This window comes from Pseudomonas akapageensis (assembly GCF_011355085.1).
GTDB lineage: Bacteria > Pseudomonadota > Gammaproteobacteria > Pseudomonadales > Pseudomonadaceae > Aquipseudomonas > Aquipseudomonas akapageensis.
Genome location: NZ_VXCP01000002.1, coordinates 1 through 115,343 on the forward strand (window position 1 = coordinate 1; position 115,343 = coordinate 115,343).

The window sequence follows — 115,343 nt, forward strand, 5'->3', positions numbered from 1 at the left end:
GTTTCGGCGGAGGTGGTTCGTCGGGCGGTTGGTAAAACAATAATGAACGAGTATTGCAACCCATGGCTCTATTGAGTGAAGTCGAACAGCGCAAGGTCGCTGAAGCCATCGCGCGCGTCGAACAGGAAACCGATGCCGAGCTGGTCACCGTACTGGCCGCCCGCGCCGATGATTACGCCTACATCCCCTTGCTCTGGGCCAGCCTGTTTGCCCTGGTAGTGCCGGGCATCGTGCATTACCTGTCCGGCTGGCTGAGCGTGCACACCTTGTTGATGGTGCAGTGGCTGAGCTTCATCGGCCTCAGTCTGTTGTTCCGCATTCCCGGGATTACCACCCACCTGATTCCCCGTTCGGTCCGCCACTGGCGCGCCTCCAACCTGGCTCGCCGACAATTTCTCGAACAGAACCTGCACCACACCGTTGGCAGCACCGGCGTACTGATTTTTGTCAGCGAAGCCGAACGTTATGTAGAAATCCTTGTGGATGAAGGCATCTCCAGTCGACTGGATAACAGTGTCTGGGCGTCAATCGTCGGGACCTTTACCTTGCAGGTTAAACAAGGGCAGACGTTGCAAGGGTTCGTCAGTTGCATCGAGGCCTGTGGCGAATTGCTCAAGGTGCATGTTCCGTTGACGCATGTGCGCAATGAATTACCTAATCGCCTGGTTGTGTTGTCCTGAGTAGACTGACTTGGTATAGGAAGTTGCGATGTTTGTTTTTATATAAGTTGTCTGAGCACTAATAAGCGAATCGCAGCGTTACTTTGTATTGGCTGCGATAGGGTGCGGTGGACGCCTGGAGATCGGGTCAGGAGAAATTGCCCGTGCCCTCGGCCGCTATCCCCCTTAAAATAGCGGCCATTGCGATCCTCGGCGATCGCCCCGCATTTTTTGAGGCACCCCGCGCATGTCCGCTACCACAACCCCCGCCAAGCCCGCACTGGATCCCCGTGCGCAATTTCTGGCGCAGCTTGAAACCAGCCTGCAGCAGAATGCCTTTATCAAGCTGGTCCTGGCACGCCACGTCGGCAGCGAGGCGGACTTGCAGCGGGTGATCATCAAGCCGCTGACGGTCAAGGACCAGGCGTGCCTGTCATTCGTGTACCGCTACAAGACCCGCGACATCACCCGTAACCTGCCGCTGCCCGAGGCGCAGGCGCTGATTGCCGAGCTGCTGCCCGAATCGTTTCGCAATGCACACTTGTTGACCCTGACCGACGAGGTTCAGCTGGAGTTCAGCAAGAAGGGCAAGCCCATGCTGCACCGCAACACCCCCCAGCAAATGCGCGAAGCCCCAGCCGCTGGGCATGATCGCGAGAAAAAACGCTACCTGGAGCTGACCCGGCCGTTTCTGACCGATCTGGGCGTGACCAACAAGCAGCACGAGTTGATCCCGGCCATGTCGCGCAAGTGGAAGCAGATCAACAAGTTCATCGAGGTTTTTTCCCATGCCTTGAGTTCCTCGGCATTGGCCGAAGGGCAGCCCGTACGGGTTGCCGATTTCGGCTCGGGCAAGGGCTACCTGACGTTCGCCATCCACGATTACCTGCGCAACAGCCTGCAGCGTGAGGCGCAGGTGACGGGCGTTGAGTTGCGCGAAGACATGGTCACCCTGTGCAACAACGCTGCCGCACGGCTGGAACACCCGGGCCTGGTGTTCCAGCACGGTGATGTGCGCACGGTGGTGCCGGCAGAGATCGATGTGATGATCGCCCTGCATGCCTGTGATATTGCCACCGACTACGCCATTCACACCGGCATCCGTTGCGGTGCGGCGATCATCATGTGTTCGCCCTGCTGTCACAAACAGATTCGCCAGCAGATCCAGAGCCCGAGCCTGCTCAAACCGATGCTGCAGTATGGACTGCATCTGGGGCAGCAGGCGGAGATGGTTACCGACAGCCTGCGTGCGCTGTATCTGGAAGCCTGCGGCTATGAGACCAAGGTGTTCGAGTTCATTTCGCTCGAGCACACCAATAAAAACAAGATGATCCTGGCCGTCCGGCGTGAGCAACCCCAGGACCCGGCAGCGTTGCTGGTGAAGATCCAGGCCCTGAAGGATTTCTACGCAATCGAAGAGCATTGCCTGGAAACCCTCCTCAAGGCCGATGGTTTGCTCGCCTGATAGCCCCGGGGCAGGGTGCGTATTGTCACCGCTGTCCCTACAACCTGGCCTCGTTGTCAGGTCACGGCACCCTGAGTACTTTCCCTGTGAGCAAATCACAGGGAGCAGGACACGATGTCACGACAAATCAAGGAGGATGGTCTCAACGCCTCCGTTCGCTTGACGCTACGCGAGCATGAAGTGCTGGGCTGGTATGCACAGGGCAAGACCTCTTGGGAAATTGCCCGCATCCTGAGCTGCACTGAAGCGACCGTGAATTTTCACTTTGGCAATATCCGCCAGAAATTTTCCGTTTCTACGCGCTCAGCGGCCTTGCTCAAAGCGTTCGAGCAAGGCGTGTTGTCGCCCGCATTCCGCGAAACACCTTGCCGTATCGAAGGAGCGTTCGATCGTGACTGAACCGGCCTCTACCAGTATCACCAGTCTGTATGTGGGACTGGGGCTGGCTTCAGTCATCCCCTTGATAGACGGCGATGCATTGTTTGGTGCCGTGCTGGGTGCGTGGCTTGTGACCAGCACCCGGCAGAGCCTGAAAGCCTGGCAGCGCATGGGGTCGCTGCTGCTATCAGCCGGGGTCGGCTATTTGTTCACACCTCTGGTGTTATCGATGGGGCCGTTTCTGTCCAGCGGTGTGGCAGCTTTTGTAGGTGCCGTGGTGGTCATCCCAATCAGTATCAAGGTCATGGTATGGCTGGATGCCGCCGAATTGCGGGATATTTTCCAGCGCATGAGAGGTGGGCGATGAGTTGCGTTACTCAAGGTTATTCAGGACGTGGTTATTTGCTGGGGCAGGCAGTTGGTCAAGGCTTCAAGTCGACGTTCAAGGTCGAGGATGCGTTTTTTCTCCTGAACTGCAATCCCGATAGCGTGCCGGTCGACTTCGTTCAAGGCGCGCAGTTGGCTGAGCAGTTCTTTTTCCCACGGCGAAGTGTGAGTCGATTTCACTGAACGCATTCGCGTGTGTTCACGTCGTTGGGGTCCACTGCCGATGAGTAACCAGTCGAGGGAGATGCCGTGCCGTTCTGCAATGTCCACGCAATGTGCATAGGGAATGCTGTCTCGGCATTTCCAGCTACTCAACGTCTGTGGGCTGATTCCAAGTACAGAGGATAACGCCGCGTCCGTCTTGGAGTCGGTGATTAGCTTTAATCGAGCCAGCACTGCAGCAGATCCTTTGCTACTCATGGTGAGTATTACCCGTGTGTATTGATGTACTTTGTCGCAAATATTTACTCGATTTGCATAGACACTTTTTGCAATATCGAACACTACCTATCAACAGATATATCGCAATGTTGTTTTTTCTTAAACGATAGAAGGAAATTTCCTTCTTTGTATGGTCCGTTAACTTACAGGAAAGCATCCAGTGGATGAGAAATTGCCAACGGGATAGGGGATGCGTAGATCCCGGAGTGGCCATGTTTTTGTTCAAAAGCTTAAATAAGGAAGAGCGAGTATGAGTACCTACAAATTGGTTTGTCCGCATTGCTTGAGTCGCATGCGTATCCGTACCAGTGAGGGGCGGCACATCTTTTTACGCATTGCCTATTTGCAATGTACCAATGAAGCCTGTGGTTGGTCCGTGCGGGCGGAGTTCGAGATGACCCATGAATTGTCTCCCAGCGGCATGCCAAACCCTGAGGTCAGCTTGCCCAGTGCCGGTTGCGACTTGCGCCGAGCGGCAGTCAAACCGATGATTCAGCGTCCCGCTGTTGCAGCGGAACTTGCATCATGAACGGGGACTGTCGTCGGCCTTTCAGGTCTTGGGCAACAAGGTTGTGCCGCGCGCCGGTCGCACACTGGTTTTACGGCCCAGCACGACGGTCATGATGACGCCAGCGGCGAACAACCAGGTGATCGGTTCGATATGCTCGCCAAAAAACAAGGCTGAAAAGGCGATCGTGAAGAAAATCTGCAGCAATTGGATCTGACTGACGCGCGCAATGCCGCCAAGGGCAAGACCGGCATACCAGGCGAAAAAACCAATGAACTGCGAGAACATCGCGACATAGCCGAATGCCCACCAGGTGCGCGTGGACACTGGCCCCTGATGCTGGAGCGCCAGGTAGATTACCGGGCCGATCAGCAAGGGAGTGGACAGCACCAGCGCCCAGCAGATGACCTGCCAACCCCCCATTTCCCGCGCCAGGCGGCCGCCCTCGGCGTACCCCAGTCCGCCGACGGCAATGGCCGCCAGCATCAGCAGGTCGCCGGCCTGGATGCTGCCGGCCCCGCTGATCATGGCATAGGCCAGTACCAGGGCACTGCCCAGGGCTGCACAGGCCCAAAAGGCCCTGGAGGGACGTTCGTGGGACAGCCAGGCGGCGTAGATTGCCACGCACAGCGGTTGCAGGCCGTTGACCAGTGCGCCATGGGAGGCCGGAAGAGTCTGCATGGCCCAGGCCGAGAGCACCGGAAAACCCAGGATCACACCGAGAATCACCAGGCTCAGGCCCCTGACCTGTGCCCAGGTCGGCCATTTTTCCCGGCGCCAGATCAACAGGGCCGCCGCTGGAATCGCCGCGAACAAGGCCCGCCCCAGGCCATTGAGCAATGGATGGAGTTCTTGCACCACGATGCGGGTCATGGGCAGGGTCAGGCTGAAAATGATGACGCCGAGCAGGCCCAGGGCCATGCCGGTGTTTTCGCGGGTAGACATACAGGGGCCTTGGCAATAAAGACACGGAAGAGTCTTCATTGAGCCACAGCCCAGGCACTTATGCTGTTACAGCTGACGACAGAGTTATCCGTACAGTTTTCCTCGTTCCCACGCAGAGCGTGGGAACGAGGATCTCATCTTATTTCGAGCGCTTGCGCTTGCTCGGTCCGAGCAACTCCACGGGCACATTCAACGCCTCAGCCCCCAGGGGATGAGTCTTTGAATCAAAGAACTGCAAACGCACACCCTGGCCATCGAACAATCGTGCATAGCGCTGCTTCTGGCTGATGATCGCGGCCTCGCTCAGGGAATAGACCGAAATCGCCAGCGTCTGGATCCCGGCCTTCCGGATGGCATGAACAATGTGCTCGTCCTCGGCACCCAGGCTATGGCCGAAGATGCACAGGGCCCCTTCATGGCCGGCCAGTTCGCCGTAGCACCAGTTCAAATAATCCGAATCGCGTATGGCGCCGAGCTTGTCTTGCGTATTGCCTTCACTGACGAACAGCGGCACATCGCCTGGGGTATTGATGGCGAAACCGTCGAGCAGGCCGCTACCTGCGGCATTGCGCTTGCGGGTACTGCCATCGAGGTTCTTGATCAGGTGCAGGCCGCCGTGCAAGTACAGGATGCGCGTGCCCCGGGTGTGCGTATCGCTGATATCGAAGTCGCTGTCGGCGCGGAAAAGATCCTCGAACCCCTCAGGGTTGTGCAAGATCGCCCAGTAATTGAGCAGGTCGTAATTGGTCGAGAAAATCGTGCGGTAGTTACGCAGTTCGACGTTAAGTGCCTGCAAGGTCGATGGCTGCACCAGCTTCCAGGGAATGTGCACGCTGCGCACGGCATGGATCAGCGCTTCCTTGATCGCGTAGTAGCGATTGAGCGGCGAGGAGGAGCTGATCGCCAGCGCCGCGTTGACCTTGACCGTGGTGTTCAGCGCACTGAGTACCTGTTCGAAATTTTCCGTGCCCATGGCCTTGAACAACGCCAGGTCAGTCTGCCCGAGTGGCTTGTTGCGAACTTTTTGTGCAAGTTCGAACAAGGAGTAGTAGGCGAAGTTGCGCCACACGGCGCGGCTGGCGCCATTACCCACCAGCAGCCCGGTGCAGTTGCAGGTGGCTTGCAGCTCAGGCCATGGGGCCAGGCTGGCATCGAATGAGTCGAAATCCATGGTTTTGGTCGGTCGCGGTCGAGTCGGTGGGCAGGGCGCGACTTTACCATGGGGGCCTCGACCATGTTGAATGGTCGAGGCGTGTGCTTCAGTTGGCCAACGAAGCGCGCATCAGTGCTTGTGCTTGGCCCAGGCATCCTTGAGCCAGGCGATTACGTTGGCTTGCGAGCGTGTATCGGAAGGGAGTTTCTCGCGCAGCAGGTGCTCGACTTTCAGGGCGTCTGACCTGTCGAGGCGCTTCATCTGGGCGAATTGATTGATCAGGTACAGCATCTCGTGTTTCTCATGCCGACTGAACAGATTGCTGTCAGGCTCGCCCCGCAACTTCGGGTCATCGCCCTTGGTAGTTCCCTGTGCGTAGCTGTATTGCAGGTCGTTGCTGTTCAATACGCTCATTACCGTTCTCCTTGGTGAGTTAAGAGCATCGAAACTTTAGCGACGAATTTCGCTGACGGAAGACCAAAGAGAAAAAACAGAAGTTACTGTAGGAAAATGTTCCGGTCGTTCGTAACGCCAGCAGGACGAGAGCGAAATTATCGTAGACTGAGCAACCGTCCAGGAGCCCTGTCATGACGTTTTCCATGCTTTTCGCCGTACTCGCCTCAGGTTTTATCTATGGGATCACCCCAGGTCCCGGCGTGCTGGCGGTGCTCGGCATCGGTGCCTCCCACGGGCGGCGTGCGGGCGCGGGTTTTCTCTGCGGGCATCTGTTGGGGGATGTGCTCTGGTGCAGCACCGCGCTGGTGGCGATTGTCGGGGCCCGTGAGATCGGCAGTTCAGTCTTTGACATCCTCGGCGTGCTCAGCGGCCTGTACCTGTTCTGGCTAGGCTTGCGTGCGCTGCGCAGCCGGCCGGGTAATGGCACGGTCAGCGAAGGCCCGGCGCGCCAACCGTTCTGGCATGGCGTGGTGTTCGGCCTGACCAACCCCAAGGCGTATCCGGTTGCAGTAGCCACGTTCACCGCCTTGCTCTCCAGTCGCGCCGAACTGCTCAACTGGTCGATGTTGCCGAGCTTGATCGCATTGAGTTTTGTCGGTGGCCTGCTGGCCTATGCCATTCTGGTAGGGGTGGTTGGCGCGCGGCAGGTGCGCAGCCTCTATACCCGCCATGAGTTGTGGATCACTCGTTTGTGCGGGCTGATGTTCATCGGTTTTGCCGTCAATGCGCTGATGCATGCACTGCCGGGGTTGCTGGGGCGCAAGCCCGTGTAGTCGCTGGAGGGGATGCTGATGACCTGTGCGGCTTGGCGTAGGATAGGGGCAGACGTCATCGCCCATCCCTGGAATATGGAAATCCAATGCCACTGCACATCGATACACCTCTGCTCGAATCTCGCCATCTGGGCCTGCTCACGGGGCAGAACATCTGGCTCAAATTCGACGCCTTGCAGCCCTGCGGGTCCTTCAAGATCCGGGGCATTGGCGCCGCCTGTGAGCACTATGCCCGGCAGGGCAAGAAGCGCTTCATTTCCTCTTCAGGCGGCAATGCCGGTATCGCTGTTGCCTATGCCGGGCGCTGCCTGTCCATTCCTGTCACCGTGGTCGTGCCGCAAACCACCACCGAGCGGGCCAAGGCGCTGATCCGCCAGGAGAACGCCGAGGTCATCGTTCATGGCGCCAGCTGGATGGAAGCCAATGCCCACGCACAATCGTTGCTGACGGCCGAGGACGCGTTTCTGCATCCCTTCGACAATCCCTTGCTGTGGCAGGGCCATGCCACGCTGATCGACGAAGTCGCCCAGGCCGGCCTGGTGCCTGATGCGGTGGTGCTTTCGGTCGGCGGTGGTGGGTTGCTGTCGGGTATCGTCGAAGGGCTCAAGCGCAATGGCTGGGGCCATGTGCCCGTCATTGCCGCTGAAACTGAAGGGGCCTCGTCGCTTGCACAGTCGGTCAAGGCTGGGCGGCGGGTCGAGTTGGCGGCGATCGACAGTGTCGCCACGTCGCTGGGAGCCAAGCAGGTTTGCGAGCAGGCTTTCGAACTGACGAAGTCTCACCCGATCACCTGCGCGGTGGTGTCGGACCGGGAGGCGTTGTCAGCTTGTGAACGGTTTCTGGCTGACCATCGGGTATTGGTCGAGCCGGCGTGTGGGGCGAGCTTGTCGCTGGTCTACGAGCGTAGAGCGGAGCTGGCCGGGTACCGCAATGTGCTGGTGGTGGTGTGTGGTGGGGTGACGGCGAGCCTTGAGCAGATTCGGGAGTGGATGAAGTAGTTCAAGGCTGGAGACCGCGTCGTGCCCATCGCTGGCAAGCCAGCTCCCACAGGACAGATATCAGTTTCAAGAACACTGCAATACCTGTGGGAGCTGGCTTGCCAGCGATGAGGCCCGAAAGGTCAAACCCGAAACTGCTGCATCAATCCGCCCTGATAATTAGCCAGTTCATTGAGCTGATCACTTACCTGCGCCGACTCCCGCGCCTGCCCGGAAAGTGATTCGGTCACATCACGAATTGCCTCGACATTGCGATTGATCTCTTCGGCGACGCTGCTTTGTTCCTCCGCGGCGCTGGCGATCTGCAGGTTCATTTCGGTGATCAGGTTTACGGCAGTACCGATACGCTGCAGAGCATCCACGGCTTGCTGGACCTGGGCCACGTTGTCCTGGGCCAGGCCATGGCTGCTGTGCATCGCCTGGCTGACGTCACGGGTGCCTGATTGCAGGTTTTCGATCACCTGACGAATTTCTTCGACCGAATCCTGGGTACGTCGTGCCAGGTTGCGCACTTCGTCGGCCACTACCGCAAAACCGCGTCCGGCTTCCCCTGCACGCGCCGCTTCGATGGCCGCGTTGAGTGCCAGCAGGTTGGTTTGCCCGGCAATGGCGCAGATCACTTCCAGCACCGAGCCGATTTGCTCGCTGCTGCCGGCCAGCCCCTGCAGCTGGTGCATGGCCTGGCCCATGTCCTGGGCAAGGGCATTGATGGCGTCGGTGGTCTGGGTGATGACATCAAGACCTTGCTGGCTTGCCTGGTCGGCATTGCGCGCAGCATCGGCGGCTTGCGCCGCGCTGTGCGCCGAGGCGTTGGCGGCGGCAGACATTTCGTGCAGGGCGGTGGCGACCTGATCGATCTCGCGAAACTGCTGCTGCATGCCCTCGCTGGTGCGGCGAGCGATCTGCGCGGACTGGTCGGCGGTCTGCCGGGCATCCTGTACAGAGCCTTGAACCTGGGCAATCACCGGCTGCAACTTGTCGAGAAAGCGATTGAAGGCTTGGGCCAGCCGGCCCAGCTCATCGCGGTGTGGATAATTCAGCCGGCGGGTCAGGTCACCTTCGCCCTGGGCGATGTCTTCGAGCATTGCCGCCAGGCTGAGCACCGGACGGGTCACACCGCGGGCTGTCAGCCAGATCATCAGCATGCCGAGCAGGGCGGCAAGGGTACCTAGGCCGAACTCCAGGCCGGAGCTACGCAGGCGCGCGGCATCCAGTTGCCCTTGCAGCACTTCCACCGGTGCCAGCAGGACCTTCTGCGGCACGCTCAGCAGCACGCCCCAGGCTTTGCTGCCGGCAATGGGCTCCAGGGGTTCGAGTACGGTGATCTGCTGGCTGTCGGTAAAACTTCTGGCCCGGGCCTGGTTGAGAGCGGCCAGGATTTCAGGCGCCTTTTCCGGCTGCGTCTGTTGCAGCGGACTGCCGAGCTTGTCGGCGTCCTGACTGCTGCCGGCAATCAAGCCGGCCGGACTGAGAATGCTGATTTGACCTTTTCCATCGTACAGCTTGCGGCTGTTGGCCACGCTGTTTTGTTGCAGGCTGTCGAGGCTGATGTCCAGGCCCAGCACGGCAATGGTGCGGCCGTTTTCAATCAGTGGGAAGGTGATGCTGGTGACCAGTCGGCGACTGCCCGACGACTCGTCGAAATAGGGATCGAGCACGCACAGTTGGCGGCTATCTCGCGAGCAGGTGTAGAAGGTGTTGAACGGGTTACCACTGGGACCAGGGGAGGTGTCGCCGAGGAGCTTTTCATCGCCCAGCACCGGCTGCAGTTCACCGGGTTTTGGCTGCACCCAATACTGCGCGAAACGACCGGCCTCGTTGCTGCCAAGCTCAGTCTGGCCATGGAAGTCGGCATCGTGGCCATCCAGCGCATCGGGCTCGAAAATGACAAAAAGCCCGAGCAGTTCGGGCCGTTTTTCCAGGGACGTGCGCAGCACGCCAGTGAGTTCGGTACGCAGTGCCTGCGGGGTAATTTCCCCGCGCACCGAGCGCTCTCGCAGGTACAGCAGAAATCTTGCCACACCCTCGCCGTACTCATGGGTGCGCATGAATGATCGCTGGATCTGCAGCGCTTGCCCCTTGCCCTCGGCTTGCAGATTCTGCTCGGCGGCTTCGGCCAGCATCTGGCTGCTCGAGGCCTTCACATTCTCGGTACTGAGGTTGCTCTGATAGAGCGAGAGACCCACCAGCAGCGTCACTACCAGGATCAGGCAGAGGCTGGCGAGCAGGGTGATCTTGCTTTGTATGGTCAGGGAACTGGCGCGCATGATCAGGACCTTGTATCGGTCGGCGGAAATCGGAAGCGGGTGGCGCTTGCCACCCGCCCACGGTTAGAACGACGTGGCGAACACGATTTGGCTGTAGAGGTTCCTGTCGTTGTTGCCCAGTTGCGTACCGCCGTTTTCGAAGCTCTTGTCCGGCTCGTACAGGCCGATCAGCGGCATGATCATGATGTTTTCGGTCACGCCCCATTCGGCGTAGAGATCGACTTCATGACCATCGGTATTGCCCAGATTGCGGTCGATGGTGTTGAAGTCGAACAGCAGTACGCCGACGTTCAGGTTTTCCATCGGGCTGACCTTGAAACTGACGTTCTGGATGCGCGAGTTGGTGTTGAACGGGCCGGCATAGTTGCCTGCCACTTCGCCCTGGAACCAGGTGCCGTAGCCGCGGCTGAAGCCGTAGAACAGTGTGTCGTAGTTTTCCGAGAAGCGGCTGTAGCGATAGCTGACGTAGGGTTTCCAGGCCACATCGGCGAAGGTCCAGCCGGCTTCCAGGTACCAGGCGTCTTCGTTATCGGTGTCTTGCTTGTCCTGACGGGCGTATTCACCGGAGAGGAACAGGTTTTCCACGCCGGCATTGCCCGTAGCACGCAGGCTGTAGGTTTTCATGCCGTCGCGCTCCAGCTGGAGGGGCGAGGCGAATTCTTCATCGACATCGGTGACATCGACGTAGGTCAGGCCCACGGTACCGGCTTCGGCCACGTGTTCGAGGGTACCCACCACCATTTCGGATTTGGCCTGGGCGCGGTTGTCGGATTTCAACCACATCAGGTCACTGCGCCAGCCTTCCTTGCCACCGATACGCAGCACGGCGGTCTCGTCGAAGTTCTTGCGGGCGGCCAGGTAGTAGGCGCCACCCCGGTTGAACTCACCATCGGCAACACCCTTGCCGAGGTTGAGCGCATCGCCGTCGATCAGGAAGCCATCGCCGACCACGATGTTCTGGCGGCCAAAGGACAGGTCGATGCCGTCTTCGCCGAGTGCCTCGAACAGCTTGCCCGAGCGCCAGCCCAGGGACGCATCTTCGATCTTGGTGGTGCGTTCGGAACCGTCGGTGAAACCCGCCGCATCGCCATCGCCCCAGGTGCCGGAGCTGAGCAGGCCGAAGGCACCATAGGCGGTGCCGACACCGGCCAGGCTCTGGTCGAAGCTCAGGCCGTACTTGATGTAGCCTTCGCGCCAGGACGAGGAGCCCTCATCCAGGCGACCGGACAATGCGTAGTTTTCCTCGCTGTGGAACAGGCCGAACACGGCTTCGACCTTGGCGTTCAGGTGGCTGTCGTCATCGGCATACAGTTCGTACGCGCCAGCCTGGGTGGCAGCGCTGATCAGCATTGCCAGAGTGGAGATACGGAGCAAGGGCGACTTGGGCATTGACGGGATTCCGTTTGTTATTAGTGTCGGGAGCGGGTCTTGGACCTTTTCCCGATACTAAGGCGTTGCCCGTCACTGGCTTTTTGCCTGCTTGCCATTTGTTTGATTGTGGGTGCCAGAGTTGGGGATTTATGTCGGCTCCATCGCTGGCAAGCCAGCTCCCACAGGGTCAATGCATACCTCTGTGGGAGCGGGCTTGCCCGCGATGGGTTCACCACTATCTGACTGCCAGATACCCGCTCGCCAACTGACACGCCCGCTCAATCAACATCGGCGCCATCTCCCGTGCCGTCTCGGTTTCACTGCGAGTGTGAATCCAGCCCAGGTAGGTGGTGCCGCGCAACATCAGGAACAGCGACAAGGCATTGCGATCGGCCTCGCTCAGCGGTTTGACCGCGTCATAACCCGAGAGCAGCGAGGCCTTGATCTGCTCGTAGCGCGGGTCGTCCAGGCAGAAGTACAAGGCGGTGGCCAGCTCGAACATGTGCCAGCCAAAGCCTGCGTCATCGAAGTCGATCAGGCGCAGGCGCGTGCCTTCGATCAACAGGTTTTCCGGCACCAGGTCGGCGTGGATCATGCCGAAGTTGTCCAGCGTGCGGCCGTACTTGCGCAGGTCGATGCGCGCCATGCGACGTGCTTGCAGCAGCAGCGAACGTTGCTCATCGGTCAGGCTGGCGAGTTCCCAGAAGCGGCCCCAGAAAGGGTTGGCACCGATCAGGCCTTCCTCGTCCCAGGCGTGGCGGATGAACTCGTCGGGTTGTTGCCATTGGGCCGAATGGCTGTGGATACGGGCGGCGAGGGCACCGGCTTCGCGGAACAGGAAGTCCACGTCGGCGTCGGCTTCAACACCGTGTTCGGAGGTCCCGGCGGTGGCGCCGGGCAGCCAGGCGAGCATGTCGACATGGCGCGCTTCGCCGATCTTTTCGCTGTGGATTTCAATCAGGTGCCGATCCTCCTGGGCGCGGATGATTTGCGGCACGGTGATGCCGGTATGGGCCAGCGCTTCCATCCACTGCAGCTCGGAGCGCAGGGCATTTTCACAGTGATAGCCGTTGCGATGGACGCGCAGGGCGATGCGCTGGCCATCGTTTCGGCGGGCGGAAAACACGGCGTTCTCGCGATATTTCACCAGCTCGATTTCGCTGAACTCACCCTCCCAATGGCGCAGGGCATTACACGCCAGATCGTGCAAATGGGCGACTTGCTGTTCATGGCTCAAGGCGTTGAACGTGCTCATGGCATCTCCTTACAGGGCGCTCAGGGCGGCGTCGAGGGTGTCGATGAAGAGGTCGGCGTTGGCGACGGAGAAGACCAGCGGCGGGCGCATCTTGAGGATGTTGTCGTCAGCGCCGATCTTGCTGATCAGCACGCCGCGCTCGCGCATATCGTTGACCACCCGGCGTGCCTCGATTCCGGCCGGCGCCTTGCTGGTGCGGTCGCGCACCAGTTCGACGGCAAAGAACAGACCCTTGCCGCGCACATCGCCGATCAGGTCATGTTTTTCCGCCAGGCCATCGAGTCGCTGCTGGACGTAGGCACCGACATTGCGGGCATTGGCCAGCAGCTGTTCGCGCTCAATCACATCGAGCACTGCCATGCCGGCGGCAGCGGCCACCGGCGAGCCGCCGAAGGTGTTGAAGTACATGGCGCTGCGCCCGAACGACTCGACAAGTGCACCATTGGTTACCAGGCCCGCGAGGGGATAGCCATTACCCATGGGCTTGCCCAGGGTGACGATGTCCGGCACCACGGCGTGGGCCTGGTGCCCCCACAAATGGTCGCCGGTGCGGGCGAAGCCCGATTGCACTTCGTCGGCGATGAACAGGCCACCGGCCTCGCGGATCAAGGCTGCGGCCTTCTCCACAAAACCGGCCGGTACGCGCGGCAGGCCTTCGTTGGCGAACAGGGTGTCGATCAACAGGGCGGCAGGACGAATCCCTTCGGCTTTCATCGAAGCGATGGCCTCGACGATATTGGCGGTGTATTGCGCCAGCAACTGTTCCGGCGTGGTTCCGGCCGGGGCCTGATAAAGGCAAGGGATCGGCACCGCCCGGGCATGGGCGCCGAAGGGCTCGGGGGAGGGTAGCGCCGTGGTCACTTGCGCCAGCGAGGCGGAGTTGCCGTGGTAGTTGTAGTTGCTGACGATGATCCCGGTGCCACCGCTGGCAAAGCGCGCCAGGCGCAGCGCCAGTTCATTGGCCTCGCTGCCGGTGCAGGTGAACATCACGGTGTCGAGCGGGGCGTCGAAGGTGGCGGTCAGACGCTCGGCATAGCTGACGATCTGCTCGTCCAGATAGCGGGTGTGGATGTTCAACTGCGCGGCCTGGCGGCTGATCGACTCGACCACGTGCGGGTTGCAATGACCGACACAGGGCACGTTGTTGTACACGTCCAGGTAACGGCGCCCGTCCACATCGAACAGCCAGACGCCTTCGCCGCGTACCAGGTGCAGCGGGTTGTCATAGAACAGCGGCGACTGGCTGCCGAGTACACGATGGCGACGTTGCAACAGAGTGAGTTCAGACATTGTCAGCAGTCTCCAGAGCGACCGTGCGATCACCCAGTCGGGCGCGCACGAAGAAGTTGAGGATGCACAGCGCCAGGGTCACCGCCAGGGCGACCAGCATGTACACATCGAGTTGGAAGCAGGCGGCGATGACCACCAGGGTCAGGGCCAGGCCCAGCCAGGCGACCAGCGTGCCGCCGGCCAGGCGGAAAGGGCGCGCCAGGTCAGGTTGGGTACGGCGGATGCGCAGGTAGGCGCCGAAAATGAACAGGTAGCAGACGTTCAGCAGCAGCACCACAGCCAGCATCACCGTGGCCGGGTCTACCGCAGACATCGGCAGGCCGATAACGCCAATCAGCACCAGGGCATTGATCGGTGTCGCGCGTTTTCCGGTCTTGCCCAGCCATTGCGGAAACTGACCATCGCGAGCCATGGCGTACAGTTGGCGAGAGGCGGCATAGATCAGCGAGAAGAAGGTTGCGATCAAGCCGAATACCGCGCCAGAGCCGATCACCTTGGCCAGCCAGGAATCCGGTCCATACACGTTGTTGCTGGACATCGCCGCGTACAGTGGGTCGCCTGCCGCGCCAACCAGTTCCACGCCACCGGCGCCGGGTGCGCATACCAGCACCACCAGCGCGGTAACCAGCAGGGTGCCGACGGCCGCGAGAATCCCGCGTGGCATGCTGCGGCCCGGATTGGCGGCTTCTTCGGCTGCAGAGCCGGTTTGCTCGACGGTGATGAACAGCCAGATGGCGAACGGCACACAGGCGAAGATTCCACCCAGGCTGATCGCTTGTCCGGTGCTGGCCGGCAGGCTGAGCAGGGTGGTCAGTTCTACATGCGGGGCCATCGCCACGCCGAAGGTGAGCAGGGCGACTACGGCTATGACTCCGGCGATCAGGGTCAGGCCCATGGCCTCGCCGACACCACGGATGTGGAAGCCGATGATCACCGCGAACATGGCGAATTTGACCGGCCAGCCACCGATGCCGAACATCGACTCGGTGTAGGCCGAGACAAAGGTGGCAGCAGCGCCAGTGCCGATGGTCAGCGCCAGTGCACAGGCGGTGCCGACCAGGTAGCCGACGAAGGGGCCGAAGGCGGTTTGCGCATAGGCGAATACGCCGCCGGCACTGGGCAGGGCCGTGGACAGTTCGGCGACGCACAAGGCCAATCCACCGCATAACAGCGCCATCAACAGGGTGGCGATCAGCATGTTCAGCCAACCGCCGGCGGCCAGGCCGTAGTTCCAGCCGGAAAACTGTCCGGCCACCACCAGGGCAATGCCCAGCCCGGCGATTTTTGGCCAACCCAACGCACTTTTCTTAAGCACAGGAATCTCCCGCGACCCGAGGGTCGTTTATTGTTATTTGTGAGGATTTACCGTGTTGCAGTGGTGTCGTTACTGCATTTGCAAGAAAGATCGGAGCGGCGATCGTGCTGCCGTCCCGTTCGATAGTAGGAGCAAAGTCGGGGCTGTCCTTGGTTGTGCTTGCCAACTACTTGGCTGTGCATGCCAACTCGTCGGGACTGCCGTCGCCGACCGTCGATATGAGGCTTTCCCCAATAGTCATGGAGGTGGGCGGGGGGTATATTCGGCACCTGTGATCAAGTCGACCCTGGCATGCCTCTTGCCAGATGAAAGATAGAAGCAATTACAAAAATAACGTTACACGAGGCTTTACAGCCATGATGACTACTGAAACAAGAGTGGACCAGTTCGACCAGTGGCTGCACGAGGTCAATCAGGTCTGTGGCTCGTTCAGTGCCAAGACCCTGGGCGGAGAGTTCGCCGGGGCCATCAATGAATTTCGCGCCGGCTCCATCAAGTTGAGCGTCGTCGATATCGCCCAGGCTCGTCTTTTCCGGACCGAGCGCGAATTGTCGCTTAACGAAAGCTCGCACTATTACGCTGCCTTCCAGCTGCGTGGGCGCGCCTTCATGGAGCAGGCTGGCAACAGCATCGAGTTGCTGCCGGGGGATATCACCCTGATCGACTCGACCCTGCCGAGCAACTTCGTCTACAGCGATTCTGCGCGCCAACTGTCGCTGATCCTGCCGCGCCAACTGGTCGAGAGCAGCCTGCGCTTTTCGCGCATCAAGTGCGGCCAACGGATTCCCGCCACATCGTCGGTGGCGGTGCTTGCCCAGCGCTTGATTGTCGAGTCGACCCAGCAGAGCAACTTCAGCCTGCAGGAAAGCGAAGCGACCCTGGAGGCCATCGTCAGCCTGTTGCGGCCCGCGCTCAGTGCCATGGAAGTCGAAGACGACGTGCAGACCAGGGTCTTCCACAAGACCCTGCGCTTTATCGACGAGCACATTTGCGCTGAAGAGCTGTGCCCGGAAATGGTCGCCAGGGAAGTCGGCGTGTCGGTGCGTGGCTTGTACCGACTGTTCTCCAAGAACGGCATGGTGGTGGCGCAGTACATCAAGAACCGTCGCCTGGATTTCTGCGCGCAGAGCCTGCGCGAGGCCGGTAGCGAACAGAAGCTGTCGGCACTTGGCTATGCCTGGGGCTTCAGCGATTCCAGTTACTTCTCCACCGCCTTCAAGGCGCGTTTCGGCGTGTCTCCCGGCGAGTACCGCAAGCGTTACAGCCAAGCCTGAGCCCTGCAAAATGACCGGTCCTGAGTGGCCGGTCGGCCCTCCCGAGCACCGTTCGTGCAGTTGGCAGTCCCGCCAATACGGCTGGCATACAGAATAAAGCCTCTCTTGCCCCCAGCGTCGAGAATCCAGTCAACGCAGCTTTCGGCTGCCCGTTAGATCGACCAAAACAAGCACGGCGGGACTCAGGTCCCGAACCGTGGGATGAGAGGAACACACATGAGCAAGGTTGAGATTCTGCCGCAGGTTGCAGCATTCCTGGCGCGTCGCCACGGCTGCTTCATCGATGGCCAATGGGTACTGCCCGAAGGCCCTACCACGCCGGTGTTCAACCCGGCCACCGGTGAAACCATCGCCGAAGTCCCGGATGTACCGCTCGAATACATGAACCGTGCCGTGGAGTCGGCTCATGCCGCCTTCAAATCGCGGGTCTGGTCCGGCCTGCGTCCGGCTGACCGTGAACGCATCCTGCTGAATTTCACCAGCCTGGTCGAAGCCCATGCTGAAGAACTGGCACAGCTGGAAACCCTGAGCCAGGGCAAGTCGATCAACATGGCGCGCATGCTCGATGTCGGTGCTACGGTCGAGTTCATGCGCTATATGAGCGGCTGGGCAACCAAGATCGAAGGCCAGACCCTGGACGTCTCGATCCCGATTCCGCAAGGCACCAACTTCACTGCCTTCGCTCGCCGCGAGCCGGTCGGCGTGGTGGCCGGTATCGTGCCGTGGAACTTCCCGCTGATGATCACCACCTGGAAACTGATGCCGGCCCTGGCTTGCGGTTGCACGGTGGTGATCAAGCCAGCCTGTGAAACGCCGCTGACGGCCCTGCGCCTGGCCGAGCTGGCGTTCGAGGCCGGCATCCCGGCGGGCGTGTTCAACGTCATCACCGGTGAAGGCGCCACCGTTGGCGCCGGCCTGGCGGCGCATCCGCTGATCAGCAAGGTCTCGTTCACCGGCTCCACTGCCGTGGGCAAGAGCGTCGGTGTGGCCGCCATGGCCAACATGACCCGCTTCGCGCTGGAGCTGGGTGGCAAGAACCCGATGATCATTCTCGAAGACGCCGACATCGACAAGGCCATCCAGGGCGCCATGCTCGGTGGCTTGCTCAACCAGGGCCAGGTCTGCGCCGCGGCATCGCGTTTCTACGTGCACCAGTCGCGCTACAACGAGTTTGTCGACGGCCTGGCCAAGGCCGTCTCGGGCCTGTCCATCGGCGCCGGCATGGATGCGACTGCTGCGATCAACCCGTTGGTATCGCGCAAGCAACAGACCAGCGTCCTCAAACACATCGAAACCGCCCGTAAGGAAGGTGCTCGCGTGGTGTGCGGTGGCGAACTGTTGCAGGGCGATGGCTTCTTCGTGCAGCCGACCGTGCTGGCCGATGTCGATCACTCGATGGGCGTGGCCCGCGATGAGGTGTTCGGCCCGGTACTGTCGGTGATGTCGTTCACCGATGAAGACAAGGTGATCGAGCTGGCCAACGACAGCCCTTACGGCCTGGCCGCGAGCCTGTGGACCAACGACCTGACCAAGGCCATGAACCTGGTGCCGCGCATCGAAGCAGGCACCGTGTGGGTCAATGCCCACGTGTTGCTCGACCCGAACATGCCGTTTGGTGGGGTCAAGCAGTCGGGCATGGGGCGTGAGTTCGGTCGGGCGGTGATCGAGGCGTACACGGAATTGAAGTCGGTGTGCATTGCCCACTGATTGCTGAGCGAGCTCTTTTGGGGCAGGCCTTAGGGCCTGCTTTTTTTTTGTCTGTGTGTCAGGTGTGGCCTCATCGCGGGCAAGCCCGCTCCCACAGGGTCGGCGTTGTACATTCCCTGTTGGAGCTGGCTTGCCAGCGATCGGCCGCGAAGCGGCCGCAAAAATCCCAAGGCAAAAAAAAGCCCACCAGAACGGCGGGCCTGATAGGGAAATCGACTCAAATCAATACTGAGGCGTCATGCCATCTTCAATCGCAATCCCCTGCTCACGCATCTTCGCAATCAACCCGGCCCGCGCTTGCGGCAGGTTCAACATCGACACCTTGCGAATCGACGACACTTCCTCTGTGGTATACGGCTGGTAGTGCTCCGGCATGCTCTTGCCCGCCATGCCATCGGGCCGCATGATCCAGTTGACCAGGTCCGCCAACTGCGCATCGTTTAGCGCCGATTGCGACATGCCCGGCACCCGCACCAGGAACTCACGCCCGCCCGGCACCTTCAGGAAGTTGCCGACGAAGTCTTTCATGCGCGGGGTGTCATTGGACGCAGAACCCTCGCCGCCACCCAGGTGGCAACCCGCGCATTGCAACTGGTAGTTCACCGGTGTGCTGTAGCCGGCCTGGGCAATGGGCGTTTGTGGCGACTCATTGCCTGGGGCATGTTTCTGGTTCGGGTTGGGAATGGCCCGCGCCAGGGCGAGCGGGGCTGCCATGGCGCAAATCAGTCCAACAATCAACAGATGGCGCATGTTAGCCCCCGGGATCAGATCGCGACGCCGCGGATGACCGAAACGGTGCAGTGGTAGATGTGCGACTTGGCCGCCAGGCACCAGTTCACGTCGTTGTTGTTGAACGGACGGTACGCAGGTTCCTCGCTGTCGTTACGGGTACAGGCGCACTGCGTGCAACTGTGCTTACCGCAGCAGTCGTTGTAGGAAATGATGTAATCCTTGCCGTCGGCCGGGTTACGGCAGGTGCCAACCCAGGCCACTTGCGAGGCTTCGGTGCCTGGTGGGCAGGAAGAGACGCTACCACCGCAGCAGCTGCACAGAAAACCGTCGATGGAGCAGTAACGCCAGTAGTCGCAGCTGTTGGGGTCACCCGGGTCGCCGGCCATTGGCTTGTCGGCGGCCAGGGCCTTGCTGGTGCGGTCGATCGGCAGCAGTACCGGCAGAGCGGCGCCGACCACCATCAGCGAACCGAGGCGGGCCAGCAGCTTGCGCCGTGAGGTGGTGTCGGCAACGTGCCGGGTCGAGCGTTCGAACAGGAGGTCGAGCAGTTTCATGAGGGGTCGGCCTTCTTATTAGTGGTTATGAGGGTGTGCGTGCGAGTGCGAATGCGAATGCGCGTGTTCCTGGGTGCCGTGCAGGTATTGCTGCAGGGTGGCGCTGCCCAGGTGTTCGGCTTCGAACAGGCTGTCCAGGTGTTCGCGAGAATTGACCAGGCCTTTGGAACGCAGCACACCGTTCTGATCGATCAATGCTGCGTAAGGCAGCTTGCCGATCTGGTAGGTCATGCCGACTTCCGGGCCGACCACGTAGGTCACGTTTTCCAGTTTGTGTTCCTTGATCAGTGCGTGCTGCGCATCCATGTCGCCATCGCTGACGTAGATGACGTCCAGGCGGTCGGCCTGGTCCTTGGCGATGGATTTGATCGCCGGCAGCAACGACTTGCAGATCGGGCAGGTCGGCGAGAGGAAGAACAGCAGCTGGCTCTTCTGGCCGGCATAGCCGAAGTTCACCGGGCGACCATTGCGGTCGGCAGCGGTCACTTTCGGTGCTGGCTCATTCACGGACACGCCTTTATCGACCATCAAGGCACCGGCCGGAGCCAGGCGCGAGTGCAGGACACCGATCTGGCGAACCAGACCCATCACGGCAAAAGCCAGTGCCAGCAGCAGGCACCAGAGCAACACGTTGGAAACTATCAAGCCTTCCATAAATCACCTTCCAATCAATTTGAGCAGACGTGGGCTGTTGGCCAGAAGACCGTCAGCCGTGGCGTAGACAAGCAGGGCAACGGCGCTGGCGGCAATTGCCACGAAACCGTCGAAAAAGCCCATTTCACGGGCATACGGCGCCAGACTGGCGACCACGGCCAGGCCTACCAACACGCTGTTGCGCAACAACAGCGCAGGGCGGATCGGTTGCGCCTGGTCAGGGCCGGCGCAACCGCAGTCGATGTCCTTGCGGCCACGCCAGAGGTTGAAGCCGATAGCCGCCGCGTACAGGCCCAGCAGGCCGGCGGCGACTGGCGCTGCGTAAGGGCGGCTGAACGGTGCCAGCAGGGCCAGGGCGGTGGTCAACTCCAGCACCGGCAGCAGGCGCGCGAACAACCGCACCAGCATCTTGGGCAGCAGTTGGTAGTCCTCGACCTGGTTGGCGAACCTTGCCTGCGCGCGCACTTTGTGTGTCGCGGCACTGGCCAGGATCACCGCGACCGTAACGGCGCTGGCGATGACGAATATCGGATCAGGTTGCATGGCTGCATCTCGTCAATGGGTGAGAATCTGGGTCGCCGTCTTGGCGATCTTTTCCATGGTGCCGGTGTACTTGCCGGCATCCAGGTCAAATACCTCCAGACCGCCCTCGATGTTGGCGCCTAGCAACAGCGGCTTGTCGTCGCTGGTGGCGTTCAGGCTCCAGATAGGGGTTTTCGATTCCAGGGTGCCGATCTTCTTCATGGTCTTGAGGTCGTAGACCCAGACGAAGGGGCTCGGGTCTTCCCATTTCATCGCTTCATTGGCGTCGTGCATCAGCACGTACATGCGGTTGAGCTTCGGTGCGGCAGCGATCAGCTGCCAGCCGCCTGGTGCCCAGCCGGCTTTCTTTTCGTCTTCGGTAGTCAGCGACCAGCTCGGCAGGACCTTCGGCTCGGCACCGGAGAAGTCCACCGGGCGGACCGTGCCAGTGGTGGTGACGAAGTAGTAGGTATCGCCGATGTTGGTTGCGCGTTCGACCAACTTTTCCGCGTTCGGATCGAAGAACTTGGTCTTGCTGCGCGAAATTTCCTTGCCAGCGTCATCGAGCTTGACCAGTTGCAGGCTGCCATCGCCGCACAGTGAGGCGAAAGCGCGGGCGCCGACCGGGTAGTTCAGGACGCAACCAGGGATGGCGATTTCACCAACCACGGATTTGTCAGTGGTGTTCACCACAGTGACCGACGTCGACGGCGTGAAGTTATAGACATAAACGAAGCGATCATCGCTGCTGGTGTTCAAGCCGTAACGTTGAGTCAGGCTTTCAGAGCGCTTGGACGGAATCTTCACTTCCCATTTCGGCGACAGGGTCGAGGTATCCCAGGCGGTCAGCACGTCAGTGCGATCACCGCGGGTGCCACGAGAGTAGAACAAGTCGGCGCTGTAGAGCGTGTGCTGGTCACGGCTCAGGGTCGAGGGCGCTGCGAAACCGGTGGGCACCATGCCGAGCATGCGTTTGGCTTCCGGGTCGACTACCGTCACTCGACCGGTCACGAAGCTGTCGAATTCGACATCGATGATGTAGGCACGGTGCGGCGACGGCGGAAACGGCAGCGTGGTCTGACCGATGGTCGGGTCCGCGGGCAAATCGGCGTAGGCGCTGGACAGGCCAGCGAGCGACGCGCCAAGAGCCAGCGTGGTGTGGGCCAGGATCCTGGATATTCGCATAGGGTGCTCCCTTGATTATTAGACTGGCAGATCGCGGATACAGGGGTGGAAGTCTGCAGTCGAAGTCTGCCTTGCCCGGTCATGAAGGGAATTGTTGTGCGTGCCAACCCCTTGTGTGTCCATGTCAGGCAGGTTGGGAGGGCGATAGATGGCGGGGGGCGTGCAAAAGCCCGCCCTCTGTAGGAGCGAGCTTGCTCGCGATGCAGGCGACGCGGTCCGTCTAAAGAAATGAAGCTCCGGGAATCACGGTTCGCTAATCAATCAACTGATCAATCAAAACCGCGTTGGTATAGACCAAGCTGCCATCGCTCGCGCGATGCCCAACCAGGTGGAACTGACCGCGACTGTGCTGCAGATAGACACGCATTTGGCAGTCGGACAAGGGGCCGTATCCCTCTGGAATGATCAAATCCAGAGTATTCATGTCGACATCGACCATGGCTTCACGTTCCTGGGTCTCCTGCAGGCGTTCCTCGGCTGCCTCAAGATGCTCATGCAGAGGGCCATCGACATAGAAACGGACTTCCCCGATCGGGGTGGACTTTTCGGCGCCGCTGGGTTTGCACCAGCCTTCGATGGTCAGAGCACTCATGACGAAGCCTCCGCTGTGGATTGTTTGAGTATAGCTTGCAGCCGGAACCTGTTTGACGACCTTCGACCGCACCTGCGCCCTGGCCTTCTCAATCTATGCTGTTTAGTGGCGATGCTGTTGCAAGCCAATGAGTGACAGAAACAGGACGATGAAAAATGGCAATAGCAATTGCTTTAATACTAATCGTTATTGCATCAGTGCTGTTCGATATCCTGGCGCCCTGGCATGCGACCCCGGCGGCGTCCAATTGGGGATCTATCGACACCACCCTGTTCATCACCCTGATCATCAGCGGAATATTTTTCATCGCCATCACGGTATTCATGGCGGTAGCCGTGATCCGTTATCGGCACAAGGAGGGCAGCAGAGCCCACTACCAGCCAGAAAGTAAAAAGCTGGAATTATGGTTGATTATCGTTACCTCGGTAGGTATTGCCGCAATGTTGGCGCCAGGTCTGATTGTTTACAGTGATTTCGTCCGGGTGCCGAAAAATGCTTATGAACTCGAAGTAGTCGCCCAGCAATGGCAGTGGGCCTATCGTTTTCCCGGCCAGGACGGGAAGCTGGGCAAATCGGATATCAAGTATGTTGATGCCACCAATCCCTTCGGCCTCGATCCCAAGGATCCTGCCGGGCAGGACGATGTGCTTGTAAAGAACAATGAAGTTCGCCTTCCGCTCGATCGGCCGGTGAAAGTTCTACTGCGTTCCAAAGATGTGCTGCACGATTTCTATGTACCGCAAATTCGCAGCAAGATGGACATGGTGCCAGGGATGGTGTCGCACTTCTGGTTTACGCCGACTAAAACCGGTAACTATGAAGTCCTGTGCGCTGAATTTTGTGGCGTGGGTCATTACAACATGCGCGGCCACATGGTCGTGGAAGAGCAGGGCGCCTTCGATCAATGGCTGAACAGCCAACCGACCTTTGCGCAGACATTGACCACAGCTGCCAAGCCCAGTCGGGACAGTCTGCTGGAAAAAGGCCGCCAGTTGGTCGAACAACACGGTTGCAGTGCCTGCCATAGCCAGGATGGTAGCGCCAGTCTCGGCCCGGGATGGAAGGGGCTGTACGGCCGCATGGAGCAACTTGCCGATGGCACCAGTGTGCTGGTCGATGAGGCTTACCTGAAAGAGTCGATCCTCGATCCGAAGGCACGATTGGTGCAGGGCTACCCGCCGGTCATGGTGACCTATACTCTCAGTGAAGCTGAGCTGGGTGCTCTGGTCGCCCTGATCAAATCCCTGGGTGCTGAGCAGCAAGGCCAGTCAGGCTCGGGTGACGACCTGGCAGCGCAGGGACAGCAACTGGCCCAGTCGCTCGGCTGCCTGGCCTGCCACAGCGTCGATGGCAGCAAGGGCGTCGGCCCCAGCTGGCAGGGCCTGTATGGCAAGACAGAAACCCTTGCCGACGGAGCAGAAATCAAAGTCGATGAGGGCTATATCAAAGAGTCGGTTCTTAATCCCGGTGCCAGGATCGTCAAGGGCTATGCACCCGTCATGCCGGCCTTTGCGCCGAGCGACAAGGAGTTGGACGCACTGATTGCTTTTATCAAATCCACAGCGAATGCCGCTGCTGATGCGAGCAAGACGGAGCCAGGAAAACAGCCGTAAAGGAGCCAGAAATACACCGAAACTTCAGCAGGAGGATGACGTGATGGCCTATGCGGAGCAAGCCGAAACAGAAGTACTGCACGAACCCAAAAGTTTCCTGACCAAATATATCTGGAGTCAGGACCACAAGGTCATTGCCATTCAATATTCCTTGACGGCTATTTTCGTGGGTCTTGTAGCGCTGGTGTTGTCCGGCTTGATGCGCATGCAGATCGGCTTCCCCGGCAGTCTGGCGTTCATGGATGCCAGCACTTACTACCAGGCGATGACCATGCACGGCATGATCATGGTCATTTATCTGCTGACGGCGTTGTTTCTGGGGGGCTTCGGCAACTATCTGATTCCGTTGATGGTGGGCGCCCGCGACATGGTCTTCCCCTATGTCAACATGCTGAGTTACTGGTTCTACCTGCTTGCGGTACTGGTGTTGCTCTCCAGTTTCTTTGTTCCAGGCGGGCCCACCGGTGCGGGCTGGACGCTCTATCCGCCACAGTCCATTACCAAGGGGACACCGGGGACCGAGTGGGGCATCGTACTGATGCTCGTCTCACTGGCGATTTTTATCGTTGCAGCCACCATGGGCGGGTTGAACTACGTCACCACGGTGTTGCAGGCGCGCACCCACGGCATGACATTGTTTCGCATGCCGCTCTCCGTATGGGGAATCTTCATGGCCTCGATATTGGCCTTGCTCGCTTTCCCGGCGTTGTTTGTCAGTGCGATCATGATGCTGTTGGACAAAGTCCTGGGCACCAGCTTCTTCATACCGGCGATCATCTCGCTGGGACAGCAGCTCGATCACCAGGGTGGCAGCCCCATATTATTCCAGCATCTGTTCTGGTTCTTCGGCCACCCGGAAGTCTATATCGTTGCACTTCCCGCGTTCGGGCTGGTCTCCGATTTGATCAGCACCCATGCGCGTAAAAATATCTTCGGCTACCGAATGATGGTGTGGGCGATTATTGCGATTGGCGTGCTCAGTTTTGTGGTCTGGGCGCACCACATGTATGTCAGCGGCATGAACCCGTACTTCGGCTTTTTATTCGCCACCACCACCTTGATCATCGCGGTACCGACCGCACTGAAAGTCTACAACTGGGTGCTGACCCTGTGGCGAGGCGACATCCACCTGACCGTGCCGATGCTGTTTGCCCTGGCCTTTATCGTTACCTTCCTGGTTGGCGGCCTGACCGGGTTGTTTCTCGGCAATGTGATCGTGGATATTCCGCTCTCGGACACCTATTTCGTCGTCGCCCATTTTCATATGGTCATGGGCGTCGCACCGGTACTGGTGGTGTTCGGCAGCATTTATCACTGGTTCCCGAAAGTCACCGGGCGCATGTTGAACGACACCCTGGGCAAGCTGCATTTCTGGATTACCTTCCTGGGCACCTACGCCATCTTCTTCCCCATGCACTACCTGGGTTTCCAGGGCATGCCACGCCGTTACTACGCGTATGAAAACTACGCGTTCATCCCGCAGTCGGCGCAGGAGTTGAATGCCTTTATCACGGTGGTCGCCCTGACCGTCGGCGTTTCCCAACTGCTTTTTCTGTTCAACCTGGCCTGGAGTACCTTCAAGGGCAAACCCGCAGGCAGCAATCCGTGGGGGGCGGCCAGCCTGGAATGGCAAACGCCGGACACGCCGCCGATACACGGTAACTGGGGCGCGAAGCTGCCGGTCGTGCATCGCTGGGCCTATGACTACAGTGTGCCGGGGATCGAACAGGATTTCGTTCCGCAAACAGTCTCCGCCGAGGAGCTGGAGCAGATGCGCCAACTCAGTGCCGGAACCAGGACGGCGGACGTTAAAACATGAACAGACTGCTATTGAGAAACGCCGATGGCGCTGACCCCGGTGGCAGTTCGAGTCGCGGCCCTGAGGGTATTCATGCCGCCGAAGGCGCCGATAGACACCAGACCGCAAGAATCGGCCTGCGCTTGTTTCTGGTGGTGGTGAGCTCGTTATTCTTTCTTTTTCTGATCGCCTTTATCGCCCGCTCGCAAATGGCCGACTGGCTACCCCTGACAGAGCCCATGGCGCCATTAGCCAATCTATGGCAGCTATGGCTGAACTCGGCTTTTCTGGTCTTGAGTTGCATCGCCCTGCAATGGTCGCGCATGGCCGCCCGACAGGCTCGACTGGAGGCCACTGTCATTGGCTTTGCATTGGGAGGGGTATTCGCAATTGCCTTTCTGGTGGGGCAACTCTGGGTCTGGCAGCAGTTTGTCGCCTGGGGCTACTTTGTCGCCAGCAATCCGGCCAACAGTTTCTTCTACCTGTTGACCGGCCTGCATGGGTTCCACCTGCTGGGCGGGTTGGTAGCCTGGAGCAGAACCGTCGCTAAGTTCCTGCGTCGCGTGCCGTTGTCGCAACTCAGCGCCAGTGTTGAGCTCTGTGCCATTTATTGGCACTACTTGCTGGGTCTCTGGTTCGTGCTATTCGCCCTGCTGACCAGCACACCGGAAACCTATGAAGCCATCGCCAGATTCTGCGGCCTGAGGTGAAAAGCCATGGCATCGCTCCCACCAGATCCAGGCGAGTCCAGTTCATCCAATCCACCCGTCTTGCCGCCCGCACCGGGATGGCAGGGCATCGCCAGCGACTGGGCCTCGGATAAGGACGCTTTCAAGCAGGTCCCCTGGGGCAAGGCGATGATGTGGATATTCCTGCTCAGCGATACGTTCATATTCAGCTGCTTTTTGACCGGCTACATGTCGGTACGCATGGCCACCACCTCCGCCTGGCCGAATCCCAGTGAAGTGTTCGCATTGACGATCGGCGGCAAGGAAATCCCACTTATTCTGATCGCCATCATGACCTTTGTGCTGATCAGTAGCAGCGGCACCATGGCCATGGCCGTCAATTTCGCCTATCGCCGTGATCGCGCGAAAACCACGGCCCTGATGCTGGCGACCGCAGCCTTGGGTTTGACCTTTGTGGGCATGCAGGCATTTGAATGGAGCAAGCTCATCGCAGAAGGGGTACGTCCCTGGGGGAATCCCATGGGGGCGGCGCAATTCGGCGCCAGTTTTTTCATGATTACCGGTTTCCACGGACTGCATGTGTCCATCGGCGTCATCTACCTCAGCATTGTGGCGCTGAAAGTATTGCGGGGAGATTATGAGCGCTCCGGAAACTATCAGATCGTCGAGATAGCCGGGCTTTACTGGCACTTCGTGGACCTGGTGTGGGTGTTTATTTTTGCTTTTTTCTATTTGTGGTAGGTCTATCGTCAACAGGTTCTGAAGAGGAGCACTGATGATGGCGCATGCTCAGGGTCAGCAACATCCAATCAGTTTGTACCTGAAAATCTGGGGGCTGTTATTCGTCCTCAGCACGCTGTCGTATCTGGTCGACTACTTTCACTTCCAGGGCTACCTGAGGTGGTCGCTGATTGTTACGCTCATGTTGTTGAAGGCAGGTTTAATCGTCTCCATCTTCATGCATATGGCCTGGGAGCGGTTGGCCATGGTCTATGCCATATTGGTGCCACCGTTATGTTTACTGGTGCTCGTGGGACTCATGGCCACCGAGGCGGACTATGTTTTCCTCAGTCGGGTAGTTTCCTTCGGCCGATAAGCAACGTCCGGTGGCTTCGAGCCACCGGGGCTAACTCACTATGAATGGCTTTATATCGTTCGCTTGAACTGATGCCATCTGTGCAGCCAGGCAACTGTCCAGTGCGGGGCCGCCGCTCCCGATCCTGCTATCTGCAGTCCTGGATGATGTCCGATGACCTGATCCAAAACCGGTTCCTGCTTCGGATCAACATCCACGAAGAAGACATGTTTGCCCTCTTCAACCATCTGTTTGAAATTGCGAAAGTGCGCGTTGGGCACCTGTATTCCAAAAAAGCCGCCTTCCCAGATGCTGAAGCCAAATATAACTATGGCGAGGAAAATAAACGGCATCCAGCCTACGGCGGTTTCGGTCCAACCCAGCCACCAGGCGCCGCCAAGGACCAGAGCCGCGAGTGGCACACCGATCAGCGCACCAATCTCGCCAGAGTGCACGACATCCTGCTTCATCAACGAATTGACTTCGTGCAGATGATGCTCCTCAACATCAGCCACTTTTTCACTGAGCACATGAATTTGTTCGGAATTGATGCCGCTGGCTTCCAGTTCAGTTTCCACGGCTTCAAGATCGTCGAGATTATCACTGATGTAGTAGTGTCGATTCATGTCACACCTCCCATCGCGTGTTTGTCGTAGACCTCCTCTGTCCTGCAGCCGTTAACCGGAATTTGCTGTCGGTCTCTGTGTCCATGGGGAAGGTTGCACACTTCATGCAATCCGAAGGAAGTATAGCACCCGGTAGCATGCGGGGTTGGGGGCGTCAAGATGGTCGGCCCCCGGGTGAATGGGCTGATTGAGAACGCTACCTGGCGATATAGTTGAGGTGTGATGAGCGTTGTCGCGGGAGGGTGCCATGGCAGCTGTTACCGATACGCTGAAGCTGTTTCTCGCCGGCGACGTCATGACCGCCCGCGGCGTCGACGCAATACTGCCGCATCCTGGCGATCCGCGCCTGTACGAAGCTTACGTCAAGCATGCTGATGACTACGTCCGGCAGGCAGAAAGACTCAATGGCCCGATTCCCCGCCCGGTCGATTTCACCTATGTCTGGGGCGTTGCGCTGGATGAGTTCGAACTTCGCCAGCCACACGCACGCATCATCAATCTGGAAACCGCGGTGTCCCGCCGCGGACGACCGGAACCAAAGGGCATCAATTACCGCATGAGCCCGGAAAACTTCCCGGTCATCAGCGCAGCCGGCATCGACTGCTGCATGCTGGCCAACAACCATGTGCTGGACTGGGGGGCAGTCGGCCTGGCCGATACGCTGGCAACCCTGTCGAACAACGGTATGTGCAGCGCCGGCGCCGGGCACAACCGGCAATCTGCCGAAGCGCCGGCCGTCCTGCCGCAGCCTGGCGGGCGGCGCTTGCTGGTGTTCGGCCTCGGCGCACCCGACTGCGGTATTCCGCCGGAATGGGCCGCCACGGACAAGCGGGCAGGCGTCGCGCGGCTGGAGGATCTGTCGATGCAAAGCCTGCGTCCTGTGGCCAAGCGGATGCTGGAGGGTAAAAAACAGGGGGATCTGGTGGTCGCCTCCATTCACTGGGGCGGCAATTGGGGGTTCGATGTCCCGCGGGAGCAGGTTCGGTTCGCCCATGCCTTGATCGACGAGGCCGGCGTTGACGTGGTGCATGGGCATTCCTCGCACCACATCAAGGGCATCGAGGTGTACCGCGAACACCTGATTCTCTATGGCTGCGGTGATCTGCTGAACGATTACGAAGGCATCCAGGGCTACACAGCCTTTCGCGGCGACCTGGGGCTTCTGTACTTTGCCTCGCTGGACCCGGGCGGGCAGCTGCAGTCGCTGGACCTGATACCCACTCGTCTGCGTCGCTTGCGCCTCTGCCGCGCCGAAGGGGAAGACCGCAAACGGCTGCACGACACGCTTTCTCGCGAGTGCGCACGCTTGGGCAGCAGCATTCAGCTGGGCGCAAAAAATGTGTTCGAGTTGCGTTGGTAGGGTAATTCTAGTTCCCACGCTCTGCGTGGGAAATCAGTGTTAGACGCTCCAGCGTCGACCCACTCGAGTGCGACGCAGAGCGTCGCGAACGGCATTCCCACGCGGAGCGTGGGAACGAGGAAAAAATTCGTTCGAGTTGCGTTGGTAAGGGTAATTCTAGTTCCCACGCTCTGCGTGGGAATTCAGTGTCAGACGCTCCAGCGTCGACCCGCTCGAGTACGACGCAGAGCGTCGCGAAAGGCATTCCCACGCGGAGCGTGGGAATGAGGAAGGGCGCCGCTTGGCGCTCTTTTTGTTTCTGCTATCAGGCTCAGGCGCTTAACTCACGCAGTGCAGCGGTTGCCAGAAATCCCGAACGTGACGCATAGCGGTGATCCTTTTGCACCCGCTCATCGATACGATGCAGGAGGTGCTCAGGTAGAGAGGCATTGAACCGTACAGACTTTCCCAGGTAAGGCGTCACGTCGAAGTCAACCACTGCCCATACGCCACCCGCATAGTCTGGATTTTCGATGTGCACATCAACTTCCTTCGGCTGAGGCAGATCCTCTCCGTCGGCCACCAATCCCTCAAAATGCAAGGCTAGCGCTTCTTGCGCGTTTTCCAGTGCTTCAGAAACGGTGGTACCGGCTGTAAAGCAGCCTGGCACGTCTGGCACGGTCACTCCGTAATCAGAATCGGTGTCTTTGTGCAGTACGACTGGAAATTTCATGGCTGTCTCCCAAGCCTGAACCCGGTGCTATCAGGCTTCATTGCCGGTCTCATTTGAGTCCTGCGGTCTTCAGTATGTTGTGCAGCGTCCCTTTCGGGATTTCTGATTTAGGATGAGGAACTGTCACCCGGCCCGGTTTGGTTGGGTGTTTGAAATGGTGATGACTACCTTTCACTGCCACTTCAAACCAGCCATCCGCTTCGATCAACTCAATGACTTCTCGACTTCGCATCGTACCACCACCGCATCCGTGTGGTGTGTATGGTACACACCGTTAGTGTAGTGGTAATGGAGAAATACACACAATACACATCTGGTGTTGATTTCAGTGAGGGTCGACGAGCCAGCAGCTTTTTCTCGTGGATGGATGAGGGCGGGGATTTTCTCCAGACGAAAAAAAAGGCCATCAGGCCATTCGTTCTTTATCGCGTCGAGAGAGGAGGGGAAGCTGGAGCGGGTGAAGGGAATCGAACCCTCGTTATCAGCTTGGGAAGCTGGAGTAATGCCATTATACGACACCCGCGTGCAACGGCTGACTTTGTACCAGATGTCAGGCCCGATTTGAAGCGTTTCTTTGCGACCAGGCAATGATGATGCGGGTTGCCGGTAGCGCCAGTGCTGCATCTTCCTTGTGCCGGTCAGGCGTCGATGCAGGGTGCTGTGCTACAGGCAACCATTTTCGTCAGATAGCCAGTGCATGGTTGCCCTGGATGTGTTGGTAACGAATGCGGCTTTCCTTGGCTGCTGGCTTGAGGAAATCCATCAGTACGTTACGGCTGTCGCGGCATGCGGACTTGTGTTCCATGTCGAGGAAGTGGCCGGCGCTCTGGATGGTTGCGAAGTGGCTGTTGCGCACATATTTGCCGAAGAGCTGGGCATCCTCGACGGAGGTGTACTCGTCCCATTCGCCGTTCATGAACAGCACCGGGATGTCGACCACCTTCGCGCCATGCAGGGCATTGCCCAGTTCGTGGGCCAGCACCTGGTTGATGTGGAAGTTCATCTGCGCGTATTCGTGGTCGGCCAGGCTGCTCACATGGCGGAAGTTGAAGCGCTTGAACAACGAAGGCAAGTGCTTGCCGATGGTGTTGTTGACCAGGTTGCCGACCTGATAGCCGTCATAGCGACTCAGGTAGTGCACGCCGCGCTCGAGGTAGTCGCGCATCGGTTCGTTGATCACCGGCGAGAACGAGCTGATCACGGCCTTTTCCAGGCGCCGTGGCTTGTGCGCCAGGGCGAGCAGGGTGCAGGCTCCGCCCCAGGAAAACGACATCACCTGCTCGGCGGCGAAGTGGTCGATCAGTTCCACCAGGATCTGGCCTTCTTCTTCCTTGGTCAGCAGTCGCTCGTTGGTGTTGTGCGGCCGGGACTTGCCAGCATAGGGCTGGTCGTAGGCCACCACGTTGAATTGCGGATGAAGATTACGCACTGTCTGTGCGAAGGATGCCGTAGTGGCCATTGAGCCGTTAACCAGAATGATGGTTTTTTCTGCGGCATCTGCGCGATAGAACTCCGTGTAAACCCGGTACTGACCTTGTATATCAAGCACAGCGATTTCTGGCCTCATGTCATAGACTCCTGGCGAAAGCGGGTATTCGCGCAACCAAGCTTGCACGTTGTTTATGACAGGTAGGCATACGCCTGAGAGAGGGGCCCTTGTCGATCCGCTGGAGTCTGGTCGACGAGTTTTGTTATAGGCGGGCGATCTGCCGGACTCGGTGCTTCAAGGCGCCGATGGCCGACAAAAGGTTTCTTAGAATGCATTGGTGACTCGCAGGTCACATCCGGACCCGCGATTTGATTCAAGCAGGGTCAGGCCCAAGGCGCAAGTGTCTTTTTTGCATAAGGGCACATCTTTCTGCCGGGCGGCAGGCGCTCAGATTTGCAGGATCTCGTCCGGGCTGAGGGGGCGATAGTGTCCTGGCGCCAGGTCATGATCCAGACGCAGTGGCCCCATACTTTCGCGATGCAGACGCAAGACCTTGTTATTAAAGAAACCGAACATTCTTTTGACCTGGTGGTAGCGTCCCTCGACGATGCTCAGGCGAGCGCTTCGCGAGCTCAGCAGGGTCAATTCAGCGGGCAGGGTGGTCAGGTCTTCGAAGGCAAAATAAAAACCTTCGCTGAATTTCTCGACGTACTCGGGTTCGATGTCCTGCTCGGTCTCGACGTAGTAGATCTTCGGCAGTTTGGTTTGTGGCTGGGTCAGGCGCCGTGACCATTGGCCATCGTTGGTGATCAGCATCAGGCCCGAGGTGTTGAAGTCCAGGCGGCCGGCGATGTGCAGGTCATGCTTGTCCGGCTCATCGATCAGGTCGAGCACGGTCGGGTGCTGCGGATCGACCGTGGCGCTGACGCAGCCCATGGGCTTGTGCAACATGAAGTAGCGCGCCGGGCGCCCCTCCTGCAGGACTTCATCGTCGCACTCCACACGGCTGAACTCGCGGACCTCGAAGTGTGGATCGCTGACCGCCTGACCGTCGACCCGCACACGCCGCTCCACCAGCAGCATGCGTACTTGCTTGCGGTTGAAGCGGGGCAGGTTGCTGAGAAAGCGGTCGACGCGCATGGACTTGGGCTGACAGGAAAAAGGGCAACTAGCTTACGGGATCGGGGCGTCTTTGACAGCCGCCTGCAATGGCGCCTCGACCTGCGCGCAGCGCGGGCACAGGCAGGCCTTGTCGCGCAACTCGGCGGGCAAGGCTTCGAGTACCCCGGGGGCGATACTGACCTCGAAGCACCAACAGGGCTGGTCTACGGTGCGTGGGTCGGCCAGGGTGCAGCTGTTACGGGCACCGCAGGCAGGGCAAATAGTGCTGTCAGGCATATTGAGACCTTGGCAATTCACTGCAGACGCAATTGCGTCCACTCTGTTTGGCTCGATACAGCGCCTGGTCGGCGCGGGCGATCAGGGCGTGCAAGGTGTCGCCGGGCTTCAGTGCGGTCAGGCCGACGCTGGTGGTCAAGTGGATGGCCTGGTCGGCATAGGTAAATATTTCGTGCTCGGTCTGCAAGCGGATTTTCTCGGCGATCATCCGGGCATTATGACTGTCGGTGTCCTTGAGCAACACAATGAATTCTTCGCCGCCCCATCGGCAAATGATGTCGGAGTGACGCAGGCAGTTTTCCAGCAGCCGCGAAAAGCCGCGCAGCACTTCATCGCCGGCCAGGTGGCCGTGGGTATCGTTGAGTTGCTTGAAGTGGTCCAGGTCGAGCATCAGCGCCATCAGCGGCTTAGGTTCGCGCTGGGCTTCGCCCAGTGCCTGGGCGGCGAGCAGATCAAAGCCGCGGCGGTTGGGCAGGCCGGTGAGGCTGTCGAGGGTCGCCAGTGCTTCGAGGCGCAATTGGAAGCGGCGGATCACGCCATTGAGCAACCACAGTACCACCAGCGTCACCAGCGTGCAGATCAGCAGGTTCTGGTACAGCGACTTGCGGATGCCGTCCATTGCGCCTTTTTCGCGTTTGTCGACGAACAGGTACCAGTTCAGCTCGGGAATGAAGCGCACATTGAGAAAGTGGCCCTGACCCTGGGTGGCATATTCGTAGCTGCCACTGGCGGGCCTGGGCAGCTGTGTGAGCAGTTCTTTCATGTTTGGCAGTTCGTTCATCGACTGACCGGCGCGCGCGCCATCAGGCCCGCCCTCGGCGCCGGTGAGGACGATTTTGCCGTTGGTGTCGACGAAGTAGACACTGCGCTGATAGCGCTGCTGGTAGGTGTCGATCAGTTTGATCACCGCATCGACGGTCAGACCGACCCCGGCCGCACCGATGAATTTGTCCTGGTAATCGAAGACCTTGTAGTTGATGAAAACGGTCATCCTGTCCTGGTTGGCCATGTCCAGATCGACATTGATCTCGTAGGGCTCGGCCATGTCGCGCACGCGAAAGTACCAGGTGTCGCGGGGCTCCTGGGGTTTGACGTGCTTGAGCACGCCCTTGGCGTGGTAATAGGTCAGGCTGACGTCGGAGACGAAGAATGCAGTGTAGGCACCGTAGTGGTCCATGACTTCGCGCAGATAGCGGGTCATCTGGTCGGGGTCACGCTCACCCGCCACGACCCAGTCGCGCATGAAGGTGTCGCGTGACATCATCGAGGAAATCAGGATCGGCCGGACCAGGTCTTTCTGGATTTCCGAGTAGACGGTGTCGGAGGTCAGTGGCAGTTCGGTGTTGATGATGCTGTCGCGGATCGAGTCGCGCGAGGTGTGGTAGCTGAGCAGGGATGTAGCGAGGAAGCCGCCGCCAAGCAGCAACAGCAACGTCAATACGAGTGAACGTTGCGAGAACAGCGCGAAACGAAGCGGCATGGCGATTCCGTTGGCAGATTCCTGGTGGCCATCATTCTAATGTCGCTGTGGGAAAATAACTGCATCTTTTATAAGGGAATTTGGTCGGGGACTCCCTACTCGTTCCCACGCTCTGCGTGGGAATGCATCCTGTGACGGCCGGCAAAGCACCTTGGAGGCCTCGACGCTGGAGCGTCTGGCATGGCATTCCCACGCGGAGCGTGGGAACGAGGTTCCTCTAACTTCTGTGGGAGCGGGCTTGCCCGCGATGCAGGCGACGCGGTCTCTAATCAGGACACCGCCAACCACGCCCTCCAGCCACCCAAATGACTGATATCAGTCGCCCCCTGCAATCCATAAGGCTCACAAACAAACCCGCACTCCCAACGCCCATCAGCCAACTGCACCTTGCCCAGGCCAAGCGGCGCCGGGATGCCGGTCAGGAACGAGCCCAGTTCGCGGCTCGGCAGTTCCCAGACTTCCACTTCGACTGCCACGCCGCCTTGATCCACCCGCAACATGCCGGGGCGCATCGGTGGCCCGCCGGCCAGGGCATAGAGTTTGTAGTCCGCTGAGCTGCGGGTGACCTCCAGCAGACGCGCGCCGCGTTGCTTGAGCTGCCAGTTCAGGGCCAGACCGTCCAGGTGCGCACCACAGACGACCAGCCTGGCCATGTCATTGCGTGCCGGCGTGACCGGAGGCGTGAGTTGCGGCAGCGCTTGCAGGGCATCGGCCAGGCTTAGCAGGTATTGATCGGTGAAGGCGCGGCCGAACAGGGTCACGCCCCACGGCAGGCCGTTGGCCATGAAGCCGCTGGGCACGGCCACGGCGGCGTAGTCCAGCAGGTTCATGAAGTTGGTGTAGTAGCCCAGTTCGGCATTGCGCTGCACAGGTTCCGCTTCCAGCTCGGCCAGTGTCACCGGTCGGCCGATCGTCGGGGTCAGTACGCAGTCCAGGCCTTCGAGCAGACGGTCGCACTGGGCCTTGAGGGCTTGCAGGCGGTATTGGGCGCGGAAGGTTTGCACGCCATCGACCTGGGGCGCCTTGGCCAGTACGGCGCGGATCACAGGCAGTACCGCCTCGGGATTTTGTTGCATCAACTCGCCGGCGACGCTGTAGCGCTCGGCGACCCAGGGTCCTTCATACAGCAGGCGTGCGGCCTCGAGGAATGGCGAGAGATCGAGGGGGACGGCTTCGCCACCCAGCGCTTGCAATTGCTCGATAGCGGCGACGAACAATTTCGGTCCTTCTGTGCAGCCGAAGAATTGCAAGTCTTCGCTGCGCGGCACGCCGAAACGGAACGGTCGTGGTGTGCCGAAGGCCGAGGCGTCGTTCCACAGCGGGTTGGCGCGGCTGTATTCGTCGCGCGGGTCGAGCCTGGCGGTCAGGGCAAGCAAGTGGCTGGCTTCACGGGCGCTGGCGCTGAAGAAGGTGACGCAATCCAGTGTGCGGCAGGCCGGCACCACGCCTGCCGTGGAGATCAGGCCTTTGCTGGCCTTGAGCCCGACCAGGTTGTTCAGTGCCGCAGGGACGCGCCCGGAGCCGGCCGTGTCGGTGCCCAGTGCAAAGCTGGCCACGCCCAGGGCCACCGCAAGCGAGGAGCCGGCGCTGGAGCCGCCCGACGGGTACTCGGGCAGTACGCTGTTGCGACAGGCGCCATAGGGCGAGCGGCTGCCATTGAGGCCGGTGGCGAACTGGTCGAGGTTGGTCTTGCCCAGTGGAATGGCGCCCAGTGCCAGCAGCTGTTCGACAATGGTCGCCGAACGTTGCGGGGTATAGGCGAACGCCGGGCAGGCGGCCGTGGTTTCGATGCCGGCCAGGTCGATGTTGTCCTTGATCGCAAACGGCACGCCGTACAGTGGCAAGGCGGCGACATTACGCCCGTCCAGCGCGCTCAGGTAGGGTTCCAGTTCCGCGTCGCTGAGCAGACGGATGAACAGATGATAATCCGGGTTCAGTGCGGCAGCCTTGTCACGCAGGCTGCGGATCAGTGCGCGTGGGGTGAGTTGGCCGCTGCTGTAGGCGGCACGCAGGGCGTCGAGGCGCAGGTCTTGGGTCATGGGGTCATACTCCTTGAATTCATTGGCTCACTGGGCTTCGAGAACGACGACGCGCTGGCCGGCGCGCACTGCCGAGCCCGGCTGCACACGGATGTCGCGAACCACGCCGGCGGTCGACGCCAGCACCGGGATTTCCATCTTCATCGACTCCAGGATCACCAGCACATCGCCGGCGGCCACGACCTGACCGGCCTCGACCTGGACCTGCCAGAGGTTGCCGGCAATCGGGCTGTCTACGCTCTGTTGGCCTTGGCCGAGCGGGGCGTCTTCGGCCGGTTCGGCAAGCATTTCTTCACTGTCGAAATGCGCCTGGCCACTGGCAATCCATCGTTCGCGCTCGGCGTTGAAGGCCGCTTGCTGTTGCTTGCGGAACGCCGCGATGCCCGACGCCTCCTTGTCGAGAAATGCCTGGTAGTCGGCGAGGTTGAGCTGGCTGTGTTCGATGTTCAGGTCGAAACGCCCCAGGGGGAAGTCACGACGGATGCGCAGCAGTTCATCGGCGCTGACCGGGTAGAAACGGATCTGGTCGAAGAAGCGTAGCAACCAGGGTTTGCCCTCGAAGGCGGCGACTTCGCGGTAGCGGTTCCACATCTGCAGAGTGCGGCCGACGAACTGATAGCCGCCCGGGCCCTCCATGCCGTACACGCACATGTAGGCGCCACCAATGCCCACCGAGTTTTCGGCGGTCCAGGTGCGCGCCGGGTTGTACTTGGTGGTCACCAGGCGATGGCGTGGGTCCAGCGGCGTGGCCACCGGCGCGCCGAGGTAGACATCGCCCAGGCCCATCACCAGGTAACTGGCTTCGAACACGGTGCGCTGCACTTCGTCGAGATTGGGCAGGTCGTTGATGCGGCGGATGAATTCCAGGTTGCTCGGACACCAGGGGGCGTCCTTGCGCACAGTGGTCATATATTTCTCGATGGCCAGCTGGCACGCGGGGTCATCCCAGGACAGCGGCAGGTGGACAATGCGCGAGGGCACGTGCAGGTCACTGGTGGCGCAGACCACATCCCATTCGCCGGCGACGATGCCGAGCAAGTCGGACAGCGGCAGCTGCTCGGGCTGGTAGTGCACCTGCAACGAGCGGATGCCGGGGGTGAGGTCGATGACGCCGGGCAGGGCTTTGGCTTCCAGGGCTTGCATGAGGGCATGGCCGCGAAAGCGCAGTACCAGGTCCAGCTCGGCGGCGCCGATTTCCAGGAGCAGGTGGGTGTCGCCGGAAAGGCGGGCGACGAGGCGGGTGTCGTTTTGGCCGATGTCCAGGACGATGGGGGATTGGATATTAGGGGGCTGCGCGGGGCTGCTTTTCTGTGGGAGCTGGCTTGCCAGCGATGAGGGCGACGCGGTGTCAGTGAGGGCCTCATCGCGGGCAAGCCCGCTCCCACAGGTGTCCCCGTTTTTCCCAGGATGATCGTTCCCACATGGGGACCAGGTGCCTACGACCAATTTACGTGCCGTTTTCAGGTCCACAGGACTGAACTGCACCTTGTCCCCAGCCTTGAGCTGCCCCAGCTGCCACAGATCCGCCTCGATCACCGTAACCGGACAGACGAACCCCCCCAGGCTCGGGCCGTCCGGGCCGAGGATGACCGGCATGTCGCCGGTGAAGTCCACGGCGCCGATGGCGTAAGGGTTGTCGTGGATGTTGGACGGGTGCAGACCGGCTTCACCGCCGTCGGTGCGAACCCACTCGGGTTTGGGGCCGATCAGGCGCACGCCGGTGCGGCTGGAGTTGAAGTGCACTTCCCACTGGGTGGCGAAGAAGGTGTCGATGTAGGCCGGGGTGAAATACTCCGGTGCGCCATGGGGGCCATAGATCACGCGGATGCGGCGCACCGCTGGCAAGTCGACGACCTGTTCGCTCGGCAGTTGTGCGCCGGCGCTGGCGTCGCGCAACGGGTTCAAGTGCAACACGTCGCCGGCACGCAAGGCACGGCCGCCATGGCCACCGAACTGGCCCAGGGTGAAGGTGCTTTTGCTGCCCAGGTAATCCGGGACGTCGATGCCGCCGCGCAGGCACAGGTAGCTGCGCGCACCGGCTCCCATAAGGGTGCCCAGGCTCAGGGTTGCGCCTGCCGGTACGAACAGCGCGGTGTTCATGGCCTGCGGTTGGCCGTCGAGGCTCAACGGGATCGGTGCACCGGTGACGGCCACCACGGCATCACAGTTGAAGCGCAGCACCGGACCGCTCATGGTGATTTCCAGCGCGGCGCTGCCTTCAGGATTGCCGAGCAGGCGATTGCCCAGGCGCAGGGCGCGACTGTCCATTGGTCCCGAAGGCGGAACGCCCACAGCCCAGTAACCGACCCGGCCGGGGAAGTCCTGAACGCTGGTCTGGGTGCCGCCGCTGAGTACTTCGAAGGTATTGGCGTGATAGCTCAAGCCCTCTAGGCAGCGGGTCCAGGGCTGGCCGCTGGCGAAGGGGGCGTCGAGCAGGATTTGCCGCAGGTAATCGCGGTTGGTTTCTACACCGTACAACTGGCAGTCGGACAGTGCCTGATGCAAGTCATGGCGCGCCTGATCGCGGTCCGGCGCCCAGCAGATCACTTTGGCGATCATCGGGTCGAAGTAGGGCGGGATCTCGCAGCCGGCTTCGACCCAGGTGTCGATGCGCAGGTGCTTGCCGTCGGCAGGCGGGAAGCTGACGGCGGTGAGCAGCCCCGGGCTGGGCTGGAAGTCCTTGCCTGGGTCTTCGGCGTACAGGCGCGCCTGAATGGCGTGGCCGCTGGGCTTCAACGTCTGGGCAAGTGTAGCCAGCGGTGGCAGATCACCGGCCGCCAGCTGGACCATCCACTGCACCAGATCGACGCCCCAGACTTGCTCGGTGACGCCATGCTCGACCTGCAGCCGGGTATTCACTTCCAGGAAGTAGAAGCGCTGGGCATCGCTGTCGAAGACGAATTCCACGGTCCCGGCGCTGCGGTAGTTGACCGCTTTGGCCAGTTTGATCGCAGCCGCGCACAGGGCTTCGGCCATGCCGTCAGGCAGGTTCGGTGCCGGGGTTTCTTCGAGGACTTTCTGATTGCGCCGCTGTACCGAGCAGTCGCGTACGCCCAAAGCCAGCACTTCACCTTGGCCATCGCCGAACACCTGGACTTCCAGGTGACGGGCACGCTGAATGTACTTCTCGATGAATACCCCGGCATCGCTGAAGTTGTTCAGCCCAAGCCGTTTGACGGCCTCGAACGACTCGCTCAGCTCTATCGCATCGCGGCACACGCGCATGCCGATACCACCCCCGCCGGCCGTACTTTTGAGCATGACCGGATAGCCGATCTGCTCGGCCATGGCCAGGGCGATGTCGAGGTTTTCCAGCAGTTCGGTGCCTTCGAGCAAGGGCACGCCGTGCTGTTTGGCCAGGGCGCGGGCGGTGTGCTTGAGGCCGAACAGACGCAGTTGCTCAGGGGTAGGCCCGACAAAGGCGATGCCGGCGTTTTCGCAGTCCTGGGCAAACGCGGCGTTCTCCGAGAGAAAGCCGTAACCGGGATGGATGGCCTGGGCACCGCTGGCCCTGGCGACGGCGAGGATCTTGTCCACGGCCAGGTAGGTGTTGGCGGCTGCGCCTTCACCGAGACTATGGGCCTGGTCGGCTTCGAGGATGTGCCGGCTGGCGGCGTCGGCTTCGCTGTAGACGGCAACGCCCTGGACCTTCAGCGCGCGCAGGGTACGCTGGATGCGGCAGGCAATGGCGCCGCGATTGGCAATCAGCAGTGTGTCGAACATGGCAGAACTCCCGGAGGCGGCAGTTGCCTGGCCTCGTCTGGGATGCGGGCCGTCCCGCAGTTTGTGAGGTGGCCACCGGGGTCGTCCCCGGCGCGCATCAGTGCTTGGAATGCAGGCATTGCCCGGAGCGGGCCTGGCACAGGGCAAAGAGCCAGAGGCGCCAGCGTGCGAGGGTCAGTCCCATATCAGCAGCTCCGCCGGGGTGGGGTTGTAGGCGTTGCACGGGTTGTTCAGTTGCGGGCAGTTGGAGATCAGCACGATCACGTCCATCTCGGCGCGCAGGTCGACGTATTTGCCAGGGGCAGAGATGCCATCGGCGAAGGTAAGGCCGCCCTCGGCGGTCACTGGCACGTTCATGAAGAAATTGATGTTCGGGCCAATGTCGTGCTTTCCCAGTCGGCCGTCATGACAGCAGGCGCGCAGGTAGTTGTCGCGGCAACTGTGCATGTAGCGCTTCTCCAGTGCGTAACGCACCGTGTTGCTCTCCTGGGCGCAGGCACCGCCCAGGGTGTCATGGCGCCCGCAGGTGTCGGCGACGATGGTCAGCATGGGCTTGCCGAGATTGGAATAAAGCACGCTGCCGGTGCTCAGATAGACACTGTTCTGCCGGCGCAGGGTGCGTTGTACGTCGTAGCGCTCCCTGGGGTTGGCCACGCTGTAGAACAGGGTGTCGATGGCCTGGTTACCCTCGACGTCGAGGATACGCAGGGTCTGGCCGGACTTGACCTCGGTCAGCCAGGGTTCGCCGGCCGGGATGGTCGCGCGGTACACGGCAGCTTCCGGGTGTTTTGAGTGAGTCATGGTCATGATGGCGCTCCTCAGGCGAACAGGCGGTCGGTATTGATGAAGCCGCGCTCGTTCTCCGGGCGCGAGGTACGGCAGTACTCGGCGACGCTGGCATCGGCGTGCATCCAGGTCAGCTTGAGCGGCTTGGGGGCGTATTCGGGGTTGGGGTCCATCGGGTGCTGCAGGGCGGTGAGCACTACCAGGGTGTCCATGGGCGCATACAGCTCGATGTAGTCACCGGCCCTGGAATGGCCTTCGACAAAATGGAACTGGCCATCGGCATCCACATCCACCCGGCTGAACAGGTTCAGGGTCATCAACAGGTCGGACAAGCCCAGGCCCCACTTGCCCAGTTCCACCAACAGGTTGTCGACGCCGTTGCGGTAGAAACCGTTGCGCAGTTCCTGGAAGCGCCCCTGGCCATATTTCTCGGTGACTTCCTCGGCACAGAGCACACCACCGAAACTGTCGCTCCAGCCGCAGGTGTCGGCGGTGATGGCAGCCAGCACCCGGCCCATGTCCGAGTACAGGCAGTGGCCGCGGGTCAGCTTGGCGGTGTGCTGGCACTTGAGGCTGTCGGGCAGGTTCAGGCGTTCGGATTTTTCATGGGCGTTGAGCATCGTCAGGCTGACGTTGGCGCCACCGTGCAGGTCGGTCAGGCGCAGCAGTTGCCCGCGCTTGAGCACGAATGAACGATGGCCGCCACCGGGCAGGGTTTCTTCGGCAAGCAGGGGGAACACAGGCGAGTCGGTCATGGTGGTTTCCTTCAGGCTGTTTGCAGGCGGCCGGCCACATGGGCGGGCAGAGCGTCGACGGCGGCGCGGGCGGCACGGCGATCGCTGTTCAAGGGAATGTCGTAGGTAATGCGGGCGCCATAGGCATGGGGGGCGTGCGGGTCCAGGCGAACTTTGTCGAACACCAGCAGGCGGGTGCCGAGGCTGAAACCTTCGGACAAGTCATGGGTGACCATGAACACCGTCAGTCGCGTCTCGCGCCACAACTCCAGCAGCAGGGCGTGCATGTCTTTGCGGATGCCGGGGTCGAGGGCGCCGAAGGGTTCGTCGAGCAGCAGAATGCGCGGCTGCATGATCAAGGCCTGGGCAATGGCCAGGCGCTGTTGCATGCCACCGGACAGCTGTGCCGGATATTTGTCCAGCGCATGGCCCAGACCGACTTTCGCAAGCATGACGGCGGCCTGTTCGCGAGCATCGCGCTTGGCCTTGCCCAACAGGCGGCCGAGAAACGGTGAGCGGGGCAATTCCAGACCCAACGCAACGTTGTCGAGTACGGACAAGTGCGGGAACACCGAGTAGCGCTGGAACACCACGCCACGGCTGGCATCGGGCTCGCCGATCAGTGGCTGGCCGTCGAGCAGAATCTGGCCGCGACTCGGCACTTCCTGGCCCAGCAGCAGGCGCAGGAAGGTCGACTTGCCGCAACCTGAGGTGCCGACCAGAGTGCAGAACTCACCCTCGTCGATAGTCAGGTTGAGGCGTTCGAGTACCACTTGCTCGGCATATTGCTGCCACACGTTGTTGACCGAAATAAAGCTCATGGCCGCGCTCCTTCGTACCAGGGGAACGCCAGTCGGGTCAGGCGCTTGAGGCCCAGGTCCATGAGCCAGGCGAGCAGGGTGATCCAGACTACGTAGGGCAGGATCACGTCCATGGCCAGGTAACGGCGCACCAGGAAGATCCGGTAGCCCAGACCGTCGGTCGAGGCGATGGCTTCGGCTGCGATCAGGAACAACCAGGCCGACCCCAGTACCAACCGCAGGGAGATCAGCAGGCGCGGCAGCAATTGCGGCAGGATCACCCGCAGGATCAGCGTCCAGGTCGAGGCACCGAGGGTCTGCGCCTTGATCAGCAATTCCGCTGGAATCTCCCGGGCCCGTTGCTCCAGGTCGCGGGCCAGGATCGGCGTGATGCCGATCACGATCAGCATCACCTTGGACAGCTCACCCAGGCCGAAGACGATGAACAGGATCGGCAGGATCGCCAGCGGCGGCACCATCGACAGAACCGTCAGCAACGGCGACAAGGAGGCCCCGAACAATGGCAAGGTACCTGCGGCAATGCCCAGGCCGAGGCCGGCCAGCGCACTGATGCCCAGGCCGAGCCCCAAGCGTTGCAGGCTGGAACCCGTGTCTTGCCAAAGCAGGTAGGCACCGCTGCGATTGTCTTCGATGAAAGCCATGCGCTTGACCGCATCACCCATTTGCGCGGCGCTGGGCAGTAGTTTGTCGTTGGGGTTTTCCGTCAGCCGGGTGGTCGAGCCCATGAAGTAGGCGCACAGCAGCAGGGCGAACGGCAGGATCACCAGCAGCAGGCGACTGGAGCGGTCCGGGTGGCGATTGATCAGGCGCATGGCAATTACCTTTGAGCAGATTACAAGGTGCCGTCGGCGGCCATTTGCACGTAGGTCGGGTCGAAGCGCAGCTTGAGGTTGCCCTTGTCGCCGCTGGTGATGTTTTTGGCAAAGGCCATGCCGACGGCACCGGCACTCCTGGCGCCTTCGCCGAGCAAGCCATGGCTGAAGGAGAACTGCGCGACCTTGTCCATGGTTGCCGGCAGTTTCGGGCTGGTGGCGAAGTCCAGGGCTTCTTGCGGGGTGTAGAAGAGTCTGGTGGTCGCCAGTTGCGCCTGGAAACCCGCGAGATCAGTGCCGGAGGCCTTGGCCATATGTTCCAGCGCGGCAGTCGTGTTGGCACCCTGGCTGTTCATCAGCGCCATGACTTCGAACCAGGCGCCGGTCAGCGCCTTGCCCAGGGCCGGGTTGTCCTTGAGGGTGGCGCTGTTGACCACCATCATGTCCATGATTTCGCCCGGGATCTGGCTGGAGTTGAACACTTCGGTCACGCCCGGCTTGCCCTTGATATCCGAAAGCATCGGGTTCCAGGTGGTCACGGCCTGGACGTCGGCGGTGTCGAAGGCGGCAGAGATATCGGCGTCGGAAGTGTTGACCACCTTCAGGTCTTTCTCGGACAGGCGCGCGCGTTCCAGACCCCGGGCCAGCAGGTAGTGCGAGACCGACAACTCGACCAGGTTGACGTCCATGCCCTTCAGGTCGGCCAGGGTCTTGCCTTCGCCCTTGAGCACGATGCCGTCGTTACCGTTGGAGAAGTCGCTGACGATCAGCGCGGTGCTGTCCACGCCGCCGGCGGCGGGGATGGTCAGGGCGTCCATGTTGGTCATGGTGCAGCCATCGAATTGGCCGGCGGTGTACTGGTTGATCGATTCGACGTAGTCGTTGAGTTGGACCACATCGATGCTGATGTCGTACTTCTTCGCCCACTTGTCGACAATGCCCTGGGCGCTGGCGTAGTCCCATGGCATCCAGCCGGCATAAATGGTCCAGCAGACACTGAAATGGTCTTTGCTGGCAGCATGGGAGGAGATGCTCAATGCAGCGGCGAAACCGGCGGCGAGCAGGGCGAGCAATCGTGGCTTGTGCATGAAGGGTTCTCCAGTTGATCAAGGGCGGGGCAGGAGTCGAGCGACACCCGTTGGTGTCCTGTCTCCCGGGCTTTTATCCCGCCGTGTAACCTCAACTGGAGGTCGCCGACTCTCGGACCAGCCACTCGCTTGCGCGAGCCGGAACCCTAGTCAGCCATTGCAAATTGTGATGTCGCGAACCTTTGATGACGCCTGCCTGGGGGTTGTAAAGCGAGAGGCGTGCCAAGTGTTTGAGAGGGTTGTTTTAGAGCGGTAGGCGGGGTTGTTCAGGGCGGCCGCAGGTTTGGCTTTGCTGTGTTGTGGTGCGGGCGTGCACTGGGCTGGAGCGTTTTGTCAGTTGTAGCCTCATCGCGGGCAAGCCCGCTCCCACAGGGAACCACTGAACTGACCTCTGTGGGAGCTGCGGTGCTACGCCTCGACTTGCCAGCGATGAGCCCCGTGAATGGATCCACAACCCCTTGTATCAAATTATTTCAGCAAGGGCACCGCACCCCCTTTTCGCTGTCTGATCTTATGTCGATGAGCAACTGCTGATCGACGCCGACCAGCGTCGCTGGGATGGGCAGTTTGCGGTCCAGGAGGCCGCCATGTATCGCCGACTTTTGCTGATTGTGTTGCTGGGTTTGCTGACGACTGCTTGTGTTCCTTATGAAGGAGATGGTTATTACCAAAGCGAAGTCTATACCGTCGATCGCTACTCCTATCCAGGCTATTACAACCCTGGTTATCGCCCTTATTACTACCCCAACAACCGTGGCTATTACGTAGCACCGTCACCGCGCTACTACGCGCCACCTCCTCACTCTTACTACCGTCCTGCGCCAGTGCCCGGTTATAACCGATACTACCCGGGCCGGGGCCCGGACCCGCGTTATCGCCACGGGCCACCCAGCTACAGGCAGGATTGGGACCGCGGTAACCGCGGTGATTGGGACCACGGCAACAGGGGGAATTGGGACCGTGGTAACCGAGGTGATTGGGACCACGGCAACAGGGGGAATTGGGATCGCGGTAACAGGCAGGATTGGGGCCACAGCAACAACGACGGACATGACGGCCACGACGGTCGCCGCGGTCGCGACGGCCGAGGCGGGCACCGCTGACCGCCCCCTTCAATAACCGTTCAAATCCGCCAGCGGATGGCGCCCCTCCCAGGCCTTGGCGAAGTGCGCTTCGATCACGGCCTCGGGAATGGCGGCAATGTCCGGCCAATGCCAATGCGGCTTGTTGTCCTTGTCGATCAGCCGCGCACGCACTCCCTCACTGAACTCCGGGTGACGGCAACAGTTCAGGCTCATGGTGTATTCCATCTGGAATACCTGGGCCAGGGACATATGCCGGGCCCGGTAAATCTGTTGCCAGACCAGATGTGCGGTCAGCGGGCAGCCCTCGCTCATGGTCCGCGCGGCACGGCTGAGCAGGGTATCGTTGTCATGTTGCAGGCGGCTGATGGCTCGCCAGGCGCAGACCGGGTCGCTGACATCGAGCAGGCTGTCGATCTGATGCCGGCGCGGCAACCACTGGGCTTCGGGCATCTGCCCCAGTGCCTCCTGCTCAAGAGCCTTGAGCAGACTGTTGAGCTGCATGGGCGTCTGTTCCTGCCAATTCAGTTGCAGCAAGCCGTCGATCAGGTCTTCTTGTTGCTCATCGCGCAGAAAACGGTCCGCCAGGCCCAGGTCCAGGGCATCGCGCCCGTTGATATGGGCGCCGGTCAGCCCCAGGAACAACCCCAGCTTGCCGGGCATGCGTGCCAGAAACCAGCTGGCGCCGACATCCGGGTACAGGCCGATGCTGATCTCCGGCATGGCCAACCGACTGCTGGGGGTGACGATGCGGATGCTGGCGCCCTGCAACAAGCCCATGCCGCCGCCCAATACATAGCCATGGCCCCAACAGATCAGTGGCATGGGGTAGGTGTGCAGGCGGTAGTCCAGGCGATATTCAGCAGCGAAAAAGTGTGCGGCCAGCGGTGGCACGACGCCGGGATGGTGGCGGCAGGCTTCGATCAGGCTGCGCACGTCACCGCCGGCACAGAAGGCTTTGGCACCTTCGCCGCGCAGCAGCACGCAGACGATCTCCGGGTTCAGTGCCCAGGCATCCAGTTGTTCGCTGAGTACCTCGATCATCGGCAGCGAAAGGGCGTTGAGCGATTTTTCGACATCCAGCGTGGCGATTCCAATCCGGGCACCGTCGACACCGGTGCGCTCTTCAAAATGCAGGTTCATCGCGGCCCCCTGTCGGTTGGTGGATACCAAGTATGTACGCTGTCAGAGAATGTGCTGGTTATCGGTCGGATCAATTGACAAGCACGGCTCACTTTCCTAGTGTCCGCCCATTGTTTTTTTGGTGACCCCATGACCGCCGACGACGACCGCATCAAACTTGAACCCAGTTGGAAACAGGCCCTGCGTGCCGAATTCGACCAACCCTACATGGTCGAGCTGCGCGAATTTCTGCGCCAGGAGTACGCTGCCGGCAAGGAAATCTTTCCGCCAGGCCCATTGATTTTCAACGCGCTCAATTCGACCCCGCTGGACCAGGTCAAAGTGGTGATTCTGGGTCAGGACCCCTACCATGGCCCGGGCCAGGCCCATGGCTTGTGCTTCTCGGTCCAGCCGGGCACGCCGACGCCACCGTCGCTGCTCAATATCTACAAAGAACTCAAACGCGACCTGAATATCGACATCCCCAACCATGGCTGCCTGCAATCCTGGGCCGACCAGGGCGTGCTGTTGCTCAATACCACCATGACCGTGGAGCGGGCCACTGCAGCCTCCCATGCCAACAAGGGCTGGCAGCATTTCACCGACCGTGTCATCCAGACCGTGAGCGAGCATCAGGCCAGCACGGTGTTTCTATTGTGGGGGGCGCATGCCCAGAGCAAGCAGAAGCTGATCGATGCGACCAAGCATTTGGTCCTGACTTCCGTACATCCATCGCCGCTGTCGGCCTATCGTGGTTTTATCGGCAATGGGCACTTCAGCCGTACCAACAAATTCCTCGAGCAGAACGGGCTGGCGCCTATCGACTGGAAGCTGCCTGACCTGTGAGTAAAGGCCTGCTACCCGGCTGCACCGGGTAGCAGAAGGGGCAGCGCGATTCAGACAAGGTCCTCCTTGTTCCAGTGCCTGAACAACGGTTCCGCCAAAAACAGCACAAACAACAAGCGCATCACCTGCAAGGCCGTGACCAATGGCACGGACAATTGCAGGGTCTCGGCCGTCAGGCTCATTTCCGCGATGCCGCCGGGCATCATGCCCAGGGTCAACGAGCGCAGGTCCAGCTGGGTCAGGGTGCTCAGGCCCAGGGCGGCCAGGCCTGCGATCAGCATGGTCAGGGCGGTGCCGATCAGGGTGCGCCCCAGGAAAGAGGGGGCCCTGCGGAAGAATGCCCGGTTGAAGTGACAGCCCAACCCACTGCCGATCAACCACTGCCCGACCTGGCTGGCGCCATGGGGCAAGCTGATGTGCAGGTTCCAGACGATGCTGATCACGGCACTGACCAGCAGGGGGCCGAACAACCAGGGGTTGGGTTGCTTGAGGGATTGCCAGAGCCAGGCGAGCAGGGCACCCAGCGGGAAAACCAGGGCCAGCCAGCGCCAATCCACGCTACCCGTACCCTGCAGGGGAACACCGTCGCCCAACAGGTATTTGAAGACGGCGGGTACGCACAGCACTACCACCAGTACCCGCAGGCTCTGCCCGGCCGCGACCAGGCTGAGCGTTGCACCATTGCGCGCACCGAGGTTGACCATTTCACCGGACCCGCCCGGCATGCTGGAAAAGAAAGCGGTAGCGCGATCCTCACCGGTGCGGCGCAGCAACCAGACCCCGACCACGCTGGACAGGCTGGTCACCAATGCGCCGAAGAAGATCAGGCCGAAATGGCTCAGTACCTGCTCCAGCACCAATGGTGTGAAGTGCAGGCCGATCCCGATGCCGACGATCCACTGACCGCACTTGCGCCCACCGGGAATCTCGCCCAACTGCCAGGGTGTCAGGCAGCGCACCAGGATGATCGCCAGCAACGAGCCGACCATCCACGGCAGCGGCCAGCCGATCTGGCTGGCAATGTAACCGCCCGCCAGACCGACAAGGGGCGTGCCCCACCATTGTTTGAAGGCTGTATCAGACATCGGCCAAGGCACGACGCTGAACGCTGCGCTTGCGCCAGATACGCAGCAGCGGCACCAGCAACATGATCGCGGTCAGTACCCAGACACCGAAGGTGATCGGGCTGGACCAGAGGATTTCCAGTGCGCCATTGGAAATCGACAGGGCCCGGCGCAGGTTTTGCTCCATCAGACCGCCGAGGATAAAACCGAGCAACAGCGGCGACAGCGGGAAATCCAGCTTGCGCAGGATGTAACCGAAGATGCCGATGCCGATCATCAGGAACAGGTCGAAGGTGGTCGCATGCACGGCGTAGACGCCGATCGCGGTAATGATCGCGATCACCGGCACCAGCGCCCAGTTCGGCACCGAGAGGATGCGGGTGAACAGGCGGATCATCGGGATGTTGAGGATGACCAGCATGACGTTGGCCACGAACAACGACGCGATCAACCCCCAGACGATGTCCGGTTGCTGTTGGAACAGCAGTGGGCCAGGGGTGATGTTGTACAGCGAGAGGGCGCCGATCATCACCGCCGTGGTGCCCGAACCGGGTACGCCGAGGGTCAGCATGGGCACCAGGGCGCCACAGGCTGCGCCGCCGATGGCCGTTTCCGGTGCGGCGAGGCCGCGTTTGTCACCTTGGCCGAAGGTGCCGCTGGCACCGGCCAGGCGCTTCTCGGTCATGTAGGCCACGGCGCTGGCCAGGGTCGCGCCGGCACCGGGCAGAACCCCCATGATGAAGCCCAGCAGGCCGCAGCGGATATTGACCACGAACACCGAGGCGGCTTCCTTGAAATTGAACATCATGCGCCCGGTGGCCTTGACCGCTTCCTGGCCACGATGAGTTTTCTCCAGCAGCAGGAAGATCTCGCTGATGGAGAATAGGCCGAGCACCAGCACAACGAACTGGATGCCGTCGGCCAGGTGCACGTTGTCCCCGGTGAAGCGATACACGCCGCTGTTAGCATCGATGCCGACACTGGACAGGAACAACCCGATCAATGCCGCGACAAAGGTCTTGAGCGGTCGGTCGCCGGCCATGCCGCCGAGGCAGACGATGGCGAAGACCATCAACACGAAGTATTCCGCCGGACCGAAGGCAATCGCCCATTTGGCCAGTAGCGGTGCGAACAGGACCATGCCGCAGGTGGCGATGAACGCACCAATGAATGAACTCCAGGCCGACAGCGACAGTGCGACCCCGGCCAGCCCCTGGCGAGCCATGGGGTAGCCGTCCAGGGTGGTCATCACCGTAGAGGCTTCACCGGGGATGTTCAGCAGGATCGAGCTGATCCGGCCGCCGTATTCGCAGCCCAGATAAACCGCCGCCAGCAGAATCAATGCTGATTCCGGTGGCAGGCCGAGGGCGAAGGCGATGGGGATCAGCAAAGCCACGCCATTGATCGGGCCCAGGCCCGGAAGCAGACCGACCACGGTACCGATCAGGGTGCCGGTCAGGGCGGTGACCAGGTTGTACGGCGTCAGGGCAACGCCGAAACCCTGGCCCAGGTAGTTGAGGGTATCCATGTCAATTCTCCAGAACGTCGAGCAGGCCCAGGGGCAATGGCACATCCATGATTCGGTCGAAAAGCACATAGAGGCCGACGCTCATCAGGCTGATGATGAGCGCACCGGGCAGCCAGCGACCGCCGTACAGGCGGGCCATGGGAATGCCGATCAACATGCTGCTGAGGATGAAGCCCAGTGGTTCGAACAGGCCGGCGAACACCAGCAGCAGCACCACGCAGGCGCCGATCTTGTTCAGGGTGGCTCGATCGAGTTCGGGGTCCTCATCGCTGTGTACGATCGGTGCGGGACGAAACAGCATGTACAGCAGGGCGAGGCCCATCAGGAGCAGGATCAACAAGGGGTAGGCGCGCGGGCCCACCGGTTCATAGGAAAAGGCGGCCTGGTAGGGCCAGGCCATGACGGCCAGGGCGGCGCAGGCGAGCAGGAGCGCCAGCGCGAAGATGCGTTGCAGGATCATGGGTGGAATCCTCGGATAGGCGACCGCTTTGCGGTCGATCGCTGGCAAGCCAGCTCCCACAGTGTTTTGTGTCAAACCAGATATCTGTGGATTGCAGTTGTCCCTGTGGGAGCTGGCTTGCCAGCGATGAGGCCAGCAAGGATCTCCCTACATTTAGGGACTTATTGGATCAGGCCAAATTCCTGAGCCAGCACCTTGTAATCGGCCACCTGTTTTTTCACGTAGGTGTCCAGCTCCTGGCCCGTCATGGCGAAGGGGAAGAGTTCGCGCTGGTCGCGCAATTTGGCGAACTCTTCAGAGGCGAGCATCTTGTCGAAGGTGTCTTTCCACCAGGCGTATTCTTCGTCGGTGACCTTCGGCCCCAGGTAGAAGCCGCGCACCACTGGCCAGACGATGTCGTAGCCCTGTTCCTTGGCGGTCGGGATGTCTTTCATTTCCGGTTCGTCGATGCGTTTTTCGGCGAACACGGCCAGCAGGCGCATGTCGCCGCTGAGGATGTGTGGCATGGAGTCGGAGATGTCGGTGCTGCCGACCTGGATGTGCCCGCCGAGCAGGGCGGTGGCGATTTCACCGCCGCCTTCCAGGGCCACATAGCGCAGGTCGCGCGGGTTGATGCCGGCGGCCTTGGCGATCAGTGCGGTCTGCATCCAGTCCTGGCTGCCGACGGTGCCGCCGGAGCCGATCACCACCTTGCTCGGATCGGCCTTGATGGCCTTCACCAGGTCATCGAGGTTTTTGTAGGGCGAGTCGCTTTTCACGGCGATGGCGCCGTAGCTGGTGCCCACGGCTGCCAGCCAGCGCACGGCGTTCTCGTCGAAGCGACCGAACTTGCCCTGGGCCAGGTTCAGTAGCGAACCACTGGACCAGGCCACCAGGGTCCCGGCATCGGCAGGGCGCTGGGCGACGACGGCGTTGTAGGCCACCGCGCCAACGCCGCCAGGCATGTAGGTCACACGCATGGGTTTGGTCAGCAGCTTCTCATTGAGCAGGCCGCTCTGGACCAGTTTGCAGGTCAGGTCGAAGCCACCACCGGGCGATGCCGGCGCGATGCATTCGGGACGTTTCGGTTCGCCGGCGAACAGTTGGCTGGACAGAAGCACGCAGCCGGCGGCCAGGGCGATTTGGCGCAGTGAAAGGGTCATCGTCAGTCTCCACGGAAGTTATTGTTATCAGGGTTTACCAGAGAGCCACGCTGTAGCTGACCAACAACCGCATCTCGTCCGCGTCGCGGGCGAAATCCGAACGGTAGCTGGCATTGCGCAGGCGCACCGCGACGTTTTTCAACGCGCCGCTTTGCACCACGTATTTGATTTCACTGTTGCGTTCCCACTCGTTGCCTGTACCGCCATTGTTCAGCTTCACATTATCGCCGCTCACATAACGGCTCATGAAGCTCAGGCCGGGAATGCCCAGGGCGACGAAGTCATAGTCGTAACGGGCTTGCCAGGAGTGCTCGTCGGCGCCGGCGAAGTCGTTGATCTGAACGAAGTTGACCAGGTACGGGTCACTGCCATCCACATAGGGGAACGCCGTATCGCCGGACATGTGCTGGTAGGCGGCGCTGAACTTGTGGCCACTGAGGCCATAACTGAGCATGCCGTTGAGCGAGGTGTTGTCGATGTTGCCGCCGCGCGCCTGGCCCTGGTCATCGCTGAAAGCAGCGCGCAGGTCGCTGGCGAAGGTCCCCGGGCCCAGTTTCTGCGAGGTGGTCAGACCGACGAAGTGCTGTCGGTAGACGTCGTCGAGTTGGGCGAAGTAGTAACTGCCGGTGATCTTGTCGGTGAACTTGTAGTCCAGGCCCGCGGTATCGAAATGGTTGCCGGTCGCTGTACCGAGGAAGCGGCCGTTTTTGTTGTTCAGGGCGATGTCTTCCCAGTTGGTGTCATCGCGGTCCCTGGTCTTGTCCAGGCGGCCACCGGTGAACGTCAGGTTCCTGATTTCCCTGGAGGTCAGCAGGCCACCTTCGAAGGTCTGCGGCAGGATGCGCCCGTCATTGGCCTTGAGGATGGGCAGTTCGGGAATCTGGGTGCCGACCTTCAGCTCCGTGGCGGAAATCTTCACCTTGCCGGTCACGCCGAGCTTGGAATATTCGTCGGCTGCGCGGCCATCATCATGGGTCGGCAGCAAGCCGGTGCCGGTGCGGTCGGGGCTGGAGTCAAGCTTGACCCCGAGCATGCCCAGGGCATCGATGCCAAAGCCGACGACGCCATCGGTGTAACCCGACTCCAGGTTGAGCATGAACCCCTGGGCCCACTCGTCGCGCCTGGATTGCTGCGCGCTGGTGCCGTCACGAAAATCGCGGTTGAAGTACATGTTGCGGGTTTCGAAGGTTGCGCTGCTGTCTTCGAAGAAGGCGGCGTGGCCGAGTGGCGAGAAGCCGGCAAATGCGGCGGCGCTGGCGAGTGCTGTGGGGTGCAGACGGAAGATACGAGCAGGCGAGGTGGCCTGAGGCTGCATGGACAGCATCGTTTGTGACTCCGTTATTGTTCTTATAAGTGCCGAAAACGCGTCGAGGCGTATTTCGTTATTACGGCCTGTGAGTTCGACCGTTAACCGATGCTAAGACCTGAAGCTTTCGCTAACCTTTCAAACAGCTTTCATTGTCGACATGGCTTCACAGACGCCCAAGCGCCTGTAAACTCCGCGCCAGAAATGGCCCCCCGAGAGGCCAGCGCCTTAGGAGAAGTCGATGCGTGTCTTACTCGTCGAAGATCATTTGCAGTTGGCCGAAAGCATCGCCCAGGCCTTGAAAAGTACGGGCCTGACCGTGGACGTACTGCATGATGGCGTGGCGGCCGACCTGGCCTTGAGCAGCGAGGAATATGCCGTGGTGATCCTCGATGTGGGCCTGCCACGCATGGACGGTTTCGAAGTGCTGGCGCGCTTGCGTGCCCGCGGCAAGAACCTGCCGGTGCTGATGCTGACGGCCCGCAGCGATGTGAAGGATCGGGTCCATGGCCTGAACCTGGGGGCCGACGATTACCTGGCCAAGCCCTTCGAACTCACGGAGCTCGAGGCCCGCGTCAAGGCCCTGCTGCGCCGCAGCGTGCTGGGTGGTGAACGCCAGCAGCGTTGCGGGGTGCTGGTCTATGATCTCGACACCCGCCGATTTACCCTGGGTGATGAACTGCTGACCCTGACCTCCCGTGAGCAGGCCGTGCTCGAAGCCTTGATTGCCCGGCCCGGGCGGGTCATGAGCAAGGAGCAATTGGCGGCCCAGGTCTTCGGTCTGGACGAGGAGGCCAGCGCCGACGCCATCGAAATCTATGTGCATCGCCTGCGCAAGAAACTCGATGGGCACGCGGTGGCCATCGTGACCTTCAGGGGCCTGGGCTACTTGCTTGAGCATCGTGATGCTTAGCTCTGTGAGACATAGCGCCGGCAGCCTGCGTTGGCGCCTGTTGTGGAACCTGGTGCTACTGTTGCTGGTGCTGATGGTGGCCAGTGGCATGAGTGCTTACTGGAACGGCCGCGAAGCCGCCGACACGGCCTATGACCGTACCTTGCTGGCCTCGGCACGGACGATCTCTGCCGGTCTGTCCCAGCGTGACGGCACGCTGAGCGCCGATGTGCCTTACATCGCGCTCGACACCTTTGCCTATGACAGCGCCGGGCGAATCTACTACCAGGTCAACGATATCAACCAGCGGCTGATTTCCGGCTACGAGAACCTGCCGGCGCCACCGCCAGGCACGCCGCGGACCGATGATTATCCGGCCCTGGCGCGGTTCTATGATGCCCAGTACCTGGGCCAGGACGTGCGCGTGGTCAGCCTGCTCAAGGCCGTCTCCGAGCCGAACATGAATGGCATGGCGGAAATCCGCGTGGCAGAGACCGAAGAGGCGCGGGTGCGCATGGCGCGCAGTCTGATGACGGACACGCTGTTGCGCCTGGGCATGCTGGGTCTTGGGGCTATCTTGCTTGTGTGGTTTGCCATCAGTGCGGCGTTGCGGCCACTGGAGCGCTTGCGCACAGCGGTCGAGGATCGCCAGCCGGATGATTTGCGGCCCTTGCCGCTGGTGGAGGTGCAACGGGAACTGTCGCCGCTGGTAGGGGCCCTGAACCATTTCACCGAGCGCTTGCGTGGGCAGTTCGAACGGCAGGCGCAGTTCATCGCCGATGCTGCCCATGAACTGCGTACCCCGCTGGCTGCGCTCAAGGCACGGGTTGAGTTGGGCCTGCGTTCACCGCAACCCGAGGTCTGGCGCGAGACCCTGGAAACCGTGGCGCAAGGCACCGACAAGATGACCCACCTGGCCAACCAACTGCTGTCGCTGGCCCGGGTCGAAAACGGTGCCCGAGCGATTGCCGAAGGCGGGGCGCAGCGACTCGATCTCAGCCAGTTGGCCCGCGAACTGGGCATGGCCATGGCGCCGTTGGCCCATGCGCGGGGCGTGGCCCTGGCGCTGGAGGCCGAAGAACCGGTGTGGTTGCGCGGCGAGCCGACCCTGCTCAATGAGCTGCTGAGCAACCTGATCGACAATGCCCTGGCCCACACGCCAGCCGGTGGCAATGTCATTCTGCGGGTCGGCGCGCCGGCGGTGCTGGAAGTCGAAGACGACGGCCCGGGCATTCCCGCAGAGGAGCGCGAGCGGGTTTTCCAGCGTTTCTACAAGCGCCGCGCCCAGGGTACCGGACTTGGCCTGGCGATCGTCGGTGAAATCTGCCGGGCGCACCTGGCCCAGATCAGCCTGCACGAAGGTGCGCAGGCCGGATTGAAAGTGCGTGTGAGCTTTATTCCCGATCAGTGAAACATGGCCCGTGCTGCATGCAGGTCGCTGACACCAAGGGTGGACAGGTCCAGGCCCAGCTGTCGGCAGGCGGGCAGGGCGTCGAACGAACGGTTTTCATCATCGGCCTGACTGAGCAGCGAGGCGACCTGTACCACATCGACATAGTCGGCCTGGGCAGAGCGACGCTGGGCGTCCTGGGACAGGCTGGGGACCTTGATCAGCATTTCCGGGAACTCCCAGACGCTGAGGATTTTGTCGCCTAGCAACGGGTGAATGCGCTCGATGACATGGTTCAGGCATACCGGATCGGAGAGCAGCTCATTGTGCTCTTCGGCATAGGTGAGAATGGGCAGCACGCCAATCTGATGCACCAGGCCCGCGAGGGCCGCCTGATCCGGCTTGAGCCGGGTATAGCGCTGGCAGAGTTCGTAGCTGATCCCTGCCACTTCCAGGCTGTTGGCCCAGACCTCGCGCATTTTCTGTTCAACCACGGCCGAGCGGGCATGAAAGATCTGCTCGATGACCAGGCCGATGGCCAGATTGCAGCTGTAATTGACGCCCAGCCGGGTTATGGCGGCGTTCAGATCAGTGACTTCAAGAGTTCCACGCAACAACGGGCTGTTGACCACCTTGATCAGGCGCGCAGAAAGCGCCGCATCGCTGCCTATCACGCGGCTCAAAGTGCCGACGCCGATATCGCTGTCTTCTGCCGCCTTGCGGATTCTCAGGGCGACTTCGGGCAGTGTCGGCAGGACCAGATCATCATTGTCGATGGCCGCCAGCAACTGCGTTTGAACCATCCGGGCCAGCTCACTCATCTGTGTTCTCTAAAGCGTTGTCACGGAGCAAACGTCAACGAGCAGGCTCGTCGACGCTTGGAGAGGGGATTTGCTCAGCGCTGGATTTCGCGGTCGCGGTCCAGTTCGTAGGGGAGATCGAGCAAGGATGCGCGCGGGCCTTCCAAGCTGTCCAGATGCAGGATGCCATTGTCCACGGCCTCGGCCTGCAGCACCGCCAGCAACTCGATGCGGCCTGCAGCGCTGGCGGCAGCCAGAACGACTTCGCCAATCGAACTGGCATGGATCGGTGAGAATACCGGGGTGCCAGGTTCGGGCAAGTCACTGCCTTCCAGCTCAAGACGATACTGGCGGCGCTTGAGTTTGCCCAGGTACTGCATGCGCGCGACGATTTCCTGGCCGGTGTAGCAACCCTTCTTGAAGCTTACGCCGCCCACTGCCTGCAAATTGAGCATTTGCGGGATGAACAGTTCGCGGGTCTGGGCCATGACCTGGCCAATACCGGCGCGAATCTGGCCCAGCAGCCAGGCATTGAGGTCGCCCTCGGGCAGCTGTGCGGCAAGCTTGGCTTGAACGCTCGGTGCCTGCTCGGCCGGCACCCAGAGTTCGGCGCGGCTGGGGGAAACGCGAACAGCGATCAGGCCGTTGGCGTTAACCTGCGCGTTGACCTCTGGTGGCAGCTCCAGGCCGAGACTGGCCAGTGCGCCATCGCCCTGGCTCAAGCCAAAGCGAACCCAGGCAGCGCTCTCATCGGTCAACTTCGACTTGGAAAACACGGCGTATTTCTTCAAGTCCGCCAGCTGTGGCTCGACCAGATCACGGGCCATGGCCAGCAGGCAGCCATCGCCTTCGAGCAACAGTCTGAAACTCGATTGCATGCGGCCTTTCTGGGTGCAGCGGGCGCCCAGGGTGGCGGTATGCTCATTGACGTAATTGAGGTTGCAGGTCAACTGGCCTTGCAGGAATTTGCCGGCATCCGAGCCGCGGACGGCGAGGACGCCTTCGTGGGATAGCGTGCAGAAAAAAGCTGAATCGGCCATTGGTCATCGCAAGGTAGAAAAGACTGGGCTCCATCATAGAGCGCTGCCGGGAAAATAGGTAGTTGGGCAAGCCGACCATCGAGAAGTGCTCCGGGCGGCTGGCCCCTGTATACTGGCGGCCTATTTGAGGAGAGCTCCATGGTCGAAGATGTTGAACTCAACCGGCTCTACTGGCATAGCCGTCGCGGCATGCTCGAGCTGGATGTGCTGCTGGTCCCCTTTGTCAAAGAGGTCTACCCGCACCTGAACGAAGTGGACCGCGAGTGCTATCGCAATCTGCTCGAATGCGAAGACCAGGACATGTTCGGCTGGTTCATGGAACGTACCGAGTCCGAAGACCCTGAGCTGCAGCGCATGGTGCGCATGATCCTGGATCGTGTCCAGCCCAAGTGAAGGCTTCGAATGCCGCTGGCGGGCCTCCGGGTACTTGCTGGCGGCTTACCTGATCGGCCAGCTGCTCGCGCTGGTATCACTGGTCCTGCTTGAGATACCCCTGTGGCTGAGCCTGGCTGGCATCGTCCTGTGCCTGGCCCATGCTGCCTGGTCACTGCCGCGTTACATCCTGTTGAATCATCCCCAGGCGGTTACGGGATTGCGTCGTGACGCCTCGGGCTGGCAGTTGTGGCGCGACGCCTGCGGCTGGCAGCCTGTTCAGTTGCAGCGTGACAGCCTGGCATTGCCCGGGCTGGTCGTGCTGCGTTTTCGCTGGGCAGGCCGGCGCTGGGTGCACGGCCTGTGCATTCCTGCTGACGCGCTGGAGCCGGTGCAGCACCGGCGCCTGCGCTTGCGCCTGAAATTCAGTCGACGTAGGTGGGCGGCGCCAGAATAGTGTCCAGGGCCTCGGGTAGCAGCTCAGGGTAGTCGAGGGTGTAGTGCAGGCCGCGACTTTCCTTGCGCTGCATGGCCGACCGGATCATCAGTTCGGCCACCTGGGCCAGATTGCGCAGCTCGATGAGGTCGCGACTGACCTTGTAGTTGCTGTAGAACTCGTCGATTTCGTCCAGCAACAGGCGGACCCGATGCTCGGCCCGTTGCAGGCGCTTGTTGGTGCGCACGATGCCCACGTAGTCCCACATGAAACGCCGCAATTCGTCCCAGTTGTGCGCGATGATCACGTCTTCGTCCGAGTCGGTAACCTGACTGGCATCCCAGCCGGGCAGTTGTTCGGGCATGGGCATGTCGCCCAGCTTGGCAATGATGTCGTTGGCAGCCGAGCGGCCATAGACGAAACATTCGAGCAGTGAGTTGCTGGCCATGCGGTTGGCGCCGTGCAGGCCGGTAAAGCTGGTTTCACCGATGGCATAGAGCCCGGGCACGTCGGTCAGGCCGTGCTGGTCGACCAGCACGCCGCCACAGGTGTAGTGGGCAGCCGGCACCACCGGGATCGGTTGCTGGGTGATGTCGATGCCAAACTTCAGACAGCGCTCGTAGACCGTCGGGAAGTGGCTTTTGATGAAGTCAGCGGGTTTATGGCTGATGTCCAGGTAGACGCAATCCACACCCAGGCGCTTCATCTCATGGTCGATTGCCCTGGCCACGATGTCCCTGGGTGCCAATTCCTCGCGCGGGTCGAATCGCGGCATGAAGCGTTCACCATTGGGCAACTTGAGCAGGCCACCCTCGCCGCGAATGGCTTCGGTAATCAGGAAACTCTTGGCCTGCGGGTGATACAGGCAGGTCGGGTGGAACTGGTTGAACTCCAGGTTCGCGACCCGGCAACCGGCGCGCCAGGCCATGGCGATGCCATCACCGCAGGCACCGTCCGGGTTGCTGGTATAGAGGTAGACCTTGGCCGCGCCGCCGGTGGCCAGCACGGTAAAGCGTGCGCCGAAGGTATCGACTTCGCCGGTTGCGCGGTTGAGCACGTAGGCGCCCAGGCAGCGGTCCTGCTCCAGGCCTTGCCGACGTGCGGTGATCAGGTCCACAGCCACGCGCTGTTCCAGCAGCTCGATATTGGGACGCTTGCGCGCCTGGGCCAGCAGGGTGGTGAATATCGCCGCACCAGTTGCATCGGCAGCATGAATGATGCGCCGATGGCTGTGACCGCCTTCGCGGGTCAGGTGAAATTCGAAACCGCCATCGTCGGCGCTGGCGCTGTCATCCCGGGTAAAGGGCACGCCCTGATCGATCAGCCACTGGATCGACTCGCGACTGTGCTCAACAGTAAAGCGCACGGCATCTTCGTGGCACAGGCCGCCACCGGCATTGAGCGTGTCTTCGACATGGGACTGCACGGTGTCGGCGTCATCGAGCACCGCCGCCACGCCGCCCTGGGCCCAGAAAGTCGAGCCATTGGACAGGTCGCCCTTGCTCAATACGGCAATGCGCAGGTGACCAGGCAGGCTCAGGGCCAGGCTCAGGCCGGCCGCGCCGCTGCCAATCACGAGTACATCATGTTGATATTGTTGGCTCATTTCCGGATTCCGCGCAAAGCGACCTTGCAGGCATGTCTGTCGGGTTCAGCCCCCTAGTATATAGAGGGGGGGATCGGCACAATAGCTGAGCCTTTATGGCATTGTGGAACTATTGTGAAGTGTATCGGGCAGCCTTTATAGCAGTCAGGCGGTGAGGTTTGCTACGCAAACCCGCGCCTTGTTGCGGTTTCGCCTGTGAAACAGATGCCGTTTCGCCCAGTGTTTCCGGGTAGTCGCTGTGGTGTATGGGAACTTTCTATAGGGCCCGGGTATCCATAGCAGGTTGCCCCGCATAAAAGGTGCAGCGTCGGTGTGAGGCAGAGCTGAGGTCCTGGCCCTGCTGGCGGACTCGACGACCAGATTATTGACGCAGCCGGCCAAGACCGTGCGGCGTTTTTCGTGCAGGTGAAATGCAGGCCTGCAGGAAACTTGCTTGGAGGGGAGAACTTTTGCGAAAAGCCCGAGTCTATGTTTGCAAGCCTGATCGATGGCTGTTGCAACGCTCCTTCAAGAACAACGAGGAGTGTTCATGCTAACCCAGGAAGAGGATCAGCAGCTTGTCGAGCGCGTCCAACGCGGCGACAGGCGAGCGTTTGATCTGTTGGTGCTCAAGTATCAGCACAAGATTCTCGGGTTGATCGTGCGGTTCGTGCACGACACCCATGAAGCCCAGGATGTGGCGCAGGAAGCCTTTATCAAAGCTTACCGGGCGTTGGGTAATTTTCGCGGCGACAGTGCGTTTTATACCTGGCTGTACCGCATCGCCATTAATACGGCGAAAAACTATCTGGTGTCCCGTGGCAGACGGCCACCTGATAGCGATGTGAGTTCTGAAGATGCGGAGTTCTATGATGGCGATCATGGCCTCAAGGATCTCGAGTCACCGGAGCGTGCGTTGTTGCGCGATGAGATCGAAGGCACTGTCCATCGGACCATCCAGCAACTGCCAGAAGATTTGCGTACGGCCTTAACTTTACGTGAATTTGATGGTCTGAGTTATGAGGACATTGCGAGTGTGATGCAGTGTCCGGTAGGTACCGTGCGCTCTCGAATTTTCCGCGCTCGGGAGGCCATTGATAAAGCCCTGCAGCCGTTGTTGCAGGAACACTGAGACAGCGGCGACAGCCAAGAGAGGAACCGCCATGAGTCGTGAAGCCCTGCAGGAATCGCTGTCCGCGGTGATGGATAACGAAGCGGACGAACTGGAATTACGTCGGGTACTGAGTGCCGTCGACGATTCTGAAACCCGTGCCACCTGGTCGCGTTATCAGGTTGCCCGTGCAGCGATGCACAAAGAATTGCTGTTGCCGCAGCTGGATATCGCGGCCGCAGTCTCGGCGGCATTGGCGGACGAAGCAGCACCGGTCAAGGCTTCTCGTGGTCCCTGGCGCAGCCTGGGCCGCCTCGCGGTCGCAGCTTCGGTGACGGTTGCCGTGCTGGCCGGCGTGCGTCTGTACAACCAGGATGAAATCTCCGGCGTGCAACTCGCGGCGCAGCAATCGGCCCAACAAGGCGTGGCTGTACCACAAGTTCAAGGCCCCGCCGTTCTGGCAGGCTATAGTGAAAGTTCCGAGCAAGCGACCGGCCCGATGGCCAACGGCGTTCTGCAAGGTCAGGCCGGCTGGGACAACCAGCGTTTGCCTGGCTACTTGCGCCAGCACGCCCAGGAAGCTGCTCTTAAAGGCACCGAAAGCGCACTGCCATACGCACGCGCCGCCAGCCTGGAAAATCGCTAAGGAGGACCATGCGCGCCCTACCTCTCATTCCGCTTCTGCTCGGTGGATGGTTGGCTCTTCCGGCGCATGCCGCAGACCCTGCGGATGCCAGGATCGCCACTCTGTTCAACCGTCTGGCCCAGGCCGAGCGTGAGCAAGACTTCCAGGGCACTTTTGTCTACGAACGTAACGGTATCTTTTCGACCCACAGGATCTGGCACCGTGTTCAGGATGGCAAGGTCATCGAGCGGCTGCTGCAACTCGATGGTTTGCCCCAGGAAGTGCTACGGGTCGACGGGAAAACCCAATGCGTGAGTGGGACGCTGGTTGCAGGTGTCGGCAATACCCCTGATTCATCCGGTCGTTTGCTCGATCCCCTCAAACTGATGTCGTGGTATGACATCAAGACCGTGGGCGAGACGCGCGTGGCCGGCCGTGAGGTGGATATCGTGTCGCTGAAGCCGCGCGATCAGCACCGATACGCCTTCGAGCTGCATCTGGATAAAGACACCGGTTTGCCCCTCAAGTCACTGCTGATCAATGACAAGGGGCAACTGTTGGAACGCTTTCAGTTCACCGGGCTCAACACGCAAGCCGTGCCGACTGAGCAGGAGCTGAAGCCGAGCGACAACTGCAAGGCTGTTGCCCAGGTTCCGCCGCAGGCAGCCGAAGCCCTGGCGAGCTGGCGCTCGGACTGGGTGCCGCCTGGCTTCGAACTGGTCAAGAGCTACGTGCGCAAGGACCCGCAAACCAAGGCTACGGTCAGCAGCCTGATGTACGACGATGGTCTGGCGCGTTTCTCGGTATTCCTGGAGTCCCTTGACGGTGAATCAGTGACTGATACCCGCGCCCAGCTCGGTCCGACCGTTGCCGTATCGCGGCATCTGACCACGCCAAAGGGCGACATGATGGTCACCGTGGTGGGCGAGATCCCGATCGGTACCGCTGAGCGCATAGCCCTGTCGATGCGCGCGCAAGACGTCCAGACCAAGCAATGAAGGGGGTGGGGTGATGCTTGCCGGTATGCGGTATTGTATGGCGCGAGGTCTGAAATGCCCGATCCGCGTCTGAGATGCTGACATGTTTGGTGAACATTACCGTTTGCAAAATCGCCAAAATCTTTCTATAGGTCAGTCCCTACAGGGTCTGGCCTTGCTTGCTGTTGAAACATTAAAAAACAAGCCAATGCATGAAACCTGGTCGCAGCCTATTGCAGTGTCCGGGTTTTTTGCGTTTTCTGGTCCCTATTGCTTAACCATGCTCGTTGCTACGGGAGCCGTATGTTGATACCACGCTTGAAATCCTGCCTTCCTCTGTTTGCCGCCGTGCTGATGCTCGGTCAGGTGTTCACAGCCCAGGCCGAAGCCTTGCCTGATTTTACCGGTCTGGTCGAGCAGGCCTCGCCGGCCGTAGTGAACATCAGTACCAAGCAGAAGCTCCCCGATCGCAGCATTGCTTCACGGCAGATGCCGGATCTCGAGGGCTTGCCGCCGGCAATTCGCGAGTTCTTCGAACGCAACATGCCGCCGCAATCCCCGCGCACGCCGCGGGGGGATCGCCAGCGTGAAGCGCAATCACTGGGCTCGGGCTTCATCATCTCCGCCGATGGCTATGTGATGACCAACAACCATGTGATCGCCGATGCTGACGAGATCCTCGTCCGTCTGTCCGATCGCAGCGAGTTCCCGGCCAAACTGGTCGGCACCGACCCGCGTACCGATGTGGCACTGCTGAAGATCGAAGGCAAGGACCTGCCGATCGTCAAGCTCGGCGATTCGGAGAAACTCAAGGTTGGCGAGTGGGTGGTGGCCATCGGTTCGCCGTTCGGCTTCGATCACTCGGTCACCAAGGGGATCGTCAGCGCCAAGGGCCGTACCTTGCCAAACGACACCTATGTGCCGTTCATCCAGACAGACGTAGCAATCAACCCGGGTAACTCCGGCGGTCCACTGTTCAACATGAACGGTGAGGTCGTGGGTATCAACTCGCAGATCTTTACCCGCTCCGGCGGCTTCATGGGCCTGTCGTTCGCCATCCCGATCGATGTGGCGCTGGATGTGTCCAATCAGTTGAAGAAAGAGGGCAAGGTCAGTCGCGGTTGGCTGGGCGTCGTGATTCAGGAAGTCAACAAGGATCTGGCTGAATCCTTCGGTCTGGACAAGCCGGCCGGTGCACTGGTCGCCCAGGTTCTGGAAGACGGTCCGGCGGCCAAGGGTGGCTTGCAGGTCGGCGACGTGATCCTGAGCATGAATGGTCAACCGATCGTCATGTCCGCAGACCTGCCGCACCTGGTTGGTGGTCTGAAGGAAGGTTCCAAGGCTAGCCTGGAAGTGATCCGTGATGGCAAGCGCAAGACGGTGGACGTCACCGTGGGCATGCTGCCGGATGAAGACGAGGACATCGCTGCCAGTGCCGATGGTTCCGCGCGCAGCAGCAACCGCCTGGGTGTGGCCGTGGCTGACCTGACCGCCGAGCAGAAAAAGACGCTCGACCTCAAGGGAGGTGTGGTCATCAAGGAAGTGCAGGATGGGCCTGCCGCGATGATTGGCCTGCAGCCGGGCGATGTCATTACCCACCTGAACAACCAGGCGATTGGCGATGCGAAGGAATTCACCGAAATCGCCAAGGGGCTGCCGAAGAACCGTTCGGTCTCCATGCGCGTCCTGCGTCAGGGGCGCGCCAGCTTCATAACCTTCAAGCTGGCTGAATAAGCCGACGAAAGGTGAAAAGGGCGGTCATTGACCGCCCTTTTTTTGTGTGTGGGTGGCGACCAAGCCAGAGCCTCGTTCCCACGCTCCGCGTGGGAATGCGACGCTGGAGCGTCTGACACTGCATTCCCACGCAGAGCGTGGGAACGAGCAGCTGATGCTTCTGATGAAGGAAATGGTTGCACGCGTGACGGGTCAGGCGTCTTTCAGGTACAATTCCCGGCTATTTTTCGGTGGGCGTCCGTCCCGCAGCCTTTTTGAGTGTTGATCCGTGAGTGATTTGAGTCATATCCGCAATTTCTCCATCATCGCCCACATTGACCATGGCAAGTCGACGCTGGCCGACCGGTTCATTCAGATGTGCGGCGGCCTCGCCGAGCGCGAAATGGAAGCCCAGGTCCTGGACTCCATGGACCTCGAGCGTGAGCGCGGGATCACCATCAAGGCCCACAGCGTCACCCTGTATTACAAGGCCAGGGATGGTATCAACTACCAGCTGAACTTCATTGACACCCCGGGCCACGTCGACTTCACCTATGAAGTCAGCCGGTCGCTGGCGGCCTGTGAAGGTGCACTGCTGGTGGTCGATGCCGGCCAGGGCGTGGAAGCCCAGTCCGTGGCCAACTGCTATACCGCCATCGAGCAAGGTCTGGAAGTCATGCCGGTGCTGAACAAGATCGACCTGCCGCAGGCCGATCCAGACCGCGTGAAAGAAGAAATCGAGAAGATCATCGGCATCGATGCCACCGACGCCGTGACCTGCAGCGCCAAGACCGGCCTGGGCGTCGACGAAGTGCTCGAGCGCCTGGTGCACAGCATTCCTGCCCCGACCGGCAATATCGAGGATCCGCTGCAGGCGTTGATCATCGACTCCTGGTTCGACAACTACCTGGGCGTTGTTTCCCTGGTACGCGTGCGTCATGGCCGCGTGAAGAAGGGCGACAAGATCCTGGTCAAGTCCACCGGCAAGGTGCATCTGGTCGACAGCGTGGGTGTCTTCACCCCCAAGCACACCCAGACCGCTGATCTGAAAGCCGGTGAAGTAGGCTTCATCATTGCCAGCATCAAGGACATTCACGGTGCGCCGGTAGGTGACACCCTGACCTTGAGCAGCACCCCCGACGTCGATGTATTGCCGGGCTTCAAGCGCGTACAGCCGCAGGTTTATGCCGGCCTGTTCCCGGTCAGCTCCGACGACTTCGAAGACTTCCGCGATGCCCTGCAGAAGCTGACCCTGAACGACTCGTCGCTGCAATACCTGCCGGAAAGCTCCGACGCACTGGGCTTCGGTTTCCGTTGCGGCTTCCTCGGCATGCTCCACATGGAGATCATCCAGGAGCGCCTGGAGCGCGAATACGACCTGGACCTGATCACCACCGCACCGAGCGTTATCTTCGAAGTCAAATTGAAGAACGGTGAGACGATCTACGTCGATAACCCGTCCAAATTGCCGGATGTTTCTTCGGTCGAGGATTTCCGCGAGCCGATCGTGGCTGCGACGATTCTGGTGCCGCAGGAACACCTGGGTAACGTCATTACCCTGTGTATCGAAAAGCGTGGCGTCCAGCGCGACATGCAGTTCCTCGGCTCTCAGGTGCAGGTCCGCTATGACCTGCCGATGAACGAGGTGGTGCTGGACTTCTTCGACCGTCTGAAGTCCACCAGTCGCGGTTATGCGTCCCTGGACTACCATTTCGATCGCTACCAGTCGGCCAACCTGGTCAAGCTGGACGTGCTGATCAACGGTGACAAGGTCGACGCCCTGGCGCTGATCGTGCACAAGGACAATGCGCACTACAAAGGTCGCGCTCTGACCGAGAAAATGAAGGAACTGATACCGCGGCAGATGTTCGACGTGGCAATCCAGGCCGCCATCGGCGGGCAGATTGTGGCGCGGACCACTGTCAAGGCGCTCAGAAAGAACGTACTGGCCAAATGCTACGGTGGTGACGTCAGCCGTAAGCGCAAGCTTTTGGAAAAGCAGAAGGCCGGTAAGAAACGCATGAAGCAAGTGGGCAACGTGGAAATTCCACAAGAAGCCTTCCTTGCCGTGCTCAGGTTGGATAGTTAGGTCCTATGTCTCTAAATTTCCCGCTGTTGTTAGTCATCGCTGTAGCCGTTTGCGGTCTGCTGGCCTTGCTCGACCTGGTGATCCTGGCGCCTCGTCGGCGCACGGCGATCTCCAACTATCAGGGCAGCGTCAGCCAGCCCGAGATGGCGGTGCTCGAGCGGTTGAACAAGGAGCCGTTGCTGGTCGAGTACGGCAAATCGTTCTTTCCGGTGCTGTTCATCGTGCTGGTACTGCGCTCGTTCCTGGTCGAACCCTTCCAGATCCCGTCGGGATCGATGAAGCCGACCCTGGAAGTAGGCGACTTTATCCTGGTGAACAAGTTCTCCTACGGTATTCGTCTGCCGGTGATCGACAAAAAGGTCATCGAAGTCGGTGACCCGCAGCGTGGCGACGTGATGGTGTTTCGCTACCCCAGCGACCCGAACGTGAACTACATCAAGCGTGTCGTGGGCCTGCCGGGCGATCAGATTCGCTACACCAACGACAAGCGCCTGTTCGTCAATGGCCAGTCGATTGCCGAGCAGTTGGTCGGTAGCGAGCCTGGCACCCTGGGCAGCGCCGAGCTGTACCAGGAGAAACTGGGCGCGGCGGAGCACCTGATCCGCAAGGAAATGAGCCGCTACCGCATGCCACCCGATCAGCAATGGGTAGTGCCGGCCGGTCACTATTTCATGATGGGTGACAACCGCGACAACTCCAACGACAGCCGTTTCTGGGATGACCCGCGGATTCCAAAGAATCTGCTGGGCATGGTTCCGGACCAGAACATCGTCGGCAAGGCCTTCGCTGTCTGGATGAGCTGGCCGGAGCCGAAACTGAGCCACTTGCCGAACTTCTCGCGAGTGGGTCTGATCAAGTAAGACCACAACGGCGCTGTCCTGGGACAGCGCCGAATGCTTTTCTGGCATAGGCTGTGATTATCAGGTCGGTCGACTTCGATGGCTTCACAGCTTCCGCCGTATGGGCCCACGGCCCAACAGCCTTCAGGATCCTGATTTGAATAATGCGTTAAGCGTGACGGTGGCGGGGACTTCGGTCCCGACCTCCTTGAAAGTACAAAAGTGTGAGCCCCGGTTCATCGATCCGGTGGTGAAATTCGACCACGAAATGCGCGTGGGTACATTGTGAGCGTTTCCTTGAGCCGTCTCGAGCGTCAGCTCGGCTATACCTTCAAGGACCAGGAACTGATGGTCCTGGCCCTGACTCACCGCAGCTTCGCCGGACGCAATAACGAGCGCCTGGAGTTCCTCGGTGATGCCATTCTCAACTTCGTTGCCGGCGAGGCGCTGTTCGAGCGCTTTCCCCAGGCACGCGAAGGCCAGCTGTCGCGTTTGCGCGCCCGCCTGGTGAAGGGCGAGACCCTGGCCCTGCTGGCCCGCGGTTTCGACCTGGGCGAGTACCTGCGCCTGGGCTCCGGCGAATTGAAGAGCGGTGGTTTTCGCCGCGAATCGATCCTGGCCGATGCCCTGGAAGCGCTGATCGGTGCCATCTATCTGGATTCGGGCATGGAGACGGCACGTGATCGCGTGCTGTCCTGGCTGGCCAACGAGTTCGAAAGCCTGACGCTGGTCGACACCAACAAGGATCCCAAGACGCGCCTGCAGGAATTTTTGCAGTCGCGGGCTTGCGAATTGCCCCGCTACGAAGTGGTGGATATTCAGGGTGAGCCCCATTGCCGGACGTTTTTCGTCGAATGTGAAATCACCCTGTTGAACGAAAAAAGCCGAGGTCAGGGTGTGAGCCGCCGTATCGCCGAACAGGTGGCGGCCGCAGCAGCACTGATAGCCCTGGGCGTGGAGAATGGCAATGACTGATACAAACGTAACCCGCTGCGGCTATGTCGCCATCGTCGGCCGTCCCAACGTGGGCAAGTCCACGCTGCTGAACCATATTCTCGGGCAGAAGCTGGCGATTACCTCGCGCAAGCCCCAGACCACTCGGCACAACATGCTCGGGATCAAGACCGAGGGTGATATCCAGGCGATCTACGTCGACACCCCCGGCATGCACAAAAGCAACGAGAAAGCCCTCAACCGCTACATGAACAAGACCGCCTCGGCGGCGTTGAAAGACGTCGATGTGGTGATCTTCGTCGTGGACCGTACCCGCTGGACCGAAGAGGACCAGCTGGTGCTCGATCGCGTGCAGTATGTTCAGGGCCCACTGATCCTGGCGATCAACAAGACTGATCGGATCGAGGAAAAAGCCGATCTGATGCCGCACCTGGAGTGGTTGCAGCAGCAGTTGCCGAACGCTGAAATCGTGCCGATTTCGGCGCAGCAGGGGCACAACCTCGACGTGCTGGAAGGCCTGATTGCCAAGCACCTGCCGGAAAACGATCACTTCTTCCCGGAAGACCAGATCACCGACCGCAGCAGCCGCTTTCTGGCCGCCGAACTGATCCGCGAGAAAATCATGCGTCAGTTGGGCGCTGAACTGCCCTACCAGATCACCGTCGAGATCGAAGAATTCAAGCAACAGGGCAAGACGCTGCACATCCACGGCCTGATCCTGGTCGAACGCGATGGTCAGAAGAAGATCATCATTGGCGACAAGGGCGAGCGGATCAAGCGCATCGGTACCGAAGCGCGCAAGGACATGGAGCTGCTGTTCGACTCCAAGGTCATGCTCAACCTCTGGGTCAAGGTCAAGGGTGGCTGGTCCGACGACGAGCGCGCCCTGCGTTCGCTGGGCTACGGCGACTTGTAATACCTGGCTTGCCCGGCGCTTTAGCCGGGCAGGCAACCCCCTCCCCATCGCTGTCAGCGAGATTCCATGAGTCAGCCCGTCGCTCAACCGGCCTATGTCCTGCACAGCCGGGCCTACCGCGAAAGCAGCGCGCTGGTGGACTTTCTTACACCCCAGGGTCGATTGCGCGCGGTATTGCGCTCGGCGCGCGGCAAGGCCGGAACCTTGGCGCGGCCGTTCGTTCCCCTGGAAGTCGAGTTCCGCGGGCGTGGCGAGCTGAAAAATGTCGGCCGCATGGAGAGCGCGGGGCTCAGCCTCTGGCTCAACGGCGACGCCTTGTTCAGCGGCCTCTATCTCAATGAGCTGCTGATACGCCTGCTGCCCGCCGAAGACCCGCTGCCCGCGCTGTTCGATCACTATGCCGCGACGCTGCAGGCCCTGGCCGCCGGGCTTGCGCTCGAGCCGTTGCTGCGCTCCTTCGAATGGCGCCTGCTCGATGAGCTGGGCTATGGCTTTGCCCTGGATGCTGACATCAACGGTGATCCGCTGGCCGAAGAGGGGTTGTATCGCTTGCAGGTGGACGCCGGCCTTGAGCGTGTCTATCTGTTTCAGCCCGGGCTGTTCAAGGGGCAGGAGCTGCTGGCGATGGCCCAAGCCGACTGGAGCGCCCCCGGCGCCTTGTCGGCAGCCAAGCGATTGATGCGCCAGGCCCTGGCCGTGCATCTGGGTGGGCGCCCATTAGTCAGCCGGGAACTGTTCCGAAAGCCTTGAGCTCGTCGTATGCTGTAGCGCTCAATCTTCAGGAGAGTTTCCGTGACCACTAGCAACCGCATTCTTCTTGGCGTCAACATCGACCACGTGGCTACCCTGCGCCAGGCCCGCGGTACGCGCTACCCTGACCCGGTCAAGGCGGCACTGGATGCTGAAGAGGCGGGTGCCGATGGCATCACCGTGCATCTGCGTGAAGACCGTCGGCATATCCAGGAACGCGATGTCCTGGTCCTCAAGGACGTGCTGCAGACCCGCATGAACTTCGAAATGGGCGTCACCGAAGAGATGATGGCGTTCGCCGAGCGCATTCGCCCGGCGCATATCTGCCTGGTGCCGGAGACCCGTCAGGAACTGACTACCGAAGGTGGCCTGGACGTGGCCGGGCAGGAAGCACGCATCAAGGCGGCGGTAGAGCGCCTGTCGTGTCTGGGATCGGAGGTTTCCCTGTTCATCGATGCCGACGAGCGTCAGATCGAAGCCTCGCGCCGCGTGGGTGCCCCGGCCATCGAGTTGCACACCGGCCGTTATGCCGATGCGCACACCCCGGCCGAAGTTGCCGAAGAACTCAAGCGTGTGGCCGATGGCGTAGCGTTCGGGTTGGCCCAGGGCTTGATCGTCAATGCCGGTCACGGCCTGCACTACCACAACGTCGAAGCCGTGGCCGCCATCAAGGGCATCAACGAGTTGAACATCGGCCATGCGCTGGTGGCTCACGCGCTGTTCGTCGGCTTCAAGTCGGCGGTCTCGGAGATGAAAGCGTTGATCCTGGCTGCCAGTCGCGGCTGAGCCTGACGCAATGAAGACGCCTGTCGATCCGCTGAGTGATGCCAGGATCATGGAATCCTGGCAGCACAATGCCGCGCCCTGGAGCGTTGCCGTACGCAGCGGGCAGATCGCCAACCGGCGCCTGGTCACCGATGATGCGATGCTGGCTGCTGTGCTGGGTCGCGCACCCGCTTCGGTGCTCGACCTGGGCTGTGGCGAGGGTTGGTTGGTGCGCGCCCTGGCTGATGCGGGCATCCGCGCGCTGGGCGTCGATGGCGTCGCCGAACTGGTGGAGCAGGCGCGACAGGCCGGTGGCGAGTTCCAGCAGGTGTCCTACGAGGAGATCGTTGCGGGCGGCTTCAACTGCCTGGTGGATGTCGTCGCGTGCAATTTCTCCCTGTTGGGCAAGGAGTCGGTCGAAGGCCTGCTCAAGGTCTTGCCGGCGCTGCTGAACCCAACCGGAACACTGGTCATCCAGACGCTTCACCCTGTGCTCGGTTGCGGCGATCAGGCTTATGTGGAGGGTTGGCGAGGTGGATCATGGACGGGTTTCAGTGAAGCTTTCAGCGACCCGGCGCCCTGGTACTTTCGCACATTGGAAGGTTGGGTGGCGCTGTTGCGCAGCAATGGCTGGCGGTTGCTGGAAATCCGTGAGCCGCTGCACCCTGAGACGCAAAAGCCCGCTTCGGTGATCTTCATTGCCGAAGTCATCGAGCCGCCGTGTTCTTCGGAAAAACCAGCCGAAAAACCGTGAGGCCATCCGGTACGCTGGTCACCTCTGCGCGGCCCCGATGCACTTCCATGATGGAGCGCACGATTGCCAGGCCCAGGCCGGTTCCGCCTTCGAGCCGCGAGCGGCTGTCGTCGACACGGTAGAAGCGTTCGAACAAATGCGGCAAGTGTTCGGCGGCAATACCTGCGCCATCATTGCTCACAGCCACCGCAAAGCACTCGGCATGTTGCTCGATCTCCAGGCCGATTCGTGCACCTGGGGGGCTGTGGCGCAGGGCATTGGACAGCAGGTTGGACAGCGCGCGCTGGATCATCAATCGATCACCTGCCACCGTGGCCTGGCCGATGACCTGCAGATGGATCTGTTTCTCTTCGGCGGCAATGACGAACAGGTCCGCAACCCGCTGCACTTCATCTCCCAGCGCCACCTTTTCAAACGGCACCAACGCTGCCGGATGGCTGACCTGGGCCAGGAACAGCATGTCGGTAATGATCCAGGTGACCCGCTTGAGTTCTTCGATGCTGGATTCCAGCACCGCCTTGTATTCCTCTGCCGGTCGATCCTTGGCCAGGGTGACCTGGGCCTTACCCATCAGGTTACTGATGGGCGAGCGCAGTTCATGCGCCAGGTCATCGGAAAACTGCGAGAGTTGCTGCACGCCACTGTCCAGGCGATTGAGCATGAAGTTGATGCCGTGAGCCAGCTCGCTGAGTTCCTGTGGCAGCTTCTCCACGCAAAGCCGATGGGACAGGTCCTGGGCTGAAACCCTGGCTGCGACCCGGCGAAATTGCCTGAGCGGCAACAGCCCGCGTTGCACCAGCCACCAGGCGCCGACGCCGATCGACAGTAACAGCAGCGGCAAGGCGACAACCGTTGAACGCAGGTAAGCGCCGAGCAGTTGTTGATCGTCGGCGCGATTGGCCGACAGCAATACCCCTAACGGCTCGCCACTTTGCCGGCGAATCAGTTGCGCAGCCGTCAGCCAGCGATTGCCGTCGCTGTCGGTCCAGCTTCGGTAACTCAGTTGCTGCCGGGGCGCCAGAGGTGCCAGTTGCCGACCGTCGATGGCTGTCCCCAGCGACAACGGTGCCGGCAGCAGGCCGATGATCGTCAGGTTCAGGTTGTCGTGGCCCATGACCAGGTCCAGCAGCGCGTGGGTGCGCAAGGACGGATCATCGGCCGTCACATTCACACTGAGGTTGTGCTGCAACTGCTCCATTTTCTTTTCCAGGTTGCGCTCGACGCGCATGTTCAGCTCGCGGTTGAGCGCGAGCACCGCCAAGGTTGCCAGCAGTACGACCAACCCGGCGCCCATGAGGCTGACCGTCAAGCCGAGCCTGAGGGAAAGGCGGACCGATTTCATTCGCGCGGCTCCAGCACGTAACCGACGCCGCGCAGGGTATGGATCAACTTGTTGTCGAAGGGATCGTCGATCTTGGCGCGCAGCCTGCGAATCGATACCTCGACCACATTGGTGTCGCAATCGAAGTTCATGTCCCAGACCAGCGAAATGATCTGGGTACGCGACAGCACTTCGCCGTTGTGACGCATCAACAGGTGCAGCAGCGCGAATTCCTTGGCGGTCAGGTCGATGCGTCGGCTGCCCCGGTAGGCACGGTGACGCCCCCGGTCCAGTTCCAGGTCGGCGACCTTGAGGGTTTCCGGAGCCAGGCTGTGTTCACTGCGGCGCAACAGCGTACGCACGCGGGCCAGTAGTTCAGGAAACTCGAAGGGTTTTACCAGGTAGTCGTCGGCGCCCAGATCCAGCCCCTTGACCTTGTCGGCCAAGCGACCGCGAGCGGTGAGCATCATGATTCGGGTATTGCTGTGGGTGCGCAGCTGCTCCAGCACGCCCCAGCCGTCGACCTGGGGAAGATTGACGTCCAGGATCACCAGGTCATAGGCCTGTTGCTGTGCCAGGTGCAAACCGTCGGCTCCATTGTTGGTACAGTCGACGATATAGCCGTTTTCGGTAAGACCTTGATGTAGATATTCTGCGGTTTTTATTTCGTCTTCGATAACCAGTATTCGCATGAGATAATACTCTATGAAGTCAGAAAGGTTGAGGGGTGGTTGCTCAGAAAACATAGAGTTTTTGTAATAAGTTTTCTTGGGTTTGGAGTTGTTTGATAATGTGATCGTAAACCCTGAAGTGACCTTGTGGTCAAGCTGTAATCCCTTGTCGGGTGGTCGTTTCGGGGTGGTTTGCTCCGGGTATTTGTTGCTTTTCATTGCTGGCGGATATTGTTGAGTGGCGCCTCATGGTGCCCCCCCCGATAGTAGTTCACTGCAGTGTTAAAAGTTCCCGGATAACGTATTTGTAATGTTTTAGTCACCCTGCTGATAAAGGTCGGAAACTACATTGCACTCCACTGAAAACTGTACCGCTTTATCTCGTCACATATGGACGAAGGTAATGCGAGCGGTGAGGAAGGAGAGTGCAAATGTTTTGGAACAGTAAACTTCCCCGATCCAGAGGCAAAAGGGCTGCGTGGCGTCGTTTGGCTCTGCCCATGTTTGTTGTGGTGCAGGTGGCAACCACGGCCGAACGCCTTCAGGCAGCACAAGGCGCAGCATTGACCCTCGATGATGCTCTGCAGACTGCCCTGGCCAATAACCCCGAGCTGGCGGCGGTACAGTGGGGTATCGAGATTGCCAGGGGAGAGCGCCAGCAAGCGGGCTTGATTCCCAATCCAGAACTTTCCTGGCAGGCCGAAGACACCCGCCGAAACACTCGAACCACCACCCTGAGTGTCAGCCAGGCGCTGGAGCTGGGTGGCAAGCGCGGCGCTCGCGTCGAGTTGGCACGGCGTGGTCAGGATGCCGCAGAGGTGGAGTTGGAGCGTCAGCGCAACCTGTTGCGCGCCGATGTCATCGGCGCTTTTTATGGCGCTGCGCGTGCACAGGAACGCCTGCAGCTGGCCGAGCAGTCGAAGGCACTCGCCGAGCGGGGCTTGAGTGTCGCTCAGGTGCGGATCAAAGCCGGTAAAGCCTCGCCCGTCGAAGCGACTCGCGCGCAGGTGCAGCTTTCGGAGGTGCGCCTGGAGTTGAATCGCGCGCAGGCTCAGCGAGCCGACGCTTATCAACGATTGGCCGAGGTCACCGGCGCGCCAGTTGCTCAGTTCGCACGGGTCGATACCCATGTCGAAGGGCCTGGACGTATCCCGGAGGTAGCAGGCCTTCTTGAGCGTATCGGTGATACCGCCGACCTGCGTCTGGCGCAATTGCAGATCGATCAACGCGAGGCGTCGCTGGGACTGGAGAAGACCCAGCGTATACCCAACCTCACGTTAAGCCTGGGCAGCCAATACAGCGAAGCCGAACGCGAGCGGGTCAACCTGGTGGGCGTGTCGATGCCCATCCCGCTGTTCAACCGCAACCAGGGCAACATCCTCTCGGCAGCGCGCCGTGCCGACCAGGCCCGTGATCTGCGCAATGCCGCCGAACTGCGCTTGCGTACCGATGTGCGCCAGGCGCTGGACCAGTGGAATACGGCGCAGAACGAAGTGACGTCATTCAACCGGATCATCCTGCCTGCCGCGCAAGACGCGGTCGACACCGCCACCCGTGGCTTCGAGGCTGGCAAGTTCAATTTCCTCGATGTTCTCGATGCGCAACGGACCCTGGTCAACGCCCGCACCCAGTATCTCCAGGCGACGGCCCAGGTCACTGACGCCTGGGTACGGATCGAGCGGGTGTTCGGCGACTTGTCCGGGGCACCGTGAGCGCATTCCTCGGCCCAGGGCTGCACGTTTGAAACGTCTGGTGATTTGCCTTTTGTGTGTCAGCGGCCTGCTGCTCAGTGATAACCGGCTACATCGCCCGATCTTCCAGATGCAGGAGCCCCGGCACTGGTGCAGCCACGAATTTCATCGCGCATTGGGCGCGCTCTTTTCATCGAATCTCAAAGATCCGCCGCGACAGTCGCTCTGGTGATGTCACGACGGATGCCAATGCTCTCGGGAGTACGCATGGACAAGAAACACATCATGGTCGCCGTCTTGACCCTGGCGATCGGTCTGGGTGTCGGCGCATGGACGCAACGCCAGGTTGGCGCGCCCCCATCAGCGACTCAATACGGACATGAAGGTACCGAGGAACACGGTGAAGCCGGGCATGCCGAGACTCGGCAGCCTGAAAGCGAGGCCGATCGGCTGATACTCAGTGCCGAACAGATCCAGGCAGTTGGCATCGAACTGGCCGAAGCCCGGCTTCGGGCGTTGAACAGCACGCTTTCCCTGCCCGGGGAAATCCGCTTCGACGAGGACCGCACGGCCCACGTGGTTCCCAGGGCCGCTGGTGTGGTCGAGTCGGTCCAGGTCAATCTGGGGCAGGCAGTGAAAAAGGGCGATCTGCTGGCGGTTATCGCCAGCCAGCAGATTTCCGATCAGCGCAGCGAGCTGGCGGCTAGCCAGCGCCGACTCGAACTGGCACGCACTACCTACGAGCGGGAGCGACAGCTGTGGCAGGAACGAATCTCTGCCGAACAGGATTTCCTGCAGGCGCGCCAGGGCCTGCAGGAGGCCGAGATCGCCTTGAGCAATGCCCGCCAGAAAATGAGTGCACTGAGCGGCAACACCTTGCTGGCTGGTGGCAACCGCTATGAGTTGCGCGCGCCGTTCGACGCTGTGGTGGTAGAGAAACACCTGGTCCCGGGGGAGGTGGTCAACGAGGCGAGCAATGCCTTCACCCTGTCGGACCTGTCGCGGGTCTGGGTCACTTTCGGTGTTTCTGCCAGGGATCTGGGCAAGGTCCGGGTCGGTAAATCAGTCACCATCAGCGCGGCGGAGCTCGACGAACAGGTGACCGGCTCCGTGAGTCATGTCGGCAGCCTGCTCGGCGAGCAGACCCGGACCGCAACAGTCCGCGTGACCCTGGATAACCCTCTTGGCGCATGGCGGCCGGGCCTGTTCGTCTCGGTGCTGCTGCCGAGCGACACGCAGCCGGCCCGGGTCTCGGTGCCCGAGCATGCCATCCAGACCCTGGAAGACAAGCCTTCGGTGTTCGTCCGCGTCGATGAGGGCTTTGTCGCCCGGCCGGTAGTCCTGGGCGCCCGCCAGGCCGGGTATGTCGAGATCAGGCAAGGCCTGGAGGCGGGCCAGTGGGTGGCGACCACCGGCAGTTTCATTCTCAAGTCGGAGCTGGGCAAGGACTCGGCCGAGCACGCCCATTGAATCGCTCCCCTGAACGAGTAGCCTCCCATGTTCGAACGCATCATCCAATTTGCGATAGAGCAGCGCATCATCGTGCTGCTCGCGGTCCTGCTGATGGCCGGGCTGGGCATTGCCAGCTACCAGAAGCTGCCGATCGACGCCGTGCCGGATATCACCAACGTCCAGGTGCAGATCAATTCTGCGGCGCCGGGTTTTTCGCCGCTGGAAACCGAGCAGCGCATCACCTTTCCCATCGAGACGGCCATGGCCGGCCTGCCTGGCCTGGAGCAGACACGCTCGCTGTCGCGTTCGGGCTTGTCCCAGGTGACAGTCATCTTCAAGGATGGCACCGACCTGTTCTTCGCCCGCCAGTTGGTCAACGAGCGTCTGCAGGTCGCGCGCGAACAACTGCCTGAAGGCGTCGAGGCGGTCATGGGGCCCATATCGACTGGGCTCGGTGAGATCTTCCTGTGGACGGTCGAGGCCGCCGAAGGCGCGTTGAAGGAAGACGGCAGCGTTTACACGCCGACCGATCTGCGGGTGATCCAGGACTGGATCATCAAGCCGCAGCTGCGCAATGTGCCGGGCGTCGCCGAAATCAATACCATCGGCGGTTTCGCCAAGGAGTACCAGATCGCTCCCGATCCCAAGCGCCTGGCGGCCTACAAGCTCACCCTAAGCGATCTGCTGACCGCGCTGGAACGCAACAATGCCAACGTCGGTGCCGGCTATATCGAGCGCAGTGGCGAGCAGTTGTTGATTCGTGCGCCGGGCCAGGTCGCAAGTGTCGATGACATTGCCAATATCGTCATGGCCAATGTCGATGGCACGCCGATCCGGATCAGGCACGTGGCCGACGTCGGCATCGGGCGCGAACTGCGCACCGGTGCTGCCACCGAGAATGGTCGAGAGGTGGTGCTGGGCACGGTTTTCATGCTGATTGGCGAGAACAGCCGGACGGTCTCCCAGGCTGTCGCATTGAAGCTGGCGGAGATCAATCGTTCTCTGCCCAAGGGCGTGATGGCCGTCACGGTCTACGACCGTACGACGCTGGTCGACAAGGCAATTGCCACGGTCAGGACAAACCTGGTCGAAGGCGCGATCCTGGTCATCGCGGTGCTCTTTCTGTTTCTGGGCAACATACGCGCGGCGCTGATAACCGCGATGGTGATTCCGCTGGCGATGCTGTTCACCTTTACCGGCATGTTCGCCAACAAGGTCAGCGCCAACCTCATGAGCCTGGGTGCACTGGATTTCGGCATCATCGTCGATGGCGCGGTGGTGATCGTCGAGAATGCGATCAGGCGCCTGGCCCACGCCCAGCAACAGCATGGCCGCCTGTTGACGCGTTCCGAGCGCCTGCACGAGGTGTTCGCCGCGGCGAAGGAGGCGCGGCGGGCGCTGATTTTCGGGCAACTGATCATCATGGTCGTGTACCTGCCGATCTTCGCCCTGACCGGGGTCGAGGGCAAGATGTTCCACCCGATGGCGTTCACGGTGGTCATTGCCTTGTTCGGTGCCATGATCCTTTCGGTGACGTTCGTGCCAGCGGCAATCGCGCTGTTCGTCACCGGCAAGGTCAGGGAAGAGGAAAACTGGCTGATGCGCGGCGCACGGCGCGGCTACGAGCCGGTGCTCAGGTGGGTAATGGGCCATCGTCCGGCAGCCTTTGCCGTGGCTGTTGCGGCCATTGTGCTGTCGGGCCTGGTGGTCAGCCGCCTGGGCAGTGAGTTCGTCCCGAGCCTGAGCGAAGGCGATTTCGCCTTGCAGGCCCTGCGGGTGCCGGGTACCAGTCTGACGCAGTCGGTGGACATGCAGTCGCGGCTGGAAAAAGCGGTGATCGAGCGGGTACCGGAAGTCGAGCGGATGTTCGCGCGTACCGGTACCGCCGAGATAGCCGCCGACCCGATGCCGCCGAACATTTCCGACAGCTACGTCATGCTCAAGCCCAGGGACCAATGGCCGGATCCAGGCAAGCGCCGCGAGCAGTTGATCGCCGACATTCAGCGTGCCAGCGCGGTGGTGCCGGGCAGCAACTACGAGTTGTCGCAGCCGATCCAGTTGCGCTTCAACGAGCTGATTTCAGGGGTGCGCAGCGATGTTGCGGTCAAGGTGTTCGGTGATGACATGGACGTGCTCAACCAGACGGCCGGACAGATCGCCGAGACCCTGCAGAAGGTTTCGGGGGCCTCGGAGGTCAAGGTCGAGCAGACCTCGGGGCTGCCGGTACTGACCATCAACATCGATCGCGACAAGGCGGCCCGTTACGGCCTGAACATCGGCGATGTACAGGACACCATTGCCGTGGCCGTAGGCGGTCGGCAGGCGGGTACCCTGTACGAGGGCGATCGGCGCTTCGACATGGTGGTCAGGCTCTCGGACACTTTGCGCACCGACATCCAGGGCCTTTCCCGTTTGCTGATTCCCGTACCGGCCACCGTCGGCAGTGCCGGGCAGATCGGCTTCGTTGCCCTGGCGGATGTGGCCAGCCTTGACCTGGTGCTGGGCCCCAACCAGGTCAGCCGCGAGAATGGCAAGCGGCTGGTGGTGGTCAGCGCCAACGTGCGTGGCCGCGACATCGGTTCATTCGTGCAGGAGGCCGGCGAGCGCATCGAGCAACAGGTGCAGGTCCCGGCGGGTTACTGGACCACCTGGGGAGGCCAGTTCGAGCAACTGCAGTCGGCGGCCAGGCGACTGCAGATCGTGGTACCGGTGGCCTTGTTACTGGTGTTTGCCTTGCTGTTCATGATGTTCAACAACCTCAAGGACGGCATGCTGGTGTTCACCGGTATTCCCTTTGCCTTGACCGGCGGGGTGATCGCCTTGTGGCTGCGTGATATTCCCCTGTCGATTTCTGCCGGTGTCGGGTTCATTGCCCTGTCTGGAGTGGCGGTGCTCAACGGTCTGGTGATGATTGCCTTCATCCGCAGTCTGCGCGAAGAGGGGCGGCCGTTGCGCCTGGCCATCGATGAAGGTGCCTTGACACGGCTACGCCCGGTATTGATGACCGCGTTGGTGGCTTCGCTGGGCTTCATTCCCATGGCCCTTGCCACCGGTACCGGTGCCGAAGTCCAGAGACCTTTGGCGACGGTAGTGATTGGCGGAATTCTGTCTTCCACGGCGCTGACATTGTTGGTGTTGCCGGCACTTTATTATTGGGCGCACCGAAACGAAGAAAACGGGGAAATTGCTAACTAACAGAATTGTAATTTTCAAATCATCTTCAGGTTATCCACGAATTGCAAGGATAGGACATCGGCTGCCATGGGTGGTCGAAGTCCCCTGAATAATGTCGAAAACAACTTTCAGGGCGGCACATAACACTAATAACTGCCGACAGTTCTGGAGTTGCAGATGGGAAAAAGGATCACGACGTCTTTGGCTGTTTTCTCGGCTTTGGCGAGTTTTGCACCATTAGAAGCGATGGCCGAAGAATCAAAGGATGGCTTTATCGAAGGTAGCAGCATGACGCTGCTCAATCGCAACTTCTATTTCAACCGCGATTATCGCAAAGGGCAGTCCAGCCCGACTGGCAATGGTTATTCCGAGGCCTGGGCTCACGGCATCATTGGCCGTTTCGAATCGGGCTTTACCCAGGGCACCGTGGGCGTGGGCTTGGACGCGTTCGCCATGCTGGGCCTCAAGCTCGATACCGGCGATGGCCGCAATGGCGGACGCAGTTCGTTCGACATGCTGCCGGTCGACGGTAACGGCAAGGCCTCCGATGAGTTCAGCAAGGTTGGCGGGGCGGCCAAGCTGCGTGCGTTCGACACGGTGGTCAAAGTCGGTGACGTGTTCCCGACCACGCCAGTGGTGCACTACGGTGACTCGCGTCTGTTGCCTGAAAGCTTCACCGGGTGGACAGCCGAGAACTCAAGCATCACGGGGCTCAAGGTTCAGGGCGGCCGCTTGCACGCCATGAGTCAGCCATTGTCGAGCAACCGGCGCGATGGTTTCGCCACCTTCTATGGTGGGGCGGTGGATTCTCCTTGGCTGGGGTACTTCGGCGGTGATTACGACGTCAATTCGAACCTGTCTCTGAGTCTCTATTCCAGCCGTCTGAAGGATGTCTGGAACCAGTACTACGCAGGTACCAGCTTCAAGTACCCGATCTCCAGCGAACTCAGCGTCTTCGCCGGCTTGAACTATTACAAGGCGGTGGATGAGGGCAAACAACAGCTGGGAGAATTCAATAACGACATCTGGAGCGGCAAGGTCGGGGTCAAGTACGGCGCTCACAGCGTGGCGCTGTCGCACCAACGTAACAACGGTGACAATGATTTCGACTATTTGCGCCAGTCCGATTCGATCTTCCTGGATAACTCGATCCAGTACAGCGACTTCAACGCGCCCCGGGAGCGGTCCTGGATGGTCCGCTACGACCTCGACATGGCCGCCTTCGGAGTGCCTGGTCTGTCGTTCATGACCCGTTATGGGAAGGGGACGGGTGCGGACTATTCCAATGCCAATGCCGTTTACACACGCTCGGATGCCAACGGTAATCCACTGACCGATCAGAAGCGCTGGGAGCGGGATTTCGAGGCCCGATATGTGGTGCAATCCGGCTCGCTCAAGGACATGTCGCTGCGACTGCGCCAGGCGAACACGCGAGCGACGGCATTCGAGTCTGATCTGGATGAAGTTCGGTTGATCGTCGAATATCCACTGGCTTTGCTTTAAAAGCACTTAGTTAATTTCACGCGGGTATTCTTGCAGGAATGTAATGGGGCACTCACCGTCCTGTTAGTTTCACTTGCTTATGATTGAGCCAACTCCAAAAGCAGAACCAATCGACTGCTTGATCTGAAGTTTAATCTGGATAAGGTGAGTGTTATGAGCAGGTTTGAACTGTTGTTTATTACTGTGCTGGCGTTGGGTTCTACTTCGGTGGTGGCTGCAGATGGCAGTGAGCGTTCTCAAGCGTTCTGGAAAGAATACAAAGCCAGTCAGGAGCGTATTCGCATTCAGGCGCAGCGTAATGCCGAACCGAGCAAGCAAAAGAGTGATAACACCGAGAAAGCCAAGGATAAGCTGGCGAAAGACTGATTGTACGAGTTGCGTTGGATATTCACCTTGAAGCTTTTCAGCTCCTTTGGAAGGGTGAATTTTTTGGCGCCCATACGGGCGCCTTTTTTTGAGGATTGAAGGGCTCGCGAGTATTACTTGCGTGCGACGATCACCGCTCGCATCGGAGCGGGCAGGCCTTCGATGGTACGGCTGTGATCATTGGGGTCGAGGAAGTCGCTGAGCGACTGGTAACGCATCCATTCGGTACTGCGCTGCTCCTTGACGCTGGTAACGCTCACATCGACGCAGCGCACGTCACTGAAGCCCGCGCGTCGCAGCCACAGTTCCAGCGCCGGTACCGAGGGCAGGAACCAGACATTGCGCATTTGCGCATAGCGATCTTCGGGCACCAGCACCTGGTGTACGTCGCCGGCAACTACCAGGGTTTCGAGCACCAGTTCGCCGCCCTTGACCAGGCAGTCCTTCAAGGCCAGCAGGTGTTCGATGGGCGAACGGCGGTGGTAGAACACTCCCATGGAAAACACGGTGTCGAAGCCTTCCAGGTTCGCCGGCAGGTCTTCCAGGGCGAAGGGCAGGTGCCAGGCTGGAAGCTCCGGCAGATAGCGTTGAACGGCCTGGAACTGACAGAAAAACAGCCAGTTCGGGTCTACGCCGATCACGCTGTCGGCACCGGCGCCGAGCATGCGCCATTGGTAGTAACCGTTGCCGCAGCCCACATCCAGCACGCGCTTGCCGCGCAAGTCCAGGTGCGGTGACACCCGCGACCACTTCCAGTCCGAACGCCATTCGGTGTCGACGTGTACGCCGAACAGGTCGAACGGCCCTTTGCGCCAGGGCGACAGGCCCATCAGCGCTTGGCGCATGCGAGCACGGGTTTCGCTGTCGCAATCGGTGTCCAGGGTCAGGCCGTCGGTCAGGTTGACTTCGGTCGGCGTCAGGACGGGTAGGGCATCGAGCGCGTTTTGCCAGCGTTCGAGGTCGCCGTGGCCCTTTTCCATCTTGGCATCGAGTTGTGCCTGCAGGCCGTTCGCCCAGTCAGCCAGGGGAGTGCCCGCCAGACGGCGGACCAGTGGGGCTAGATCTATCATGGCAGGGCAATCAACGAGGCGAAGTTAAGGCATTGGAACCAGGGAACGACTTTCGAAAAGCCAGCAGCGAGCAGGCGTTCACGGTGTTCTTCCAGGCTGTCGGGTTTCATTACGTTTTCGATGGCACTGCGCTTCTGGGCAATTTCCAGGTCGCTGTAGCCATTAGCGCGCTTGAAGGCGATATGCAGGTCGGTGAGCAGGGCGTGTTCATCGGCATCGTTGAAGCGCAGCTTCTCCGACAGAATCAGTGCACCACCGGGGACCAATGCCTGGCGAATGCGGCCGAGCAAGGCCAGGCGTTGTTCCGGTGCAATGAACTGCAAAGTGAAGTTCAGGGCCACCACTGACGCCGGCTTGAATTCGAGCGCCAGGATGTCGGCCTCGATGACGTCCACCGGCAGCAACTCCTGGAACATCGAATCCTGGGCATTGAGGTACTCGCGGCAACGCTCGACCATGGCCTGGGAGTTGTCCACGGCAATGACCCGGCAGTCTTCGCTACGCACGTGCCGGCGCAGTGCCTGGGTGACTGCGCCGAGCGAGCTGCCCAGGTCATAGAGCACACTGTGCGGCTGGGCGAATTGGGCGGCGAGCACGCCAAGGTTCTCGACGATGGTCGGGTAACCGGGCACCGAACGCTTGATCATGTCCGGGAAGACCCGCACCACGTCTTCGTTGAAGGCGAAGTCGGGCACCTGGGCCAGCGGCTGGGCGAATAGGCGATCGGGCTCTTTGCTCACAGGAGTTCCAACGGTGCAGAAGGGGAAAAGGGCGGCATTTTATCCAAGTTAGCGGTAGGTTGCATCGCGGATAGACGATCTGCGAGTGCTTCGCACTCGAGCGCAGCCTGCGGCAGCGGCTACAGCCACCGCCACCGCCACCGCCACCGCATCAAGCCGAACCTTTGTAGCCGCTGCCGCAGGCTGCGCTCGGGCGCGGAGCGGCCGTAGACGATCCAACCGACGCCGCAATCCCCCATTGCCCCAGCCAGTAGCTGAGAATAATCAGATAGGGTGCAGCCTCAAACGGCATCACAAACCGATCGATACCAATCAGACTATCAGAGAACACGAACGCCAGTGCCCCCGCGGCCGCCAGCCCGCCACACGCCAGCGCCCGCCAGAGCATGGCACTGATTGCCAGCGCATAGACGCACACCGGAATCAGCAGCTCACCCAGGCCATGGGAGGCCAACACCCCGAGCAAGACCGCGCCGGTAGTTGCGGCCAGGATCAAGGCCAGCGGTGCCAGGCGCCGGGTGTCGCTCAAGTAGGCTTTCAGGTAGGCCAGGTGGGCGAACAGGAATGCCCCGAGGCCGAACACGAACAGATCCGCCGGCCATGCCAGCAGCATATCGCCGAGCAAGGAAAACAGCAGGCCGATGACTACCCAGCGCCGATAGGGGCCCACCGCTGCCGATCGCAACCAACCGAGCAACGCCAGTACTGGCAGCGGCTTGCTGAGCAGACAGATCAAAGTCGAGCCACTGCTCAGGCCATAAAGAAAAGTCATTGCGCCCACTAGCGCGACGATCAGCCAGCGCACGGATTACTTCACGCTGATCGCGCAATCGAAGGTTTTTACCGGGGGGACTTCCGGAGCCCAGGGTTGTTGATAGACCAGCAACAGATGACCAGCACCTGCGCCCTGCACCTGGAACCGCCATACTGACTGGCCGGCGCTGCCTACCAGCCCGGCGTCTTCGGGATTGCTGTAGACCTCAGGGCCCAGGCTGCGCAGGAGGTTGGCCACAGGGTCCTGTACCAGCCAGCGGTAGCCGGTGGTGGGGTTGCTCGGCAAGGTCAGGGTGAGCATCTGCCCGGTCTGCAATTGCAACGGGCATTCGCTCTGGGTTTGCAGGTTGACGTTGTGCGGCGGGGTGTGGGCGCAGGCAGCGAGCAGGGCGAGGCTCAGTGGGGCGAGCAGGCGGACGGCGGACATGTGGGCTCCAGTCGGACGAGGACGGGCTCAGCATAACCGAAGCTTGCGGCAAAGCCACAGGGCCTCATCGCGGGCAAGCCCGCTCCCACAGGGTATGTGCAACACCGACCACTGTGGGAGCTGGCTTGCCAGCGATGAAGGCGACGCGGTCTATCAGAACAACACCTTGGCCACATCCGAAAACCGCTTGGCAAAGTGCACCGTCAAACCTTCCTTGAGGTAATCCGGCAGTTCTTCGAAGTTGCCACGATTGGGCTCGGGCAGGATCAGTTCATAGATCTTCTGCCGCCGCGCCGCGATGACTTTCTCCCGCACGCCGCCAATCGGCAGGACATGCCCGGTCAGGGTCAGTTCACCGGTCATGGCCACACCCTTTTTCGGCGGCTGGTTGCGCGCCAGCGACAGCAACGCACTGGCCATGGTCACCCCGGCGCTTGGGCCGTCCTTGGGCGTGGCACCTTCAGGTACGTGCAGGTGGACAAAGGCTTCGTCGAAGAAGGTCGGGTCAGCGCCATAGTGCTTCAGGTTGGAGCTGACATAGCTGTAGGCGATCTCGGCGGACTCCTTCATCACCTCGCCCAGCTGTCCGGTGAGCTTGAAACCGCGGTTGAGGGTATGGATACGCGTGGCCTCGATCGGCAGTGTCGCGCCGCCCATGCTGGTCCAGGCCAGGCCGGTGATGACACCCGTACCGGACAGCACTTGTTCGCTGCGAAACACCGGCATGCCCAATGACGCTTCCAGGTCCTTGTTGCCAATCTTGATCACGGCCTTCGGCTCTTCGAGCAAGCGCACCACGGCCTTGCGTACCAGCTTGCCCAATTGCTTTTCAAGCTGGCGTACGCCGGCTTCGCGGGCGTATCCGTCGATCACGGCGCGCAAGGCACTGTCGGTAATGCTCAGGCTGCCTTTGCTGACACCGGCTTTCTCCAGTTGCTTGGGCCACAGATGACGCTTGGCGATGGCCAGTTTCTCTTCGGTGATGTAGCCGGACAGGCGGATCACTTCCATCCGGTCGAGCAATGGCCCGGGGATCGAGTCCAGGGTGTTGGCGGTGCAGACGAACAGCACCTTGGACAAGTCCAGGCGCAGGTCCAGGTAGTGATCGAGGAAGTCGACGTTCTGCTCCGGATCGAGGGTCTCCAGCAGAGCCGAGGCAGGGTCGCCCTGGTAGCTCTGGCCCATTTTGTCGATTTCGTCGAGCATGATCACCGGGTTCATGACTTCGACATCCTTGAGCGCCTGCACCAGCTTGCCCGGTTGGGCGCCGATGTAGGTGCGCCGGTGGCCCTTGATCTCCGCCTCGTCGCGCATGCCGCCGACGCTGAAGCGGTAGAACGGTCGGCCGAGGGATTCGGCAATGGATTTGCCGATGCTGGTCTTGCCCACGCCCGGTGGGCCGACCAGCAGGACGATCGAGCCGCTGATCTCGCCTTTGTAGGCGCCGACCGCAAGAAATTCGAGGATTCGCGTCTTGATGTCGCCAAGACCCGAATGGTGTTGGTCGAGCACCTTGCGCGCATGCTTGAGGTCGAGCCTGTCCTTGCCGTAAACGCCCCAGGGCAGTGCGGTGGCCCAGTCCAGGTAATTGCGGGTAACGGCGTACTCCGGCGAGCCGGTTTCGAGGATCGACAGCTTGCCCATCTCATCGTCGATGCGTTTGCGTGCGGCCGCCGGCAAGGTCTTGCCTTCCAGGCGCTGCTCGAACTGTTCGAGGTCGGCGCTGCGGTCGTCCTTGGTCAGCCCCAGTTCCTGCTGGATGACCTTGAGTTGCTCCTTGAGGAAAAACTCGCGCTGATGCTCGCCGATCTGACGGTTCACTTCGGCGGATATCTCGCCCTGCAGGCGCGCGACCTCGACTTCCTTGCGCAGCATCGGCAAGACTTTTTCCATGCGCTTGAGCATGGGCACGCAGTCGAGCACTTCCTGCAGTTCATTGCCGGTGGCAGAGGTGAGGGCGGCGGCGAAATCGGTCAGCGGCGACGGGTCGTTGGGGCTGAAGCGGTTGAGATAATTCTTCAGCTCTTCGCTGTACAACGGATTGAGCGGCAGCAGCTCCTTGATCGCATTGATCAGGGCCATGCCGTAGGCCTTGACCTCATCGGTCGGCTGGGTTGTTTGATGCGGGTATTCGACCTCGACCAGGTATGGCGGGCGATGGTGCTTGAGCCAGGTACGGATGCGCACCCGGGTCAGGCCCTGGGCGACGAATTGCAATTTGCCGTTGACCTTGCTTGCGTGATGAACCTTGACCAGGGTGCCGTAGAGGGGCAGGGCCGAGGTGTCAAAATGGCGATGATCTTCGGGAGGCGTGTCCATGAAGAACAGGCCCAGGGCGTGGTGCGGGGTCTTGGCGACCAGGTCCAGGGTTTCGGCCCAGGGGTCTTCATTGACGATGACCGGCAGCACTTGCGCCGGGAAGAACGGCCGATTGTGAATCGGGATGATGTAGACCTTGTCCGGCAGCTGTTCGCCTGGCAGGGCCAGGCCTGTACCCGCGGCGGTGGAGTGTTCGAGGTGTTCGGCTTCTGCGTGTTCGTCGGGGTTATCGAAGAGGGCTTGCTGATCGCTCATGGGGCACCTGCACAAATGGCTATGGAGCTTAGATGGGGCGGGCGAACTGCGGTTTCAATGGTAGGGATGCGAACAGCGGCACAGGAGCGGCCCGGGCCGCTCCTGGTCTTGAGGTTTATTTGGCCAATTTATAGGCGATTATATAGTCACCCATCCGGGTGCCGAGCGAACCGTGACCACCGGCTGTCACCAGCACGTATTGCTGGCCGTCGCGGCCGGTGTAGGTCATTGGCGTGGCCTGGCCACCCGCTGGCAGGCGCGCGGCAAAGAGCTCCTTGCCGTTGTTCACGTCATAGGCGCGCAGGTACTGGTCGAGAGTACCGCTGAGGAAGCCCACGCCACCGGCGGTGACGATCGAGCCGCCCATGCTGGGCACACCCACCGGCAGGCCGATCGGCAACGGAGAGCTGTCGCGGCTGGTGCCGTTCTTGTGCTTCCAGACGACCTTGTTGGTGGTCAGGTCGATGGCAGCCATGTCACCCCAGGAAGGCGCCTGGCAAGGCAGGCCCAGTGGCGACATGAACGGATGCATGATCACGGCGTAAGGTGCCCCGGTGTTCGGTTGCACACCGCTGGTTTCACTCTCGCGCTTGCTCCCGGCGGCGACCTGGGCGCGCGGGACCATTTTCGAAACGAAGGCCATGTAGTTCGGGCTGGTGAACAGCAACTGGCGTACCGGATCCACGGACACACCACCCCAGTTGAACACCCCGACGTTGCCCGGGTAGATCAGGCTGCCCTGCTCTGAAGGCGGGGTGTATTGCCCTTCGTAACGCAAGGAACGGAACTGGATGCGGCACAGCATCTGGTCGAATGGCGTTGCCCCCCACATGGCTTGTTCGGTCAGTGGCGGCGGCAGCAGGTTGAGGTCGGAACGGGCCTGGGTCGGCGAGGTGTGGTCGCCCGGTACTGCACCGTTAGGGGCCGGGATCTCGCGAATCGGTACGATCGGCGTGCCGTCGCGGCGGTCCAGGACGTACAGGCTGCCTTGCTTGGTGGGGGCGATCAGCGCGGGCTTGATCCCGGCGGAGGTTTTCAGGTCGACCAGCGTTGGCTGGCTGCCTACGTCCATGTCCCAGAGGTCGTGATGAGTGAACTGATAGTTCCAGCGAACCTTTCCGGTACCCAGATCAAGGGCAACGACACCGGCACTGAACTTCTCGGCACCCGGCGTACGGTTGCCGCCCCACTGGTCGGGTGTCTGGTTGCCCAGAGGCAGGTAGACCAGGCCGAGCTTTTCATCGACGCTGGCCAGCGACCACATGTTCGGCGAGTTGCGCGAATAGAACTGGCCAGACGCCAAGGGCTCGGTGGCATCCGGGTTATTGCTGTCCCAGTTCCATACCAGGTGGCCGTCATGCACGTCGTAGGCGCGGATCACGCCGGACGGCTCGTTGGTCGACTCGTTGTCGGTCACGTGGCCGCCAATGATCACCAGGTTGCGGGTGATGGCCGCAGGCGACGTGGAGTAGTAACCGCCGGGGGTGAACGGACCAATGCCGGCGCGCAGGTCTACCACACCCTGGTTGCCGAAGTTTTCGCAGACCTTGCCGGTGTCGGCGTTGAGCGCGATCAGGCGGGCATCGGCGGTGGGCAGGTACAGGCGACGCGGGCAAGCGGTGGTGATGGCCTTGCCTGCGGCGGAAAGGGCTGCCGGCGGGGCGCCGACATTGCTCGTGCCATAGGCGTTTTCGTCGTAGTAGGAGACGCCGCGGCAGGTCATGTGGGCGAAGCCCTTGAAGCCAGAAGGGCTCTTGATCTGCGGGTCGAAGCGCCAGAGTTCCTTGCCGGTATCCGGGTCGAGCGCCAGCACCTTGCTATGGGCGGTGCAGGCATAGAGCATGCCGTTGACCTTGAGCGGCGTGTTCTGGTTGGTCAACTCGACCGGGTCATCGGCCGTTGGCAGGTCACCGGTGCGAATCCGCCAGGCTTCCTGCAGCGTGTTGACGTTGTCTGGCGTGATCTGGGTGAGGGGCGAATAGCGATCACCGAACTCGGTACGGCCATAGGCCTGCCACTCGCCGTCGGGCATCGTCGGGGCGGCGCTTTGCGTACCGGCGTTGTCGCGGCCCAGTTCACCCTTGATTTCACCCGGGTGGGTGAATTGGCTGGCGATGGCGGTCGCACCGGAGGCTGCCACGGCAAGGGTCAGCAGGCTGGTACCGACGAATGCCGACTCGCCACGCAGCAGCGGGCGCCTAAACCACGGCAGCAGCAACAGCACGCCGATTGCGAACCACAAGGACAGGCGTGGTACCAGTTGCCACCAGTCCAGGCCCACTTCCCACAGCGCCCAGGCTGTACTGCCCAGCAGCACCAGGGCGTACAGGCCGAGCGCCGCACGGCGTGCGGCGAGCAGAAGCAGGCCGGTCAGGGCGATGCCCGCACCGGCGATCAGGTAGTAGCGCGAGCCGCCCAGTTCGTTGAGCTTGTTTCCCCCGGCCAGCATGGCCAGGCCCATCAGCAGCAATACCAGGCCGAGCAGGCGCGGTAGCACGCGGTATCTACTCAAGGCACCCTCTGTGCTCATCGTGTGATTCTCCATAAAGTTGTCAGGCATCGAGTCAAGCTCGGGTCAGTCAGTTGTTCAGTCGCATCAGAAGGATGTCTGCAGCTTGATCCCGCCAATCAGAGCGTCATCGACCTGGTCGACGCCACCGGGATGACGGATGTACTGCAGGTTGGGGCGTACAGTCAGCCATCGGGCCAGGTGCATCCCGTAATTGAGTTCGGCGCTGTATTCGGTGTCTTGTGGTGGCAGGAAGGCCGGGTTGTCGTAGTCGTCGATGCCCCGGGCCTGATCGATGGCCTGGGCATTCTTGCGGTAGGCCGGATTGACGTGCACGCGGGCCAGGGCGAAACCGATATCGTCCTTGGGGCGGGCATCGAACAACCCGTTGTAAACCACACCTGCCTGCACATAGTTGTCGATGGCATTGGTCTTCTTGTCGTGCATCGTGGCATTGGCGAACACGCTCAAGCCGCGCGAGTGGTCGCTTGCCTGCGACGTCAGTTGCTGCTGGGCACCGATCCAGAACCCGTGCTTGCTCGAGCTGCTGCGATAAGCCTGACCGCTCAACGCAGCAGGTTGGCCGTTGCTGTCTTTGTAAACGTCCGTTGCGTTGGCATTACTGTAGTAGTAACCGGCGCGATATTCCCCTGACAGGCCTTCGAAGGCGGGTGTCCAGACAAGCTCTATCGGCAACAGTGCGCCCTGGGTGCCACTGCCGCTCAGCTTGAAGCCATTGTCACGGTCAAGGTTGGAAGGGTTTTGTTCATAGGCGCCGATCTGCGCATAGAGTTCGGGCGCAAGGTTGTACTTGACCCGCAGCGCCCACTGGCTGACCGGCCAGTTGTACCAGATGTCGCCGGCCCAGTTGCCCACCTGGGAGCCGCAGAACGCCAGGTTCTGGAAGTCGCAGGGGAAACTGTTGAAGTCTTCGCCTTCGCCGAAGCGGCCGACCTTGATGTCGAGCTTCTGATCGAAGAAGCGCTGCTGGTACCACATTTGGGTCAGGCGCCAGGTCTGGCCACGTCCCCAGACTTCCTGGGCGGAAGTGAAGCCGCCGACCCGGGGGTCGTTGATCCGGTCATTGCTGATGTTGTTGCCGCTGCGTTCGGTGACGGTCAGCTGAAACTCGGCATCCTGCCAGCCCAGGATCCTTTGCAGGTCCATGTGGGTGCCGAGGGCGAATTGATCGCTGTAGCGGGCCGTACGGTCATGATCGTAGCCACCGTGCAGGTTGGCGCCCATTTCGCCCGTGTAGTCGAGATTGAAGTCATAACCCTTCTCGGCGAGCTCGGTGCGCGCGCCGCCCCAGTCGCCCAGCATCCAGGGTGAGTCGGGGGCGAATGCAGGGGTGGCATGGGCACAGGTGGCCAGGCCAAGCGCCAGCGCACCACTGATCAGGGGAGCAGTGGTTTTAGTGAAAGTGGAGGAACTTTGCATTGAGATAGCGCTGTCTTTTGAAGGGTGAAGCGATTCAGTTAGGCGCGGAAGGATATAGAGGCAGGGCGCAGAAAAAAAGGTGGAGGCGTGACATGGAGTGTTGCGGTGACAGTAATAGTTGGGTTGGCGGGGCTTGCCCGCGATGAAGGAGACACAATCAAAAGGTCTTACGCTACCTGTAGACTGTCTGAAAGAGATTGCTACTTTACTGGAGCCCGGCATGACCGTACCCAACAACAACCCCCTGCATGGCGTCACGCTGGAGCAGATCCTCAACACGCTGGTTGCCCACTATCAGTGGCAAGGCCTGGCCCAGCGCATCGATATTCGCTGCTTCAAGAGTGACCCGAGCATCAAGTCGAGCCTGACCTTCCTGCGCAAGACGCCGTGGGCCCGGGAAAAGGTCGAGCAGTTGTACGTGCAGTTGCAGCGCAAGGGCTGATCCCATGCGCCGCGTAATCACGGGGGCCGCGTGCCTGGGTTGGACAGCATTGGCCATTCAGCTGTATCTGGTACTGTTTTCGCGTTGGGAACTGCAGGCCAGCCTGATGGGCGGGCTGATCAATTTTTTCAGCTATTTCACCGTGCTGAGCAATACCCTGGCCGCTGTGGTGCTGAGTTATGCATCGTTTGGCAGGGAGGGTGGCGCCAAGCGGTTTTTCCTTTCGCCCCGGGTCAGTACTGGCATCGCCGCCAGTACCACCCTGGTTGCGATTGCCTACAGTCTGCTGCTACGCCATCTATGGCAACCCCAGGGCTGGCAGTGGCTGGCCGATGAGTTGCTGCATGACGTCATGCCCGTGATCTATCTGCTCTACTGGTGGCAGTGCGTGGCCAAGGGCAGCCTGCGCCTGGGGCATCTGCTGGTCTGGTTGATCTATCCGATACTTTACTTTGGCTATGCCTTGTTGCGAGGTGATTGGATCGGGGTCTATCAGTATCCATTTCTCGATGTTGCCCGGCTGGGCTATGGCCAGGTGTTCACCAATGCCCTGGCGATCATGCTGGGGTTCGTGCTGATCGCCGCGCTGTTGATCGGCATCGATCGTTGGCAGGGCAAACGCCAGGCTCACGCTTCGTCGTGTTCACCGAGGCGCCAGTAGCCAGCGGCCTTGATCTGACTTTCCTGCAGTCCGTGGTTATCGAGCAGGACCCGCCGCAGCTTGCGTGACAGGGCTGCTTCGGTGGCGATCCAGGCATAAAGTTCACCCTCGGGGCGCTGCAGCCCGGCCACGACCTCCAGCAGGTTCTGCTCGTAGCGATGAACCCACGTCACCTCGACTTGAGCGGCACTGCTGAGGGCCTGGCATTCCCGCGCGTTCTCGACCTCAACCACGACTTGCACCTTGCGCCCGGTCGGCAGTTCTTCGAGGCGCCGGGCGATGGCGGGAAGGGCGGTTTCGTCGCCGATCAGCAGGTAGCTGTCAAAGATGTCCGGCACGATCATCGAGCTGCGCGGGCCGCCGATGTACAGGTCCTGGCCGGGTTGCGCCTGGGCAGCCCAGGTCGAGGCCGGGCCATCGCCATGCAGTACGAAGTCGATGTCCAGTTCGCCGGCAGTCAGGTCGATCCTGCGCGGTGTGTAGTCGCGCATGGCCGGTTTGGCGCTGTCTTCACTGCTGGCAGCGCCGAGCACCAGGGTGTCCAGGGCGGCCTGTTCCCGGGGCGTGCGGGCGAAGAGCAGTTTGATGTGGTCATCGCTGCCCAGACTGGTAAAGCCCGCCAGCTCCGCGCCACCCAGGGTGATGCGGCGCATGCGTGGGGTCAGGTCGGTCACGCGCAGTACTTGTAACTTGCGGCGTTTGATCTCGTGCATGACACGGTGGATGGCACCGGTATTGTCGGCATTCATTCAGGTTTCTCCCGAGCATTGGTGGGCGATTGCGGCCCGGCAACGATGGCTTTGGCGGTGTCGTTGAGCAGGTCGCGCACTCGCAGGATTTCATCGGGACTCCAGCGCCCGTGGTACATCTGCAGGGCGTGACGCAGGTTGTGCACCGCTTCGTGAATCTCCTGCGGTCGGTCCTGGCCACGCAGCGAGCGCTTGCTGACCTCGATGCGCATGCGTACCCCGTCCAGGGCAACGGCTTGCTCGGTCAGGGCACGAACGCCTGCGTCGGTCACGCTGTAGCGCTTCTTGCCGCCATGGGCCTCGCCAGTGATCAGCTCGCTTTCCTCGAGAAAGGTCAGGGTCGGGTAGATCACGCCCGGGCTTGGGCTATAGGCGCCATCGAACATGTCCTCGATCTGGCGGATCAGGTCATAGCCGTGGCAGGGCTGTTCGGCGACCAGCGCCAGCAGCAGCAGTTTCAGATCGCCTGGGGCAAAGACGCGCGGCCCGCGACCGCCACGCTCGCGGCCCGGTCGCCGTTCGAAGAGGTCGTGGCTGTCGCCATGATCGCGGTGAGGAGGGTGGTCTCTCATGCTGTTCTCCTTGCGGACAAGATATTACTTAAGATGTAACTTAAGATATATCTTGAAGAGTGCGCAAGGAAAAAGAATATTCGTGGAATTCCGGGATCTGTAGCCGCTGCCGAACGGCTGCGCTCGGCCGCGTAGCGGTCGTAAAGTTTCAAGACCGCCGGGGAGCCCCTTCGGGACTCCAGCGCAGCCTGCGGCAGCGGCTACAAGGGATCGGCGCAGCAGGTATCAATGCATCGCCACCTGCGAGGCCGTCGGTGGCATCTTGCACTGGGTGTGGTTGCCGGGCTCCAGGTAAGGCACCAGGATCGGTGCCATGCCCTTGAGCACTTGCACCGGCAATGCCGAGGTGAATTTGAAGGCTTCGGCTGCCCGGCCCGGTACGAACGCGGTCAGGGTGCCGAAATGGTTGTCGCCGATATAGAACACAAAGGTCGCCGTACGGTTGATGGCCTTGGAGCCGATCATTCGACCACCGGAGCCGAAGCTTTCGATGCGGTTGTCGCCGGTGCCGGTCTTGCCGCCCATGGTCAGGACCTTGCCATCGGCCAGTTTGAAACTGCCGGAAATGCGCCGTGCCGTACCGGCTTCGACGACTTGAGACAGGGCGCCGCGCAACGCTGCGGCAACTTCCGAAGGCAATATCCGCTTGCCTTTGTCCGGGTCGGCGACCAATTGGGTCTCATAAGGGGTATCGGCTGCAAAGTGCAGGGTATCGATACGCAGGGTCGGCAGGCGTATACCATCGTTCTGGATGATCCCCATCAGCTCGGCCAGTGCCGCTGGGCGGTCGCCGGAGCTGCCGATGGCGGTGGCCAGCGACGGTACCAGGTGATCGAAGGGGTAGCCGACCTGCTTCCAGCGGCGGTGGATGTCGAGGAATGCCTCGATTTCCACCATGGTCCGCACGCGGCTGTCGCGGGCCAGCTTGTGCCGGCTCTTGAATAGCCAGCTATAGACTTCCTGGCGCTCGAAGTGGCTGGCAGTGACGGCGTCCTTGAACTGTGCATCGGGATTGTTCAACAGGTAGCCGAGCAACCAGAGGTCCAGCGGATGCACCTTGGCGATGTAGCCCTGGTCGGGCAGATCGTATTTACCCGGGCCATAGGCGTAATACATATCGTCCAGCTTGGAGTCGGTCACCGTGTCTGATTTGACATCTGTTTTCAGGCCTTTTTTCAGGTCTTTTTTCAGGTGCGTGCGGACGAAAGTGTTGAAGGTGGCCTGGTCCGCTTCGGGGTACAGATAACGATGCACGGCAGCCAGGCGCATCGGGGTGACATGCATGCTGTCGAGAAAGGTGTCCAGGCGCTCTTTGGAGCTCTTGCGCTGGTATTTTTTCCAGAAGCGCAGCATGAAGTCGGTGCCTTCACGGTCGGCGAAGCGGGCCAGGTATTCCTGGCGGCGGGGGTCGCTGTCGTCCCTGAGCAACGCCAGGCTGCTGTTGGGCGACTGATAGGTGGTGTAACGCACAATGTCACGCAGCAGGCGGATGAACGGCAGGTTGATCGACTCGCGCAACGCTTCCTTGAGCGTCGGGTTACGGCCGTTGTCTTCCTTGCGGAAGTTATTGAACACATGCATGCCGCCGCCGGTGAAAAAGGCCTCGCCGGGGTTGGCCGAGTATTTGCGCTCCAGCGCCGCGTCGAGCATGGGGGCGAGGCTGCGGTCCTTGTTCTGGATCAGGTAGTCCACGGCCCAACGGGTGATGTGGTCGACATCGGCGACTTCGACCTTTTTCAAATCGGCCGGGGACTGGTTGCCGAAGCGTTCACGCAATTCGGTGATGATCTGCAGGTAGCTGGTCAATACGCGCAACTTGGCTGTGGACCCGAGTTCAAGCTTGCTGCCCTCGTTGATGTCGAACGGCTGGTCGGTGCTGTCGGTCTGCACCCGTACCCGCGAGCCATCAGGAGTGCGTTCGAACAAAGTGAAGCTGTAGCGCACCTGGGTGGTGCTGGTCGGGGTGAGCAGGTGTTCGCCGAACAGGCCCATTTTTTCGGCGAAGGCAGGGTTGGCGAGTTCCCTGAGGTATTGGCTGGCCTGGCGTTGCAGGTCCGATTGCAGGGTGCTGGTGGCCGACAGGTCGAGCCGGTCCAGATCGTACAAAGGTCGGTTGAGCATGGCCGACAGCTTGCTGCGCGCGACGCTGATGCCTTTGTTGGTGACGATCGGCTGGATGGTCGGTTGCAGTATCCAGTCACGGAATGTCACCTGGCTTGCCAGGGCGGCATCGGCCAGGGGTTGATCGATGACATCGTTTGCGGCCAGCACGCGGACGTGGCTGTCGGTCAGCAGGGCAAGTTCATTGCGACCCTTGGCAAGAAAATGCGAAGGGCGCCGCTGGGCGATCATCAGCGACAGCACCTGACGCAAGGCCAGGCCGCGGGCGGCGAGGCTGGCCGGGTCGGTGGCGGTGGAGGCCAGGGCCTTGTTGACCTTGTTGAAGTCGGCGCCATACCAGACCCTCAAGCCTTCGGCCATGCCATGCACTTCGCCATGCCCGGGCACTGCCGACAACGGCACGCTGTTGAGGTAGTCGCGTACGATTTTGTGCCGGGCCTCGAGCGTCTGCGGTCCATTCTGATAGGCCCGCACGCTGGCAGAAAACATTTGCCGCAGCTTTTCGCTGCCCGAAATCGTCAGGCCGTCCGGGGAGTGGCGATATTTTTCCAATTGCGTGGCCAGGGTGCTGCCACCGGCCGACTGGCCTGGCAAGGCGAACATCTTTGCCACCTGGGTGTAGGCGGCCATGGCAAAACGTGGCCAGTCCACGGCCGGATTGGCCAGGGGTTCGCTGGGGTCGAGCAAGTCGCGGTTTTCGATAAACAGCAGGCTGTTGACGATCAGCGGCGGGATACTGTCAAAGCTGTTGTACAGCTGTTGTGGGTAATGGAACTCGTACAGCAGATCCCCTTTGCAATCGGTGATCGACAGACCTGCCTGGATTTTTTCCGGGTAGGGGACGAAGAAACCGTGTTTGCTGTAGCTCAACAACGCTGGGGAAAACTGAGCCTGTTCCTTGATCAGGTAGTCGCGCTTGAGCAGGCGCGGCAGGAACTCGTCCATGGCGCTGTAGCCCAGGCGCTTGTCGAACGGGCCTTCTCCCGGATAGACCACGTCAGCACTGGGGCCTTCGTGCAGGGCGTAATTCAGCGAAGTCGCATAACGGCTGAATTCGCGGGCCTGCAGCTTGGAAGTACGAACTTCCGACTTGACCGCAAAGCCCAGGGCCACCAGGCCCATCAACACCAATAGCCAGAACAGCCTCCACCACCAACGGCGGTGTTGAGGTTGCCGAGGGCTTTTGGGCGTAGGCGATTCTTCCAGACTTTCAGCAGAGGCGTCAGCCTCGGTTGGTTCGGATTGCCACAACGCGCCCATAGTATTCGACCCGATCACAAGTATTCATCGCACTTGCCTGAAGCTTAGTCGCTGGTCAGCAGCAGTGAAAAATTTGTCGCCGAGCTGTCGGAAATTTCACTTCCAGCCGTGTGCTAAAGCCTTTGGTTGTAGATCGATTGCTCCAATTTGGTGCTATTTTACGCGCCCTGATGGTGCGTCCCGGGTTTTCAGCCTTGCGGTAACAGGCAATTAGGGCACCTTCGGGTAGGAAGTATGGAGAAAGCTCCTCAGGTAATGCGTGATTTACCGAGAGTTCTCTCCAAATATTACCGGTCATACAGTGAAAAGTGCTGTTCAAGCTTAATTACACTGCACGCCCCGTCGATCTGGCAGGTATGCCCTGTCAGGCGGGCTCTCTCATAAGGCAGAGCCCGGCAAAAAACGTTGCGCAGGTTTATCGACCCACGCCGCGTAGCTCAGACGGTTGATATCCAATAACAAGACGAGGTTGTATTTCTATGCCAGTCGGCAACTCCCCCTCTCACGGTGAAACCGCCCAGGGCGGTCCACTCAAGCGAGACCTCGGCGAGCGACATATTCGCCTGATGGCGCTGGGCGCCTGCATCGGTGTCGGTCTGTTTCTGGGCTCGGCCAAGGCCATCCAGATGGCCGGTCCCGCCATCATGCTGTCCTACATCATTGGCGGTCTGGCGATCCTGGTGATCATGCGCGCACTCGGCGAAATGGCCGTGCACAATCCGGTCGCAGGCTCCTTCAGCCGTTACGCCCAGGACTACCTCGGCCCACTGGCTGGCTTTCTGACCGGCTGGAACTACTGGTTCCTGTGGCTGGTGACCTGCGTGGCGGAAATCACCGCGGTGGCCATTTACATGGGCATCTGGTTCCCCGAGGTACCGCGCTGGATCTGGGCGCTGGCCGCGCTGGCAAGCATGGGCACCGTCAACCTGATCACGGTGAAAGCCTTCGGCGAATTTGAATTCTGGTTCGCCCTGATCAAGATCGTCACCATTATTGCCATGGTTCTGGGTGGCATCGGGGTGATCGCATTCGGCTTCGGCAACGATGGCGTGGCCTTGGGTATTTCCAACCTGTGGAGCAACGGTGGCTTCATGCCCCATGGCGTCCCCGGCGTACTGATGTCACTGCAGATGGTGATGTTCGCTTATCTGGGCGTGGAAATGATCGGCCTGACGGCCGGCGAAGCCCGCAACCCACAAAAGACCATTCCGAGCGCCATCGGCTCGGTGTTCTGGCGCATCCTGCTGTTCTACGTGGGTGCCTTGTTCGTGATCCTGTCGATCTACCCGTGGGGTGAAATCGGTACCCAGGGCAGCCCGTTCGTCATGACCTTCGAGCGTCTGGGCATCAAGACCGCTGCCGGCATCATCAACTTCGTGGTGATCACCGCTGCGCTGTCGTCCTGCAACGGCGGTATCTTCAGCACCGGGCGCATGCTCTACAGCCTGGCGCAGAACGGCCAGGCGCCGAAAGCCTTCGCCAGGACCGCCAGCAACGGCGTGCCACGCAACGCGCTGCTGCTGTCCATCGGTGCCTTGCTGCTGGGTGTATTGCTGAACTATCTGGTACCGGAAAAAGTCTTCGTCTGGGTGACTGCTATCGCCACCTTTGGCGCGATCTGGACCTGGGTGATGATCCTGCTGGCCCAACTCAAGTTCCGCGCGGGCCTGAGCGAAGCCGAGCGTAGCCGTCTGCAGTTTCGCATGTGGCTGTGGCCGCTGAGCTCCTACCTGGCGCTGGCGTTCCTGATCCTGGTGGTGGGCCTGATGGCGTACTTCGAGGAAACCCGTATTGCGCTGTATGTCGGCCCGGCATTTCTGGTGCTGCTGACGGTGTTGTTCTATGCGTTGAAACTGTCTCCGAAAGAGGGCAGTGCAGCATTGGCGCGTACGGCGTCGTGATGGTGTAGCCAGGCGACTTCTCGTTCCCACGCAGAGCGTGGGAACGAGGTCCGAACGGGGTTTGATCAGACCGGCACCGCCTGCACCGGCCGACCCAACCGCTTGTTCAGATCCAGCCACGCCGCCAGGATCGCCATCAACCCCACCCCGACCAACGCACTGAACACCTGCATCCCCAGGCCATCGTCGGCCAGCGCATTGACCATGTCCGCCAATGGCGCCAGCAACACGCCAAAACAGAACACCTCCAGCGAATACCGCCCCATCGCGCAGGCCTGGCGGGCCAGCCAATGCTGCAGCCAAGGCCCGCTCGGCAATAGCCTGGCCGTGACATAGGCCAGCGCCAGGAAGTGCAGCAGTCGTGTCGGCGACAGGTTGGTCTTGCTGATCGGGTACAGCCACTCGGCGAGTATTTTCGGCATCAGCGCATCGTGCACCTGCGGCCATTTCCAGGACAGCGCGATCAAACCGGTCGCCAGCAGATAGAGTGCAGCCAGGCTGAACAGCGGCTGGCGCAACAGCGGTCGACGGTCGAACGAGTACGTGTGTCGACTGCGCACGGCCGCTGCACCACCGAGCACGAACAACAATTGCCAGGCCAATGGATTGAAGAACCAGACGCCACCTTCCTGGGCCGCCAGGTTCCAGTGAAATAGCTGCGCCAGCACGTAAAGCGCGGCCGACAACCCGACCACATACTCAGCGCGTCGCAGCATCAGCGGCAACACCAGCGGCAAGCCGAGCAGCAGCAGAATGTACAGCGGCAGCGGGTCCATCAGGTTGGGTTTGAAGCGCAGCAGCAGCTCATCGATCAGCGCTTGTTGCGGGTTGCTCAGGAAGTAATTGAGGCCCATTTCCTGGATCAGGTCGCGGGTTTCGACATGGGCGTTGGCTACGAACACGATGCCCATCAGCAGCACCAGCAGGAAGATATGCACCACATACAACACCCAGGCCCGTCGCAGGATGCGCACGCAGGCGACCAGGTAACCGTCGCGCAGGGCGATCCGACCGTAGGCCAGGACGGCTGCGTAACCGGCCAGGAACACGAAGATTTCCGCCGCATCGCTGAAGCCGAAATTGCGCACGGTGAAGTGGGCCAGAGGGTTTTGCGGAATGTGATCCCAGAAGATGAAGATCAGCGCCAAACCCCGAAAGAAATCGATCCGATGATCTCGGTCGTTAGTCATGACGCTGGGCTCTGTGCAGGTGGTAGTTCGCTAAGGATAGGTGGGGGGAACCGCTGCGGTTCCACGCGCGGGATCGATGTCGATCAGCGGCGCGGAGGGTGGCGTTTTTTGTGGGCAAATGCAAAGGCGGGGTATTACCGGATGTCTCCGGTGCCGGAAAAGCGACGCCCGCTTTGCGGTCGAGCGCAGCCTGCGGCAGCGGCTACGCCGACCGTGTCATGCCGAGCACTTGTAGCCGCTGCCGTAGGCTGCGCTCGACCGCGAAGCGGGCGCAATACCGATGATACGAAAACGACACGATTGCTCTCAAAACGACGTATTCCGAAAATTGCTGTTGAACGACTGTTCAGTGTTATCTATGTTGTCGGCTCGCGCTTTTTCTATTCGAACGAGAGGCACCAGCATGCGGTTTTCACCCTTTGTTGAGCGAATATCAGGGCAGGGTGTCGCAGCCTGGGACATCCACCACGAAGCGTTCGAGGCCCAGCGCCGAGGCGAGGATGTGATCATACTGAGCGTCGGCGATCCGGACTTCGCGACACCGGATTTCATTACCGACGCTGCCATCGAAGCCCTCCGCCAGGGTGATACCCACTACACAGAAATCGCCGGCCGCCTCGCACTCAGAGAGGCCATCGCCGCCCGCTACAGCCCTCTCCTGCAACGCCCTCTGCAAGCGCAAAACGTCATCACCGTCGCCGGCGCGCAAAACGCCCTGTACATCACTTCGATGTGCCTGCTGCATGCCGGTGACGAAGTCATCGTCCTCGATCCCATGTACGTAACCTACGAAGCGACACTCAAGGCCTCGGGCGCGAATCTGGTGCGCGTACCCTGTTCGGCCGACTCGGGCTTTCGCCTCGACGCTGCGTTGCTGGCCAAGGCCATTACTCCGCGGACCCGGGCGATCTTCCTCTCCAACCCCAATAACCCCACCGGTGTAGTACTCAGCCGCGAAGAGCTGCAGGGTATTGCTGACCTGGCCATCGCTCACGACCTTTGGGTGGTGGTGGATGAGGTTTACGAAAGCCTGGCCTTCGAACGCGAACATATGAGCCTGGCGGCCTTGCCGGGGATGACCGAGCGCTGCGTGGTGATCGGCAGCCTGTCGAAATCCCACGCCATGACCGGCTGGCGCATTGGCTGGATCGTCGCCGATCCGGCCTTGATCGCCCATGCCGAAACCCTGGTGCTGAGCATGCTCTATGGCTTGCCGGGTTTTGTCATGGAAGCCGCGCTGACGGCGGTGCAGGCCCATGAGCAAGTCACCCGGGGCATGCGCGAAACCTATCGCCGGCGCCGCGACCTGGTGATCGAGGCGTTGTCTGGTTGCCAGGGCATCTCGGTGCTCAAGCCCGATGCCGGCATGTTCGTGCTGGTGGATGTACGCGATACCGGGTTGACCTCGCTGGACTTCGCCTGGCGCCTGTTCCGCGAACACGGCGTCTCGGTGCTCGATGCGGCGGCGTTCGGCAAGCCTGCCGAAGGGTTTGTCCGGCTGTCCTTTACCCTGGGTGAAGAGCAACTGTTGCGTGCGTGCCAGCGCATCCGGGATTTCGTCCAGGTGCTCAAGGGCGAGACCCCGAAAGCCAGAGTGACCAGCATTGCGACAGATGCACCAGTGGCCAAGGCCGAAGCGGTGAAGACCATGATTGAGGTCGACCGCCTGCACAAACGTTTCGGCAATATCGAAGTGCTCAAGGGGGTGTCCCTGACGGCTCGTGAAGGCGATGTGATTTCCCTTATCGGTGCCAGTGGTTCAGGCAAAAGTACACTGCTGCGCTGCATCAACATGCTCGAAGTGCCGGACCAGGGCCGCATCCTGGTCGATGGCGAAAGCATTCACCTGAATTACGACCGTCCCGGCGCGCCACTGGTGGCCGATGCCAAGCAGCTGGTGCGGATCCGCTCGAGCCTGGGCATGGTGTTCCAGAACTTCAACCTGTGGCCGCACCGCACGGTGCTGGAAAACCTGATCGAGGCGCCCACCCAGGTGCTGCGCGAAAGCCGCGCTGAAGCCACCGAGCGGGCCGAAGCATTGCTCGAAAGAGTAGGGCTGGCGGCCAAGCGCAATGAATACCCGGCATTTCTTTCCGGGGGCCAGCAACAGCGGGTCGCCATCGCCCGGGCCCTGGCCATGCGGCCCAAGGTCATGCTGTTCGATGAGCCCACCTCGGCACTGGATCCGGAACTGGTCGGTGATGTGCTCAAGGTCATCCGTTCTCTCGCCGAAGAAGGCCGGACCATGATCCTGGTGACCCATGAAATGGCCTTCGCTCGCGATGTCTCGTCCAAAGTGGCCTTTCTCCATCAAGGGCAGATCGAGGAAGCCGGCACGCCGGATGAAGTGTTCGTGCACCCACGCAGTGAACGTTGCCGGCAATTCGTCAACGCACATCAAACTCGCTAAAACCAACACACAATAAAAAGACGGGGAAACATCATGGGAAATCGGCGTTTGGCAAACTGGTTGGGCGGCATGGCTTGTGTATTCCTGGTCGGTACCGGGATGGCCCAGGCTCAACCCATCCAGTTCGCGGTAGCAGCGGAACCTTATCCACCGTTCACCCTCAAGCAGGCCAACGGGCAATGGTCAGGCTTCGAGGTCGACCTGATCCACAAGTTGTGCGAGCAAATGAAGGCCCAATGCGAAATCAAGGAAGTGGCCTGGGACGGGATCATTCCCTCCTTGCTGGCCAAGAAGATCGATGTGATTTTCTCCTCGATGTCGATCACCGAAGAACGTGAAAAGCAGATCGCCTTCAGCAAGGCTTACTACGACACCCCGGTTGCCATTGCCGGTCCCAAGGGCACCAAGGTGGACATTTCGCCAGAGGGCCTCAAAGGCAAGACGATCGGCGTGCAAATCTCCACGGTCAGCGCCAACTACCTGAAGGCCCACTACGAAAATATCGCCGATCTGCGCTACTACGACACCCAGGACTCGGCCAACGCCGACCTGATTGCCGGCCGTATCGACCTGATGATGGCAGACGGCACGGCGGTGGCGGGCTTCCTCAAATCCCCCGACGCCAGCGGCCTGGAAAACCTTGCCATCGTGCCTTACGACCCGTTGTTCGGTCGTGGTGTGGGCGCCGGTGTGCGCAAGGACGATACCGCGCTCAAGACTCAACTCGACACGGCCATCGCCTCCTTGCTGGCCAGCAAGGATTACGACGACATCTCCAGCAAATACTTCGATATCAGCGTCAAACCGGCTAACTAAGCGCAATTGGCCCCGTAGCCGCTGCCATCAGGCTGCGCTGGCGTCCTGAAGGGACGCCCCTGCGATCTTGAGATCTTGCGCCTGCTTCGCAGGCGAGCGCAGCCTGTGGCAGCGGCTACAGGTATCGCGACAATCGGTGGAGAGCTGCAATGTTCGAATTGATCAATTTCAGCGAGCAGGGATGGGGTGGTGCGCTGCTCAAAGGGTTATTGATGACCCTGCAGATATCGGCCGGCGCCTTTGTGGTCGGTCTGTTCATTGGCCTGGTCGTCGCCTGTCTCAAGCTCAACGGGCCAAGGCCCATCGCCTCGCTGATGCGCGGCTACACGACGCTGTTCAGAGCTGTTCCCGAGCTGTTGCTGATTCTGTTGCTGTACTACGTCGGTTCCATGGGCCTGAATTCCCTGCTGGCCTGGGCCGGTTACAGTTCGGTCAACGTCAGTGGTGCAGTGGTGGCGGTCCTGGTACTGGGGCTGGTACAGGGCGCCTACGCCTCGGAGATTTTCCGCGCAGCCATCCTGGCGATTCCCCACGGGCAGATCGAGGCGGCACGTGCGTTCGGGCTCAATGGCTTCGCGCTGTTTCGCCGGGTCACCCTGCCGATCATGGCGCCCTACGCAATGGCCGGCATGGCCAACCTCTGGATCAACCTGATCAAGGACAGTGCCCTGATCAGCGTGGTCGGCACCAATGAGCTGCTCTACACCGCCAAGCAAGCGGCGGGTTCGACGCGACACTATCTGTTGTTCTATCTCACAGCGGCCGCGCTTTATTACCTGGTGACGCTATTGTCCAACCATCTGTCCGGACGGCTCGAGCGACGCGTGCGGCGCTGGATGCCTTTGGCCGAGTGACCGATATGATTCCAGAATGGATATTCAATTATGCGGCGCTGTTGGGCCGTGGGGTGCAGACGACCCTGTCGATCCTGCTGATCTCCAGCGTGATCGGCTTTGCCCTGGCAGTGCTGGTCGCGCTTGCCCGGCTGTCGAAGCGCAAGGTGATCGCCAAATGCAGCCTGGCCTACACCAGCGTGATACGCGGCACACCGCTGCTGATCCAGATCTACATTTTCTACTACGGGCTGGGCAGTCTCTTTGCACAGCTTCCGGCATTGCGCGGCAGCTTTCTCTGGCCGTACCTGCGCGACGGTTACTGGTACATCGTCTTTGCCCTGGTGCTGTCGGTTGGCGCCTACGTCGGAGAAGTGATCCGCGGTGGCTTGCTGGCGGTGCCCAAGGGTGAAATGGAAGCCGCCTCGGCGTTCGGCATGACCCCGCGCCAGGCCTTGCTGCGGGTGCGCCTGCCACGGGCCATGCGCTTGCTGCTGCCGACGCTGGCAGGGGAAAGCGTGATGCTGCTCAAGTCCACGGCGCTGGCTTCGACCATTGCCGTGATCGACCTGCTGGGTGCGGCCAACGTGGTGCGGGCCCAGACCTTCCAGGTCTATCAGCCGTTGCTGATGGTCGCCGGGGTGTATGTGTGCCTGACGTTCCTGATCGAGGGGCTGTTTGCCTTTGCCGAGCGGCGTGGCACGCCGATGCGCAGAGCGGTATGACAGGGCTGCCTCGGGTGGATCGGTCGCTGCAGGGCATCGCCCTGTGCACCCTGGCCTATACCTTTCTGGCGCTGCAGGATGCAGCGCTCAAATGGCTGGTGGCCGACTATTCGGTCGTGACCATTCTGTTCTGGCGCAGCCTGATGGTGGTGGTCGCTTGCCTGGTGCTGGGCCGAAAGGGGTTGATGCAGCGAACCTGGCGTTCTACCAGCAAACGCCTGCTGGTGGAGCGAGGCCTGTTGTCGATCGTTGCCTGGCTGCTGTATTACACCGCGGCGCGGGACCTGAGCCTGGCGGAAATGACTACCTTGTATTTCTCCGCGCCGATCATGGTCACGGTGCTGGCGGCGATATTTCTCAAGGAGCATGTCAGTCGCTGGCAATGGGTGGCACTGGTGCTTGGCTTCATTGGCGTGCTGATTGCCTGCAAGCCCGGCAACATGGTCGAGCCGCTGCCGATTGTCCTGACCCTGCTGGCCGCCTTGTGTTGGGCCTTCACCTACATTCAGCTGCGCAAGGTCGATGAGCACACCTCGGTGCTGGAACAGATGCTGGTCACCAATGTGGTGTTCGTGATCTGCATGGCCGTGCCGCTGCCCTGGTCCTTCACTCCGGCGCCGATGTCGGCCTGGTCGGGCATGCTGGCTGCCGGGCTGGTGGGCGGGATCGGCCAATACCTGCTGTTCGCCAGCTTCCAGCGGGCCACCGCGACCGTACTGGCACCTTTCGAATACACAGGGCTGATCTGGGCCTTTCTGCTGTCGAGCCTGGTCTGGGGCACGGTCATGGACATGTCGCTGCTGGTCGGTGCCGGCCTCATCGCCGTCAGCGGCACCCTGGCCATGATCTGCGCCCGACAGGGTGCTGACCACGCGCCGGTCCAGGCGCCGCTCGAACCCGAGAACTCATGAATCCACAGTGAGGTGAATGCATGGCAGTCGACGTCTCCTTGAATGTTCGCAGTGATTCAGGTGAACCCCTGCGCGTGCCGGCCTGGCGCTACCTGGGCGATGGCAGCGGGCCGACCGTGCATCTGCAGGCCGGCGTGCATGCCGATGAAATCGCTGGGATGCTGGTTCTGCACCGGCTGATGCCCCGCCTGCAGGCGGCGAAGGACAAGGGGCTGCTCAAGGGCAGCGTGACCGTGGTGCCCCAGGCCAACCCCTTCGGCATCGGGCAGTTTCGCCAGGGGCGGATTCTCGGTCGGGTACATGAGGCAACCGGGCAGAACTTCAACCGGCTGTTCGATCAATCGGTGAGACTGACGCGCGAGGCAACCAACCTGGGGCACTGGCAAAAATACCTGGTCGAGCTGGCAGCAACGGCCGACCTGATGCTCGACCTGCACACCGATGACGAAGCGCTGCCCTACCTCTACATCCATCGCAGCTTCTGGCCCCAGGGGCGGACGCTGGCTGCGGCGCTGAAGGCGGACGTGGCGATCATCTGGGACGAGGGCGGCGATGGTTCCTTCGAAGAAACCATCATTGCGCCCTGGCTGCGATCGGGTGAAGTGGGCCAGCGTCTGGCCGCGACCCTTGAACTTCGTGGGCAGGGCGACGTCAGCGATGATCTGGCCGAGCAGGATGCCCAAGGCTTGTATGCCTGGCTGTGTGCCTGTGGCGTGATCGATGACAGCGTGCCCCTGGAGGTATGGCAGGGCGAGGCGGTGGACATCGGGCATATGGAGTCGATCTTCGCGCCGCAATCCGGGGTGCTGGTTTTTGAGAAAACACTGGGCGATGTAGTGGAGGAGGGTGAGCGCTTTGCCAGGATTCTCGGCAGGCCCGGCGATCCGACGTCTGAAGTGGTACTGCATGCTGCCCAGACCGGGCGGATGGTGACGCGCTATCGCGACCGGCTGGTGCCGCAGGGGGCGGTGGTGGCCAAGTTTACCGGGAGTCGGGTTTCGGTGAATTGGGCGGGTGGGTTGTTGGATCCATGGTAAGCAGTGTAAGTGAGATTACTTCAGCCAACCGAGGAATTTGCCGATCCCTCCCAGCAGAAAAAGAAAACTCACAACTATTATTGAACTCAGGTGCAATATTGCCAACATGCGCTTAAGCGATTCGGGGAAATTACTTATATCCTCAGCACTTACGCTACCGCGCTTAATATAAAAGCCGGGAAAGGTGACATACCCTGCAATGCCACCCACGAGCAAAAGCTTGCCCCAAGGGCCACCTCGTCTAAGCGGAGCAAGTTTCATGACGCCGGAGGAGTTTTTTAGGTGCTCCAGCATCAAATCCATCTTGGTATAAGCGATGTACAGCGCGGCTCCAATACAAAACAGCGCCCCCAATAAAATACCACCCCCACCAAAAATAATAAAAACTTCGCGAGGTGTGAAATCACTCATCGAGCTTGCTCATAAATAATTTCACCGGCGCTCTCACCAAAGGAACCGCCGAAAGCGCCACCGGTAAATGAGGCTGCCCCGACCACAACGACACCGCATACCAGTGTGGCAACACCACCTGTCGGTATACCCAGACCAACACACAATCCTGCAATTGTGGGAGCGGTTAACGCCAAACCTACGACTGCTCCTCCAACGACACCACCGGCAAAGCTGCCGACCTCAGTAAATTTGACGCGCTCGCAGGCCTCGGCGTTACCGGCTGCACATACGTCTTGAACCTTTAGGTAAGACGCTCCACCGCCGATAGCTGTGCCGATCCAGCCACCGTATTTAACGACTTTGACAGCTTTGGCCACCCCTTCGATGTGCGTGGCATATCCCGGGATTTGCTTTGCGGCACCGGCTTTCGTCCAGCGATGAACCAAACTGCGACTGGAGATGCCCAGGGCGCTTTTCAGATTCGGGTGATCAGGGAAGCCAATGCCCTTTCGAGTCAGGGCTGTCATATTGGTGTTGAGCTTTGCGAGTAGCCGTTTACGTTCTGCAAAAAACTTCGGGGACCGCAAATGTCCATCTGCTTGGAAAGTGCGTTGATGCAACGCTTCAATTTCACTCAGAACGGTTTTAACGTCCTCCAGGTTTTTGGCGAACATTGCTTCACCGATACCGATACTGGTCGAGCCCTGAGCAAGAAAAGTTTCGATTTCGTGACGGTGCCGTACCATAAAGTCGCTCTCTTCCGCGCTTAGCGGTTTGAGAGCGTCATTCGTCCTGGCCGCAGCCTCCATCAGCAACGCTTCTTCACGGGTGCATTGAAGGTTGTCTGGATCGCTGAGCACGATCATTGAGCCGGCTTTGACATCGCTTAGGTTGGGGTTCAGCGACTTAAATTTACGCATCACTGCTGGATTGCGCTCCGTGAACAAGGTGGCTTCCAGCTGGTCGCGAGTCGTGCTTTTGGGAACTACATAAAAGCCGGGCTCTTGCGGCTCGGGATTCACTATCGATTCAGCAATCCGCCGTGGTTTCTCTTGAAACTGCGGGCTACTGTGAAAACTTTCCAAAGGGTATTTCCCAGTGATGCGCGAATACATGCCTGAGATGTCGCGGCTCAATGGACTGAGGGGGTCGTCCTTCACTAACAACCACTGACCATCTTCCACCGTTTCAAGGATTTGCTTCAACTTATCGCCTGTGATACGACCAAACGAAACACCATGGGCACGAAGAAAATCAGTAAGGTCCAAAACAGTGCTGTAGCTGGGGCCGTTCAATGCGCTTCGAACATCAACCACAGCAAAAAAAGGCGATTCAATTTTGTCGAAACTAATCCCTTGTCGTTCACGATCTTGCCGACGAATAAGGCGCAGTCCCATCATGTATTCCCCCTAATAAAGTACAGGCTCAAACAGTGAGTTGAGCGTTTCGAATCCATTGATGATGAGCGAAGCGTAACGATCGCCTTCGCGGGAATGGGTGAGCCAGAGAATTACCTCAATGAGGTTTGGAGTAAGCAGGAAATTTCCCAAGGCCTTAGCAGAAAGGTCTGAAAACCTCAGGTGCGATCATATTCTAATTCTGTAGGCTTGAAGTTGTTGCTCGCGGCAATCGCGCAAAAAGCCGGGCGTGTTTTGATCGTGAGGGGCCTTCAATTCATCTACATTCACTGATGTCTGACTAACTTCTCCCGTAACGCCAGCGCCTGTTGCCCCTCCAGCTCCAGCCAGTATTGTTGCTGCCCCGCAATCAACGCCGCCGCCGGCACCCCATCCCGGTACACCACCCGATTGCCACTCAAGGCCGGCACCTTGCTCCCAGGCAACAACGTCCCAACCAGATTCAGCGGGTCGCTGGCGCTGACAGCAATCAGGCTGCCATCGATCGGACGCTTGCGCACTTCGCGCAGCAGCGGAATGGCTTCGGGCAACGCAAACTGCTCACCCGCCAGCCCACTGACAAATCGCCCCCCGCGAATCTCGCCCCGGGCTTCCAGGCGGTGAAAGGTGCGCAACAGTTCACGCCAGCTCGGCAACCAGCCGGCCTCGCGCTCGAGCAAACGCCAGAACACCACGCCATAGCGGCGCAACAAGGTCCTGGCGACATGTTCGAGTGCTTCGTTGCGTTCGACACCTAAACTTGCGCGGCGCAACAACGCCCAGCGCCCGGCATCGTCCATGCCGCCGATAAAGGCGCCGCGGCCGCGTCGGCTGCTGCGGTTCACGCGTTTGCTGGCCGGGGTGATCAAGGCGCGCAGGCCGGCGAAACTGTCGGCATTCACCAGCCCGGTCGCGACCAGTTCCTGCAGGGCGTTTTCCAGCTCGGTACGCAGCAGGTGCGCCTCGGTCATCAGTTCATCGAAAAACAGCGCACCGTGCTCCGCCAATGCGGCATGCACATGTTGTGCTCGCAGGGACAATTCGCTCAGTTCGCTCTGCTCACACAAGCCGCGCCAGAGATTGATCCGGGCCCGAGGCAACAGCACGATAGGCGTCGTCTTCAACGTGGCCCCGGCGGTCTTGCCGGGTGGCGCGATCCTGGCCCAGATGGTCCTGCCCGAGCGGCAGGCTTCGTCCAGCCAGGTCATCGAGTAGTCCGTGAGGCGCATGGGCAGCACGTCGCTTTCCCAGACGCTGGCAGGCGCCGCGTAGCCTTCGAGCTGGCCGAGCAGTTCGCCCAGTGCGGCACTGCCCTGCAGGCGACTGCCGGCGGCAAGGTGCTGCCAATCGAACAGAAAACGCATGAAGTCCTGCAGCGTCACCGGCTCGATTTCCCGGCGCAGGCGCTTGACCGTGTAGCGATGGATGCGCGCCAGCAGGTGTCGTTCGCACCATTGGGTTTCGCTTTGTTGCGGGCTGAACTGGCCGCGCAGCACGTAGCCCTCGCCTTCAAGGCGCGCCAGGGCCTGCTCGACCTGCAGTGACGGCAGGTTCAACGGCCCGGCGATTTCATGCAGGCGCACCGGCCCGAAGCCGCTGAGCCGGGCGCGGATCAATTCCACCCGTGCCTGCTCCGGTTCCTGTGGCTCATCGAAGCCGGGCAGAGGAGCCAAGGGTGGCGTCATTGGGGCATGGGGGTAGACGGCCTGCAGACAGGTCAGGCGTTCCAGTGCCAGCCACAGAAATTGCCCAGTACCTACCTGCAAACGCGTGGCTCGACCTGAGTCGGCCAAGCTATCCAGCCAGCCTTGCCAGTCGCAATGGGCAACGACTTCAGCCTGGCTGACAGTAGCAAGCATCATCAGGCTTTCATGCATTTCATCGACATTGGCCGGTGCTGGCCAGGCTTCCTCGCGCACCGACGCGATGGCATCGGTGTCCAGCGCGCCAAGGTCGTCACCGCTTTGCGGTTCGCTCCAGCGGCGGTTGAGCACGGCCTGAGTGCGCCGTTCCTCCAGCGGTGCGTCATCGAGAAAGGTATAGGGGCGGGCATTGAGAATGGCCGCGGCCAAGGGCGAAGGTGCCGGCAGGTCGCGGGTGATCAGGCGCACCTCGGCCCGCTCGATACGACGCAGCAAGGCCAGCCAACCCTCGCAATCCATCGCTTCGTGGAGACAGTCGTCGAGGGTTTGCTCGACCAGGGGGTGGTCGGGGATTTCCCGTTCTCCGGCGAGGTTTTCCACACACGCGATCTGGTCGGGAAACACCGCGGCGATCAGGTCTTCGCTTTTCATCCGCTGGATCTGCGGCGCCACCTTGCGCCCACCACTGTAGCGCGGCAGGGCCAGGGCGATGCCGGCGCTCCAGCGCCAGCGCACGCCGAACAGCGGCGCATCGAGCACGGCCTGGATCAACAGGTGTTCGGCGCTGCCCGATTGCAGGTAACGCCAGACGTCTTCCAGGCCGAAACTATGGCTGGTGGACAACGACAGGACGATGGCGTCTTCGCTGGCAGCGGCCTGCAGTTCGAAATTGAAGGTGCGGCAAAAGCGTTTGCGCAGGGCCAGGCCCCAGGCACGATTGAGACGGCTGCCGAACGGCGAATGGATCACCAATTGCGTGCCGCCCGACTCATCGAAAAAGCGCTCCATCACCAGGGTGTCCTGGGAGGGCAGGGCGCCGAGGGCCTGGCGGGTGCGCGCCAGGTAATCGATCAGCTGCTCAGCGCTGTCGCGGTTCAGGTCGAGACTGTCGCTCAGCCAGTCGATCACGGGCTGCGGGTCACCGGCGCTGGCGCTCAATCGCTCATCGATACTCGCTTGCAATCGCGCCACCGCCAGGGACAGTTCATCGCTGCGCCCCGGCGCCTCGCCGAGCCAGAACGGAATATTGGGTGGCTGGCCCTGGGCGTCCTCGACCCGTACTCGGCCCGTCTCCACCCGGATGATACGGTAAGACGTGTTGCCGAGCTGGAAGACGTCACCGGCGATGCTTTCGACGGCGAAGTCTTCATTGATGCTGCCGATGTTCAAACCCTGTGGTTCGAGAATCACCGCATAATCGGCATTGTCCGGGATGGTGCCGCCGCTGGTGACGGCGGTCAGTTTGCTGCCGCGCCGTCCTCTCAGGGTGCCGGCCACGGCATCGCGGTGCAGGTAGGCGCTGCGTACCCCCTGCCGACCGTTGTAGCCTTCGGCGAGCATGCGCAGCAAGGCCTGGTAGTGGGCCGGATCGAGCGTCGCATAGGGCGTGGCTCGACGAAAGCATTCGAACAGCGCTTGCTCGTGCCACTCCTGGCAACTGACCTCGGCGATGATCTGCTGGGCCAGCACGTCCAGTGGCGCTACAGGAATGTGCAGGATATCCAGCTCGCCGCGACGCACGCAGTCGAGCAAGGCCACGCATTCGATCAGGTCGTCGCGGGAGGTGGCGAACAGCCGGCCCTTGGGCGTGCCACCGACCTGGTGGCCGGAGCGGCCGACACGCTGCAGGAACGCCGAGATCGAGCGTGGCGAACCGATCTGGCAGACCAGGTCGACCTCGCCGATATCGATGCCCAGTTCCAGCGAGGCAGTGGCTACCAGCACCTGCAGTTCGCCGCGCTTGAGCCGTTGTTCGGCGTCGAGCCGGTGTTCCTTGGCCAGGCTGCCATGGTGGGCGGCGACCGCTTCGCGACCCAGGCGCTCGCTCAGGTGACGCGACAAGCGCTCGGCCAGACGCCGGGTGTTGACGAATATCAGCGTAGTGCAGTGCTGCCGGGCAAGTTCGGCCAGACGCTCATAGACCAGCTCCCAGACATCGTTGGCCATCACCGCACCGAGCGGTACCGGTGGCACTTCGATGCCCAGGTCGCGGGGGCGGGCGTGGCCGATATCGACGATGCTGCAGGGGCGATCGGTACCGACCAGCAGGCGCGAGACCTGCTCGATGGGCTTCTGCGTCGCAGACAGCCCGATGCGCCGCAATGGTGTCTTGCACAGGGCTTGCAAGCGCTCCAGGCTAAGCGCCAGATGGCTGCCGCGCTTGCTCGCGGCCATAGCATGAATCTCGTCGACGATCACCGTGTGCGCGCCGCCGAGCATGGCCCGGCCCGAGTCCGAACCGAGCAGCACATAGAGCGATTCCGGCGTGGTCACCAGAATATGCGGGGCGTTTTTGCGCATTGCCGCGCGCTCTTTCTGCAGGGTATCGCCGGTGCGCACGGCGGTGCGAATCTGCAGGGGCGGCAGGTGCATCCTGGCAAGTTCGGCGGTGATGCCGGCCAGGGGCGTCTGCAGGTTGATCTGGATGTCGTTGGACAGTGCCTTGAGCGGCGACACGTAAACCACCAGGGTCTGGTCGGGCAGCTTGCCGCCATTGGCCAGGCCCTGTTGCACCAGTTCGTCGAGCACGGCGAGAAACGCGGTGAGGGTCTTGCCGGAGCCGGTAGGGGCTGCGATCAAGGTCGACTCCCCATGCTGAATCAGCGGCCACGCCCGCGCCTGGGCGGGGGTGACCGCGGGGAAGCTGGCGTTGAACCAGGCACTGACGGCTGGGTGGAAGCCGTGCAGGAGCGGGTCCTTTTGGGCGGGTAGCGTCATATCGCCTTTATGCGGGCACAGGCGACGCGATGCAAGGTGTGTTCGTCGTCTGGCTCAGAACAATAATGCGTGGTGGATGGGATGCCCTGGATACTGAAGACGCAGCCATTCTTCCAAGGTTTGCGAGAAACTCTCTCCCTGGTTTCTCAACTCGCAATAGAGTGAGCATTCGAGCCGACTGTGGCGAGTGGTGCCATCGAGTTTCAGGCGATTAACTGTCGAGGAAATTGCCTTCAGGAAACACTCATAGAGATCAAGTAGTCGAGTTGTGAGTGGGTTGGTCCGACCCAGTGTTTCCAATCGTTGCAATGGGGGCAAACTGAACAATGCGCACAGGCGGTCTATTTTTTCCAGCCGTGGCATTGTCGTCGTTTCAGCAATGGCAACAATGCCCGAAAGGAATAGCAGTTTGCGCGAGAAGTGGAGTTTTATGTTACGTAATCCCCAGGGCTTATTCTGTACGCTTACCTGATGATCGAAGTTGGTCATGAGGGTGCGGTAATAGCGCACTACCTCATTGAGCAAGTACCGTGAAATGCACCGGTCACTGTCGTCCACCTTGATGTAGTTTTCCAGCAGATGACGACGGTAGTTCTGGAATGCGACTTCACCGAACAACCAGTCGCCTTCAAGTAAAAGAAGCATTCTGCGAGTGAGTGCTACATAGGTATCTTGTTTGCCGCCGATGTGCCCGATGATATCGGAAAATCGACTGATGGCTGTGAGACTGAACTTTTGTGCGTCATTGTCGCTGGCCAGCGTATGAGGGGCGATTTCCCTTTCAAGTAGCTCGATAACCTGGATCATCGGCCTGTCGAGTTTCTCACTATCGTGCAGCAGGAAAAAGTCGATATCCGAGCTGGGTGAAGCTTCATGACGTCCAAACGAGCCTGTGATCACCAATGCCATTGAATGATGCAAGCGATCGCGACTCGTCGCAGACGCCAGGCGCGCGCGGATAAACTGGATAAGTGTCTCTGAATGGCGGTAACGCTCTTCCAAGTAAGGATGCTGAGGAAAGATGAGGGGTGGCATAGGATTCGTCCTGTGAAGTTACTCGTTCTGAAGACTACGCCGACGCTTTATATTTACCTCGTTATTTACTTTGAATTTTTGTTACTCATAGGGGCGCTTTTCCACACATATATACTGCTGAAGTTGCGTTCAGGCATTGGGTGTGGTCAATAGATAACGCTCCACCAAGTGCGCGCTGCCATGGGGATCTTCCTGCATGAAGCAGTGTCCCCCGGGCACCACCTGCCGTTCGATGCAGGGGTTGAGTCGGGTCAGGCGAGCCACCGACACCGGTACGAAGGGGTAGGTCTTTTCGCCATGCAAGATCAGGCTCGGCGTCTGTACCTGTGCCAGCGACGCCCACATGCGCTGCGGGAAAGAACTGAAGATCTCCACTTCGCGGCTTGGCCGGCACTTGAGCACCACGCCCTCGCCGCAGTCGCCGATGGCATGGTCGATATAGGCCTGCAAGGCGGCGTCGTTCCAGCCCTTGAAGATGCCCCGGCCGTGCAGCGATGCATGGGCCGCGGTCCGGTCCGGCCAATGACTGCGGCGGGTCGCGGCCTTGCGCGCCAGGGTGTGCCGGCGGTGCATGCCGAACCAGGCAGCCACGCCCATCACGCCGATCATCGAGCGACTGAAAACCACGGGATCGAGCAGCATGGCGCGCTGGAACAACCCGGGTTCGCGGGCCAGCATCAGCCCGGTCAGCACCCCGCCGAAACTGTGCCCCACCGCAAAACAGGGTACCTGACCATATTCGGCCCGTCCTGCCTGGAAGGCTTCGATGGCAAGCTCGGCACTGCGGTTCCAGCCGACAAAGGCGCCGCCATGGTCACTGTCGCCATGGCCCTGCACGTCACTGAGCCAGAGGTCGAAGCGAGTGGCCAACACCTCCAGCATCGGCTGATAGGCCAGGCTGCAGAAGCCGTTGCCGTGGAGAAAGTGCAGCAGCGGCTTGCCGCTGGCCGGCGAACGCCAGCCGCGCAGGGTGAAA

General features: G+C 60.8%; 101 protein-coding genes, 1 tRNA gene, 1 pseudogene and 1 riboswitch (1 of these 104 running past the window's edge). Of the genes and pseudogenes, 45 read left to right on the plus strand and 58 right to left on the minus strand.

What is annotated here, in order from left to right; all coding sequences use genetic code 11:
- Positions 1-62 precede the first annotated feature (62 nt).
- The 4 genes from F2S13_RS01860 (at position 63) to F2S13_RS01875 (ending at position 2,869) form a co-directional block, all read left to right on the plus strand.
- Positions 63-680: a TPM domain-containing protein gene (locus F2S13_RS01860; RefSeq protein WP_166358485.1), complete on the plus strand. Its 618-nt coding sequence runs from the start codon at positions 63-65 to the stop codon at positions 678-680.
- 226 nt (positions 681-906) lie between these two features.
- A complete protein-coding gene (locus F2S13_RS01865; protein WP_166358487.1) occupies positions 907-2,124 on the plus strand; it encodes a class I SAM-dependent methyltransferase in 1,218 nt (405 codons plus the stop codon).
- A 114-nt stretch (positions 2,125-2,238) separates the two neighbouring features.
- Complete coding sequence (locus F2S13_RS01870; protein ID WP_166358489.1) at positions 2,239-2,523, plus strand: helix-turn-helix domain-containing protein; 285 nt, start codon at positions 2,239-2,241, stop codon at positions 2,521-2,523.
- Positions 2,516-2,869: a putative holin gene (locus F2S13_RS01875; protein WP_166358491.1), complete on the plus strand. Its 354-nt coding sequence runs from the start codon at positions 2,516-2,518 to the stop codon at positions 2,867-2,869. The genes F2S13_RS01870 and F2S13_RS01875 overlap by 8 nt, the downstream gene beginning before the upstream one ends.
- Before the next feature lie 20 nt (positions 2,870-2,889).
- Here F2S13_RS01875 and F2S13_RS01880 read toward each other — a convergent pair whose 3' ends face one another.
- Positions 2,890-3,309, minus strand: a complete 420-nt coding sequence (locus F2S13_RS01880; RefSeq protein ID WP_166358493.1) for a helix-turn-helix domain-containing protein — start codon at positions 3,307-3,309, stop codon at positions 2,890-2,892.
- 271 nt (positions 3,310-3,580) lie between these two features.
- On the opposite strand from F2S13_RS01880, the gene F2S13_RS01885 reads away from it, so the two are divergent.
- Positions 3,581-3,859, plus strand: a complete 279-nt coding sequence (locus tag F2S13_RS01885; RefSeq protein ID WP_166358495.1) for an Ogr/Delta-like zinc finger protein — start codon at positions 3,581-3,583, stop codon at positions 3,857-3,859.
- A 21-nt stretch (positions 3,860-3,880) separates the two neighbouring features.
- Here F2S13_RS01885 and F2S13_RS01890 read toward each other — a convergent pair whose 3' ends face one another.
- The 3 genes from F2S13_RS01890 to F2S13_RS01900 all read right to left on the minus strand — a co-directional run bounded on the left by F2S13_RS01890 (position 3,881) and on the right by F2S13_RS01900 (position 6,350).
- Complete coding sequence (locus F2S13_RS01890) at positions 3,881-4,783, minus strand: DMT family transporter (RefSeq protein WP_166358497.1); 903 nt, start codon at positions 4,781-4,783, stop codon at positions 3,881-3,883.
- Between the two features lie 139 nt (positions 4,784-4,922).
- Positions 4,923-5,954: a DUF4917 family protein gene (locus F2S13_RS01895; protein ID WP_166358499.1), complete on the minus strand. Its 1,032-nt coding sequence runs from the start codon at positions 5,952-5,954 to the stop codon at positions 4,923-4,925.
- 111 nt (positions 5,955-6,065) lie between these two features.
- Positions 6,066-6,350, minus strand: coding sequence for a hypothetical protein (locus F2S13_RS01900; protein ID WP_166358501.1), 285 nt, complete (start codon positions 6,348-6,350; stop codon positions 6,066-6,068).
- 173 nt (positions 6,351-6,523) lie between these two features.
- On the opposite strand from F2S13_RS01900, the gene F2S13_RS01905 reads away from it, so the two are divergent.
- Both F2S13_RS01905 and F2S13_RS01910 read left to right on the plus strand, forming a co-directional pair.
- The gene (locus tag F2S13_RS01905; RefSeq protein ID WP_166358503.1) at positions 6,524-7,165 is read left to right on the plus strand and encodes a LysE family translocator; all 642 of its coding nucleotides are present in this window, start codon (positions 6,524-6,526) and stop codon (positions 7,163-7,165) included.
- Between the two features lie 86 nt (positions 7,166-7,251).
- Positions 7,252-8,163 (plus strand): pyridoxal-phosphate dependent enzyme, encoded by a 912-nt coding sequence (locus F2S13_RS01910; RefSeq protein WP_166358505.1) that lies wholly within the window; start codon positions 7,252-7,254, stop codon positions 8,161-8,163.
- A 122-nt stretch (positions 8,164-8,285) separates the two neighbouring features.
- Here F2S13_RS01910 and F2S13_RS29750 read toward each other — a convergent pair whose 3' ends face one another.
- From F2S13_RS29750 to F2S13_RS01935, 6 genes and pseudogenes are all read right to left on the minus strand, one after another.
- Positions 8,286-9,041, minus strand: coding sequence for a methyl-accepting chemotaxis protein (locus F2S13_RS29750; RefSeq protein ID WP_425500208.1), 756 nt, complete (start codon positions 9,039-9,041; stop codon positions 8,286-8,288).
- A 102-nt stretch (positions 9,042-9,143) separates the two neighbouring features.
- A pseudogene (locus F2S13_RS29755) lies at positions 9,144-10,430 on the minus strand (methyl-accepting chemotaxis protein); the annotation flags it as partial.
- 63 nt (positions 10,431-10,493) lie between these two features.
- Complete coding sequence (locus tag F2S13_RS01920) at positions 10,494-11,819, minus strand: alginate export family protein (protein WP_166358509.1); 1,326 nt, start codon at positions 11,817-11,819, stop codon at positions 10,494-10,496.
- 217 nt (positions 11,820-12,036) lie between these two features.
- The gene (locus tag F2S13_RS01925) at positions 12,037-13,056 is read right to left on the minus strand and encodes a phosphotransferase enzyme family protein (protein WP_166358511.1); all 1,020 of its coding nucleotides are present in this window, start codon (positions 13,054-13,056) and stop codon (positions 12,037-12,039) included.
- Between the two features lie 9 nt (positions 13,057-13,065).
- Positions 13,066-14,346 (minus strand): aspartate aminotransferase family protein, encoded by a 1,281-nt coding sequence (locus F2S13_RS01930; RefSeq protein ID WP_166358513.1) that lies wholly within the window; start codon positions 14,344-14,346, stop codon positions 13,066-13,068.
- Entirely contained in the window at positions 14,339-15,661 is a 1,323-nt protein-coding gene (locus F2S13_RS01935) for an amino acid permease (protein ID WP_166358515.1), read from the minus strand. Before F2S13_RS01935 ends, F2S13_RS01930 begins: the two co-directional genes overlap by 8 nt.
- A 359-nt stretch (positions 15,662-16,020) precedes the next feature.
- Between F2S13_RS01935 and feaR the strand changes: the two genes are divergently transcribed.
- Both feaR and F2S13_RS01945 read left to right on the plus strand, forming a co-directional pair.
- A complete protein-coding gene (feaR, locus tag F2S13_RS01940; RefSeq protein WP_166359196.1) occupies positions 16,021-16,935 on the plus strand; it encodes a transcriptional regulator FeaR in 915 nt (304 codons plus the stop codon).
- Positions 16,936-17,151: 216 nt separating this feature from the next.
- Entirely contained in the window at positions 17,152-18,642 is a 1,491-nt protein-coding gene (locus tag F2S13_RS01945) for an aldehyde dehydrogenase family protein (protein WP_166358517.1), read from the plus strand.
- 222 nt (positions 18,643-18,864) lie between these two features.
- On the opposite strand, the gene F2S13_RS01950 is transcribed toward F2S13_RS01945, so the two are convergent.
- From F2S13_RS01950 to F2S13_RS01975, 6 genes are all read right to left on the minus strand, one after another.
- Positions 18,865-19,392, minus strand: a complete 528-nt coding sequence (locus tag F2S13_RS01950; RefSeq protein WP_166358519.1) for a cytochrome c family protein — start codon at positions 19,390-19,392, stop codon at positions 18,865-18,867.
- Between the two features lie 14 nt (positions 19,393-19,406).
- Complete coding sequence (locus tag F2S13_RS01955) at positions 19,407-19,928, minus strand: methylamine dehydrogenase light chain (RefSeq protein WP_166358521.1); 522 nt, start codon at positions 19,926-19,928, stop codon at positions 19,407-19,409.
- A gap of 18 nt (positions 19,929-19,946) precedes the next feature.
- Complete coding sequence (gene mauD / locus F2S13_RS01960) at positions 19,947-20,582, minus strand: methylamine dehydrogenase accessory protein MauD (protein ID WP_166358523.1); 636 nt, start codon at positions 20,580-20,582, stop codon at positions 19,947-19,949.
- A gap of 3 nt (positions 20,583-20,585) precedes the next feature.
- Positions 20,586-21,125 (minus strand): MauE/DoxX family redox-associated membrane protein, encoded by a 540-nt coding sequence (locus F2S13_RS01965; protein ID WP_166358525.1) that lies wholly within the window; start codon positions 21,123-21,125, stop codon positions 20,586-20,588.
- A 12-nt stretch (positions 21,126-21,137) separates the two neighbouring features.
- On the minus strand, positions 21,138-22,289 hold the full coding sequence (locus F2S13_RS01970) for an amine dehydrogenase large subunit (protein ID WP_166358527.1): 1,152 nt from the start codon (positions 22,287-22,289) through the stop codon (positions 21,138-21,140).
- Between the two features lie 253 nt (positions 22,290-22,542).
- On the minus strand, positions 22,543-22,881 hold the full coding sequence (locus F2S13_RS01975; protein ID WP_166358529.1) for a hypothetical protein: 339 nt from the start codon (positions 22,879-22,881) through the stop codon (positions 22,543-22,545).
- A gap of 155 nt (positions 22,882-23,036) precedes the next feature.
- Between F2S13_RS01975 and F2S13_RS01980 the strand changes: the two genes are divergently transcribed.
- The 5 genes from F2S13_RS01980 to F2S13_RS02000 are packed head-to-tail and all read left to right on the plus strand — an operon-like array spanning position 23,037 to position 28,077.
- Positions 23,037-24,494: a cytochrome c oxidase subunit II gene (locus tag F2S13_RS01980; RefSeq protein WP_166358531.1), complete on the plus strand. Its 1,458-nt coding sequence runs from the start codon at positions 23,037-23,039 to the stop codon at positions 24,492-24,494.
- A 43-nt stretch (positions 24,495-24,537) separates the two neighbouring features.
- The gene (gene ctaD, locus F2S13_RS01985; RefSeq protein WP_166359197.1) at positions 24,538-26,313 is read left to right on the plus strand and encodes a cytochrome c oxidase subunit I; all 1,776 of its coding nucleotides are present in this window, start codon (positions 24,538-24,540) and stop codon (positions 26,311-26,313) included.
- Positions 26,310-27,002 carry a cytochrome c oxidase subunit 3 gene (locus tag F2S13_RS01990; RefSeq protein ID WP_166358533.1) on the plus strand — a complete coding sequence of 231 codons (693 nt, stop codon included), beginning with the start codon at positions 26,310-26,312 and terminating at the stop codon, positions 27,000-27,002. The genes ctaD and F2S13_RS01990 overlap by 4 nt, the downstream gene beginning before the upstream one ends.
- 6 nt (positions 27,003-27,008) lie before the next feature.
- Positions 27,009-27,722 (plus strand): heme-copper oxidase subunit III family protein, encoded by a 714-nt coding sequence (locus tag F2S13_RS01995; RefSeq protein WP_166358535.1) that lies wholly within the window; start codon positions 27,009-27,011, stop codon positions 27,720-27,722.
- Between the two features lie 37 nt (positions 27,723-27,759).
- Positions 27,760-28,077, plus strand: a complete 318-nt coding sequence (locus F2S13_RS02000) for a cytochrome C oxidase subunit IV family protein (protein WP_166359198.1) — start codon at positions 27,760-27,762, stop codon at positions 28,075-28,077.
- A gap of 50 nt (positions 28,078-28,127) precedes the next feature.
- Here the strand turns inward: F2S13_RS02000 and F2S13_RS02005 are convergent, their stop codons facing one another.
- On the minus strand, positions 28,128-28,682 hold the full coding sequence (locus F2S13_RS02005) for a magnesium transporter (protein WP_166358537.1): 555 nt from the start codon (positions 28,680-28,682) through the stop codon (positions 28,128-28,130).
- Between the two features lie 247 nt (positions 28,683-28,929).
- Between F2S13_RS02005 and F2S13_RS02010 the strand changes: the two genes are divergently transcribed.
- Positions 28,930-30,042 carry a CapA family protein gene (locus F2S13_RS02010; RefSeq protein WP_166358539.1) on the plus strand — a complete coding sequence of 371 codons (1,113 nt, stop codon included), beginning with the start codon at positions 28,930-28,932 and terminating at the stop codon, positions 30,040-30,042.
- 310 nt (positions 30,043-30,352) lie between these two features.
- On the opposite strand, the gene F2S13_RS02015 is transcribed toward F2S13_RS02010, so the two are convergent.
- From F2S13_RS02015 to F2S13_RS02085, 15 genes are all read right to left on the minus strand, one after another.
- Positions 30,353-30,754, minus strand: a complete 402-nt coding sequence (locus F2S13_RS02015) for a type II toxin-antitoxin system HicB family antitoxin (protein ID WP_166358541.1) — start codon at positions 30,752-30,754, stop codon at positions 30,353-30,355.
- A 49-nt stretch (positions 30,755-30,803) separates the two neighbouring features.
- Positions 30,804-30,986 (minus strand): type II toxin-antitoxin system HicA family toxin, encoded by a 183-nt coding sequence (locus F2S13_RS02020; RefSeq protein WP_166358543.1) that lies wholly within the window; start codon positions 30,984-30,986, stop codon positions 30,804-30,806.
- 217 nt (positions 30,987-31,203) lie between these two features.
- Positions 31,204-31,277 (minus strand) — tRNA-Gly (locus F2S13_RS02025).
- Between the two features lie 159 nt (positions 31,278-31,436).
- Positions 31,437-32,321 carry an alpha/beta fold hydrolase gene (locus F2S13_RS02030; protein WP_166358545.1) on the minus strand — a complete coding sequence of 295 codons (885 nt, stop codon included), beginning with the start codon at positions 32,319-32,321 and terminating at the stop codon, positions 31,437-31,439.
- Positions 32,322-32,630: 309 nt separating this feature from the next.
- Positions 32,631-33,323, minus strand: a complete 693-nt coding sequence (locus F2S13_RS02035; RefSeq protein WP_166358547.1) for a pseudouridine synthase — start codon at positions 33,321-33,323, stop codon at positions 32,631-32,633.
- Positions 33,324-33,356: 33 nt separating this feature from the next.
- Complete coding sequence (locus tag F2S13_RS02040) at positions 33,357-33,581, minus strand: cysteine-rich CWC family protein (protein WP_166358549.1); 225 nt, start codon at positions 33,579-33,581, stop codon at positions 33,357-33,359.
- Positions 33,574-35,061 carry a sensor domain-containing diguanylate cyclase gene (locus tag F2S13_RS02045; RefSeq protein ID WP_166358551.1) on the minus strand — a complete coding sequence of 496 codons (1,488 nt, stop codon included), beginning with the start codon at positions 35,059-35,061 and terminating at the stop codon, positions 33,574-33,576. Before F2S13_RS02045 ends, F2S13_RS02040 begins: the two co-directional genes overlap by 8 nt.
- Before the next feature lie 269 nt (positions 35,062-35,330).
- Positions 35,331-37,100, minus strand: a complete 1,770-nt coding sequence (gene atzF / locus F2S13_RS02050) for an allophanate hydrolase (RefSeq protein ID WP_166358553.1) — start codon at positions 37,098-37,100, stop codon at positions 35,331-35,333.
- 27 nt (positions 37,101-37,127) lie between these two features.
- Complete coding sequence (gene uca / locus F2S13_RS02055) at positions 37,128-40,823, minus strand: urea carboxylase (RefSeq protein ID WP_166358555.1); 3,696 nt, start codon at positions 40,821-40,823, stop codon at positions 37,128-37,130.
- A 174-nt stretch (positions 40,824-40,997) separates the two neighbouring features.
- The gene (locus F2S13_RS02060) at positions 40,998-41,624 is read right to left on the minus strand and encodes an urea amidolyase associated protein UAAP2 (protein WP_425500209.1); all 627 of its coding nucleotides are present in this window, start codon (positions 41,622-41,624) and stop codon (positions 40,998-41,000) included.
- A 17-nt stretch (positions 41,625-41,641) separates the two neighbouring features.
- Complete coding sequence (locus tag F2S13_RS02065) at positions 41,642-42,364, minus strand: urea amidolyase associated protein UAAP1 (RefSeq protein WP_166358559.1); 723 nt, start codon at positions 42,362-42,364, stop codon at positions 41,642-41,644.
- A gap of 11 nt (positions 42,365-42,375) precedes the next feature.
- Positions 42,376-43,164 carry an ABC transporter ATP-binding protein gene (locus tag F2S13_RS02070; RefSeq protein WP_166358561.1) on the minus strand — a complete coding sequence of 263 codons (789 nt, stop codon included), beginning with the start codon at positions 43,162-43,164 and terminating at the stop codon, positions 42,376-42,378.
- On the minus strand, positions 43,161-43,976 hold the full coding sequence (locus F2S13_RS02075) for an ABC transporter permease (protein ID WP_166358563.1): 816 nt from the start codon (positions 43,974-43,976) through the stop codon (positions 43,161-43,163). Before F2S13_RS02075 ends, F2S13_RS02070 begins: the two co-directional genes overlap by 4 nt.
- Before the next feature lie 20 nt (positions 43,977-43,996).
- Positions 43,997-45,064 (minus strand): putative urea ABC transporter substrate-binding protein, encoded by a 1,068-nt coding sequence (locus F2S13_RS02080; RefSeq protein WP_166358565.1) that lies wholly within the window; start codon positions 45,062-45,064, stop codon positions 43,997-43,999.
- A 60-nt stretch (positions 45,065-45,124) separates the two neighbouring features.
- Positions 45,125-45,225, minus strand: a riboswitch (guanidine-I (ykkC/yxkD leader).
- Positions 45,226-46,176: 951 nt separating this feature from the next.
- Complete coding sequence (locus F2S13_RS02085; RefSeq protein ID WP_166358567.1) at positions 46,177-47,289, minus strand: enoyl-CoA hydratase/isomerase family protein; 1,113 nt, start codon at positions 47,287-47,289, stop codon at positions 46,177-46,179.
- A 129-nt stretch (positions 47,290-47,418) separates the two neighbouring features.
- Here F2S13_RS02085 and ung point away from each other — a divergent pair, with 129 nt between their 5' ends.
- Positions 47,419-48,114, plus strand: coding sequence for a uracil-DNA glycosylase (gene ung / locus F2S13_RS02090; protein ID WP_166358569.1), 696 nt, complete (start codon positions 47,419-47,421; stop codon positions 48,112-48,114).
- 50 nt (positions 48,115-48,164) lie between these two features.
- Here the strand turns inward: ung and F2S13_RS02095 are convergent, their stop codons facing one another.
- The 5 genes from F2S13_RS02095 to F2S13_RS02115 form a co-directional block, all read right to left on the minus strand.
- Positions 48,165-49,199, minus strand: a complete 1,035-nt coding sequence (locus F2S13_RS02095; protein ID WP_166358571.1) for an AbrB family transcriptional regulator — start codon at positions 49,197-49,199, stop codon at positions 48,165-48,167.
- Entirely contained in the window at positions 49,192-50,706 is a 1,515-nt protein-coding gene (locus F2S13_RS02100; RefSeq protein WP_166358573.1) for a tripartite tricarboxylate transporter permease, read from the minus strand. The genes F2S13_RS02095 and F2S13_RS02100 overlap by 8 nt, the downstream gene beginning before the upstream one ends.
- A 1-nt stretch (position 50,707) precedes the next feature.
- Complete coding sequence (locus F2S13_RS02105; RefSeq protein ID WP_166358575.1) at positions 50,708-51,166, minus strand: tripartite tricarboxylate transporter TctB family protein; 459 nt, start codon at positions 51,164-51,166, stop codon at positions 50,708-50,710.
- A gap of 161 nt (positions 51,167-51,327) precedes the next feature.
- A complete protein-coding gene (locus F2S13_RS02110) occupies positions 51,328-52,314 on the minus strand; it encodes a Bug family tripartite tricarboxylate transporter substrate binding protein (RefSeq protein WP_166359199.1) in 987 nt (328 codons plus the stop codon).
- Positions 52,315-52,342: 28 nt separating this feature from the next.
- Positions 52,343-53,632, minus strand: coding sequence for an OprD family porin (locus tag F2S13_RS02115; protein WP_166358577.1), 1,290 nt, complete (start codon positions 53,630-53,632; stop codon positions 52,343-52,345).
- A 223-nt stretch (positions 53,633-53,855) separates the two neighbouring features.
- Between F2S13_RS02115 and F2S13_RS02120 the strand changes: the two genes are divergently transcribed.
- Together F2S13_RS02120 and F2S13_RS02125 are read left to right on the plus strand one after the other, a co-directional pair.
- Positions 53,856-54,527 carry a response regulator gene (locus tag F2S13_RS02120; protein ID WP_166358579.1) on the plus strand — a complete coding sequence of 224 codons (672 nt, stop codon included), beginning with the start codon at positions 53,856-53,858 and terminating at the stop codon, positions 54,525-54,527.
- On the plus strand, positions 54,520-55,917 hold the full coding sequence (locus F2S13_RS02125; RefSeq protein ID WP_166358581.1) for a sensor histidine kinase: 1,398 nt from the start codon (positions 54,520-54,522) through the stop codon (positions 55,915-55,917). Before F2S13_RS02120 ends, F2S13_RS02125 begins: the two co-directional genes overlap by 8 nt.
- Here F2S13_RS02125 and F2S13_RS02130 read toward each other — a convergent pair.
- Both F2S13_RS02130 and ygfZ read right to left on the minus strand, forming a co-directional pair.
- A complete protein-coding gene (locus F2S13_RS02130; RefSeq protein WP_166358583.1) occupies positions 55,911-56,717 on the minus strand; it encodes an HDOD domain-containing protein in 807 nt (268 codons plus the stop codon). The two genes, F2S13_RS02125 and F2S13_RS02130, sit on opposite strands and share 7 nt — an antisense overlap.
- Before the next feature lie 74 nt (positions 56,718-56,791).
- Entirely contained in the window at positions 56,792-57,736 is a 945-nt protein-coding gene (gene ygfZ, locus F2S13_RS02135) for a CAF17-like 4Fe-4S cluster assembly/insertion protein YgfZ (RefSeq protein ID WP_166358585.1), read from the minus strand.
- Positions 57,737-57,874: 138 nt separating this feature from the next.
- On the opposite strand from ygfZ, the gene F2S13_RS02140 reads away from it, so the two are divergent.
- Positions 57,875-58,129, plus strand: coding sequence for an FAD assembly factor SdhE (locus F2S13_RS02140; RefSeq protein ID WP_166358587.1), 255 nt, complete (start codon positions 57,875-57,877; stop codon positions 58,127-58,129).
- Positions 58,113-58,565: a protein YgfX gene (locus tag F2S13_RS02145; RefSeq protein WP_166358589.1), complete on the plus strand. Its 453-nt coding sequence runs from the start codon at positions 58,113-58,115 to the stop codon at positions 58,563-58,565. The genes F2S13_RS02140 and F2S13_RS02145 overlap by 17 nt, the downstream gene beginning before the upstream one ends.
- Here F2S13_RS02145 and nadB read toward each other — a convergent pair.
- Entirely contained in the window at positions 58,534-60,150 is a 1,617-nt protein-coding gene (gene nadB / locus F2S13_RS02150) for an L-aspartate oxidase (RefSeq protein ID WP_166358591.1), read from the minus strand. The genes F2S13_RS02145 and nadB overlap by 32 nt on opposite strands.
- A 529-nt stretch (positions 60,151-60,679) precedes the next feature.
- Between nadB and rpoE the strand changes: the two genes are divergently transcribed.
- The 11 genes from rpoE to F2S13_RS02210 all read left to right on the plus strand — a co-directional run bounded on the left by rpoE (position 60,680) and on the right by F2S13_RS02210 (position 71,622).
- The gene (gene rpoE, locus F2S13_RS02155) at positions 60,680-61,261 is read left to right on the plus strand and encodes an RNA polymerase sigma factor RpoE/AlgU (protein WP_166358593.1); all 582 of its coding nucleotides are present in this window, start codon (positions 60,680-60,682) and stop codon (positions 61,259-61,261) included.
- Positions 61,262-61,292: 31 nt separating this feature from the next.
- Positions 61,293-61,886, plus strand: a complete 594-nt coding sequence (locus F2S13_RS02160) for an RseA family anti-sigma factor (protein ID WP_166358595.1) — start codon at positions 61,293-61,295, stop codon at positions 61,884-61,886.
- Between the two features lie 8 nt (positions 61,887-61,894).
- The gene (locus F2S13_RS02165) at positions 61,895-62,863 is read left to right on the plus strand and encodes a MucB/RseB C-terminal domain-containing protein (protein WP_166358597.1); all 969 of its coding nucleotides are present in this window, start codon (positions 61,895-61,897) and stop codon (positions 62,861-62,863) included.
- Between the two features lie 288 nt (positions 62,864-63,151).
- A complete protein-coding gene (locus F2S13_RS02175; protein ID WP_425500210.1) occupies positions 63,152-64,576 on the plus strand; it encodes a DegQ family serine endoprotease in 1,425 nt (474 codons plus the stop codon).
- Positions 64,577-64,844: 268 nt separating this feature from the next.
- Positions 64,845-66,644 carry a translation elongation factor 4 gene (gene lepA, locus F2S13_RS02180; protein ID WP_166358602.1) on the plus strand — a complete coding sequence of 600 codons (1,800 nt, stop codon included), beginning with the start codon at positions 64,845-64,847 and terminating at the stop codon, positions 66,642-66,644.
- Between the two features lie 5 nt (positions 66,645-66,649).
- The gene (gene lepB / locus F2S13_RS02185; RefSeq protein ID WP_166358604.1) at positions 66,650-67,504 is read left to right on the plus strand and encodes a signal peptidase I; all 855 of its coding nucleotides are present in this window, start codon (positions 66,650-66,652) and stop codon (positions 67,502-67,504) included.
- A 264-nt stretch (positions 67,505-67,768) separates the two neighbouring features.
- Complete coding sequence (rnc, locus tag F2S13_RS02190; RefSeq protein WP_166358606.1) at positions 67,769-68,458, plus strand: ribonuclease III; 690 nt, start codon at positions 67,769-67,771, stop codon at positions 68,456-68,458.
- On the plus strand, positions 68,451-69,353 hold the full coding sequence (gene era / locus F2S13_RS02195; protein WP_166358608.1) for a GTPase Era: 903 nt from the start codon (positions 68,451-68,453) through the stop codon (positions 69,351-69,353). The genes rnc and era overlap by 8 nt, the downstream gene beginning before the upstream one ends.
- A gap of 66 nt (positions 69,354-69,419) precedes the next feature.
- Positions 69,420-70,103, plus strand: coding sequence for a DNA repair protein RecO (recO, locus tag F2S13_RS02200; RefSeq protein ID WP_166358610.1), 684 nt, complete (start codon positions 69,420-69,422; stop codon positions 70,101-70,103).
- Positions 70,104-70,145: 42 nt separating this feature from the next.
- Complete coding sequence (gene pdxJ, locus F2S13_RS02205; RefSeq protein ID WP_166358612.1) at positions 70,146-70,889, plus strand: pyridoxine 5'-phosphate synthase; 744 nt, start codon at positions 70,146-70,148, stop codon at positions 70,887-70,889.
- A 10-nt stretch (positions 70,890-70,899) separates the two neighbouring features.
- Positions 70,900-71,622, plus strand: a complete 723-nt coding sequence (locus tag F2S13_RS02210) for a class I SAM-dependent methyltransferase (RefSeq protein ID WP_166358614.1) — start codon at positions 70,900-70,902, stop codon at positions 71,620-71,622.
- Here the strand turns inward: F2S13_RS02210 and F2S13_RS02215 are convergent.
- On the minus strand, positions 71,576-72,964 hold the full coding sequence (locus F2S13_RS02215) for a heavy metal sensor histidine kinase (RefSeq protein WP_166358616.1): 1,389 nt from the start codon (positions 72,962-72,964) through the stop codon (positions 71,576-71,578). The genes F2S13_RS02210 and F2S13_RS02215 overlap by 47 nt on opposite strands.
- A complete protein-coding gene (locus F2S13_RS02220) occupies positions 72,961-73,635 on the minus strand; it encodes a heavy metal response regulator transcription factor (protein WP_166358618.1) in 675 nt (224 codons plus the stop codon). The genes F2S13_RS02215 and F2S13_RS02220 overlap by 4 nt, the downstream gene beginning before the upstream one ends.
- Before the next feature lie 479 nt (positions 73,636-74,114).
- On the opposite strand from F2S13_RS02220, the gene F2S13_RS02225 reads away from it, so the two are divergent.
- From F2S13_RS02225 to F2S13_RS02245, 5 genes are all read left to right on the plus strand, one after another.
- Complete coding sequence (locus tag F2S13_RS02225; protein WP_166358620.1) at positions 74,115-75,326, plus strand: TolC family protein; 1,212 nt, start codon at positions 74,115-74,117, stop codon at positions 75,324-75,326.
- Between the two features lie 246 nt (positions 75,327-75,572).
- A complete protein-coding gene (locus F2S13_RS02230; protein WP_166358622.1) occupies positions 75,573-76,775 on the plus strand; it encodes an efflux RND transporter periplasmic adaptor subunit in 1,203 nt (400 codons plus the stop codon).
- Between the two features lie 27 nt (positions 76,776-76,802).
- Entirely contained in the window at positions 76,803-79,952 is a 3,150-nt protein-coding gene (locus tag F2S13_RS02235; RefSeq protein WP_166358624.1) for a CusA/CzcA family heavy metal efflux RND transporter, read from the plus strand.
- A gap of 156 nt (positions 79,953-80,108) precedes the next feature.
- Positions 80,109-81,434, plus strand: a complete 1,326-nt coding sequence (locus tag F2S13_RS02240) for an OprD family porin (protein WP_166358626.1) — start codon at positions 80,109-80,111, stop codon at positions 81,432-81,434.
- A gap of 153 nt (positions 81,435-81,587) precedes the next feature.
- Positions 81,588-81,800: a hypothetical protein gene (locus tag F2S13_RS02245; protein ID WP_166358628.1), complete on the plus strand. Its 213-nt coding sequence runs from the start codon at positions 81,588-81,590 to the stop codon at positions 81,798-81,800.
- Positions 81,801-81,913: 113 nt separating this feature from the next.
- On the opposite strand, the gene cmoB is transcribed toward F2S13_RS02245, so the two are convergent.
- From cmoB to F2S13_RS02280, 7 genes are all read right to left on the minus strand, one after another.
- The gene (gene cmoB, locus F2S13_RS02250; protein WP_166358630.1) at positions 81,914-82,870 is read right to left on the minus strand and encodes a tRNA 5-methoxyuridine(34)/uridine 5-oxyacetic acid(34) synthase CmoB; all 957 of its coding nucleotides are present in this window, start codon (positions 82,868-82,870) and stop codon (positions 81,914-81,916) included.
- The gene (gene cmoA / locus F2S13_RS02255) at positions 82,867-83,610 is read right to left on the minus strand and encodes a carboxy-S-adenosyl-L-methionine synthase CmoA (protein WP_166358632.1); all 744 of its coding nucleotides are present in this window, start codon (positions 83,608-83,610) and stop codon (positions 82,867-82,869) included. The genes cmoB and cmoA overlap by 4 nt, the downstream gene beginning before the upstream one ends.
- Positions 83,611-83,761: 151 nt before the next feature.
- Positions 83,762-84,382 (minus strand): lysoplasmalogenase, encoded by a 621-nt coding sequence (locus F2S13_RS02260; protein ID WP_218583784.1) that lies wholly within the window; start codon positions 84,380-84,382, stop codon positions 83,762-83,764.
- 36 nt (positions 84,383-84,418) lie between these two features.
- Complete coding sequence (locus F2S13_RS02265) at positions 84,419-84,811, minus strand: protease inhibitor I42 family protein (RefSeq protein WP_166358636.1); 393 nt, start codon at positions 84,809-84,811, stop codon at positions 84,419-84,421.
- Positions 84,812-84,964: 153 nt separating this feature from the next.
- A complete protein-coding gene (gene lon / locus F2S13_RS02270; protein ID WP_166358638.1) occupies positions 84,965-87,385 on the minus strand; it encodes an endopeptidase La in 2,421 nt (806 codons plus the stop codon).
- A 115-nt stretch (positions 87,386-87,500) separates the two neighbouring features.
- A complete protein-coding gene (locus F2S13_RS02275) occupies positions 87,501-89,915 on the minus strand; it encodes a glucose/quinate/shikimate family membrane-bound PQQ-dependent dehydrogenase (protein ID WP_166358640.1) in 2,415 nt (804 codons plus the stop codon).
- A gap of 66 nt (positions 89,916-89,981) precedes the next feature.
- A complete protein-coding gene (locus tag F2S13_RS02280) occupies positions 89,982-91,334 on the minus strand; it encodes a carbohydrate porin (RefSeq protein WP_166358642.1) in 1,353 nt (450 codons plus the stop codon).
- Positions 91,335-91,554: 220 nt separating this feature from the next.
- Here F2S13_RS02280 and F2S13_RS02285 point away from each other — a divergent pair, with 220 nt between their 5' ends.
- Positions 91,555-91,776 (plus strand): VF530 family protein, encoded by a 222-nt coding sequence (locus F2S13_RS02285; RefSeq protein ID WP_166358644.1) that lies wholly within the window; start codon positions 91,555-91,557, stop codon positions 91,774-91,776.
- A gap of 4 nt (positions 91,777-91,780) precedes the next feature.
- The gene (locus F2S13_RS02290) at positions 91,781-92,437 is read left to right on the plus strand and encodes a Pr6Pr family membrane protein (RefSeq protein ID WP_166358646.1); all 657 of its coding nucleotides are present in this window, start codon (positions 91,781-91,783) and stop codon (positions 92,435-92,437) included.
- On the opposite strand, the gene F2S13_RS02295 is transcribed toward F2S13_RS02290, so the two are convergent.
- From F2S13_RS02295 to F2S13_RS02305, 3 genes are all read right to left on the minus strand, one after another.
- Positions 92,404-93,186: a siderophore-interacting protein gene (locus F2S13_RS02295; protein ID WP_166358648.1), complete on the minus strand. Its 783-nt coding sequence runs from the start codon at positions 93,184-93,186 to the stop codon at positions 92,404-92,406. The genes F2S13_RS02290 and F2S13_RS02295 overlap by 34 nt on opposite strands.
- Positions 93,183-93,758, minus strand: coding sequence for a PadR family transcriptional regulator (locus F2S13_RS02300; protein WP_166358650.1), 576 nt, complete (start codon positions 93,756-93,758; stop codon positions 93,183-93,185). Before F2S13_RS02300 ends, F2S13_RS02295 begins: the two co-directional genes overlap by 4 nt.
- A gap of 225 nt (positions 93,759-93,983) precedes the next feature.
- Entirely contained in the window at positions 93,984-97,139 is a 3,156-nt protein-coding gene (locus F2S13_RS02305) for a transglycosylase domain-containing protein (RefSeq protein WP_166358652.1), read from the minus strand.
- Positions 97,140-97,618: 479 nt separating this feature from the next.
- Between F2S13_RS02305 and F2S13_RS02310 the strand changes: the two genes are divergently transcribed.
- Positions 97,619-99,040 (plus strand): amino acid permease, encoded by a 1,422-nt coding sequence (locus tag F2S13_RS02310; protein ID WP_166358654.1) that lies wholly within the window; start codon positions 97,619-97,621, stop codon positions 99,038-99,040.
- A 65-nt stretch (positions 99,041-99,105) separates the two neighbouring features.
- Here the strand turns inward: F2S13_RS02310 and F2S13_RS02315 are convergent, their stop codons facing one another.
- Positions 99,106-100,230, minus strand: coding sequence for an OpgC family protein (locus tag F2S13_RS02315; protein WP_166358656.1), 1,125 nt, complete (start codon positions 100,228-100,230; stop codon positions 99,106-99,108).
- Between the two features lie 403 nt (positions 100,231-100,633).
- Between F2S13_RS02315 and F2S13_RS29585 the strand changes: the two genes are divergently transcribed.
- From F2S13_RS29585 to F2S13_RS02345, 6 genes are all read left to right on the plus strand, one after another.
- Entirely contained in the window at positions 100,634-102,640 is a 2,007-nt protein-coding gene (locus tag F2S13_RS29585; protein ID WP_166358658.1) for an aminotransferase class I/II-fold pyridoxal phosphate-dependent enzyme, read from the plus strand.
- A 33-nt stretch (positions 102,641-102,673) separates the two neighbouring features.
- A complete protein-coding gene (locus F2S13_RS02325) occupies positions 102,674-103,456 on the plus strand; it encodes a transporter substrate-binding domain-containing protein (RefSeq protein WP_166358660.1) in 783 nt (260 codons plus the stop codon).
- Between the two features lie 149 nt (positions 103,457-103,605).
- Positions 103,606-104,310: an ABC transporter permease gene (locus F2S13_RS02330; RefSeq protein ID WP_166358662.1), complete on the plus strand. Its 705-nt coding sequence runs from the start codon at positions 103,606-103,608 to the stop codon at positions 104,308-104,310.
- Positions 104,311-104,315: 5 nt separating this feature from the next.
- Complete coding sequence (locus F2S13_RS02335; protein WP_166359200.1) at positions 104,316-105,014, plus strand: ABC transporter permease; 699 nt, start codon at positions 104,316-104,318, stop codon at positions 105,012-105,014.
- The gene (locus F2S13_RS02340; RefSeq protein WP_166358664.1) at positions 105,011-105,925 is read left to right on the plus strand and encodes a DMT family transporter; all 915 of its coding nucleotides are present in this window, start codon (positions 105,011-105,013) and stop codon (positions 105,923-105,925) included. The genes F2S13_RS02335 and F2S13_RS02340 overlap by 4 nt, the downstream gene beginning before the upstream one ends.
- Positions 105,926-105,945: 20 nt before the next feature.
- Positions 105,946-106,962 carry a M14 family metallopeptidase gene (locus F2S13_RS02345; RefSeq protein WP_166358666.1) on the plus strand — a complete coding sequence of 339 codons (1,017 nt, stop codon included), beginning with the start codon at positions 105,946-105,948 and terminating at the stop codon, positions 106,960-106,962.
- Between the two features lie 15 nt (positions 106,963-106,977).
- Here F2S13_RS02345 and F2S13_RS02350 read toward each other — a convergent pair whose 3' ends face one another.
- From F2S13_RS02350 to F2S13_RS02370, 5 genes are all read right to left on the minus strand, one after another.
- Entirely contained in the window at positions 106,978-107,373 is a 396-nt protein-coding gene (locus F2S13_RS02350) for a hypothetical protein (RefSeq protein ID WP_166358668.1), read from the minus strand.
- Positions 107,370-108,752 (minus strand): hypothetical protein, encoded by a 1,383-nt coding sequence (locus tag F2S13_RS02355; protein ID WP_166359201.1) that lies wholly within the window; start codon positions 108,750-108,752, stop codon positions 107,370-107,372. The genes F2S13_RS02350 and F2S13_RS02355 overlap by 4 nt, the downstream gene beginning before the upstream one ends.
- Positions 108,753-109,039: 287 nt before the next feature.
- Positions 109,040-113,332 (minus strand): DEAD/DEAH box helicase, encoded by a 4,293-nt coding sequence (locus F2S13_RS02360; protein WP_166358670.1) that lies wholly within the window; start codon positions 113,330-113,332, stop codon positions 109,040-109,042.
- Positions 113,333-113,386: 54 nt separating this feature from the next.
- On the minus strand, positions 113,387-114,367 hold the full coding sequence (locus F2S13_RS02365) for a nucleotidyltransferase domain-containing protein (protein ID WP_166358672.1): 981 nt from the start codon (positions 114,365-114,367) through the stop codon (positions 113,387-113,389).
- Positions 114,368-114,496: 129 nt separating this feature from the next.
- On the minus strand, positions 114,497-115,343 hold the 3' portion of the coding sequence (locus F2S13_RS02370) for an alpha/beta fold hydrolase (protein ID WP_166358674.1). 38 nt of this gene lie beyond the right edge of the window; only the last 847 of its 885 coding nucleotides appear in the window; the start codon falls outside the window, past its right edge — the gene reads right to left on this strand; its stop codon occupies positions 114,497-114,499.

Coding starts and splice junctions, on each gene's coding strand:
- F2S13_RS01860 (WP_166358485.1), top strand. CDS start 63: ATGGCTCTATTGAGTGAAGTCGAACAGCGCAAGGTCGCTGAAGCCATC.
- F2S13_RS01865 (WP_166358487.1), top strand. CDS start 907: ATGTCCGCTACCACAACCCCCGCCAAGCCCGCACTGGATCCCCGTGCG.
- F2S13_RS01870 (WP_166358489.1), top strand. CDS start 2,239: ATGTCACGACAAATCAAGGAGGATGGTCTCAACGCCTCCGTTCGCTTG.
- F2S13_RS01880 (WP_166358493.1), bottom strand. CDS start 3,309: ATGAGTAGCAAAGGATCTGCTGCAGTGCTGGCTCGATTAAAGCTAATC.
- F2S13_RS01885 (WP_166358495.1), top strand. CDS start 3,581: ATGAGTACCTACAAATTGGTTTGTCCGCATTGCTTGAGTCGCATGCGT.
- F2S13_RS01890 (WP_166358497.1), bottom strand. CDS start 4,783: ATGTCTACCCGCGAAAACACCGGCATGGCCCTGGGCCTGCTCGGCGTC.
- F2S13_RS01895 (WP_166358499.1), bottom strand. CDS start 5,954: ATGGATTTCGACTCATTCGATGCCAGCCTGGCCCCATGGCCTGAGCTG.
- F2S13_RS01900 (WP_166358501.1), bottom strand. CDS start 6,350: ATGAGCGTATTGAACAGCAACGACCTGCAATACAGCTACGCACAGGGA.
- F2S13_RS01905 (WP_166358503.1), top strand. CDS start 6,524: ATGACGTTTTCCATGCTTTTCGCCGTACTCGCCTCAGGTTTTATCTAT.
- F2S13_RS01910 (WP_166358505.1), top strand. CDS start 7,252: ATGCCACTGCACATCGATACACCTCTGCTCGAATCTCGCCATCTGGGC.
- F2S13_RS29750 (WP_425500208.1), bottom strand. CDS start 9,041: ATGCAGCAGCAGTTTCGCGAGATCGATCAGGTCGCCACCGCCCTGCAC.
- F2S13_RS01920 (WP_166358509.1), bottom strand. CDS start 11,819: ATGCCCAAGTCGCCCTTGCTCCGTATCTCCACTCTGGCAATGCTGATC.
- F2S13_RS01925 (WP_166358511.1), bottom strand. CDS start 13,056: ATGAGCACGTTCAACGCCTTGAGCCATGAACAGCAAGTCGCCCATTTG.
- F2S13_RS01930 (WP_166358513.1), bottom strand. CDS start 14,346: ATGTCTGAACTCACTCTGTTGCAACGTCGCCATCGTGTACTCGGCAGC.
- feaR (WP_166359196.1), top strand. CDS start 16,021: ATGACTACTGAAACAAGAGTGGACCAGTTCGACCAGTGGCTGCACGAG.
- F2S13_RS01945 (WP_166358517.1), top strand. CDS start 17,152: ATGAGCAAGGTTGAGATTCTGCCGCAGGTTGCAGCATTCCTGGCGCGT.
- F2S13_RS01950 (WP_166358519.1), bottom strand. CDS start 19,392: ATGCGCCATCTGTTGATTGTTGGACTGATTTGCGCCATGGCAGCCCCG.
- F2S13_RS01955 (WP_166358521.1), bottom strand. CDS start 19,928: ATGAAACTGCTCGACCTCCTGTTCGAACGCTCGACCCGGCACGTTGCC.
- mauD (WP_166358523.1), bottom strand. CDS start 20,582: ATGGAAGGCTTGATAGTTTCCAACGTGTTGCTCTGGTGCCTGCTGCTG.
- F2S13_RS01965 (WP_166358525.1), bottom strand. CDS start 21,125: ATGCAACCTGATCCGATATTCGTCATCGCCAGCGCCGTTACGGTCGCG.
- F2S13_RS01970 (WP_166358527.1), bottom strand. CDS start 22,289: ATGCGAATATCCAGGATCCTGGCCCACACCACGCTGGCTCTTGGCGCG.
- F2S13_RS01975 (WP_166358529.1), bottom strand. CDS start 22,881: ATGAGTGCTCTGACCATCGAAGGCTGGTGCAAACCCAGCGGCGCCGAA.
- F2S13_RS01980 (WP_166358531.1), top strand. CDS start 23,037: ATGGCAATAGCAATTGCTTTAATACTAATCGTTATTGCATCAGTGCTG.
- ctaD (WP_166359197.1), top strand. CDS start 24,538: ATGGCCTATGCGGAGCAAGCCGAAACAGAAGTACTGCACGAACCCAAA.
- F2S13_RS01990 (WP_166358533.1), top strand. CDS start 26,310: ATGAACAGACTGCTATTGAGAAACGCCGATGGCGCTGACCCCGGTGGC.
- F2S13_RS01995 (WP_166358535.1), top strand. CDS start 27,009: ATGGCATCGCTCCCACCAGATCCAGGCGAGTCCAGTTCATCCAATCCA.
- F2S13_RS02000 (WP_166359198.1), top strand. CDS start 27,760: ATGGCGCATGCTCAGGGTCAGCAACATCCAATCAGTTTGTACCTGAAA.
- F2S13_RS02005 (WP_166358537.1), bottom strand. CDS start 28,682: ATGAATCGACACTACTACATCAGTGATAATCTCGACGATCTTGAAGCC.
- F2S13_RS02010 (WP_166358539.1), top strand. CDS start 28,930: ATGGCAGCTGTTACCGATACGCTGAAGCTGTTTCTCGCCGGCGACGTC.
- F2S13_RS02015 (WP_166358541.1), bottom strand. CDS start 30,754: ATGAAATTTCCAGTCGTACTGCACAAAGACACCGATTCTGATTACGGA.
- F2S13_RS02020 (WP_166358543.1), bottom strand. CDS start 30,986: ATGCGAAGTCGAGAAGTCATTGAGTTGATCGAAGCGGATGGCTGGTTT.
- F2S13_RS02030 (WP_166358545.1), bottom strand. CDS start 32,321: ATGAGGCCAGAAATCGCTGTGCTTGATATACAAGGTCAGTACCGGGTT.
- F2S13_RS02035 (WP_166358547.1), bottom strand. CDS start 33,323: ATGCGCGTCGACCGCTTTCTCAGCAACCTGCCCCGCTTCAACCGCAAG.
- F2S13_RS02040 (WP_166358549.1), bottom strand. CDS start 33,581: ATGCCTGACAGCACTATTTGCCCTGCCTGCGGTGCCCGTAACAGCTGC.
- F2S13_RS02045 (WP_166358551.1), bottom strand. CDS start 35,061: ATGCCGCTTCGTTTCGCGCTGTTCTCGCAACGTTCACTCGTATTGACG.
- atzF (WP_166358553.1), bottom strand. CDS start 37,100: ATGACCCAAGACCTGCGCCTCGACGCCCTGCGTGCCGCCTACAGCAGC.
- uca (WP_166358555.1), bottom strand. CDS start 40,823: ATGTTCGACACACTGCTGATTGCCAATCGCGGCGCCATTGCCTGCCGC.
- F2S13_RS02060 (WP_425500209.1), bottom strand. CDS start 41,624: ATGACTCACTCAAAACACCCGGAAGCTGCCGTGTACCGCGCGACCATC.
- F2S13_RS02065 (WP_166358559.1), bottom strand. CDS start 42,364: ATGACCGACTCGCCTGTGTTCCCCCTGCTTGCCGAAGAAACCCTGCCC.
- F2S13_RS02070 (WP_166358561.1), bottom strand. CDS start 43,164: ATGAGCTTTATTTCGGTCAACAACGTGTGGCAGCAATATGCCGAGCAA.
- F2S13_RS02075 (WP_166358563.1), bottom strand. CDS start 43,976: ATGCGCCTGATCAATCGCCACCCGGACCGCTCCAGTCGCCTGCTGCTG.
- F2S13_RS02080 (WP_166358565.1), bottom strand. CDS start 45,064: ATGCACAAGCCACGATTGCTCGCCCTGCTCGCCGCCGGTTTCGCCGCT.
- F2S13_RS02085 (WP_166358567.1), bottom strand. CDS start 47,289: ATGAACCTGCATTTTGAAGAGCGCACCGGTGTCGACGGTGCCCGGATT.
- ung (WP_166358569.1), top strand. CDS start 47,419: ATGACCGCCGACGACGACCGCATCAAACTTGAACCCAGTTGGAAACAG.
- F2S13_RS02095 (WP_166358571.1), bottom strand. CDS start 49,199: ATGTCTGATACAGCCTTCAAACAATGGTGGGGCACGCCCCTTGTCGGT.
- F2S13_RS02100 (WP_166358573.1), bottom strand. CDS start 50,706: ATGGATACCCTCAACTACCTGGGCCAGGGTTTCGGCGTTGCCCTGACG.
- F2S13_RS02105 (WP_166358575.1), bottom strand. CDS start 51,166: ATGATCCTGCAACGCATCTTCGCGCTGGCGCTCCTGCTCGCCTGCGCC.
- F2S13_RS02115 (WP_166358577.1), bottom strand. CDS start 53,632: ATGCTGTCCATGCAGCCTCAGGCCACCTCGCCTGCTCGTATCTTCCGT.
- F2S13_RS02120 (WP_166358579.1), top strand. CDS start 53,856: ATGCGTGTCTTACTCGTCGAAGATCATTTGCAGTTGGCCGAAAGCATC.
- F2S13_RS02125 (WP_166358581.1), top strand. CDS start 54,520: ATGCTTAGCTCTGTGAGACATAGCGCCGGCAGCCTGCGTTGGCGCCTG.
- F2S13_RS02130 (WP_166358583.1), bottom strand. CDS start 56,717: ATGAGTGAGCTGGCCCGGATGGTTCAAACGCAGTTGCTGGCGGCCATC.
- ygfZ (WP_166358585.1), bottom strand. CDS start 57,736: ATGGCCGATTCAGCTTTTTTCTGCACGCTATCCCACGAAGGCGTCCTC.
- F2S13_RS02140 (WP_166358587.1), top strand. CDS start 57,875: ATGGTCGAAGATGTTGAACTCAACCGGCTCTACTGGCATAGCCGTCGC.
- nadB (WP_166358591.1), bottom strand. CDS start 60,150: ATGAGCCAACAATATCAACATGATGTACTCGTGATTGGCAGCGGCGCG.
- rpoE (WP_166358593.1), top strand. CDS start 60,680: ATGCTAACCCAGGAAGAGGATCAGCAGCTTGTCGAGCGCGTCCAACGC.
- F2S13_RS02160 (WP_166358595.1), top strand. CDS start 61,293: ATGAGTCGTGAAGCCCTGCAGGAATCGCTGTCCGCGGTGATGGATAAC.
- F2S13_RS02165 (WP_166358597.1), top strand. CDS start 61,895: ATGCGCGCCCTACCTCTCATTCCGCTTCTGCTCGGTGGATGGTTGGCT.
- lepB (WP_166358604.1), top strand. CDS start 66,650: ATGTCTCTAAATTTCCCGCTGTTGTTAGTCATCGCTGTAGCCGTTTGC.
- era (WP_166358608.1), top strand. CDS start 68,451: ATGACTGATACAAACGTAACCCGCTGCGGCTATGTCGCCATCGTCGGC.
- recO (WP_166358610.1), top strand. CDS start 69,420: ATGAGTCAGCCCGTCGCTCAACCGGCCTATGTCCTGCACAGCCGGGCC.
- F2S13_RS02210 (WP_166358614.1), top strand. CDS start 70,900: ATGAAGACGCCTGTCGATCCGCTGAGTGATGCCAGGATCATGGAATCC.
- F2S13_RS02215 (WP_166358616.1), bottom strand. CDS start 72,964: ATGAAATCGGTCCGCCTTTCCCTCAGGCTCGGCTTGACGGTCAGCCTC.
- F2S13_RS02220 (WP_166358618.1), bottom strand. CDS start 73,635: ATGCGAATACTGGTTATCGAAGACGAAATAAAAACCGCAGAATATCTA.
- F2S13_RS02225 (WP_166358620.1), top strand. CDS start 74,115: ATGTTTGTTGTGGTGCAGGTGGCAACCACGGCCGAACGCCTTCAGGCA.
- F2S13_RS02230 (WP_166358622.1), top strand. CDS start 75,573: ATGGACAAGAAACACATCATGGTCGCCGTCTTGACCCTGGCGATCGGT.
- F2S13_RS02235 (WP_166358624.1), top strand. CDS start 76,803: ATGTTCGAACGCATCATCCAATTTGCGATAGAGCAGCGCATCATCGTG.
- F2S13_RS02240 (WP_166358626.1), top strand. CDS start 80,109: ATGGGAAAAAGGATCACGACGTCTTTGGCTGTTTTCTCGGCTTTGGCG.
- F2S13_RS02245 (WP_166358628.1), top strand. CDS start 81,588: ATGAGCAGGTTTGAACTGTTGTTTATTACTGTGCTGGCGTTGGGTTCT.
- cmoB (WP_166358630.1), bottom strand. CDS start 82,870: ATGATAGATCTAGCCCCACTGGTCCGCCGTCTGGCGGGCACTCCCCTG.
- F2S13_RS02260 (WP_218583784.1), bottom strand. CDS start 84,382: ATGACTTTTCTTTATGGCCTGAGCAGTGGCTCGACTTTGATCTGTCTG.
- F2S13_RS02265 (WP_166358636.1), bottom strand. CDS start 84,811: ATGTCCGCCGTCCGCCTGCTCGCCCCACTGAGCCTCGCCCTGCTCGCT.
- lon (WP_166358638.1), bottom strand. CDS start 87,385: ATGAGCGATCAGCAAGCCCTCTTCGATAACCCCGACGAACACGCAGAA.
- F2S13_RS02275 (WP_166358640.1), bottom strand. CDS start 89,915: ATGAGCACAGAGGGTGCCTTGAGTAGATACCGCGTGCTACCGCGCCTG.
- F2S13_RS02280 (WP_166358642.1), bottom strand. CDS start 91,334: ATGCAAAGTTCCTCCACTTTCACTAAAACCACTGCTCCCCTGATCAGT.
- F2S13_RS02285 (WP_166358644.1), top strand. CDS start 91,555: ATGACCGTACCCAACAACAACCCCCTGCATGGCGTCACGCTGGAGCAG.
- F2S13_RS02290 (WP_166358646.1), top strand. CDS start 91,781: ATGCGCCGCGTAATCACGGGGGCCGCGTGCCTGGGTTGGACAGCATTG.
- F2S13_RS02295 (WP_166358648.1), bottom strand. CDS start 93,186: ATGAATGCCGACAATACCGGTGCCATCCACCGTGTCATGCACGAGATC.
- F2S13_RS02300 (WP_166358650.1), bottom strand. CDS start 93,758: ATGAGAGACCACCCTCCTCACCGCGATCATGGCGACAGCCACGACCTC.
- F2S13_RS02305 (WP_166358652.1), bottom strand. CDS start 97,139: ATGGGCGCGTTGTGGCAATCCGAACCAACCGAGGCTGACGCCTCTGCT.
- F2S13_RS02310 (WP_166358654.1), top strand. CDS start 97,619: ATGCCAGTCGGCAACTCCCCCTCTCACGGTGAAACCGCCCAGGGCGGT.
- F2S13_RS02315 (WP_166358656.1), bottom strand. CDS start 100,230: ATGACTAACGACCGAGATCATCGGATCGATTTCTTTCGGGGTTTGGCG.
- F2S13_RS29585 (WP_166358658.1), top strand. CDS start 100,634: ATGCGGTTTTCACCCTTTGTTGAGCGAATATCAGGGCAGGGTGTCGCA.
- F2S13_RS02325 (WP_166358660.1), top strand. CDS start 102,674: ATGGGAAATCGGCGTTTGGCAAACTGGTTGGGCGGCATGGCTTGTGTA.
- F2S13_RS02330 (WP_166358662.1), top strand. CDS start 103,606: ATGTTCGAATTGATCAATTTCAGCGAGCAGGGATGGGGTGGTGCGCTG.
- F2S13_RS02335 (WP_166359200.1), top strand. CDS start 104,316: ATGATTCCAGAATGGATATTCAATTATGCGGCGCTGTTGGGCCGTGGG.
- F2S13_RS02340 (WP_166358664.1), top strand. CDS start 105,011: ATGACAGGGCTGCCTCGGGTGGATCGGTCGCTGCAGGGCATCGCCCTG.
- F2S13_RS02345 (WP_166358666.1), top strand. CDS start 105,946: ATGGCAGTCGACGTCTCCTTGAATGTTCGCAGTGATTCAGGTGAACCC.
- F2S13_RS02350 (WP_166358668.1), bottom strand. CDS start 107,373: ATGAGTGATTTCACACCTCGCGAAGTTTTTATTATTTTTGGTGGGGGT.
- F2S13_RS02355 (WP_166359201.1), bottom strand. CDS start 108,752: ATGGGACTGCGCCTTATTCGTCGGCAAGATCGTGAACGACAAGGGATT.
- F2S13_RS02360 (WP_166358670.1), bottom strand. CDS start 113,332: ATGACGCTACCCGCCCAAAAGGACCCGCTCCTGCACGGCTTCCACCCA.
- F2S13_RS02365 (WP_166358672.1), bottom strand. CDS start 114,367: ATGCCACCCCTCATCTTTCCTCAGCATCCTTACTTGGAAGAGCGTTAC.